General features: G+C 46.0%; 90 protein-coding genes and 4 tRNA genes (1 of these 94 running past the window's edge). 47 read left to right on the top strand and 47 right to left on the bottom strand.

Annotated features, from left to right (window positions below):
• Positions 1-701 carry the 5' portion of a 30S ribosomal protein S6--L-glutamate ligase gene (rimK, locus tag FME95_RS12780; RefSeq protein WP_147714890.1) on the bottom strand. The gene continues 205 nt to the left of window position 1, outside the view, so 701 of the gene's 906 nt are visible here — the first part of the coding sequence; it begins with the start codon at positions 699-701; its stop codon lies beyond the left edge, outside the window.
• A 178-nt stretch (positions 702-879) separates the two neighbouring features.
• Here rimK and FME95_RS12775 point away from each other — a divergent pair, with 178 nt between their 5' ends.
• The 16 genes from FME95_RS12775 to astB all read left to right on the top strand — a co-directional run bounded on the left by FME95_RS12775 (position 880) and on the right by astB (position 23,349).
• Complete coding sequence (locus FME95_RS12775; protein ID WP_147714889.1) at positions 880-1,497, top strand: hypothetical protein; 618 nt, start codon at positions 880-882, stop codon at positions 1,495-1,497.
• Positions 1,478-2,341 carry a LysR family transcriptional regulator gene (locus FME95_RS12770; protein WP_147714888.1) on the top strand — a complete coding sequence of 288 codons (864 nt, stop codon included), beginning with the start codon at positions 1,478-1,480 and terminating at the stop codon, positions 2,339-2,341. Before FME95_RS12775 ends, FME95_RS12770 begins: the two co-directional genes overlap by 20 nt.
• Positions 2,335-3,582: a mechanosensitive ion channel family protein gene (locus tag FME95_RS12765; protein ID WP_246109380.1), complete on the top strand. Its 1,248-nt coding sequence runs from the start codon at positions 2,335-2,337 to the stop codon at positions 3,580-3,582. The genes FME95_RS12770 and FME95_RS12765 overlap by 7 nt, the downstream gene beginning before the upstream one ends.
• Positions 3,583-3,749: 167 nt before the next feature.
• Positions 3,750-6,200 (top strand): Hsp70 family protein, encoded by a 2,451-nt coding sequence (locus tag FME95_RS12760; RefSeq protein ID WP_147714887.1) that lies wholly within the window; start codon positions 3,750-3,752, stop codon positions 6,198-6,200.
• Positions 6,181-6,570: a hypothetical protein gene (locus FME95_RS12755; protein ID WP_147714886.1), complete on the top strand. Its 390-nt coding sequence runs from the start codon at positions 6,181-6,183 to the stop codon at positions 6,568-6,570. Before FME95_RS12760 ends, FME95_RS12755 begins: the two co-directional genes overlap by 20 nt.
• Positions 6,561-7,973 (top strand): hypothetical protein, encoded by a 1,413-nt coding sequence (locus FME95_RS12750; protein ID WP_147714885.1) that lies wholly within the window; start codon positions 6,561-6,563, stop codon positions 7,971-7,973. Before FME95_RS12755 ends, FME95_RS12750 begins: the two co-directional genes overlap by 10 nt.
• A gap of 47 nt (positions 7,974-8,020) precedes the next feature.
• Positions 8,021-8,869 carry a nucleoside phosphorylase-I family protein gene (locus tag FME95_RS12745; protein ID WP_147714884.1) on the top strand — a complete coding sequence of 283 codons (849 nt, stop codon included), beginning with the start codon at positions 8,021-8,023 and terminating at the stop codon, positions 8,867-8,869.
• Between the two features lie 165 nt (positions 8,870-9,034).
• Positions 9,035-11,863, top strand: a complete 2,829-nt coding sequence (locus tag FME95_RS12740; protein WP_147714883.1) for a DUF2339 domain-containing protein — start codon at positions 9,035-9,037, stop codon at positions 11,861-11,863.
• Positions 11,864-11,962: 99 nt separating this feature from the next.
• A complete protein-coding gene (locus FME95_RS12735) occupies positions 11,963-13,954 on the top strand; it encodes an aminotransferase class I/II-fold pyridoxal phosphate-dependent enzyme (RefSeq protein ID WP_147714882.1) in 1,992 nt (663 codons plus the stop codon).
• A gap of 138 nt (positions 13,955-14,092) precedes the next feature.
• The gene (locus FME95_RS12730; protein ID WP_147714881.1) at positions 14,093-15,958 is read left to right on the top strand and encodes a putative nucleotidyltransferase substrate binding domain-containing protein; all 1,866 of its coding nucleotides are present in this window, start codon (positions 14,093-14,095) and stop codon (positions 15,956-15,958) included.
• Between the two features lie 3 nt (positions 15,959-15,961).
• Entirely contained in the window at positions 15,962-16,678 is a 717-nt protein-coding gene (locus FME95_RS12725; protein WP_147714880.1) for a 3'-5' exonuclease, read from the top strand.
• A gap of 142 nt (positions 16,679-16,820) precedes the next feature.
• Entirely contained in the window at positions 16,821-18,029 is a 1,209-nt protein-coding gene (locus tag FME95_RS12720; protein WP_147714879.1) for an aspartate aminotransferase family protein, read from the top strand.
• Positions 18,030-18,306: 277 nt separating this feature from the next.
• On the top strand, positions 18,307-19,320 hold the full coding sequence (locus FME95_RS12715; protein ID WP_147714878.1) for an arginine N-succinyltransferase: 1,014 nt from the start codon (positions 18,307-18,309) through the stop codon (positions 19,318-19,320).
• Between the two features lie 131 nt (positions 19,321-19,451).
• Positions 19,452-20,513: an arginine N-succinyltransferase gene (gene astA / locus FME95_RS12710; RefSeq protein ID WP_147714877.1), complete on the top strand. Its 1,062-nt coding sequence runs from the start codon at positions 19,452-19,454 to the stop codon at positions 20,511-20,513.
• A gap of 2 nt (positions 20,514-20,515) precedes the next feature.
• On the top strand, positions 20,516-21,982 hold the full coding sequence (gene astD / locus FME95_RS12705; protein ID WP_147714876.1) for a succinylglutamate-semialdehyde dehydrogenase: 1,467 nt from the start codon (positions 20,516-20,518) through the stop codon (positions 21,980-21,982).
• Positions 21,983-22,008: 26 nt separating this feature from the next.
• Positions 22,009-23,349, top strand: a complete 1,341-nt coding sequence (gene astB, locus FME95_RS12700) for an N-succinylarginine dihydrolase (protein WP_147715029.1) — start codon at positions 22,009-22,011, stop codon at positions 23,347-23,349.
• A gap of 70 nt (positions 23,350-23,419) precedes the next feature.
• Here astB and FME95_RS12695 read toward each other — a convergent pair whose 3' ends face one another.
• Positions 23,420-25,042: a methyl-accepting chemotaxis protein gene (locus FME95_RS12695; protein ID WP_147714875.1), complete on the bottom strand. Its 1,623-nt coding sequence runs from the start codon at positions 25,040-25,042 to the stop codon at positions 23,420-23,422.
• A gap of 201 nt (positions 25,043-25,243) precedes the next feature.
• Between FME95_RS12695 and FME95_RS12690 the strand changes: the two genes are divergently transcribed.
• The 3 genes from FME95_RS12690 (at position 25,244) to FME95_RS12680 (ending at position 28,115) form a co-directional block, all read left to right on the top strand.
• Positions 25,244-25,573, top strand: coding sequence for a metalloregulator ArsR/SmtB family transcription factor (locus FME95_RS12690; protein ID WP_147714874.1), 330 nt, complete (start codon positions 25,244-25,246; stop codon positions 25,571-25,573).
• Between the two features lie 39 nt (positions 25,574-25,612).
• Positions 25,613-26,668, top strand: a complete 1,056-nt coding sequence (arsB, locus tag FME95_RS12685; protein ID WP_147714873.1) for an ACR3 family arsenite efflux transporter — start codon at positions 25,613-25,615, stop codon at positions 26,666-26,668.
• 220 nt (positions 26,669-26,888) lie between these two features.
• Complete coding sequence (locus FME95_RS12680; RefSeq protein WP_147714872.1) at positions 26,889-28,115, top strand: GGDEF domain-containing protein; 1,227 nt, start codon at positions 26,889-26,891, stop codon at positions 28,113-28,115.
• Positions 28,116-28,149: 34 nt separating this feature from the next.
• Here FME95_RS12680 and FME95_RS12675 read toward each other — a convergent pair whose 3' ends face one another.
• Together FME95_RS12675 and FME95_RS12670 are read right to left on the bottom strand one after the other, a co-directional pair.
• The gene (locus tag FME95_RS12675; RefSeq protein ID WP_222709989.1) at positions 28,150-28,893 is read right to left on the bottom strand and encodes an SDR family oxidoreductase; all 744 of its coding nucleotides are present in this window, start codon (positions 28,891-28,893) and stop codon (positions 28,150-28,152) included.
• Between the two features lie 133 nt (positions 28,894-29,026).
• Positions 29,027-29,227 carry a hypothetical protein gene (locus FME95_RS12670; RefSeq protein WP_147714870.1) on the bottom strand — a complete coding sequence of 67 codons (201 nt, stop codon included), beginning with the start codon at positions 29,225-29,227 and terminating at the stop codon, positions 29,027-29,029.
• A 452-nt stretch (positions 29,228-29,679) separates the two neighbouring features.
• Between FME95_RS12670 and recC the strand changes: the two genes are divergently transcribed.
• From recC to FME95_RS12640, 6 genes are all read left to right on the top strand, one after another.
• Complete coding sequence (gene recC, locus FME95_RS12665; protein WP_147714869.1) at positions 29,680-32,931, top strand: exodeoxyribonuclease V subunit gamma; 3,252 nt, start codon at positions 29,680-29,682, stop codon at positions 32,929-32,931.
• On the top strand, positions 32,932-36,318 hold the full coding sequence (gene recB, locus FME95_RS12660; RefSeq protein WP_147714868.1) for an exodeoxyribonuclease V subunit beta: 3,387 nt from the start codon (positions 32,932-32,934) through the stop codon (positions 36,316-36,318).
• Between the two features lie 2 nt (positions 36,319-36,320).
• The gene (recD, locus tag FME95_RS12655) at positions 36,321-38,138 is read left to right on the top strand and encodes an exodeoxyribonuclease V subunit alpha (protein ID WP_147714867.1); all 1,818 of its coding nucleotides are present in this window, start codon (positions 36,321-36,323) and stop codon (positions 38,136-38,138) included.
• 7 nt (positions 38,139-38,145) lie between these two features.
• On the top strand, positions 38,146-38,625 hold the full coding sequence (locus FME95_RS12650; RefSeq protein ID WP_147714866.1) for a GNAT family N-acetyltransferase: 480 nt from the start codon (positions 38,146-38,148) through the stop codon (positions 38,623-38,625).
• A 9-nt stretch (positions 38,626-38,634) separates the two neighbouring features.
• The gene (locus FME95_RS12645) at positions 38,635-39,087 is read left to right on the top strand and encodes an acyl-CoA thioesterase (protein WP_147714865.1); all 453 of its coding nucleotides are present in this window, start codon (positions 38,635-38,637) and stop codon (positions 39,085-39,087) included.
• Positions 39,088-39,269: 182 nt separating this feature from the next.
• Complete coding sequence (locus FME95_RS12640) at positions 39,270-39,554, top strand: hypothetical protein (RefSeq protein WP_147714864.1); 285 nt, start codon at positions 39,270-39,272, stop codon at positions 39,552-39,554.
• 286 nt (positions 39,555-39,840) lie between these two features.
• Here the strand turns inward: FME95_RS12640 and FME95_RS12635 are convergent, their stop codons facing one another.
• From FME95_RS12635 to FME95_RS12625, 3 genes are all read right to left on the bottom strand, one after another.
• Positions 39,841-42,198 (bottom strand): efflux RND transporter permease subunit, encoded by a 2,358-nt coding sequence (locus FME95_RS12635; RefSeq protein WP_147714863.1) that lies wholly within the window; start codon positions 42,196-42,198, stop codon positions 39,841-39,843.
• A gap of 32 nt (positions 42,199-42,230) precedes the next feature.
• Entirely contained in the window at positions 42,231-43,145 is a 915-nt protein-coding gene (locus FME95_RS12630) for an MlaA family lipoprotein (protein WP_147714862.1), read from the bottom strand.
• A 403-nt stretch (positions 43,146-43,548) separates the two neighbouring features.
• Positions 43,549-45,138, bottom strand: a complete 1,590-nt coding sequence (locus FME95_RS12625; RefSeq protein WP_147714861.1) for an ABC-F family ATPase — start codon at positions 45,136-45,138, stop codon at positions 43,549-43,551.
• Between the two features lie 176 nt (positions 45,139-45,314).
• Between FME95_RS12625 and FME95_RS12620 the strand changes: the two genes are divergently transcribed.
• Both FME95_RS12620 and FME95_RS12615 read left to right on the top strand, forming a co-directional pair.
• Entirely contained in the window at positions 45,315-46,235 is a 921-nt protein-coding gene (locus FME95_RS12620; RefSeq protein WP_147714860.1) for a manganese-dependent inorganic pyrophosphatase, read from the top strand.
• A gap of 227 nt (positions 46,236-46,462) precedes the next feature.
• Positions 46,463-47,134, top strand: a complete 672-nt coding sequence (locus tag FME95_RS12615) for a DUF3047 domain-containing protein (protein ID WP_147714859.1) — start codon at positions 46,463-46,465, stop codon at positions 47,132-47,134.
• Between the two features lie 89 nt (positions 47,135-47,223).
• On the opposite strand, the gene FME95_RS12610 is transcribed toward FME95_RS12615, so the two are convergent.
• The 5 genes from FME95_RS12610 to FME95_RS12590 form a co-directional block, all read right to left on the bottom strand.
• Entirely contained in the window at positions 47,224-48,561 is a 1,338-nt protein-coding gene (locus tag FME95_RS12610) for an MATE family efflux transporter (protein WP_147714858.1), read from the bottom strand.
• 70 nt (positions 48,562-48,631) lie between these two features.
• Positions 48,632-50,188: an extracellular solute-binding protein gene (locus tag FME95_RS12605; protein WP_222709988.1), complete on the bottom strand. Its 1,557-nt coding sequence runs from the start codon at positions 50,186-50,188 to the stop codon at positions 48,632-48,634.
• A gap of 69 nt (positions 50,189-50,257) precedes the next feature.
• A complete protein-coding gene (locus FME95_RS12600) occupies positions 50,258-51,139 on the bottom strand; it encodes a carbohydrate ABC transporter permease (protein ID WP_147714857.1) in 882 nt (293 codons plus the stop codon).
• A 12-nt stretch (positions 51,140-51,151) separates the two neighbouring features.
• Complete coding sequence (locus FME95_RS12595; protein ID WP_147714856.1) at positions 51,152-52,123, bottom strand: ABC transporter permease; 972 nt, start codon at positions 52,121-52,123, stop codon at positions 51,152-51,154.
• Positions 52,124-52,134: 11 nt separating this feature from the next.
• Positions 52,135-53,247: an ABC transporter ATP-binding protein gene (locus tag FME95_RS12590; protein WP_147714855.1), complete on the bottom strand. Its 1,113-nt coding sequence runs from the start codon at positions 53,245-53,247 to the stop codon at positions 52,135-52,137.
• Positions 53,248-53,852: 605 nt separating this feature from the next.
• Between FME95_RS12590 and FME95_RS12585 the strand changes: the two genes are divergently transcribed.
• The 4 genes from FME95_RS12585 (at position 53,853) to FME95_RS12570 (ending at position 60,153) form a co-directional block, all read left to right on the top strand.
• On the top strand, positions 53,853-56,021 hold the full coding sequence (locus FME95_RS12585) for a heparinase II/III domain-containing protein (RefSeq protein WP_147714854.1): 2,169 nt from the start codon (positions 53,853-53,855) through the stop codon (positions 56,019-56,021).
• 4 nt (positions 56,022-56,025) lie between these two features.
• A complete protein-coding gene (locus FME95_RS12580) occupies positions 56,026-58,188 on the top strand; it encodes a heparinase II/III domain-containing protein (protein ID WP_222709987.1) in 2,163 nt (720 codons plus the stop codon).
• Positions 58,189-58,206: 18 nt separating this feature from the next.
• Positions 58,207-59,181 (top strand): 2-dehydro-3-deoxygluconokinase, encoded by a 975-nt coding sequence (gene kdgK, locus FME95_RS12575; protein ID WP_147714853.1) that lies wholly within the window; start codon positions 58,207-58,209, stop codon positions 59,179-59,181.
• Between the two features lie 261 nt (positions 59,182-59,442).
• Positions 59,443-60,153: a FadR/GntR family transcriptional regulator gene (locus FME95_RS12570; RefSeq protein ID WP_147714852.1), complete on the top strand. Its 711-nt coding sequence runs from the start codon at positions 59,443-59,445 to the stop codon at positions 60,151-60,153.
• A gap of 77 nt (positions 60,154-60,230) precedes the next feature.
• On the opposite strand, the gene FME95_RS12565 is transcribed toward FME95_RS12570, so the two are convergent.
• A complete protein-coding gene (locus FME95_RS12565; protein ID WP_147714851.1) occupies positions 60,231-60,872 on the bottom strand; it encodes a bifunctional 4-hydroxy-2-oxoglutarate aldolase/2-dehydro-3-deoxy-phosphogluconate aldolase in 642 nt (213 codons plus the stop codon).
• 389 nt (positions 60,873-61,261) lie between these two features.
• On the opposite strand from FME95_RS12565, the gene FME95_RS12560 reads away from it, so the two are divergent.
• The 7 genes from FME95_RS12560 to FME95_RS12530 all read left to right on the top strand — a co-directional run bounded on the left by FME95_RS12560 (position 61,262) and on the right by FME95_RS12530 (position 68,703).
• Entirely contained in the window at positions 61,262-63,550 is a 2,289-nt protein-coding gene (locus FME95_RS12560) for a polysaccharide lyase family 7 protein (protein ID WP_147714850.1), read from the top strand.
• 106 nt (positions 63,551-63,656) lie between these two features.
• Positions 63,657-64,088, top strand: a complete 432-nt coding sequence (locus tag FME95_RS12555; RefSeq protein ID WP_147714849.1) for an NUDIX hydrolase — start codon at positions 63,657-63,659, stop codon at positions 64,086-64,088.
• 283 nt (positions 64,089-64,371) lie between these two features.
• Positions 64,372-65,127, top strand: coding sequence for an SDR family NAD(P)-dependent oxidoreductase (locus tag FME95_RS12550; protein ID WP_147714848.1), 756 nt, complete (start codon positions 64,372-64,374; stop codon positions 65,125-65,127).
• 261 nt (positions 65,128-65,388) lie between these two features.
• Positions 65,389-66,072: a ZrgA family zinc uptake protein gene (locus FME95_RS12545; RefSeq protein ID WP_147714847.1), complete on the top strand. Its 684-nt coding sequence runs from the start codon at positions 65,389-65,391 to the stop codon at positions 66,070-66,072.
• 106 nt (positions 66,073-66,178) lie between these two features.
• On the top strand, positions 66,179-66,874 hold the full coding sequence (locus FME95_RS12540) for an ABC transporter ATP-binding protein (RefSeq protein WP_147714846.1): 696 nt from the start codon (positions 66,179-66,181) through the stop codon (positions 66,872-66,874).
• Complete coding sequence (locus tag FME95_RS12535; protein ID WP_147714845.1) at positions 66,871-68,130, top strand: ABC transporter permease; 1,260 nt, start codon at positions 66,871-66,873, stop codon at positions 68,128-68,130. Before FME95_RS12540 ends, FME95_RS12535 begins: the two co-directional genes overlap by 4 nt.
• 9 nt (positions 68,131-68,139) lie before the next feature.
• A complete protein-coding gene (locus tag FME95_RS12530; protein WP_147714844.1) occupies positions 68,140-68,703 on the top strand; it encodes a DUF3299 domain-containing protein in 564 nt (187 codons plus the stop codon).
• A 2-nt stretch (positions 68,704-68,705) separates the two neighbouring features.
• On the opposite strand, the gene FME95_RS12525 is transcribed toward FME95_RS12530, so the two are convergent.
• Both FME95_RS12525 and FME95_RS13795 read right to left on the bottom strand, forming a co-directional pair.
• Positions 68,706-69,572: a DMT family transporter gene (locus FME95_RS12525; protein WP_246109379.1), complete on the bottom strand. Its 867-nt coding sequence runs from the start codon at positions 69,570-69,572 to the stop codon at positions 68,706-68,708.
• Between the two features lie 214 nt (positions 69,573-69,786).
• Positions 69,787-69,912, bottom strand: a complete 126-nt coding sequence (locus FME95_RS13795) for a hypothetical protein (protein ID WP_281289426.1) — start codon at positions 69,910-69,912, stop codon at positions 69,787-69,789.
• A 482-nt stretch (positions 69,913-70,394) separates the two neighbouring features.
• Here FME95_RS13795 and FME95_RS12520 point away from each other — a divergent pair, with 482 nt between their 5' ends.
• Both FME95_RS12520 and FME95_RS12515 read left to right on the top strand, forming a co-directional pair.
• On the top strand, positions 70,395-70,949 hold the full coding sequence (locus FME95_RS12520; protein ID WP_147714843.1) for a flavodoxin: 555 nt from the start codon (positions 70,395-70,397) through the stop codon (positions 70,947-70,949).
• Between the two features lie 33 nt (positions 70,950-70,982).
• On the top strand, positions 70,983-71,423 hold the full coding sequence (locus tag FME95_RS12515; RefSeq protein WP_147714842.1) for a hypothetical protein: 441 nt from the start codon (positions 70,983-70,985) through the stop codon (positions 71,421-71,423).
• A gap of 125 nt (positions 71,424-71,548) precedes the next feature.
• Here FME95_RS12515 and FME95_RS12510 read toward each other — a convergent pair whose 3' ends face one another.
• Both FME95_RS12510 and FME95_RS12505 read right to left on the bottom strand, forming a co-directional pair.
• A complete protein-coding gene (locus tag FME95_RS12510; RefSeq protein WP_147714841.1) occupies positions 71,549-74,605 on the bottom strand; it encodes an efflux RND transporter permease subunit in 3,057 nt (1,018 codons plus the stop codon).
• Positions 74,606-74,608: 3 nt separating this feature from the next.
• A complete protein-coding gene (locus FME95_RS12505) occupies positions 74,609-75,661 on the bottom strand; it encodes an efflux RND transporter periplasmic adaptor subunit (RefSeq protein WP_147714840.1) in 1,053 nt (350 codons plus the stop codon).
• A 137-nt stretch (positions 75,662-75,798) separates the two neighbouring features.
• On the opposite strand from FME95_RS12505, the gene FME95_RS12500 reads away from it, so the two are divergent.
• Together FME95_RS12500 and FME95_RS12495 are read left to right on the top strand one after the other, a co-directional pair.
• A complete protein-coding gene (locus FME95_RS12500) occupies positions 75,799-76,392 on the top strand; it encodes a TetR/AcrR family transcriptional regulator (RefSeq protein WP_147714839.1) in 594 nt (197 codons plus the stop codon).
• Positions 76,373-77,344, top strand: coding sequence for an ion transporter (locus FME95_RS12495; RefSeq protein ID WP_147714838.1), 972 nt, complete (start codon positions 76,373-76,375; stop codon positions 77,342-77,344). The genes FME95_RS12500 and FME95_RS12495 overlap by 20 nt, the downstream gene beginning before the upstream one ends.
• Here the strand turns inward: FME95_RS12495 and FME95_RS12490 are convergent.
• Positions 77,341-77,832: an NAD(+) diphosphatase gene (locus FME95_RS12490; protein WP_147714837.1), complete on the bottom strand. Its 492-nt coding sequence runs from the start codon at positions 77,830-77,832 to the stop codon at positions 77,341-77,343. The genes FME95_RS12495 and FME95_RS12490 overlap by 4 nt on opposite strands.
• 237 nt (positions 77,833-78,069) lie before the next feature.
• Here FME95_RS12490 and FME95_RS12485 point away from each other — a divergent pair, with 237 nt between their 5' ends.
• Both FME95_RS12485 and FME95_RS12480 read left to right on the top strand, forming a co-directional pair.
• Positions 78,070-79,137 (top strand): cache domain-containing protein, encoded by a 1,068-nt coding sequence (locus FME95_RS12485; RefSeq protein WP_147714836.1) that lies wholly within the window; start codon positions 78,070-78,072, stop codon positions 79,135-79,137.
• Entirely contained in the window at positions 79,103-80,086 is a 984-nt protein-coding gene (locus tag FME95_RS12480) for a cache domain-containing protein (protein ID WP_147714835.1), read from the top strand. Before FME95_RS12485 ends, FME95_RS12480 begins: the two co-directional genes overlap by 35 nt.
• A gap of 144 nt (positions 80,087-80,230) precedes the next feature.
• Here the strand turns inward: FME95_RS12480 and FME95_RS12475 are convergent, their stop codons facing one another.
• Complete coding sequence (locus tag FME95_RS12475) at positions 80,231-81,079, bottom strand: 3-hydroxyacyl-CoA dehydrogenase family protein (RefSeq protein ID WP_147714834.1); 849 nt, start codon at positions 81,077-81,079, stop codon at positions 80,231-80,233.
• A gap of 166 nt (positions 81,080-81,245) precedes the next feature.
• On the opposite strand from FME95_RS12475, the gene FME95_RS12470 reads away from it, so the two are divergent.
• A complete protein-coding gene (locus tag FME95_RS12470) occupies positions 81,246-81,737 on the top strand; it encodes a YajQ family cyclic di-GMP-binding protein (protein WP_147714833.1) in 492 nt (163 codons plus the stop codon).
• A 31-nt stretch (positions 81,738-81,768) separates the two neighbouring features.
• Here FME95_RS12470 and FME95_RS12465 read toward each other — a convergent pair whose 3' ends face one another.
• From FME95_RS12465 to FME95_RS12370, 20 genes are all read right to left on the bottom strand, one after another.
• Positions 81,769-82,671 carry a chemotaxis protein gene (locus tag FME95_RS12465; RefSeq protein WP_147714832.1) on the bottom strand — a complete coding sequence of 301 codons (903 nt, stop codon included), beginning with the start codon at positions 82,669-82,671 and terminating at the stop codon, positions 81,769-81,771.
• 205 nt (positions 82,672-82,876) lie between these two features.
• Complete coding sequence (locus FME95_RS12460; protein WP_147714831.1) at positions 82,877-83,308, bottom strand: Spy/CpxP family protein refolding chaperone; 432 nt, start codon at positions 83,306-83,308, stop codon at positions 82,877-82,879.
• Positions 83,309-83,438: 130 nt separating this feature from the next.
• Positions 83,439-84,161, bottom strand: coding sequence for a response regulator (locus FME95_RS12455; RefSeq protein WP_147714830.1), 723 nt, complete (start codon positions 84,159-84,161; stop codon positions 83,439-83,441).
• The gene (locus FME95_RS12450) at positions 84,158-85,561 is read right to left on the bottom strand and encodes an ATP-binding protein (RefSeq protein WP_147714829.1); all 1,404 of its coding nucleotides are present in this window, start codon (positions 85,559-85,561) and stop codon (positions 84,158-84,160) included. Before FME95_RS12450 ends, FME95_RS12455 begins: the two co-directional genes overlap by 4 nt.
• 83 nt (positions 85,562-85,644) lie before the next feature.
• Entirely contained in the window at positions 85,645-87,714 is a 2,070-nt protein-coding gene (locus FME95_RS12445; RefSeq protein WP_147714828.1) for a methyl-accepting chemotaxis protein, read from the bottom strand.
• Positions 87,715-87,921: 207 nt separating this feature from the next.
• Positions 87,922-88,365 carry a chemotaxis protein CheW gene (locus FME95_RS12440; RefSeq protein WP_147714827.1) on the bottom strand — a complete coding sequence of 148 codons (444 nt, stop codon included), beginning with the start codon at positions 88,363-88,365 and terminating at the stop codon, positions 87,922-87,924.
• Between the two features lie 188 nt (positions 88,366-88,553).
• The gene (gene glgB, locus FME95_RS12435; RefSeq protein WP_147714826.1) at positions 88,554-90,722 is read right to left on the bottom strand and encodes a 1,4-alpha-glucan branching protein GlgB; all 2,169 of its coding nucleotides are present in this window, start codon (positions 90,720-90,722) and stop codon (positions 88,554-88,556) included.
• A gap of 193 nt (positions 90,723-90,915) precedes the next feature.
• A complete protein-coding gene (htpX, locus tag FME95_RS12430; RefSeq protein WP_147714825.1) occupies positions 90,916-91,779 on the bottom strand; it encodes a protease HtpX in 864 nt (287 codons plus the stop codon).
• Between the two features lie 254 nt (positions 91,780-92,033).
• Positions 92,034-94,130 carry an elongation factor G gene (fusA, locus tag FME95_RS12425; protein WP_147714824.1) on the bottom strand — a complete coding sequence of 699 codons (2,097 nt, stop codon included), beginning with the start codon at positions 94,128-94,130 and terminating at the stop codon, positions 92,034-92,036.
• Between the two features lie 25 nt (positions 94,131-94,155).
• Positions 94,156-94,626 carry a 30S ribosomal protein S7 gene (rpsG, locus tag FME95_RS12420; protein WP_147714823.1) on the bottom strand — a complete coding sequence of 157 codons (471 nt, stop codon included), beginning with the start codon at positions 94,624-94,626 and terminating at the stop codon, positions 94,156-94,158.
• 120 nt (positions 94,627-94,746) lie between these two features.
• Positions 94,747-95,121: a 30S ribosomal protein S12 gene (rpsL, locus tag FME95_RS12415; RefSeq protein ID WP_147714822.1), complete on the bottom strand. Its 375-nt coding sequence runs from the start codon at positions 95,119-95,121 to the stop codon at positions 94,747-94,749.
• A 115-nt stretch (positions 95,122-95,236) separates the two neighbouring features.
• On the bottom strand, positions 95,237-99,433 hold the full coding sequence (gene rpoC / locus FME95_RS12410; RefSeq protein ID WP_147714821.1) for a DNA-directed RNA polymerase subunit beta': 4,197 nt from the start codon (positions 99,431-99,433) through the stop codon (positions 95,237-95,239).
• A gap of 73 nt (positions 99,434-99,506) precedes the next feature.
• Positions 99,507-103,589, bottom strand: a complete 4,083-nt coding sequence (gene rpoB, locus FME95_RS12405) for a DNA-directed RNA polymerase subunit beta (protein ID WP_147714820.1) — start codon at positions 103,587-103,589, stop codon at positions 99,507-99,509.
• Between the two features lie 278 nt (positions 103,590-103,867).
• The gene (gene rplL / locus FME95_RS12400; protein ID WP_147714819.1) at positions 103,868-104,236 is read right to left on the bottom strand and encodes a 50S ribosomal protein L7/L12; all 369 of its coding nucleotides are present in this window, start codon (positions 104,234-104,236) and stop codon (positions 103,868-103,870) included.
• Between the two features lie 73 nt (positions 104,237-104,309).
• Positions 104,310-104,804 (bottom strand): 50S ribosomal protein L10, encoded by a 495-nt coding sequence (rplJ, locus tag FME95_RS12395; protein ID WP_147714818.1) that lies wholly within the window; start codon positions 104,802-104,804, stop codon positions 104,310-104,312.
• Between the two features lie 212 nt (positions 104,805-105,016).
• Complete coding sequence (gene rplA / locus FME95_RS12390) at positions 105,017-105,712, bottom strand: 50S ribosomal protein L1 (protein ID WP_147714817.1); 696 nt, start codon at positions 105,710-105,712, stop codon at positions 105,017-105,019.
• Positions 105,712-106,146, bottom strand: coding sequence for a 50S ribosomal protein L11 (gene rplK / locus FME95_RS12385; protein WP_147714816.1), 435 nt, complete (start codon positions 106,144-106,146; stop codon positions 105,712-105,714). The genes rplA and rplK overlap by 1 nt, the downstream gene beginning before the upstream one ends.
• Positions 106,147-106,260: 114 nt before the next feature.
• Positions 106,261-106,794, bottom strand: coding sequence for a transcription termination/antitermination protein NusG (gene nusG, locus FME95_RS12380; protein WP_147714815.1), 534 nt, complete (start codon positions 106,792-106,794; stop codon positions 106,261-106,263).
• Positions 106,795-106,807: 13 nt separating this feature from the next.
• The gene (gene secE, locus FME95_RS12375; RefSeq protein WP_246109383.1) at positions 106,808-107,143 is read right to left on the bottom strand and encodes a preprotein translocase subunit SecE; all 336 of its coding nucleotides are present in this window, start codon (positions 107,141-107,143) and stop codon (positions 106,808-106,810) included.
• Positions 107,144-107,209: 66 nt separating this feature from the next.
• A tRNA-Trp gene (locus FME95_RS12370) sits at positions 107,210-107,285 on the bottom strand.
• A 120-nt stretch (positions 107,286-107,405) separates the two neighbouring features.
• Between FME95_RS12370 and FME95_RS13790 the strand changes: the two genes are divergently transcribed.
• Positions 107,406-107,540: a hypothetical protein gene (locus FME95_RS13790; protein ID WP_281289424.1), complete on the top strand. Its 135-nt coding sequence runs from the start codon at positions 107,406-107,408 to the stop codon at positions 107,538-107,540.
• On the opposite strand, the gene tuf is transcribed toward FME95_RS13790, so the two are convergent.
• The 6 genes from tuf to FME95_RS12340 form a co-directional block, all read right to left on the bottom strand.
• Positions 107,530-108,753 carry an elongation factor Tu gene (gene tuf, locus FME95_RS12365; RefSeq protein ID WP_147714813.1) on the bottom strand — a complete coding sequence of 408 codons (1,224 nt, stop codon included), beginning with the start codon at positions 108,751-108,753 and terminating at the stop codon, positions 107,530-107,532. The two genes, FME95_RS13790 and tuf, sit on opposite strands and share 11 nt — an antisense overlap.
• Positions 108,754-108,841: 88 nt before the next feature.
• Positions 108,842-108,916 (bottom strand) — tRNA-Thr (locus FME95_RS12360).
• 11 nt (positions 108,917-108,927) lie between these two features.
• Positions 108,928-109,001 (bottom strand) — tRNA-Gly (locus FME95_RS12355).
• Positions 109,002-109,026: 25 nt separating this feature from the next.
• Positions 109,027-109,110, bottom strand: a tRNA-Tyr gene (locus FME95_RS12350).
• Between the two features lie 160 nt (positions 109,111-109,270).
• The gene (locus FME95_RS12345; RefSeq protein WP_147714812.1) at positions 109,271-109,687 is read right to left on the bottom strand and encodes a hypothetical protein; all 417 of its coding nucleotides are present in this window, start codon (positions 109,685-109,687) and stop codon (positions 109,271-109,273) included.
• A gap of 105 nt (positions 109,688-109,792) precedes the next feature.
• A complete protein-coding gene (locus FME95_RS12340; RefSeq protein ID WP_147714811.1) occupies positions 109,793-110,788 on the bottom strand; it encodes a biotin--[acetyl-CoA-carboxylase] ligase in 996 nt (331 codons plus the stop codon).
• A 179-nt stretch (positions 110,789-110,967) separates the two neighbouring features.
• Between FME95_RS12340 and fusA (FME95_RS12335) the strand changes: the two genes are divergently transcribed.
• Positions 110,968-113,055, top strand: coding sequence for an elongation factor G (gene fusA, locus FME95_RS12335; RefSeq protein ID WP_147714810.1), 2,088 nt, complete (start codon positions 110,968-110,970; stop codon positions 113,053-113,055).
• An 80-nt stretch (positions 113,056-113,135) separates the two neighbouring features.
• On the opposite strand, the gene FME95_RS12330 is transcribed toward fusA (FME95_RS12335), so the two are convergent.
• Together FME95_RS12330 and FME95_RS12325 are read right to left on the bottom strand one after the other, a co-directional pair.
• Positions 113,136-113,999 carry a DMT family transporter gene (locus FME95_RS12330; protein WP_187265531.1) on the bottom strand — a complete coding sequence of 288 codons (864 nt, stop codon included), beginning with the start codon at positions 113,997-113,999 and terminating at the stop codon, positions 113,136-113,138.
• A 284-nt stretch (positions 114,000-114,283) separates the two neighbouring features.
• Complete coding sequence (locus FME95_RS12325; protein WP_147714808.1) at positions 114,284-114,886, bottom strand: hypothetical protein; 603 nt, start codon at positions 114,884-114,886, stop codon at positions 114,284-114,286.
• Between the last annotated feature and the right edge of the window lie 457 nt (positions 114,887-115,343).

Below are 115,343 nucleotides of genomic sequence, written 5' to 3'. Positions count from 1 at the left end.
ACTGCGGTTGCGCGCTCTTCTTTAGACAAACGCACAACCTCTGCCTGACCACCGCGGTGCAAGTTGGAGCGGAATTCACCAGCCGCAGCTTGGCGCTTCATGGCAGCCACAACTCGGCCACCGACCACAAAGCAGCGAATGTCGGCACCGTTAGCTTCTTTAATGTATTCCTGAACCAAGATGTTGGCTTTAAGGCCCATAAAGGCTTCGATAATACTTTCGGCTGCTTTGTTGGTATCTGCCAACACCACACCGATGCCTTGCGTACCTTCGAGCAACTTAATCACCAACGGCGCACCGCCAACATTTTTAATCAGGTCTTTAACGTTGTCGGGTTTGCTGGCGAAACCAGTACGCGGCAAACCAACATCACGCCGCGACAGCAATTGCAGCGAACGCAACTTATCGCGTGAGCGTGAAATAGCCACCGACTCGTTAACGCAAAAGGTGCCCATCATTTCAAATTGCCGAACCACGGCGGTGCCATAAAAAGTAATGGAAGCGCCGATACGAGGAATCACCGCATCGTAATAGGGTAACTCTTCACCGTGGTAACGAACCGTTGGCCGTGAACGAGTAATGTCCATATAACAGTGCAAGGTATCGATAACGTCGACCACATGGCCACGCGCTTCGCCAGCCTCTTTTAGACGACGAGTGGAATACAGATTTTCGTTACGAGAAAGTATAGCGATGCGCATTGGCGAAACTCCTAAAGCCGGGTTAATTTTGGCGCGCATCTTCTACTGAAAGCCCGGTTAGGTCGACGAAATTTTTTTTGTCGTTAGCATAAAAAAAGCTTGTTAGCGGCGTCGTTAAAAATCCGTACTGTATGCGCCATTCTGCTGATCTCAGCATTTGAGTCTTGGAGGCCATTCAATGCACACCATCGTCAACAACAGTGACAAAACCCTGTTCTATCATGGCGAGTACCGAAACAAGCAGCTGACCATCTATTCGGCAGACGGGCAATTCGAAGGCAGCTTCGAACAAGACAACCGACAAGCCGCTTGGGTCTGTGGCGTTTCGTTCGATGAAACACTGCAATCACTGCGCAGTGCGGTCGACGAATACCATTATTTTCGGCTCAAGCAACGCAAACAAAACAGCGCCAACAGCCTGCCGACTCATGCAGACTATGTCGCGGCACTGAACACAATTTTGCCGCTGCTAAATGCATCGCAACAGCAACTGTTAGCGCAGCTGCAAAGCAGCCCGGACTATCAGTGTGATGTTGACTTGCTGCTCAGCGTTGCCGAGCTGCATTCAACCATTCAATTGCTACTGAGCTATGCCGCCATCGCGCAGCGCTTAAGTGATGAGTTAGCCTTTATTCCAATGCAGGAACAGCCTATCCTTGACCCAGTGATCGGCATCCTAATGACCCCGACTGGTATTCTTGCCAACCGCGCTAATTACGATGATGCCCGCACACTGCAACTCAAGCCCGAGGTAGCGCTCGCTTTGGAAGATTTGAATGGACATCGATTTACTTAAAACCTTTTTAGAGGTGCAACAAACTCGGCACTTTGGTCGCGCAGCGGAAAACCTGTTTTTAACACAGGCCGCTGTCAGCGCTCGTATTAAGCAGCTGGAAAACATTGTCGGCAGTCCGGTATTCACCCGCTACCGCAACAACTTGCAGCTGACCGAAACTGGCCGCAGGCTGGTACCGCACGCCCAAGCCATTGTCATTGCTTGGGCGCGAGCAAAGCAGGAGGTGTCTCTTGATCGCAACAACGACATCATGCTTGGCGTTGGTGCTATTGCAGGCCTATGGGATTTGTTTTTACAGGACTCATTAAATAAAAGTTATCACGACCAACAGGGTATTGTTTGGCGTGCCGAAGCGCACCCGCAAGATGTCTTGGTGCGCCGATTGCTCGACCGCACATTAGATGTCGCCTACTTATATGAAAGCGCTAAACATTCCGACATTCGCTCACTCGCGGTACAAGAGATCGATCTGGTATTAGTCGCCACACCAAAGCTGGGCGATAACGCCGACGATGCATTGCAGCAATATGTCGCCGTTGACTGGGGCACGACCTTTAACATTCAGTTTGCTAAAAACTTTGCCGACGTACCGGTGATGATGCACACCTCGCTTTCGCGCATTGCGATGAATTTTCTGCAAGCTCATGAAGGCTGCGCCTACTTGCCATTTGAGCTTATCGCTGACCAGCTGGGCCAGCGCCTGCATCTTATCGAAGACGCACCGAAAATATCGCGCCGACTGTTTGCTTGTTACCACAACGAAAACAAATACGAAAAACAGATTCAGCAGTTTATCTCTCTGTCTGAGCAACAACTGGAAGAGCAAGGAGCCGTCTCATGTTAAGTTGGTTGATCAACTTTGAACCCAGCTCGGGGCCTTTTAATCTAGTGCATCCTGTGGCTTGGTTGGCGATTAGCTTTGCTGCATCGCTATTGCTTTGCAGCCTACTTATTGCGCTGCTAAAACCGGCCTTTAAGAGCGGTTCGTTAATTGAAAACCGACGCATTCAACTCACCCTGTTGCTTATGCTGTGGGTGTTAAGCCTTGCTATGCTCAGCGAACAATACCTTGCCACGCTGGTGCGTCAGCGTATTGTTATCGCCGTTCAATCGATCGCCTTTTTGCTCGCGGTGATGAACTTGGCGCTGTATTTATTTCCATCAAAAAAAATCGGCCGCTTGCTGCTTTACTCCATTACACCAATTATCGCGCTGAACTTTTTCGACCTGTTAGACCCAATCACTCACAGTTTAGATAACTATCGACTCAGCATTGGTGGCATTAATATCAGCCTGTTCGATGTGGTTAAGCTGGCTTACATCGGCGGCATTCTGTTCTGGTTTGGCCGCGAGTCGAACCGAGTGGTAAAGCAGAACATTCGCAAACAACAGCACCTGGATTCGAGCACACGAGAAATTATCGCCAAGCTATTTGAAGTCGGCTTTATTACTCTACTGATTGTATTGCTGCTTAATGTCGTTGGCGTCAACCTAACCACGCTGGCAGTCTTTGGTGGTGCTTTAGGTGTCGGTTTGGGTTTTGGCCTGCAATCGATTGCCTCTAACTTTGTTTCTGGCTTGATCATCCTCATGGACCGCTCTTTATCGATAGGTGATTACATTGAGCTAGAAAGCGGTCAAAGCGGCATTATTCGCGAACTAAACCTGCGTTCGATCACATTAGAAACCTTTGATGGCAAAGACATCGTGGTGCCCAATGATGTGTTCTTCTCGCAAACCTTTACTAACTGGACGCACAAAAACACCCAACAACGCTACAGCCTGAGTTTCAGTGTTGCCTACAAAACCGATTTAGATGCGCTATTCCCGCTGGTTATCGACAGCCTAAAGGCCAACCCGCAGGTGCTTTCTGGGCCACAATATTCAATCGCTGAACAGCCGGATATCGAGATCAAAGGCTTTGGTGATAACGGTATCGACTTACTGGTGGAATTTTGGATGAATGCCGTTGACGATGGAGAAAACCGCGTCAGTGCCGATATCCTCTATAGCATTTGGAAGTTAATGAACGAGCATGGCTTTGAATTCCCGTTCCCGCAACGAGAAGTTCGGATATTGCCTTAGCGCTTTAGCGATAAACCTTAAGCGCTTTAGCAATGAAGCCTATTAGCCAGCGCTGCTTTGCTCATTGAACCGATCCAAGTCAATCGATATTCTAACGCGGAAAAATCCATAAAAGCAGCGCACCCAGTGCGCAAGCCAGCGTTTATTTAGGATGATACGACGACATTATGAACACCACGACACGATACATCGGCATTGATTTAGGCACGTCCAATTCTGCGGTTTCTTATTTTGAAGCAGGTGAAGTTAAACCGATCTTAAATAGCCGCGGCGAAGTCAATAACCCTTCTGTAGTGCGCGTTACTGAAACTGGCATCAGTGTTGGCGAAAAAGCCAAAAAGCACCTGTACAGCGATCCTAAAAACACCTTTAAAGAATTTAAACGGCTGCTCGGCACTCAAAGCCTCAGCTCAGCAGACTGCCGTGGCAAACAGTGGCAAGCCGAAGAGCTTTCAGCCGAAGTGCTGAAATACTTAAAAGCCATCACTTGCGAACAGCTCGGTGGCGATATCAACAAGGCAGTCATTACGGTACCGGCGTTATTTGAAATCCCGCAAAGTAAAGCCACCGCCGAAGCGGCACGTTTAGCAGGCTTTGAGCAGGTTGAGCTGTTACCTGAGCCTGTAGCCTCTGGTTTAGCCGCAGGCTGGAGCCAAGATCACGCAGGCCAAGCCTGGCTGGTGTATGACTTAGGCGGCGGCACCTTCGATGTTTCGTTATTAGAAACGCGCGATGGCTTATTAAGGGTGGTCGGTCACGACGGTGATAACTTTTTAGGTGGCCGTGATATAGACCGTAAAATCGTGCAGTGGATTTTTCAGCAGCTCGAACAGCAGCACTCACTCAAAATCGACCAGCATGATGCACAGATCAGTAGCATTCAACGACACTTTGAAGACGTCGCAGAAGCAACAAAAATTCGCCTATCCAATACCGAACACAGTGTGCTTGAACTCGACTTTGACTATCAGGGTGAGCACTACGAATACGATATCGCATTCAATCGCAACCAACTGAGCGAACTGTGCGTTCCGCTGATTCAACGCTCTATCGATATCTGTTTGCGGCTATTGCAAAAACACGGCCTCGAAAAAGACAAACTCGCCCGTGTTGTCTTGGTCGGCGGCCCGGCAAACATGCCGATCATTCAACAGGCAGTCACAGAACAATTAGCGCCGTTAGCCGAAGGCAATGGCGACCCGATGGCGCTGGTTTCTAAAGGCGCGGCACTGTATGCAGCCACGATCAATTTAGGTTGCGAAAGCAGCCAAGACGAAAGCGCCAATGCCCCTTTAAGCAATCAGCTTTGGCTGCAATACCCAAGCGTATGCTCAGAGTTGAACCCGATGATTTTAGGCCGCGTTGTCGATCCAGATTTAGCGCTCGCCTTTGTTAAAATCAGCGACCAGCGCGGTCACTTTAACAGTGACTTTATTGCCGTTGACGATAACCTTTTCATGACCGAACTGGCGATTACCGCTGGTGACAATAACCGTTTTAACTTGCACGGATTCGATGCTAACAAACAGCCGCTTGAGGTTCGCTATTCAAGCATCAACATTGTGCATGGCCTTAATATGTCTGATCCGCCGCTGGCCAGAACCATCAGTGTGGCACTGGCCGATGGCAACGCCCGCTCATTTATTGAACGCGGCACGCCATTACCTGCCAAGCGCACCTTTATGCAATCGACCGTCAGTCCGTTAGAGCCCGGTTCAAACGAAGTCATGACCATTCCTATCGTGCAGGGCGAGCGTAAGCAATCTCGATTTTGCCGCAAGGTTGGTAGCCTAAACATCGAGGCGGCGCAGCTGAAAAAGACCTTACCTGTTGGCTCGGCAATTGAAATTACTATCGAAGTCGACCGTGGCGGCGACTTAAAAGCACAGGCGTTAATTGTCGATCAAGGCATCATCATTGAAGGGGTTGCCAACCTGATGATGGAAACCTCATCGTTGGCAAACTTGCGCGCCTCGGCGCACAGCCTGAATAATAAATTATCACAACGCATAAAGTTGGCGTTCAGTGAACGGCAAGACAAAACCATTGCCCAGCTGAATCCGTTAGTAGAACAGATTCAACCAATTCTTGCAGAATTGGATGACAACAATACCGATGACGATAGCTGCCATCGTATTGCGCGCATTTTGGTCGACATTGAAGCGACCTTCGAATCGATAGAATCGCAAGATGATTTAATCGACCTAATCCACGAAGTTGAACAGCTTTATTACTACACTTCGAGCAGCGTAGCGCAGTGGGGCAATGAAACCGAGAAGCAAATTTTAGCCGACTGCAACGAACATATGGCGTCTGCCTTTCGTAATAAACGCAAAGGCGAATTAGAACGTTTGCATGAACGCTTACAACAGCTAAATTACTCGGCGCGCAAAAATAATCCGGCATTTTGGTGTGGCCCGTTTGAACATTGGGCTTCGTTTGCGCACGCTTCAACAGACCCAAAACGCAGTGATGCGATCATTAAACAGGGCCGTGAAGCCATTGCCAACAAAGACTACAGCGAGTTAGAAAAACTAACTTCGGCGTTGTTTAGCTGCATTCCACAACAGTACAAAAACTTAGGTCAGCCAGGCAGCCATGAATCTGGAATCTATTGATAAACAACGTTACTTGGCGTGGCCATTTTGGTTGTTAGGTTTAGAACCCAGTGCCAGTAACAGCGATATCGAAAAGGCCGCGCGCGAAATAGAAGCAAAAATTCAATTTAAAGTGCCCAATGCCGAGCGCTATACAACGCCCTTTGGTGACTTTAACCGCGACAGTTTTGAAATCCGCGAAGCCAAGGCCGCACTGCAAGAACCCAACTCGCGCCTGTTGGCCGAGTTCTGGTATCTAAGCGAAAGCGAAACAGAAAACAACAGCCAAGAAGCGCAAAAAAATTCTGACAGCACCCTGCCAAGCACTGAAAAAAGACAACCCAATCTCATTCAGCTGGCACGTAAACTCAAGGTGCTTTTATGGGCATAGTGCTACTGATCTTGGTGTTTTTATTTTTTATGTTTGGCGACATAAAATCGAGCAGGATCGACAGCGATATTTCTGCCACCAGCCATTTAAAGTTAACCCAGCTTTTAGCTGCAGTCGGCTATTGGGCGCTGTTGTTTATTGTTTTTTCGGTATTCAGAATACCGTTGGTGTTACCGCTTTATTTAAGCTTACCGCTGTTTATCTTTGCCGCGTCACCGTCGACTCTAGCCAAGATCAGCGCCAATGCCGCAATGGTGTCGCTAAGTTATCGTTTAGGCTGTAAAAGCCTTATTAGATATAAACGTAACCCACACGCCGCTGGGTTATTTTTTGGTTTTATCGCGGTACGAAAGCTCAAAAACTCTGAACAAAAAAAACAGCAGCTACAGTGGCTACGAGAGCAGTTTGTCAATCACAAAACTGCCATCTACTCCGGCGATATTATTTTATATACGCTGATTGAAAGCCAACTCAGCCACCCAGATGATTTCGACCATTTGGCTAGCGAATTAAAAAAACTCTCAGGTTTGGGCTCGCGCTCTATTCCGAAAGCTATCAGTCGTTATGCATTTAAATGCGCCATTGTCGCAGCATTGGCAGACTCAGACTGGGACGAACTGTACAGCATCGCCTGCCAATGGGATGGCAGAGCCAAGAATCGACTGGCGCGTTACGTAAAATATTTTTACTTGGCGCGGGTTAAAAAAGAAGCAGGCTCGGCCATTCGCTTTAAATGTTTTTATTATTGGCTGTTCTGCTTAACAGAACCGGCACTGCGCAGACTGCCTGCGCAATACCGTAAATCACTCAATACAACACAAACGCCTAGCGATGATATTAGCCTGCACAGCCTGATTACAGCCAACAGCCTGACACAGCAACAGAATGAAAAATTAACTAGCGCGTTATTTTCTGAGCAACAAAAATTGCAATGGCAACAGCGTGCCGAACAGCTCGGCAGTTGGGATACACAAACCAGTTGGGACTCTATTCAGCAAAGCGTACAGCGGTTGCTGATAAAAAAAACCCAAGACAGCGCAAGCCAACCACAGCAAAGCGAGCAAGATTACGAACAGATCGATCGAACCTACAAGAGTTTGCTTTACCTGACGCGCAACATTAACAGTCAGCTAGAAGATAAAACGCTTAAAGGCAGCGCTAGTAGTTTTTTAGAATTTAAAAAGGTGCTTAAACTTTTAGAAGAACTGTCAACGGACAAGCAAGCCTATTTTGCAGCCATCCATAATATCGACGGTATTTTATGGAATTGGATTGCTCATCTTTGGAATAAAAAGAAAGACCAAAGCCTCGTACACTTTATGTGTATGAACTGCATTCCACTGGCGAACAGTATCGGTAACCAACGCTTCTTGGATATTATTAACGAAATAATCTGCGACTAGTTAAATACCTAATTGGGTTGATTAGCGCTTGGTAAACAGGAAAAAACATGCAACCGATAGCATTAAAATTTTTGATTGTCACAGCCTATAGCAGTGACGATATTCCAGAGTTTACCGGTGAAGATGAACTCTTTAAAAGCAAAGAAGCGCTGACTCAGCAACTGCCGATTGCTGGTGCCTTCTCTCCGCTTTATTATAACTCTCAGGGTATTGGCTTAATCACCACCGGCATGGGCATTGCCAATGCCTCTGCATCGATGATGGCAATCGGGCTTTCGCATCTGGTTGACCTAACAGACTGTTACATCATTATTGCTGGTATTGGCGGACTGATGCCGAGTAAAGGCAGATTAGGAACGGTGGTGTGTTTACGACATGTCATCAATGGTCTGTGCTTTGAGATTGACCCACGCGAATGCAGCGAGGAAAAAACATTTTATAAAGAAAAACTTCCTTGGCTGACCGGCACCGAACGATTCACGCTTAACCAACCGCTAGTTAATAAATGCCAACAGATTATTTGCACACACAGCAACGTTGATTGCATCGTCGGTGATGGCCTCTCAATGGACGCCTACTGGCACGGCAAACGCTTAGCGCAATGGGCAGAACATTGGACAAATCAATGGTGCGCAGATTCAACTCCGAAGACCAAAAACGAAGGGGATTTTTGCATTAGCGATATGGAGAACTCTGGCATACTTACCGCTTGCATGCGTTTAGCCGATGCTAAGCGATGCCACTTTGAAAAGGTTATCGCCATCAGAACTGCCAGCAACTACGTCTACGAACCCGACGTTGCCCCACAAGACTCGATTACAAAGCACGACTCATTTAGCCTCGCGGTCGAACAGACCTATCACGCCGTCAAAGCGATTATGGAAAATTTAGACTAAGCCATTGGTTAAAATTTTAACCAAGCTCACATTTTAGTCGAGCTCAGTAAAGCTATGCTAAGATCGAGAAACTATTGCGTCTGAGTGCTTTGTTGCTTTGTTTGTAACAAAGCAGCTTACTGTAAGTCCGTCATCAACTGGTTATTACTTTTTCAAGGAATATAGATGGAAGCCGTTTTTACATTAATACTCATCATCGGGGTTATTCCGTTTATCTTGCTTTGTGTCATTACCAGCAAAGTATCCAGCGTCCAAAACTTACTCTATCGTCTTGAAACTCGACAAAGCCAGCAACAGCAGCAAATAGAAACGCTGTTGGCGACTGTGCAGCAGGCCTCTGACCAAGCATCGGCAGAGAAAAGCTCAGACTTAAGCGAAGCTAGGTTAGACGACCAAGCCAAAGCGCAGGCAGATTCATCCCATGTCAGCGCCGCAGAGCAAAAAATTACCGATAAGGCTAGCCGCGATATTAACGTCGACAACGCTGCGGCTGCCAACCAAGATTCATCTACTGAGCTTGAGTTCAATTCTGTTGAAGAAAGCGTTAATGATGATGACAGCGAAAGCGTTCAGCAAGACACGGCAGCGGCGACAGTTCAACCTGAACCGCCAGTTCACGCCGAAGATGCAACTCAAGCCGAAGCTGTCGCTCAACCAGCTTGGCTAACCAAGCTGACAGAGCACATGAAAGAAAACTGGATGGTTTGGTTAGGCGGCTTCTGTATTGCGATCTCCGGTATCTTTTTGGTTCGCCACTCTATTGAAAACGACATTCTTTCTCCGGCTGGACGCATCACCGTGGCGATCCTTACCGGCTTTGCCTTCCACGGTGCGGCCTACTTTTTGGTTCGCAAAACCGGTGTTAAACACGCCTCCTTTGCAACGCTTGCTGGTGCAGGCAGCACCACCATTTATGCTGGCCTGCTAGCTGGCTTTCATCTTTATGATTTGTTCTCCGTCAACCTTGGCTTTGTATTGCTGGCTTTGGTTGCCTGCGCCACCATGTGGTTATCGTTATTTTATGGTTCGGCTTTGAGCGCCATCGGTATTTTAGGTGCTTACCTTGTGCCGGCATTAATTGGCTCAAACAGCGAACCTAATTTGGTGTTACTCGTTTACAGTGCGTTAGTCAGCTTTAGTGCCCTTGGCGTGTTGCGTTACGTTTACCACCATTGGCTTTGGTTTGGCACCTTGGCAGGAGCATTATTGTGGTGGCTTGTTAGCCTCAGTTCTGAGTCACTGATTTTATATTCTGCTTTGTATCTAGCGGTTATTGGTTATGGCATGCTGGCGATTCCAAATCGAGACTGGCTGCTACAACAACGCTTTCAATATCCGTTGCCACAACTTTCAGTAACAAGCTTCGTAGCTTACGCCAAAGAAAGCCGCCGTGACTGGTCGATACGCAAATCAACGCTGCTCAGCTTTATTCTATTAATCATGGCAAACGCCATAACATTTGCCGTCACCGAACAACCAAGCATCAATATTTTGGCGATGCTTGCACTGCTAGCGGTCATTGCTCCAGCCAGCCGCTGGCGTGAAGATTTTACGCCATTACCCTGGCTTGTATTACTGCTACACCTAACGATCGCGGCCTACCCAATCATCATAGATAGGCTAGTAGAGCCATCCTATATGAATGACTTTTTTGTTCCTGCCTATGCATGGTGGCTTGCTTGGTCTGGTATGGCCTGCCTGTTGTGTTTGTCTGCTTGGTGGAACTACAAACAACAACGCTTGCCGTTTGTTGGCGCAGCCTTATTAACCAGCGCACCTCTACTGCTGCTAACCTTGGCCTACTTTGCAACGGCAGCGAGCAATGCTCCTTGGGCGCTGATCTCATTAATGATTGGCATGGCGTACTTGCTGCTGGCCAATAAAGTAGTACACAACACAGTTCATAAACCGCTGGCGGTTTGGTTATTTATTGGCGGCCATTTAGCTTACAGCCTCGCCGCCTTTATCTACTTTAATCAGGCCAGTTTCACCTTTGCGCTGGCGCTGCAAATTGCCTCAATCGCTTGGGTTATAAAACGCTTTGAGCTGCCTTCATTGCATTGGTTATTAAAGATTACTGCCTTTATCGTGCTGTTTCGGTTAACGCTTCTTAACTGGTTAGATGAATCGCCAAGCTTTACTTGGTTGGTTATCAGCTATGCCGGAAGCACCATTGCTGCTGCCTTTGGTAGCCGTTTATTGAGCCAATACAGTGAGATCAAAGCTTGGATCGAAGGTGTCACCATGCATCTATTGGTATTAACGCTTTGGATTATGAGCCGCTACTTTATTTATCAGGGCGATGCCTACGCAGTGAGCTTTAGTGCCATTGAAGCGACGCTCAACCTTTGTTTATTTGGTGCGATGGCGATGGTTTACGATTACCGCAGCCAGTTCACTACGCGGCTCAGAAAAATTTATCAGCTCTATGGTTTTGCATTATTAGCAGCCAGTTTGCTCAGCTACGCTGTCATTCTGTTTAGCCTGTTGCTGTCGAACGATTGGTTAGTCTCCGCGATAGATTCACGGCCTGTCTTTAATATTTTACTGCTCGGTTTTGCTGGCCCTGTTGCCTTGTCATTGGTTGCGTTGAAATATTACCGACCAGAATGGCGTCGTTACAGCGCTGCATTATTTGCTCTCAGCAGCTTTGTTTTTGTCAACATTGAGCTTCGTCACCTTTGGCAAGGCAGTATCGATTTAACCTTGCCGATGATCCAAGGCGAACTCTACAGCTATTCAGCAGCCTGGTTATTGGCAGCCATCATTACCATTCTTTGGGGTTCGCCACGTTATGGCCGTTGGTGTTATTTGGGCGGCATGGGTTTACTGACGTTAGTGATTTTTAAACTCTTCATTATTGACCTAAAAGGCCTTGAAGGTTTATTGCGAGTCGCCTCCTTTATGGGCCTCGGCTTATCGCTTTTGGCTCTGGCCTATTTGCACAAAAAACTCACCGTAAAAGGCGTCGCAGAAAGCGAGTCTTCGGCTTAGGCATATCAACAGCTTTTGGATATTATTAACAAAACCATCGGTGACTGACTCGGCTCATCCGATCACCGATATTAACCCACTACGTCTATCGAGGGCGCTATGCTACCACTACTCAAAATTTTAATTATCGAAGACTCTGTCGAACTGCTCGAACAGCTGGCAAACAGTATTCGCTCGACTGTCGAATCGTTTGAGCGACCAGATCTTGATATCAGTGTCGTTGAGTCAGCGACAGTTAGTGAAGCGCTGCAACATGTCCACACCGACGGCGACATACAGGCGGTTATTTTCAGTTGGGATACCACCGTACTGCCGCACGAAATTAACAGCCGCTATGCTGCAATCGAGGCTAACGAGAGCCCAGCAGAAACAGCAACCGGTGAGCAAAGCCTTGCCAATAACGCCTTGGTGATCGAAGCGATTAAAGCGATTCGCCCAGAGCTGCCCGTTTATGTATTAGGCGATGCGATCAAAGGTTTGGATATTGTTAATCAGGTTACCGGTATGGAGTCGTTCTTTTACCGCAATGACATCATCAGTGATCCAGAGTCGATCTTAGGTTATCTGATCAACGACTTTGACGACCGAAACGAAACCCACTTTTGGACCGCCTATAAAGAATACGTACTTGAAGCAAACGACTCTTGGCATACACCCGGCCATAGCGGTGGCGCTAGCTTTAGAAACTCGCCCTATATTAATGACTTTTATCGCTTCTTTGGTCGCAATGTTTTTGTCAGTGATTTATCGGTCAGTGTCGACTCACTAGGTTCATTGTCGGACGGTACTCACGCCATCGGCCGTGCTCAAGAAGCCTTAGCGACCACCTTTGAAGTGCGCCGTTCTTACTTTGTCACCAACGGCTCATCGACATCGAACAAGATTATTTTGCAAACCCTGTTACGTGAAGGCGACAAGGTGATTGCCGATCGCAACTGTCACAAGTCAGTGCATTACGGCATGGTTCAAGCCCGCGCTATGCCGCTCTATTTAGACAGTGTGTTTAATCCCGACTACGGTATCTTTTCACCGCCGCGGCTCTCACAGCTGAAAGAAATGATCGAAGCAAACCCAGATGCCAAACTAATTGTGTTAACCGGCTGTACCTACGACGGTTTGCTGACCGACTTAAAACAAGTGGTCGAACTCGGCCACCAGCACGGCATGAAAGTCTTTATCGATGAAGCCTGGTTTGCTTACTCACTGTTTCATCCAGAGTTCCGTGCCTATTCGGCCATTGCCGCCGGTGCCGATTACGTCACCCACTCAGCGCACAAGGTAGTGTCTGCTTTTTCTCAGGCGTCGTTTATTCATGTTAACGACCCCGATTTCGACCAAGACTTCTTTAAAGAGATTTACAGCATTCACACCAGCACCTCGCCTAAATATCAGCTTATTGCGTCGCTGGATGTCTGCCGCCAACAGCTAGAAATGGAAGGCTATAAAATTCTCAACGAGCTACTCAATAACGTGCGTGAACTTAAAGCTCAGGTTGCTAAGTTTAAACGATTGCGCATTTTAGAAGCCGAAGACTTCGCCAATATTTTTGCCCACTTCAAAGACGACAACATGGGCCACGACCCACTAAAAATATTAATCGACGTTTCTGCACTGGAATACTCGAACCAAGAGATTCACCGATTCTTAATGGATGAAGTCGGCTTGGAAATTGAAAAATTCACTCACAGTACGCTGTTAGTATTGCTCACCTTAGGCGGTATGCGTTCTAAAATTGTACGGCTGTACAACGCCTTGAAAAAGCTCGACGAAGGCAAGGTCAGCCTTAATCGAAGCAAGCAGCGCGCGGCACTGCCAGCAGATATCCCGCCAATCAATCTGGTTACGCTGCCTGCCACAGCGTTCTTTAGTCGCCGTGAATCTATTGCTTGGCAGGACAGTGTTGGGCGAATCGCCGCGGGCCTTGTAACGCCGTATCCTCCGGGCATTCCCCTGATCATCCCGGGGCAGCGCATTGAACAGGCACACATTGACTACATGCGCTCACTGGGCAGCCAAAAACTGACCATTCAAGGCCTCTATGATGGTGAGCTGTATGTCTGCTGTGAATCGGACGATCAACTAGAATCTTAACTGATCGATATCAGCAGGCTGTTAGAGCGCGACAATGATTGATCCATAGCGGGTGACGCTCCGCTATAATCGTCATAGGATAGCGAGTATGATATTCAATCTACTGCCTGCTTGGGTTTACTTCACTGGGTTACTGTTATGGTCCAATCGTTACTGCCAAATATTCTTGAATTTATCTCGCAAATAGATCCGTTCGACAAATTGCCCGCGGAATTGCAAAAGCAAATCGCTGGCAGCGTGCGTATCAGCTATCTGGCACGCGGCGAACAGATCACCTTTAACCCTGAAGACCCTAAACGCTATCTGTACATTATTCGCACCGGCGTGATGGAACAGCGCAAACCCAATGGCGTACTGCGCGCCAAGCTTGGGCCACAGGACTTATTTGGCTTCACCTTTTTAGAAGCCAAAGCCGATGGCGAAGACGATTACATTGCTATTGCCGCTGAATCGACACTGCTTTATTTAGTGCCGCATGAAGACTTACAAAAGCTCTTAGCAGAGCACCCTGAGTATTCTGAGTACTTTGCCTCGCAAGCGCAGATCCGATTACAAAGCGCACTAAACGTGGTTTGGTCAGATAACGAAAAAGGCCTTTTTGTTAAAAAAGTATCCGAAGTCACCACCAGCTCACCGGCGATTGTCACGTCGGATATGACTATCCAGCAGGTTGCGCAAGAAATGCGTTACGTGCTGCGAACCTCAACCGCGGTGGTAAAACAAAAGGGTCGCATCGTCGGCATTATTACCGATAGAGACATGACCAAACGAGTGGTTGCCGATGGCGTCAGCCCAGACCGACCGATCAGCGAAGTGATGACCAAGCACCCAATCACCGTTGGCCCAAACGACTTAGTTCTCACGGCTGCATCACTGATGATGCAAAACAACATTCGCAGCTTACCGGTGGTCAGTGGTCACAAGGTTCATGGCTTGCTAACGACTTCGCATCTGGTACAAAAAAACCGTGTACAGGCGATCTTCTTAATCGACACGATTAAGCGCACCAACACAGTTGAAGGTTTAGCCGGACTCACCCAAGAGCGACAGGCTATTTTTGAGGCGCTGGTTGAAGGCAAGGTTCGTTCGGAAATTGTCGGCCAAGTCATGGCGATGATCTACGACGCCTTTAACAAACGACTGATTCAATTAGCTGAAGAAACCTTTGGCCCTGCGCCATGCAAATTCGCTTGGATTGTTGCTGGCTCGCATGCACGCAACGAGATACACATAACGTCCGACCAAGACAGTGCGCTAATCGTCGATGATTCGGCAACCGTTGAAGACATGGCGTACTTTAAGTTGATGGCCACCTTTGTCTGCGAGTCACTTGCCAAATGCGGCTTCATTTTGTGCCCTGGGCACTTCATGGCTTCCAACCCTAAATGGGCACAAAAGCTTCACGTTTGGAAAGACTATTACCGCAAGTGGATCACCACGCCAGACCACGAAACGCTACTTAACACCAGCGTCTTCCTAGAAACACGCTGCATTTACGGCGATAAAATCTTTGCCGATAAACTGCAAGAACACCTTTATAAACTGATCAGCCAAAACCGAAACTTCTTAACCACGCTGGTCAACGATGCCACCTCGGTACACCCACCGCTGGGGATTTTTAATAGCTTAGTTTTAGAAAAAGGCGGCCAGAACAGCAACACGCTCAACATTAAAAAATACGCCATCACTCTGATCGTTGATTTGGCGCGTATTTATGGTTTATCGGTTGGCTGTACCTCCACCAATACCGAAGAGCGCTTCCGCTATGCCTATAAGAAAAAGGTACTCAGCGAGGACGCCATGAAAAATATTCTCGGTGCCTATCGCTTTATTTGTCAGCTGCGCTTTCGCCATCAACTGGAAGCACTTAAAAAGGGTGAAGAGCCAAACAACCACATCGCGCCAGACTCTTTTGGCAGCTTTGAGCGTACCCACCTTAAGGATGCCTTCCGTATTATTGGTAATCTGCAGGACGCGGCCAAATTGAGATTCGGTGAGGCCTAATAAGTGAAAAACTTTTTAACTCGCTTCAGCCCTATTAGCCACTTAGAAAAAAAACGCCAAACGCTAATCGAGCAAGAAAACCTACCCAGTGTTATTGCCGAGCTGCTTGAAGATCCTTTGCCGACACCAGAAAGCAAATTAAAAGATTTGGAGTTTTTGGTTTTCGATCTGGAAACCACCGGCTTAGATCCAGAAAAGGATCGAATTTTAAGTGTCGGCTATCTCAACATTAATAACCTATTGGTTGATATCAGCAGTTCGGTTCACACTTACGTTCAGGCAGAAAAACACGTCAAACCAGAAGCTGCGGTTATCAACCACATTGTGCCGGAAATGCTCACCGACGGAATGCCATTCGAGGTGGCAATGGAAGAGCTATTCCGCGCCATGAAAGGCAAAGTTTTAGTTGTGCATGGTGCCATCGTAGAAAAAAACTTTATCGATGCCTACGTTAAGCGCCGTTACAACATCGACTCCTTACCGCTGATTTGGCTCGACACCCTTATTCTGGAAAAGTCGTTAATTCGCAACCGTTCCGATTCCGGTACCGGCGATTATCAGCTGGCCTCTGTTCGCGAACGTCATGGTTTACCACCCTACCTCGCGCATAACGCACTTTCTGACTCGATTGCGACTGGCGAACTCTTTATCGTACTGGCCAAATTAATTTACGGTAAAACTTCTCCACAACTGGGTGGCGTTTATCGTGATCTCAACTAACAACGAAGCAAAGCTACAATTAGCTGTAAAACCTTGTCGCAATAAAATAAGCAATGGATAATCAGTTGCCCTACTATAGGAAGCTACTCGCTAACAGTATTGGCGGGTTTGTCCTTTTGATATGACTAATGAGAGAAAACAGATGTCTGATCTAAACCGCGAACAATTCGATAAAGTCATGGTGCCAAACTATGCACCAGGAAAAATCATCCCTGTTAAGGGTGAAGGCTCACGGGTTTGGGATCAGGCAGGCCGCGAATACATCGACTTTGCTGCGGGCATTGCGGTAACGGCATTGGGTCATGCTCACCCTGCATTAGTTGGCGCTTTAAAAGAACAGGGCGAAAAGCTTTGGCATTTATCCAATGTTATGACCAATGAACCGGCTCTTGCCTTGGCAACCAAACTGGTTGAGCTGACCTTTGCCGATAAAGTCTTTTTTGCCAACTCTGGCGGCGAAGCCAACGAAGCGGCATTAAAGCTTGCGCGTCGCCACGCTTACTTAAAAGCCGGTGAACAGAAACACGAGATTATTTCGACTTACGGTTCGTTCCACGGTCGTACATTGTTTACTGTTTCTGCTGGCGGCCAAGCCAAATACAAAGAAGGTTTTGAGCCAACACCAGCAGGCATCAGCCACGTTGCCTACAACGATTTAGCGGCATTGAAAGCGCAAATTTCTGATAACACCGCAGCGGTGATTATCGAGCCGATTCAGGGTGAAGGCGGCGTTACTCCAGCCGAAAAAGAATTTTTGCAGGGCGCGCGCGAACTGTGCGATCAGCACGATGCGTTATTGATTTTTGATGAGGTTCAGACCGGTGTTGGTCGTACTGGCTATCTATATGCCTACCAATACTATGGTGTGACACCGGATATTTTAACCTCTGCCAAAGGTTTAGGCGGCGGCTTCCCAATTGCTGCAATGCTCTGTACCGATGAGGTTGCACCCAGCCTTGCCTTTGGTACCCACGGTTCAACCTACGGCGGCAACCCTTTAGGCTGCGCGGTTGGTTTAGCGCTACTTAACGAAGTTGCTAAGCCTGAATTACTCAGCGCGGTGCAAACCAAAGCAGAACGATTTAAAGCTAGCTTAGACAGCATCAACGCCAAGTACGGCATCTTTAAAGAGATTCGAGGCAAGGGCTTGCTGATCGGTATTGAGCTGGTTGACGGCTGGCAAGGCCGCGCGAAAGATGTGCTTGCGGCAGCATTAGACAAAGGCTTATTAATGCTGGTTGCTGGACCTAACGTATTGCGATTTGCGCCATCGTTAATTATCCCAGACGCCGACATCGATGCTGGTTTAGCGCTGCTTGAGCAAGCAATCGGTGAACTCAGCGGTTCCTAATAAACAACCTAACGGCGGGCCAACCGGCTCGCCAAACCTATGTGGCTTGGTAACTTCAATGTCTTGACACCTTAAATGTCTTGGCAGCTTAAAATCTTTGTTCCTAAAATACAGAGAGTTTTACCAACAAAGGTGCTCTGAGGTTTTTAATAGCTTCTATGCTGGAGCTAAGCCATAAGGATTGCGGTTATTCAACAAGCAAACGCAATCGCATTCATGCTTTAACCCTTTTTCCTCGCACCGGTACTCATTTACCTGCGAGCGCTTAGGAGTGACTATGTATCTTATTCGCCCGGCGATTTTTTCTGACCTAACCAGCATTGAACGGCTATTGTCAGAAACTGAAGCGCGCGTTACCACCCTACCAAAAGATCGCGACCAACTCAGTGAACGCATCAGTGAATCAAGTGATGCGTTTTTAAACGCCGCCGATAACGAGCAGCCAGCCTCTTATCTATTTGTTATGGAAGACACGAAAAGCGGTGAATTACATGGCACATCCGGTATCGACTCTGAAGCCGGTAACGGTTACCCTTTTTTCAATTACCGACTCGACAAGCTAGTACATGCGTCGCATGCACTTAATATCAGCTCGAAAGTTCCCGTGTTGTTTTTATCGCATGAGCTGACCGGCAAAACACTGATGCGCTCTTTTGCTATCGACCCAGCATTACACGACAGCGAGTATTTTGATCTGCTTTCGCGCGCTCGATTGATGTTTATGGCAACCCAGGCCGGTAAGTTTCATCAAGAAATTATTGTTGAGATCCAAGGTATTTTTAACGACAAAGGTGACTGCCCGTTCTGGGACGCTGTCGGTAGGAAATTTATCGATCTCGATTTTTTAACGGTCGATTACTACTGCTCAAAAAAATCGAAAACCTTTATGTCCGAGTTGATTCCTCAACACCCGATCTATGTGCCACTGCTGCCACCCAAGGCGGCTGAAAATATTGGCCGCAGCCATCAGGCGGCAAATCGAATTTGCCAACTGCTGTATAAAGAAGGCTTTCAACAGTCAAAATTTATCGACCCATTTGATGGCGGCCCAGTTTTAAAATGCGAAGTTAAGTTTACTCAAACCTATCGCAACATGCGTTTTAAAAAGGCCTACCCTTCGGAGGTTGCCGACGGCATGAAATATTTAATCAGCAATCATCGCCACGACGATTTCCGTTGTGTTGTCGGCACGCTGGTCGAAGGCATTGGCGACTCGGTGCGTATTTCGCATGAAGTTGCCGAAGCATTAAATGTAGAGCAGGGTGATTCATTGGCATTTTCATTACTCTAACTTAAACATTGCATGACTGTATTTATTGCGATACCAAACTGACTTTTTATGTCTAACTTTTATTTTTATAACTAATTTATTTTTATAACTAAATTAGGTTTAACCAAACGAATTGCTAAGAGGATTGCCGCGTGTACATTCGGCCTATTCAACAACAGGACTTAGACGACCTTTATGAGCTCGCTAAGCTATCCGGCATTGGTGTTACATCTCTGCCCGATGATAAAGCAAAGATGCAAGCCAAGCTGGAATCGGCACTGTCCTCTTTTAATGAAACCGTCGCAGAACAGCAACGCACCTATCTGTTTGCGCTGGTTGATCCAGCCAAAGAAAAAGTAGCAGGTATCTGCGCACTGGAAGCCAGCATTGGTCACAATGATATTTGGTACAACTACCACGTTGGTAAAACGGTGCATGCTTCTCATGAGATTGGTGTTCACAAAATTACTCAAACGCTGCATCTGAGTAACGACCTTACTAGTAGTTCCGAAATTGCGACGCTGTTTTTAACTCCTGATTATCGCAACAACCAAAACGGCCAACTGCTTAGCCGCAGCCGCTATTTATTTTTGGCAGAATTCAGTGAGCTGTTCAGTGAGCAGATTATCGCCGAGATGCGAGGCTACAGTGACGAGAACGGTCGCTCGCCCTTTTGGGATAGTTTGGGCAAGCATTTTTTCCATATGGAATTTTCTGATGCCGACCATCTCACCGGCTTAGGTAATAAAGTCTTTATTGCCGAGCTGATGCCGAAGTTTCCAATTTATGTACCGATGTTATCGGACGCGGCACAGCAAACCATAGGCAAGGTTCACCCACAAACCGAACCGGCTTTGGCCATGCTTAAATCGGAAGGCTTTGAATACAATAACTACGTCGATATTTTCGATGCCGGTCCGAGCGTTGCTGCCAAGGTAAAAAACATTCGCGCTGTACGCGAAAGCCAAATTACAGCTGTCGTCATCGATGAACAAGCACCCGAACCAGACCTCAATAATAAGCAAGCACTGCTCATGGTGAGTAATCGGCAGTTTAAAGATTACCGCGTTCTGCTTGCCAGCCAATCGGCATTAGTCGATGGCACTCTGATGCTATCGCCGCAACAGGCGACACTACTACAACTTACCGAAAGCGACAGCGCCCGCGTCGTATCTTTACGACCTAACCCCTCATTAACGCCAACAGGAGCATAACGATGACCCAATCACTCTTTATTGATGGCCAGTGGCAAGTCGGCGCTGGCGAACACTTTGAATCACGCAACCCTGTGAACCAACAAAGCGTTTGGCAAGGCTCAAGTGCTAATGAGCAAGATGTTGACCGTGCTGTTATGGCCGCACGTAACGCCTTTTCTGCTTGGAAAAAAACAGACCTACAAAGCCGTATTGAAATCTGCCAGCGCTTTGCGGCTCTGTTAAAAGAAAACCAAGAACAGCTGGCCTTTACCATTGGCAGCGAAACCGGCAAACCGCTTTGGGAATCACGCACCGAAATTGCTGCTATGATCGGCAAGATCGATATTTCTATTCGGGCTTATCACGAGCGTACCGGCAGCAAAGAAAGTGATTTGGCCGACGGCAAAGCTGTATTACGCCACCGGCCGCACGGTGTTGTTGCTGTATTTGGGCCTTATAACTTTCCTGGCCACCTGCCTAATGGTCATATCGTTCCGGCACTGATTGCGGGCAATTGCATTGTCTTTAAGCCGAGCGAACAAACCCCAAAAATGGCCGAGCAAACCATTCAGCTGTGGCAACAGGCTGGCTTGCCTGACGGCGTCATCAACCTAGTACAGGGCGAAGCCAAAACCGGCATTGCGTTAGCAAACCATGCACAGATCGACGGCCTATTTTTTACCGGCTCATCCAATACTGGTGAACTTATTCATCGGCAGTTTGCTGGCGACACCGGTAAAATTTTAGCGTTAGAAATGGGCGGAAATAACGCCCTGATTGTTGATAACGACATCGATGAAAAGGCCGCTTTGCACCATGTATTATTTTCGGCGTTCATCTCTGCGGGTCAACGCTGCACCTGCGCCCGAAGATTGCTGATTCCAAATGGCCCACAGGGCGATGAATTTTTAGAAAAGCTGATTGATGCCAGCTTAAAATTAACCGTCGGTCGTTTCGATGCCGAACCACAACCCTACATGGGCTCGGTAATTTCCACTGCTGCTGCAAAAAATTTGCTCGACGCTCAGCAAGCGCTGATCGATAAGGGCGGCATTTCTTTATTAGAAATGACCTCACTTGAAGATGGCACTGCATTACTTTCACCAGGCATTATTGATTTAACCGACGCTCACGATATTCCAGATACTGAGTATTTTGGTCCATTGCTTTCTGTATACCGCTACGACAGTTTTGAGCAAGCCATCACCATTGCTAACAACAGCCGTTATGGTTTATCGGCTGGTTTATTGTCGAATTCTGAACAACGCTACCAGCAGTTTTTAGACGATATTCGAGCCGGTATTGTTAACTGGAACAAGCCTATCACTGGCGCAAGTTCGGCGGCTCCTTTTGGTGGCGTTGGCGCCTCAGGTAACCACCGAGCCAGTGCTTACTACGCAGCCGACTACTGTGCTTACCCAGTGGCCTCGATGGAAAGCCCTGAACTCATCGCCCCTGAAACCTTACCGATTGGGATGACGCTCTGATGAATGATACTTTAATAAACAACACAGTGAATTCTTACGAATTGAACCTTGATGGTCTGGTCGGCCCGACTCACAACTACGCTGGACTTTCTTACGGTAATATTGCTTCAACATCACACACTGCTGCGGCTTCTAACCCGAAAGAAGCGGCCAAGCAGGGCCTTCAAAAAATGAAGGCGCTGAGCGATGCTGGCTTTAAACAGGGGATTTTATTACCGCATGAGCGTCCAGCAATATGGGCATTAAAGGCGCTTGGCTTTACCGGTAGCGATGCGCAAATACTGGAAAAAGCACAAAAAACAGATCCGACATTACTCAGTGCTGTAGCTTCGGCTTCCTGCATGTGGACGGCAAATGCCGCCACCGTGTCACCTAGCGCCGATACCCAAGATGGCAAACTGCACTTTACCGCAGCAAACCTCAACGCTAAGTTTCATCGTTCCATTGAGCACGACACCACCAGCAGAATGCTGCAAAGCATCTTTGCCGATGAGCGCTACTTTGCCCACCACCCTGCGCTGCCTGCCATTGCCAGCTTTGGTGATGAAGGCGCGGCAAACCACACCCGTTTTTGTACCGACTATGGCCAAGCCGGCGTCGAGCTGTTCGTATACGGTCAAAGCGGCTTTAACTTAGCCGCGCCAGCGCCGCAGCGATACCCAGCACGACAAACCTTGGAAGCCAGCCAAGCCATTGCTCGACTGCACGGTTTAGCCGATAAAAACGTGGTGTTTGCACAGCAGAACCCTGCGGTGATCGATGCTGGTGTTTTCCATAACGATGTTATCGCGGTCGGTAATGGCAATGTTTTGTTTTATCACCAAGAGGCGTTCTTAGACACTGAGCAGATGCTCGATGAACTGAACAGAAAACTCGTCGGTAGCGAACTTATCGCCGTCTGTGTGCCTAGCGAGCAAGTCAGTGTCAGTGATGCGGTTCGATCCTATCTGTTTAACAGTCAGCTATTGAGCAATAACGATGGCAGCATGACATTGATCGTACCTGCCGAATGCCGAGAGATTTCTAGCGTCTCAGATTATTTAGATCAACTAGTGGCTATGAGTGACAACCCGATCAATGAGGTGAAGGTGTTTGACCTCAAACAATCGATGAATAATGGTGGCGGCCCCGCCTGTTTACGTTTACGCATTGCATTAAACAAAACCGAACTAGCTGCCATGCACCAAGGCACATTGATGACCGATGCACTTTATATGCGATTAAATAAGTGGATCGATATGCACTACCGTGACCGCCTTGTGCAAGCCGACCTTGCCGACCCGCAACTGCTGATAGAAAGCCGAACCGCGCTGGACGAACTGACTCAAATTACTCGGGTCGGTTCTATTTATCCGTTTCAACGATAGGCATTGCCCAATAGCCTTTATTACTCAAAGCACAGGGCAATGCCTTCGCTTAAATCTGAGCGAATTCAGATTAAAGCTTAAAACGTGATACTGCAGAACTTAACTCTTCCGTTAAATGAGTAACCTCAACGGCTCGAGCTTGGTTTTTCATAGAGTAGCTTCGGCTTTCACGACCAAGCTCAGACAGCTTAACCAGTTGTATATTGACCTCTTCGGCAACCTGGCTTTGCTCTTCTGTTGACGCTGCTATTTGGGTTGATGCATCAGCGACACTTTGGGAAAGCTCAACAATTTTATCCAACGAGTCTTTTGTTTGTTCCGACTGCTCAACCGTCGAGCCAACCGCTTTAAAGCCTTCATCAATAGCAAAGGCGGCACCTTTAACGCCTTTCTGTAAGGATTCGATCATTTCTTGAATATCGTTAGTCGACTGCTGCGTTTTACTGGCAAGTGAACGCACTTCATCTGCCACCACAGCAAAGCCTCGACCCTGCTCGCCAGCACGCGCCGCTTCAATGGCTGCGTTTAACGCCAACAAATTGGTTTGCTCGGCAATACCACGAATCACATCCAATACCGACGCAATATCATTAGAACTACTGGCGAGCTCGTTCATTGCCGTGGATGCGTTCTGAATGGTCTCGGATAAGTCTCGGATCTGATTCACGGTTGAGGTCGTCATCTGCTTGCCGTTAACACAAAGCTGAGTCACCTCGGCCACTTCTGTTGCCGATAGCTGAGCATTCTGCGCCACTTCACGAATCGCTGAGGTCATTTCATTAACCGCGGTAACCGTCAGTTCAATCGACTCTAGCTGTGACTCACTCGATTTGTTAACGTTTTTCGCATCCGCCTTCATATTACCGATGTTTTCTAAAACACTGCTTGATTGCTTAGACATAGCTACAATGAGATCTGCTAAGCCGTCGACAAAGCGATCAAACTCGTTAGCAACAGAACCAATTTCATCTTTGCGTTTTGATCTAATTCGGCGCGATAAATCACCATCGCCAGTATTTAATTCGCGCAGCTGTTTCGATAATGCTAGCAACGCAGAAGACATAGCACGCGGAGTAATAATACCAACCAACAGCGTGATCAGTACGGTCACCCCTAATAAAGCAGTCACACCAATTTTTTTCGCATTAGCTGTAGCCATGGTTTGCTCACCGAGTAAGACACTGGCTTCATCGGCTAACGAACCGGCAACATCGTAATAGTCACGCAGCGCAGAAAATGTTTCGTTCGATGCACCAAAAGAAAGCTCTGTCGCAGCGTAGCTATTATTACTTTTGACTAATTCAAAAACTCGACTACTGGCTTGCATCCAATCGTTAAAGGCTGCGTCAAAACCACTCAGCTGATCAATAATGTCGGCTTCTTCGCTGAGTAAATCTCTTAACAAGTTCATGCGATCTAACGCTTGCTGTGCATTTTCTTGGTAGTCACTCAGTTGCTGATCAAAATCGCCACTATCAATAAGCACGTTAAGTTCGGCAACTCTCGCTTGGTAGAGGTCGCGATCAGCATTAATAACCGCAGATATCGCCGGATTATATTTTCCTGAAAATCCATCAATGGCTGAATTGAGTACTTTGATCAAATTTAACGTTATCAACGCAGTAATTGCCATCACTAGGGCAATGGCGCAGAAAATCAACGTATATCGGGTTCTTATGGTATTTAGGTTCATAGTATGGGTTTCCTGCTAACTATTATTTTTATGTATAGTTCATAATCGGCAGGGTCGTAGGTTTCCTAACAAAGATTTGTCGACTTTTTGTTATCCGCTTAACGCTCTTGGCACTTTCGTAGCAATACGCAGCCTGTTTGAATCTAGCTGGCTTTCATATATGATATTTCATATATGAAAGCCAGCTGAGTAGGTAAGCCCTTGGATACACTGACCCTTTATAAATGCCTTGCAGAAGAGACTCGCCTTAAAACTCTACTATTGCTACACAGCGAAGGTGAACTTTGCGTCTGCCAATTTATCGACGCGCTAGACATTAGCCAGCCAAAAATCTCCCGTCATCTTGCCGAATTACGAAAACACCAACTGGTCATCGATGAACGACGCGGTAAGTGGGTTTACTATCAGCTCAATCCTGAGCTCGGCTCTTGGGTTAACCAATTATTGGCAATGACTCTGCAACAAGACCCAACACTGATTTCACAAGAACAAAGCCGGCTTAAAGGATCCATGACAACAGGTCAGTGCTAACTCTCAATAATCCTCAGTGACATTAAAGGACCACTATTTATGAACGCTGCAATAGACAAATCCAGTGCAAAAAAAATGAGTTTTTTGGACCGCTATTTAACCCTTTGGATTTTCCTAGCCATGGCGATAGGCGTCGGTATCGGCGCAATCTTCCCGCAAACGGCAAATTGGAGTGAGCAGCTGAGTGTCGGTTCTACAAACATTCCGTTAGCTATCGGCCTAATTTTGATGATGTACCCGCCTTTGGCAAAGGTAAATTACAGCCTGCTAGGTGAGGTAACGCGAGACAAACGCGCCATTGCGTTATCACTTATCATGAATTGGATTGTCGGCCCCATCCTAATGTTCTTGCTGGCTATTATCTTTTTGCGCGACCAGCCTGGCTACATGGTTGGCGTTATTCTGATCGGCCTAGCACGTTGTATTGCGATGGTTTTGGTGTGGAACGATATTAGCGGCGGCAATAAAGAATATGGCGCTGCACTAGTTGCATTAAACAGTGCCTTTCAAATTGTCACATACAGCTTTATGGCTTGGTTGTTTATCACAGTACTGCCGCCTTACTTTGGTTTGCAGTCGATGGTGGTCGACATCACCATTTGGCAAATTACGCAGAGCGTTTTAATTTATTTAGGCATCCCATTTTTAGCTGGCTACCTAAGCAGAAAGCTGCTCACCGCTAAAAAGGGCGAGCGCTGGTATAACGAGGTCTTTATCCCTCGTATTTCTCCAATCACATTAATCGCATTGCTTGCCACCATTGTGCTTATGTTTAGTCTCAAAGGTGAGATGATCCTGCAACTGCCATTGGATGTAATACGCATTGCTATACCACTAACGCTCTACTTTATGATTATGTTTTTTGTCAGCTTTTTTGTCGGCAAAAAAATGGGCATTGCCTACGACCAAAACGCTTCAATCGCCTTTACTTCGTCGGGCAATAACTTTGAATTGGCCATTGCTGTGGCGATTGCCGTTTTTGGCATCCACTCCGATCAGGCTTTCGCCGGTGTTATTGGCCCTTTGGTCGAGGTTCCGGTATTGATCGCCTTGGTTAACATTGCCTTAAGAATAAAGCAAAACTACAACGTCTAACGCTCTACAGAATATTCTAGCTATCCCATTGAGTAAGCCTTTGCAGAGCAACGGCTTACTCCTTTTTTCTATAGCTGCCCACTCATCAAAAAGTTAGCCTTGGCTCACCTAACAGATACACGTAATATGTAGCTTGGTTCACATTTATCGCTTTCATTACGGCTAGGGCATAATCGTTGACTTTGTTAACCTCTAGCATTCAAAAGAGATCCGCTACGCCATGCGTTTTAAAGCCAACAAAACCCTTTATATCCTGCCTCTGGTAACGCTGCTCCTTGCTACTGCGCTGGTTTTTTACCACCAACGTTTTTCCAGTACTGTGCATGAAGCATTGCTGTTATTACCTTACGCACTGGCGGCAGTGGCGGTTTGGCTTTCAGTACAGTTCTCTAAACGCCAGCTTTTAATCAGCGTCCTCATTAGCATTACTTCCTATGCAATTATTCAACTTAAATTACAACAACCACTAAGCCTGCCTTCGGTTTTAATCGCCTATAGCCTGTTATCGCTGTGGGTACCGATCTGTTTACTTATCAACCTACTGGTTAAAGAAAATGGCTTAATGGCAACTTCAAGTAAGATTGTTTATGGCCTAATTGCACTGGTAACACTGATCATTATTATTTTATACAACAGCTCTAGTGAGTCGCTGCTGATCTGGATTCAACAATATTTTGCCCCCAAGCCAACCACCTTTTTCATCCTCAGCTGGAATGCGCTCTTTATCACTCTAGGCTGCCTTATTATTTCATTACTGCTGTTTATCGTTAAGCAAACCGCCGTCAGCCTTAGCTTAGTGCTTATTTTGGTAACCAATACGTTGCCGTTAATGCTGTTAAACATCGACTTTATTTCGACTTCTTATCTTAGTGCTGCAATGATTATTACGTTATTTGCCTGCATTAAAACCTCACACGAACTAGCCTACCGCGACCAGCTAACTGGCCTGCTTGGGCGTCGCGCGCTATTTGAACAGCTGGCTTCTATTTCTGGGCGCTACACCATTGCTATGGTCGATATTGATCACTTTAAAAAGTTTAATGACACCTACGGCCATGATGTCGGCGATGATGTTTTAGCGTTGGTTGCAGCAAAAATTTCCGAAGTGGGCGGCAAAGGCTTAGCTTATCGCTATGGTGGCGAAGAATTCACTCTGCTGTTTCCCGGTAAAGACGCCAGTGAAGCCGCGCCATTTTTAGAAGAAGTCTGCTCATCTGTTGCCAATACGCCGTTTTATGTGCGCAATAAAACGGCACGTAAAAACAGCTCTGCGGAACATCGCTCTAAAGGCAACAACACCAGCAAAACAGTGAAGATTACTGTCAGCATTGGCGGGGCGACCAAACCCTCTGGCCGCATTGAGCCTGAAAAGGTTCTCAAACTGGCAGACAAAGCGCTTTATAAAGCAAAAGATTCAGGCCGTAACCAAGTAAAACTATCGGGCTAAACGACCTGACAATCACAACGAAAAAGAGCTCGGTTTAACGGCCACCGGTGGCATCGATAAAGCTGCCGGTGACATAAGTCGACTTATCACTGGCTAACCAATAAATGGCTTCAGCGACTTCTCGCGCTTGGCCACCTCGCTTTAGTGGCAGTAATTCTTTTAAGCGATCCACTCGGCCAGGCTCACCGCCAGAGGCATGCATCTCGGTATAGATTAAGCCGGGACGAACCGAATTAACGCGAATGCCTTCGTCTGCCAATTCCAAGGCTGCACCTCGAGTAAACGAATCCATGGCGCCCTTACTCGCCGCATAATCAACGTACTCATTTGGCGAACCTGTTTTTGCCGCACCAGAAGAGACATTAACAATGGTGCCACCTTTACCGCCGTGTTTTGTCGACATACGTTTAATCGCCTGCTGGGTACACAGAAAACAACTCATGACATTAGTTTGCAATATGGTTAAAAAGCGTTGCTCGCTGATGTCTTCAATACGACACTGTTGATTTAAAATACCGGCGTTGTTAACCAACACCGACAAGGTTCCTAATTGGTCAGCCTGCTGAAAGAGTGCGTCGACCTGTTCTGCGTTGGCGACGTCGGCCTGAACAACCAAACATTCCGCACCAATATCTCGAACCTGCTGAGCCGTTTGTTCTGCCGCCTCACGGTTATGAATATAATTGATCACCACCGCATAGCCTTTTTCTGCAAACAGTTTGGCGGTTTCTGCGCCAATGCCTCGGCCGGCTCCGGTAATAACAGCAACATTGTTCATGGCCAATCCTTATTTCACTTTTGGTTAATAATAGGCAGCGCCAAACTGACCCATAGCGCCGCCTGTCTGTTGATAATTTAAATAGGTCGGCCAGTAAAAGCGAGCCAAGATAAATCGCTTTTACTGGCAACATTTAGGGCCCTCGCTTGAAACTTTCAAATGTCACCAAGCGCTCAGAGTCTGGATAGGCGATATCCTGACCTTTACGGCGACGATGAGGTTCAAGACCGATGTCACGAGCAAGGTGTTCATTATTTTCTAAACGACTGATGGTTAATTTTTTAGGTTTAGAAAATAATTTTTTAATGCGTGCAAAGGTATTTACTAGGTTCATAATAAACTCCAAAACGGATTTAAGTTATGAACCGAAGGCTTGCAAAAGGAAGAATTTGGTAGAAAAGATAATTCGAACCGCTTTGAAAGCCTGCGGTTCGATTAGGTTAGTTAAACGAAGCGCGCAGTTATGCCATTAAGATTTTTCGCAGCCAATAGGGGGCAATGACTCATCCGAGTCGCAAATGTGGATGCATGTTGAGTCGCAGTCCAAATCATGTTGCTCTCCTAAATTGACGCAAAAAATTGCAGTTCGTTTGGTGTTAATTTAAAAATGACTTACCGCTGAGGTAAGCATCAAACTAACGCTGTTTAGACTAACCAGCTAAAAACTCGATTTCAACCCTAATTGCGAAGAACGCAACATTTTATTTCTGTTACGTCACCTTGTGATTGATGCTGCCGATTGCCAAGTAAAAAAACGTGGTACACTTTTTATTTTTTGGAGCGACAATGTTTTATACCTACCCTTCCAATCGTATGGAAAACTTGGTCTATGCATTTAATGAGGTCTCCCGCGCCGTCGCTCAAAACCCCTTCAGCAGTGAAAGCGTTTTAGTTCAGCACCCTGGCATGCAGCACTGGCTCAGCATGGCGATTGCACAGTTACCCAACAGCCAAATATGCATGAACATGAAGTACCCGCTGCCGGTACGTTTTTTTTGGGACCTTATTCGGCAAATTATCGGCAGCGACCAAGTGCCCGACCGCTCCACCTATAGCCGAGAAATATTAAGTTGGCGCATCTACCATCTGTTACAGCAAACCTCAGTGCTAGAAAATCCGCTGATGAACGAGCCGACCCATTACTGGCAGCAAGCACCCAGCTATTTGCAACAGGCTCGCCGCTTTCAACTGGCCGAACAGTTGGCCGACCTGTATGAACAGTACCTTATGTTTCGGCCCGACTGGATTGACCAATGGGAAGCTGGTGAGCAATCCGATGCAATGCCCGAACAAGCACAGTGGCAAGCAGAGCTTTGGCGGCTATTAGTTAAGCAAGATAACAATCACCCGTTGCGGTTAATTCGCCTTGCATTAACACAGATGGATTCACCCGCTGAACCCTTGCCGTCGTGCTTTTATTTATTCGGTATTAATTCGTTAGCGCCTATCTGGTTGGACTTTTTGCACCAAATTTCTGAGCGCTGCGAAACCGACATCCACCTGTTTTATCTCAACCCGAGCGCGGAATATTGGGACGAGATTAAATCTGAAAAGCAATTACTCAAGCTAGAAGCAAAGCGCATGCAGCAACGCGCCAGTTCACTTGCGCCACTAGAAGAACTCTATACCGAAACTGGCAACCCCTTATTGGCAAGCTTAGGCCAGCAAGGCCAAGCCTTTGTTCGGCTGTTATCTGACAAAGCGCATTACGATACACCGGTGTTTTCTAGCAACGAGCAAGCAACCTCTTTGGCGCAAGTGCAGCAGGATATTTTAACCCTGCAAGACGGCAGCAAAGCGCCGAGCGAGCAACCCTTAGATGACAGCATTCATATCGCCAAAGCCCATAGTGCACTGCGCGAAGTGCAAGCATTGCATGACTGGCTGCTGCATCAATTTAATAGCGACCCGACACTGACACCAAAAGATGTCGTGGTGATGTGCCCGAATATTGAGAACTATGCGCCCTTTGTACATGCCGTCTTTGCGCCGAGCTTTGCCAACATCGACGCTGCCAGTCCGCCACTGCCTTGCTCCGTAGCAGACCGAAACTTAAAGGATGCCGACCCAACGGTTGCCGCCTTTTTAGAATTGCTCAGCCTGCCGGATGCGCGTTTCGAAGTCAGCCAAATATTAAGCTGGTTACGCGTGCCTGCCATCGCCAATAAATTTGAATTGGCCGAAGCTGACTTAGCTCAAATAGAACATTGGCTTGAGGCCGCGAACATCCACTGGGGCTTAAACCAACAGCATAAAAGCCAATGGATCGACGGGCCTGTGACACAACACTACACATGGCAGCAGGGGCTAGAAAGGCTGTTATTGGGTTTTGCCTTTAGCGATCAAGATAGTCTTGTCGGCGAGCAACTCTACTTGTCGCATGTTGAAGGTGCCGATGCAATTTTGCTTGGCAAGCTGATTCATATTTTGAATCAACTCGAAGATGCCCGTTCGACACTGAACAAAGAACGCACGCCAACACAGTGGCAGCAGTACTTGATCGACAATATCCAATTAGCGCTAATGTCTAGTGAGCAAGAATTTGAGCGCAGCGGCCAAACTATTTTAAAAGCCATTAACGATGCCACCGAATTTGCCAACCGTGCGCAAATGAACGAGCAAACCATTCCGCTCTCGGTAATGCGCAGCGTGTTAGAAAACTCATTCGCCAGCCCAGAGCAAACCGGTAGCCAGTTTATGACCGGCCAAATTACCGTTTGTTCGTTAGTGCCAATGCGATCGCTGCCCTTTAAAGTCGTTGCATTACTGGGTCTAAACGACGGCGACTTTCCACGTAACCGACCGCCATTGGGCTTCGATTTAATGGCACACGACAAACCCAGACTTGGTGACCGTTCTCGTCGTGGCGACGACCGCTATTTATTTTTAGAGGCTATTTTATCCGCCCGCCAAAGCCTGTACTTAAGTTACCAAGGCTTTGATGTTCGCAACAATGAAGCCAAACCGCCGTCACTGGTGTTGGCCGAATTACTCGACTACCTAAGCAAACGCTTTCAATTTAATAGCGAGCGGGATATTCACGCAGTACCGCTGCAACCCTTTAGCTTAGAAAACTACCAAGCGGCTAAACCGTCGTTTAATAAACAATGGCTAGAGCTTATAAAAGAGCCAGAAGATACAACGCAACAAAACGACCTAGCTGCATTCGAACAGTTAAAAACCGATTGGCACCTGAACGAGTGGATTCAATTTTTTAGTCACCCGGCGAAGTTTTTTGCCGAGAAACGACTCGGGTTATTTTTGCATAACCATCAGTCTGTCGAGTTAGAAGACAGTGAACCTTTCGCCTTGAGCCACCTTGATCGTTACAACATCCAAGCCGCTGAAATTGATCATCAACTCACTGGTTTGCAACAGCCAAACGATTACATCGAGCGACTGCAAGCGGCCAGTGCGTTACCCGAGCATCGCTTTATTGATGATCAGCTCGACAGTTGGAAACAGCAAGCACAAAGCTTTTCTCAACAACTGGCTGAGCTAGGCGGTAAAAAAGTTTCAGCGCAAAAACTTAACCTCGTTCTGGGAAATATCGAATTAGCTGCCACGCTACCAAAAACTGAAGATCGATTAATTTTTTGGCGACCGGCGAACTTAAAAGGTAAGGACATTATCACCCTATGGCTCAGTCACCTTTGCGCCAATGTGCAACAACCCTGTGAAACGGTTGGCCTGTACCGCGGTAAAGACGACAGCACAGAAATACTGAAACTCGCGCCAACGGAACATGCTAAAGCTCAGCTCGAAGCCTTATTCGATATTATTCGCCAAGGTATGAATAAACCGCTGCCATTACACAGCCAGTTACTGGTTAACCTATTACGAGAAAAAAATCGTAGCCAAGATTGGTATAACAGCTGGTATGGCGATACACGGAAGTTCGGGCTGATGGATGATCCCTACATGCAATATTTCTTTGCAACCGAACCAGACTTTGAAGCATTAGAGCAGCAGTTGCGCGGGCTTTATCAACCGCTTTTAGATCACAGCGAAATCACTCTGTTGGATGAGGAGCAGTAAATGAAACCGTTAGACATTACTGCACTGCCGCTAACCGGAAGCCACCTGATTGAAGCCAGCGCCGGTACCGGAAAAACCTACAATATTTTGCGGCTCTACCTGCGCTTGCTGCTAGAAAAAAACCTATCGGTGCAAGAAATATTGGTAATGACCTTTACCAACGCCGCGACGGCAGAACTGCGCAGCCGGTTAAGTGAGTTTTTACGTGACACTCGCCAGCACTGGCTACAAAGCGAAGAAGCCACTGTCGTGCAATTGCGTCAAACTTTGAGTGCTGAACAAGCCGACTTTAAATTGCGACAAGCCATTTTGCATTTAGATGAAGCCAGTATTTTTACCATTCATGGCTTTTGCAAACGCGCCTTAGCAGAGCAAGCTTTTTTAAGCGGTGCGAGCTTTAATTTAAACCTAGATGGCGACAGCGACGATATTTTACTGCAAGCAGCGGAAGATTTTTATCGCCACAATATCGACCAAATCGATTTTGCTCAGCTGCATGATGCTTGGCCAACACCTGAAAATTTTGTTGCCCATTGGCGCATTGCCTTAACCACCAGCGATGATATTGAAAAACCACAGCTGCAAGCGATAGAACCCAAATGGCAACAGTTTTTGCAACACTGGCCAGAAGAGAAAAAAGCCTTTATTAAATTAAATGTTGAAACCAAGCGTATTAATGCCGGGCGGTTAGCAAACAATATTGAAGATTTAGAGCTGATCAATACCGCCGTTGCAGAAAACGACTGGCAGTGTCTTAACAACTTAAGCCAAGACATTATTAAGCGCTGCTTCGATGGCAAAGCCAAAGAAGCCAGCCTCAGCAGTAGCCGAGAATTTATCAGTGCGCTAAAACAGCAACAGAAGGCCGCGCTGATTTGCGCTGCGCTGGAAGGTGTCGAATTTATTCGTCAACGTGCGGCAAGCGAAAAAGCACGACTCGACCAGCTCGACTTTAACGATCTTATTAGCCAGCTAAAACACAGCCTCTTTTCTAGCCAAGGCGATGCCTTAGCGAGCGCCTTGCAACAAAGCTACCCTGCCGTTCTGGTTGATGAATTCCAAGACACCGACCCAGACCAATACGCTATTTTAGATAAAATTTATCCGGCCAGTAGCGAAGCCTTTATGTGTTTAATCGGCGACCCAAAGCAGGCTATTTATTCATTTCGCGGTGGTGATGTCTTCGCCTATTTAAAAGCCAAACAGCAGGCTAAACACCATTGGTCGATGAATACCAACTACCGTTCTAGTCAGGCGGTTGTGGAAGGCTACAACCGCATCTTTTTAGCCGATGAAGAACAGCACAACAGCCGTACTTTTGGTTTTGATATAGACTACCGCAAAGTGGATGCCGCGCTTGGCAGCGCAAACTTTAGTGATTCTAATGAGCGCAGCGCTGTGCAGTGGGTCAACATTGAACCGGAAGAAATGCCTAGCCGTGGCCTGAATAAAGCCTTTTGCGGTAGCATCGCTCGCTGGTGCGCACAAGAAATTATTCATCTGCTAACAGAGGTCAACGTCCAGCCTGCCGAGGCTACTGGCGAGCCAGCCAATGCAATCAAACCCGGCGATATCGCGCTGCTGGTACGCAGCCACAGTGAAGCGCAATTATTACAGGGCGCATTGAGTGAAGCGGGCTTAGCATCGGTTTTTTTAAGCGCGCGCGATAATGTTTTTAACAGCCATGAGGCAGGTCAGCTACACCAATTGCTGCAAGGCATTTGGCATTACCAAGACGACCGATTGTTTGTCAGCGCTCTGGCCAGCCATTGGTTGCAGTTGTCGGTTAGTCAGCTCGACCAGCTGCAAACTAATGAACAGCATTGGGCAACTTGGCTGACACGTTTTGAGCAGTGGCGTAATCAATGGCAAACGAAAGGCTTGATGAGCATGCTGCTAAGTGTGTTGCAGTACGGCCAATATCCGTTTTCAACCGACTCACAGCGCCAGCTCACCAACATGCTGCACCTTGCAGAATTATTGCAAAAAGAAAGCACTCGGCTACGTGAACCAGAAGCTCTTCTGCACTGGTTTGCGCAAACCATTCAGCAAGACAACCGCGCTACTGATGAAACCAGCTTACGGTTAGACAGCGACGACGATCTTATAAAGATTGTCACCATGCACGGCTCGAAAGGCTTGGAATACCCGATCGTATTTTTGCCATTTGTTAGTTTTTATTCGCAATCCAATAAAACACCGGCACTGTTACGCTACCACGACCGCAGTAGTTTTCAGGCAAAGCAAAGCTATCTGCATTCTGACGAGGTTATTCGTCTGGCAGCTGAAGAAGAAGCCGCTGAACGGGTTCGGCTTTTTTATGTCGCCGCGACTCGTGCCAAATTGCGGCTCTATATTTGCGCCGCAAACTTCAGCTCATTTAAGCAATCGTCGTTAGGGCAAACATTAAAATTGAACGGCTTTATAAAAGAGCAGTTCCCGCTTGTTGAACCACTCAGTTGGCTAACCATTGCTGAAACAGATATCGGCCAACAGAGATGGCAAACAGATGCCAGCCAAGCCGAAATCAGTGTGGCTACGTTCCAAGGTCACATTGAGCGCGACTGGTGGCTAAGCTCGTTTTCATCGCTGACTCGTAACTTAAAGCACAATTACCACGATCAGCCAGATCGCGACCCTCAGCCGGTTGATGTGGTCGAATTGCCGAGCAACGAGCTGCGTTTTCGTCTGGCTAAAGGTGCCGAAGCAGGTAACCTGCTGCACGACACCTTAGAGCAATTGGATTTCAACCAGCCTAATTTTGAGCTGGCCTATCAACAATGCCAAACGCGCTATTCCAGCCTAACCGAAACATTCAGTGAAGCAGAATTGCGCCAGTGGTTGGAGCAAATACTGCACGCGCCACTGCCTCAAGGTGGCAAGCTGGCTGATCTCAGTTGGCAAACGACGTTACGCGAGGCGGAGTTTTATTTCCCAATGGCAGGCGGCGAGAGCAAACCATTGGCCGAGTTTATTCGCCAGCGTCGTCAAGCTGATTTCCAGTTGCCGGGGCACTCTCACCTAAAGGGTATGATGCACGGCTTTATCGATTTAATTTTCCAGCATCAGGGCCGATTTTATATTGCCGACTATAAATCTAACTATTTAGGTAGCCGCGTTGACGACTACGTTGCCAGTCAGGTTTTGCAAAATATTTATCACTCAAATTACGATGTTCAGTATTTTATTTATTGCTTAGCCTTACATCGCTATTTAAAAAACCGGCTGCCTAATTATCAACCCGAGCAGCACTTTGGTGGCGTTTATTATTTTTATTTGCGCGGTATGAATACTGAAAATAGCCAAGGTATTTATCACCGAACGGTCTCGGCAGAAGAGCTAAACAGGCTCGATGCTATTTTCTCTAAACCAACGGAGCTTGCGTAACGATGACCGAAACCCGCGACGCACAAACGCCTCGATCACCCTTTCAAGCTATCGACCGTTACAGCGCTAAAATAATCGCCAGCAAAATTAGTCCGGTTAGTAACGAGGTTATTGATGTTCAAGCGCGACAGATTCTTGAGCAGTCGATCATGCTGTTAAGCTTTTCATTACAGCAGGGTCATAGTTGTTTATCGTTACAACGCTGTTTAACTCAAGCTCCCTACAACCAATTGCAAGATTGGGGTTATCTGCCGTTGCCACCAGCCGAACAATGGCTTGCTGTGTTACAACAATTTGCCATCTCAGCCGAAGACAACGCTGCCATTGTACTAACGCAAGGCAGGCTTTATTTTCGTCGCTACTTTTTATTTGAACGCGAGCTGGCCAATTTTATCCATCAACATGAACAACATAACGACAAGCTAACCAGCGAACAGATAAAACGCGCCCGCTCATTACTGGCTGAACTTTTTGACAGCACGGCGGAAACAACAAACTGGCAACAGGTTGCTGCGGCCAACAGTTTACTGAACCGTTTCTCGATTATTGTGGGTGGCCCGGGCACCGGTAAAACCTATACCGTGACGCGTATTTTAGCGTTATTGGTTATGCTCAGCAGCTCATCATTAAAGATCAAATTGACCGCGCCGACCGGTAAAGCAGCACAGCGTTTGTCGGAGTCTATTCGCCAAGCAAAGGCCGAGCTTAATTTGGATATGATCACACGCGAAAGTATTCCTGACGAAGCCAGCACCTTACACCGCTTACTCGGCGTTATTCCCAACAGCATTCAGTTTCGTCATGATCAACAGAACCCTATCGATGCCGATGTGTTATTGGTCGATGAAGTTTCGATGGTTGATCTGCCCTTAATGACGCGACTCAGCCGCGCCTTAAAACCCAGCACTAGAGTTATTTTATTAGGCGATGCCGATCAGCTGCCATCGGTTGCCGCCGGTAGTGTGCTGGCTGACTTATCAATCGACAAACTAAACCAGTTCGACGCACTGCATTGCCAACAATTAAAACGTTTAGGTATCGACCTCAAGCCTAGCGATGAAAACCAAGTGCACAGCAACCGCATGACGGCGCTTATCGACAGTCGTCGTTTTTCACAGCAAAGCGGCATTGGTGCATTAGCAAAAGCCGTTATTACCGGTCAGGTAAAACAAAGCCTCGATTGTTTCGATAACTTTGCAGACCTTGAATGGTTTGAAGAGCCGCAGTTCGATACACAACTCAATCATTGGTTACGCCAATACATCAAACCCATTAGCCAACAGGCCAATGTTACTGACGCGCTAGCGCTATTTAAAAGGTTTCGTTTACTTGCAGCGACTCGCGACGGCGAACACGGAATTAACCAACTAAACCAGCGCATTAGCCAGCAGGTAAATGTTAATCAACAGCTGTTTTATCAGGGCCAACCGATCATGATCAGCCAAAACCATTATGGTTTAAAACTCTACAATGGTGATATCGGCATGGTTTGGCCAGACGAGCAACAACAGCTGATGGTGTGGTTTGAAACAGAGCAAGGCCTGCGAGCTATTACGCCCGGTAGGCTGCCAGCACACGAACCGGTTTACGCCATGACCATTCATAAAACCCAAGGCTCAGAATTCGATAAGGTAGCGCTGTTACTGCCGAGCGAACAATCTTATCTGCTTAACCGAGAACTGATTTACACCGGTTTAACCCGCGCCAAAAATCATATTCAGGTACTTGGTCAACGTTCTGTTTGGCAGCAGGCCGTCAACCAGGGCGTAGAGCGTTGGGCTGGGCTTGCTGAACAAATCGACTTATTAAAGGGGAAATAGCTTTGTTATGATGATGGTCATCGAACGTTTAACCACTCTGCATTATCCTGCCATTAAGCAGATTGTTCTTAGTGAGCAGCAAAATAAATTTTCTGCTAATGGTGAACAGTTTTTGAGTGCACTCGAACCTAGCGATAATGCTTATGTTATTAAAGCTGACGAATTAATTATTGGCTTTTTTAAAATCGATACTCAATTTAACTCGCGGTACGATTTCTGCAAACCGGCAAGCCTTGGCTTAAGAAGCTTTACTATCGACCCGATACACCAAGGCAAAGGCTTCGGCAAACAGTCGGTGCGGTTTTTATTACAGCAGTTACCTAAACTTTATTCGAATCATGACTGCATTTACCTCACCGTTAACTGTAAAAACCCAGCCGCGCATCACTGTTATAACCAAGCTGGTTTTATTGATACTAACGAGCTGTATCAGGGTGGTTCGGCAGGGCCGCAACATATTATGTATGCGCAGCTTTCTAATTTATAAGGAGTAACTATGCAGAACTCTAATACTGAAAAAACTAACACTACAACTGCTAATACAGCAACTAACCAGTATCAATTTGTTGAGCACTTTAAGGTTCGCGACTACGAATGCGACTTACAAAAAATTGTTAACAATGCAGTTTATCAAAATTACTTAGAACATGCTCGTCATGAATTTTTAACTGCTCACGGCATCAGCTTTGCTGGCTTGGCAGAGCAAGGACTGAACTTGGTAGTCACTCGCGCCGAACTAGATTACAAACACTCCTTAGTCAGTGGCGATGAATTTTTTGTCAGCGTTGATTTTTCTATGCATGATCGAGTTCGGTTTCGCTTTGACCAACGTATCATCAGAAAATCGGATAACCGCCTGTGTGTCACCGCTGTCGTTTTTGGCACTGGCGCTCAGGCTAATGGCCGACCAGGCGTACCTAAAGAAATTGTGCAGAAGCTGAGTAAATAACAGAACAAATTGCATTGGCTGTCAGCGCTGCGCAATCAAATTATGGAGTTCTTGATAAATTTTAATTTATCCAATTGGCATCTGTGTTGTTTTGGCGATACTGGATTCAGCGCTATGTAATGAAGGCTCATTACAACGATAACTGAATCCTCAAATAACAAACCACTCTATAGGTGCCGCCAATGAAAATTCTGATTCGCAGCTTCGCTGTCACACTCCTCGCTTTAAGCCTCGGCTTTGCTACCGCAGCAGATAACGACAGACCCAGACCACCGGGGCCAGACTTTGCCGAAATCGCCACTAGCCTTGGCATCGCCGAGCAAGATTTAATCGACGCGCTTGGTCAACCAGAGCCGGGCCAACATCCTGACTTAGCTGTCGCGGCAGAAAAACTTGGCCTGTCTGAACAAGACCTTATGGATGCAATGGGCCCACCGCCAGGCGAAGGCGCTCGCCCTAGTCATTAGTTTTAGCAACACCGAGTATTGTTGACAAGACAACTGGCATGCAAATACAAGGTGTCTGACTTGGTCATTAAGGGCGTCTCGCCCTTTTTTTATCAACTAAAAAATTGACTGCAAAACTAACGATTCCGGTTAATTTTTTTACCGCAGAGCCTAGCCAGACATCGCCTAGTAATACATTGGTTTTATATTTCACGCCCCGTCGTAGTCCGAGCAACAGAATATTATGGTTGCGCTTTAAGATTCACCAATTTATTTTTCGGCAATCAACCAATCAGCCGCGTTTCATCTATTTCTTCTTGCTTAACAAGGCAGGCAATAATGTGACATCGCAGAGTAATGCGACTAGCATTGTTATTGAGGCCAGAAAACCAAAATAGACACTCGGCATAAAATCCGAAAACACTAACGAGCCAAAACCGATCACAATAATTAACGTGGTATATAGCAACGCATAACCTACACTCATGTGGGTGGCCTTAATAGCATCGGAACTGTCGTTTGCCTGTTCCTTTAGATAACGATGAATATAATGAATTGTATCATCAACAGAAATACCGATAGCAACGGCGGCTATGGTGATTGTCATTAAATCAAGCGGCGTTCCGGTGACGCCCATGACACCAAAAAGAATACAGGTTGTCGCGAAGTTGGGCAGTAAGGCGATAATCGCTATGCGCAACGAACCAAACAAACCGATCAATAATACCAGCATCACCGCATAGACAATCGCCAGTGTTTTTACCTGAGAATCCACTAATTTAGCGATTATTTTTTGATACAACAAAAATACATTCGATAATTGTGCTGGGTTATCTTCTGATGTTTGCTCGGCGGCTATGTTGGCTATTTTTGTTATTAGCGCTTGTCTATCAAAATCACTGGCGCTGTCTTTAATCCTCACACTAATACGATGAGTTTTTGACTCTTCATGGAAATAAGGCTGTACCAACTGATCCCGAACTCCGGTCGGCAATGCTTCATAGATGGCGTTCACCTCATAGATCGTCATCGGTTTACCGGTTGCAACACGTGCGATGCGAGTGAAATCTGCAATAGAGCTAACGCTACCGGTTTCCTCAATACTATCAAGCTGTTCGGTAATCGACTGGATGGCGCTTAATGATGGTTGGTCAAATGCATAATCCGAGTCTTCTTCGGCATGGAACACGATATCCAGCGATACCGAACCACCAAACTCTTGGTCGATAAAGGCTAAGTCTCGGTAAGTCTCGGTCGATTCTCGAAAATAATTCACAAAGCTATTGTTAGCGTTTAAAGAAAATATACCCAAGGTGCTCGTCGCTGCAATAATGAACCAACCCAATAATAATAGTTTGCGTCTTTTACCGACCAATACAGCACAGGCATTAAGAATTTTTTTTATTAGTAAAGGTGGTGCTTTTACTTTATCCGACATTCTAACCAAACGCAGCATTGCGGGGAAAAACACTAAAGCCACGACAATAGACACCGATAGAGCAATCATCATCATCCAACCAAAACTGATAATCGGCTGTATCCCAGAAAATACCAGTGAGCCAAACCCAAGTCCTGTTGTTAACCCAGCAAATAGGCAGGGCTTAAACTTATTACGCACCATTTGCGAGACTAATTCACCATGGGATTTACCGCTGTCTAAACTGGCTAACTGCCGATATTCGACAATTAAGTGGATGATAATAGAAAGCGTTAATATAATTTGTAAGGTAATGACATTCGCCGAAATAACCGTCACTTTAAAACCCAATAGGCCTAGCGAACTGAGCGTTGTGAACAAGGCCATTGCGCAAGTGATCATCGGCAAAACAACCCAAGTCACCTGCCTAAAAAGTGCGGCCAACATAACAATAATTAGGCCAGAAATTATCAGACCAAAGGTGTATAGATCGCGGCTAATAATATTTTTAAGCTCGTAACCCAACTGCCTATTACCGCCAACATAAACCGTACCTGTTTGTTTTAACGGCTTTAATACCTGTTGTACTTCAGCTAATGTCTGGTTAATTTTTTCTGTGTATTCTACTTCAAGATGATCGCGCTCTTCTGTCAAATCTTCTAATTGCTGTGTTTGCTCGTCGGACAATGTTGCATTTAAGGTCTTTTCTTTGATTGCCGTTATTTTCGCTTGTGCTTGGGCTAAATTCTCATCTGCTTTAAAGACAACCTGTATGCCCAGTGTGTCTTGCTGCTCGTTAACCAGAGCATTTTCATAAATTGGATGGCTTTTTGTCGCGCGGCTTAGGGTTTCAGCTGATTGTCTTTTTGATTTCCAACTGAGGTCTTCGACATCAAGGGCATTTTCAAGATAATCAATATTGATAAAGATGGGCACTGTTGCCAAGCTTAATGTTGATTCGACACCATCTAATGCCACCAGCTCTTCTTCGGTGGTAAGAATTTTACTAAGGACCTGTTCCGAGAAGGTTTTTTTGTCCTCTGGCTTATAGGCCACTATAATAAAACTCTTTTGACCAAACATTTGAGCGTTAACTTGTGTACGAATGTAATCTGAGTCTAAGGTATCGATTAATGTATCGGCAGAAGCATCGAACGAGAATTTATTTAATCCCGTCATAGACAGCACTGCGCCAAGCGCTAAAAAACCAACAACTAAAAGCGCACTGACACGTTTATATTGGTACATGTTAAGTTGATCCTTAATGGCAACAGACTCGATTAGGGTTTATTTTCAGTTTCGGTGCGAAGGCGTTCTTTATACTCGTCGCGCTTACCGCTTTGCACATACAGCTCTCTTAAAAATACATAAGGATCTTCGATTTCTTCAACCAAATCATCGTAGTAAACAATGGTTGATGCTTGGGATTGGAAAGCATCCGTTGCTAAAAGCGCTAGCCTAACCTCTCTATCTGGAACCAGTCTTATCGGATTGGCAAAACCATTAACCAGTAAGCTTCCGCCACCGCGAAAATCCGAAGGCCCTAACAGAGGAATAACAACATATGGCCCTGCACCAACGCCCCAAGTTGATAGCGTATCTGCAAAATCGGTTTCCCGCTTTTCAATATCTAAAGCAGATTTAGATACATCAAACACCCCGAGCAAACCAACCGTCGAATTAACACCAAAGCGTACAATACTCGCGGTCATATCGCCGACGTCGCCTTGCAGTAGATGGTTACCTGCCGATAGCGGTTCGCCAAGGTTAGAAAAAAAGTGGCCTATCGCACCGGTCATAAACTCCGGTAGTTTCTGGTATTGCTTGGCAGCGGGAATAAAAAGATAGTGATAAGTGACATCATTAAACACAAAGGTCAGCCGATTGACTCGCTCTAGCGGGTCTGGTGACGGCTCAAACTCAACAACATCGTCGCCCTGAAAATCCTGCTCATAAGGCGCAACAGGTTCGGTAGCCTCGGTGCTGTCGTCTGTATTGTTTTGTTTCTCCCCCGGCGAAGCACAGCCTGCTAACAAGGTAGCCAAACAAACACAGCTAACCAAAAAAATCAGTCGATGGCTTTGGTTTATAATGCGGTACTCACCAGTACCAACGCTACTTTCTTGATTAGGTATCATACTGCTCACCCATGCTTTTAGCTGGTAAGCCTGCTGCCGAACTTGAATAACTTGCATTATTTTCCCTTCTACCGCAGGTGTTTTACCTAGGTTCAAAACTATTGCTATTAATGTGTATGGGGACTAAATCGACGATTAACATATTATTGACAAACTTTAGACGAAGTCACTATAACAAGAGTACTCTCTAACATGTTTAACAATTTATGTTTGGTGGCGCCTTAGCTCGGCGGTCGCGGGTTGTTTTTTATTAAATACTGCCAAGCAAATGCTAGGCTCAATTATTATTTTAATGAGGTTATCGGCTGAGAATAATCAATTTTTTCGGCTGAAGTCATTTATTGGATAGTATGCACATATGAACGTATTTAGGTTGCCAGTCAGCTCGCTGATTAAAACAAGTAACAATGAGTCACTATTCAGCTTTATTGAAAATAGTCACTCATATAAAAAACGCCGATCAGCTTGCTGCCTGACTTTCTAAATAGTCATCGTAACTGCCGTGGAAGTCAACAATGCCAGTTGGCGTAATTTCTAAAATACGCGTTGCCAAACTCGACACAAATTCTCGGTCGTGGCTGACAAACAACAGGGTGCCTTCGTAGTTTTCTAACGCAAGGTTGAGTGATTCAATCGATTCCATATCTAAGTGGTTGGTCGGTTCATCCATCAACATGATATTCGGTCGTTGCAACATCATTTTACCGAACAGCATGCGGCCTTGTTCACCACCAGAAATCACCGATACTTTTTTATTGATTTCATTTTGTGAAAATAGCAGGCGGCCTAAGGTGCCACGAATAACCTGTTCGTCATCGCCCTCTTTACCACAATCGCCCATCCATTCCAGCAGCGTTTTATCAACTTGGAAGTCTGCTGCGTGATCTTGAGCGTAATAGGCGATATTAGAATTTTCTGACCACTTCATAGTGCCGGAGTCTAATTCTGTATCACCCACCAAACATTTCATTAGCGTCGATTTACCAATACCGTTGGCACCAATGATGGCAACGCGTTCACCGACTTCAATTTTTAGGTCGAGATTTTGAAATAGAGTTTCATCGTAGCTTTTCTTCAAGCCTTCGGCTTCTAATGCCATGCGGTGTAATTTTTGCTCTTGCTCGAATCGAATAAATGGATTCTGGCGACTGGAAGGCTTCACCTCGGCCAATTCAATTTTATCGATACGTTTAGCACGCGAGGTTGCTTGCTTTGATTTCGATGCATTGGCCGAAAAGCGACTGACAAAGGTTTTAAGCTCAGCAATTTGAGCTTTTTTCTTGGCGTTATCAGCCAGTAACCGCTCACGTACTTGAGTGGCGGCGGTCATATATTCATCGTACGAACCTGGGTAAACGCGCAGCTCGCCATAATCCAAATCGGCCATGTGCGTACAAACACTGTTTAGGAAGTGACGGTCGTGCGAAATAATAATCATGGTACATTGGCGCTCGTTTAAAACGCCTTCCAACCAACGAATGGTGTTGATGTCCAAGTTGTTGGTCGGTTCGTCGAGCAACATGATGTCTGGGTCAGAAAACAACACCTGCGCCAATAGCACTCGCAGCTTCCAACCGGGTGCGACTTCGCTCATTGGGCCGTAATGCTGTTCAATGGGAATACCGACGCCCAATAGCAGTTCACCGGCACGAGCTTCTGCGGAATAGCCGTCCATCTCGGCAAACTCACCTTCCAATTCACCGGCACGAATACCGTCTGCTTCGGTCATTTCGGCCTTGGCGTAAATGGCGTCCTTTTCAGATTTCACCTGCCAGAGCTCATCGTGGCCCATAATGACCGTATCAATCACGCTGTATTGCTCATAAGCGAACTGATCCTGCTTCAACTTACCAATGCGTTCATTAGGGTCTTTTGAGACATTACCTAACGAGGGCTCTAAGTCGTTACCGAGAATTTTCATCAGCGTCGATTTGCCGCAGCCGTTGGCGCCAATGAGGCCATAGCGATTGCCGTCGCCAAACTTAACGGAGATATTTTCAAATAGCGGCTTAGCGCCAAACTGCATGGTTATATTAGCGGTGGTCAGCAAGGTGGAGTCCATATATTGAGGTGAATGTAGTATCAGCCGTACGGGAAAGCTGCCGGCGAATGCTAAAGGCTCGCCGAGCTTGTGTCTATGGCTGATTTGTTATGTTGCAGGGTTCATTTAATCGGCGGCAAAAGCACGGTAGAATATGGCTGCTAAAAATTATGGAGACTATGTATATGCCTTTTTACGCGGTTGGCCACAAAACGCCTGATACCGACGCTATTGTTGCTGCTATTGCTTTGGCAGACCTTAAAAACCAGTTGGGTGAAGATGTCATCCCTGTTCGTCAAGGCGATGTCACCCCTGAAACACAGTTCGTTTTGGATCGATTCAACCAACCGACGCCAGAACTAAAAACCAGTGTCGCTGGCGAAAGCGTTTATATCGTTGACCATTCGGACCTTGCACAATCGCCAGATGATTTGGCCGAAGCCACTGTACTGGGCATTGTCGATCACCACAAACTAGGCGATATCACTACATCTGCGCCTCTAGAGTGCTGGATTCGCCCAGTCGGTTGCAGCTGCACCATCATCACCGAGATGTATCACTACCACGGCCTCAGCATTCCTAAAGACATTGCAGGCATTATGCTGTGCGCTATTTTGAGCGACACCGTTATCTTTAAATCGCCAACCTGTACAGAACTCGATAAAAAAGTGGTTCAAGAACTTGCTGACATCGCCGGTGTTGATGATGCTCAAGCATTAGGCATTGAGATGTTTAAGGTGAAATCGGCCGTTGAAGGCACGCCTGCACGCGACCTCGTACTTCGCGACTTTAAAGACTTTTCTATGTCTGGAAACAAGGTTGGTGTAGGCCAATTGGAAGCGATTGATAACTCAGTTTTTACCGCCATCAAAGCTGAACTCGAAGCCGAGTTGGTTAAACTGAAAGCCGAAGGTGAACGCCACACCATGATATTGGTGCTAACCGACATCATGAAAGAAGGCTCTGAAGTTATTGTTGTATCCAACGATGAGACACTGGCCGAACGCGCCTTTGGTGCCAACTTTACCGATGGCAAAGCTTGGTTAGACGGTGTACTTAGCCGTAAAAAGCAGATTATTCCACCGTTAGAAAAAGCACTCAGCTAAATCGTTAAACCTGCTGCTACGGCGGCAGGTAAACTTCCTGCCGATCTCTATTCAGCTCCCTGCGCTCTATTCTCTTTTGTTTCGCTGCCAAATTGCCAATTAAATTTTTAAGTTTAGCTATTCTTAAATTTAGCTTTTTTTAGCTTAACTAGTTTACGTTTAATAGCCGGAACTTTTCCTGCTTATGCTCTCTCTTAGTTGCAGAATCACTGTAAAGCGGAATTTTTATGAAACGATCTAAATTGATACTTTTAGCGTTAGCTTTCAGCCTAAGCTTTAACGCTACAGGCCAAAACCTCACTGACTTTGCCAATGCCAAACCTGAACAATGGCAAACCAAATCCTTTGTTGGCGAAACCCAATACAGCCTAACAAACCTAGATGGCGTAACCCGCCTTAAAGCAGAAGCCGAAGCCAGCGCTTCGGGGATTATTCTTGAACAACAAATAGACCTGCAAGAAACGCCCTATATGAGTTGGCAATGGCGTGTCGATACACCTCTTGAATCCTTAGATGAGCAAAGCAAAACCGGCGACGACTTTGCAGCCAGAGTTTATGTTGTGATCGACGGCGGCTTAGTATTTTGGAACACCAAGGCGTTAACCTACCTTTGGTCGAGTAACGACAACAGTACAGGGCAGTCTTGGGATAATGCCTTTGCTGGCGATGCGGTTCGAATGCTGGCCTTGCAAGATGCTAACGCCAACAAGCAGCAGTGGTATCAAGAAAAGCGTAATGTGTATGAAGACTTGATCGCGCAATTTGGCGACCAAGGCAGTGAGCGCAAAAACCTACAAAAGTATCGCTACATTGATGCCGTGGTCATCATGACAGATACCGATAACGCTGGCGGCAATGCCACCGCCTATTACGGCGATATTGTCTTTAGCGCTCAGTAAAATGTAAGCGGCGCAAAACAACTACCGCGCCGCTTAGCTATAACTAAAATTCTATAACTACGGTTCTATAACGGCAAAGCTATACAGTGCTATGCCGACAAGACCTGATAGGCTTTTAGTCTTTTTGCCTTAATGGCTCTAAAATTAATCACCTTTAAACACTCTTCAAGCAGAGTGACGCCAAATACCAAATAAACGGGTAAGCCTAAATAAATACAGAGCACGCATAATGGCAGCGCCACAACCCACTGAGTAACCACATGCACACGCAGTACTTTATAGGCATCGCCCATCGCTCGTAAGGCATGACCACAAATGGTGTTGTAAGTACGCACCAGTGGCGTTGCAATATAAATCGGTGCGATGAGTGCTAGCGCATGCATCGTTTCAACTTCGATATTCGGGTAAATATAGGGCACGATAAAACTGAACAAGAAAAACATCAGCGCCACCACGACCGCCAAAATTTGTGTGATATTAACCGCCTGACGAACAAACTCAGGAATCTCACTTACAGTATTCCGGCCAATATGCTGGCTAACAGTAATTGCCGAGGCCTGCGCCCAAGCATTAACAAACTGGGTTCCGATACGCATCCACGGATAGATCAAGGTAATGGCCGCGTAATCGTAGACACTTAATTGCGCGAACAGCATTTGGTATAGCGTCATACCGCCCATGAGCACTAAAAAATTGGCTGCGATAGGAGAAACTTCAACAATATGCGCCCAAACGGTACTGCGACTCATATGGCGATAACCATAAGGCACATCTAAGTTTTTTTCGTTTCTGACCATCACCAACAAATAAACTAAACGAATAAAGACAGCAACTAAGCTACCAATGGCTGCACCTTGCAAACCCATTTCCGGCACGCCAAATAGGCCATGAACCAGCACCCAACTGACTAAAAAATTACAGGGGATTTCGATCATAAAGCCATACATCGGAATGCGGGTTTGCCGACTGGCATTAAAATAAACAATGATTACCTGCGTTAAAGACGACACGAGAATCGTAAACATGGCGACATGCAAGTAACGCAACGCTTGCACGATAATATCTGGATTGTCTGACACCAACGCGAGTAAGGGTGACGCACCCAACCACAAAGCAAGAAATGCAAACACCGAAAAGCCTATATTGACCGTTAAACCAGACATCAAATCGGTGGAGATTTTTTGCGTTTCTCCAGCTCCGGTTGCGCGCGCAATAATCATTTGCGTCCCGTTACCGAGTGAATTTTGAAGACCTATCAACAGGCTAACAATGGCTGAGGTAATCCCCAGTGCGGCAATCGAAATTTCACCTAAGGGCGCAACCAATAGCAGATCGATTAACACCATCGATTGCATCAGTACCGAGTTCATGGCCAACGGCCAAGCTAAAGAGACATTTTGTTTGAGGTTTTCTTTTGAGATTAGCATGTTAAATTCTTTCAACAAAAAAAGGCGCTAAAAGCGCCTTTAATAAAAGTGGAAACCGTCAGTACGATGTTTATTTAAACTGGCGATCGTAAGCAGTCTGAACGGCTGCTAAGACTTTCTTAAGGCCTAATTTATCAAGGCGAGCCACGTAGTTGTCCCATTCAGCTTCGATATCTGCTGAACCTAATACCCAACGTTGCTGCTGCTCTAACATGTAGGTTTCAAGGTTGGTGTAGTACTTGTCCCAAACCTTCTGTTCAGCAACAGTCATGGCGACACCTGGGAACTGCTCGGCAATACAATTACAAGCGACGTATTTTGCAATACCTTCACGAGCAATATCGTTAGTCCATTGATCTTCGTAGCTGTAATCTTGGTGGAAACCAATTGGAATTTGCGCACCAACAGACCACATTTGAGAATTCACCGGGCCGTCTTGCAATGATAAAACTTCATCGGTGAATTGTGGCTTACCGTCAACCATGGTCCAAGTTTCGCCTTCAACACCAAAGTTAGAAATGTTACGACCTTTATCCGAGAACACAAAGTCCATGTACTTGATCGTTTCTACTGGGTGTTTGTTGGCATAGGTAATTGCCCAGCCGTCCGGCTTAATCATAGCACGACCGTGTTCTTCAAGCACGCGACCACTTGGTGATGCAGGCGGTAAGAACGGTACAAGGTCAAAGCCTTCAATACGATCTCGCAATGACGTGTTATAACCAGCAGTACTTGAGAACCAATCGTGTGTGAAACCACCTAGGTTGTTACCCAGTAAGTATTCACGACCTTTTGAGCCACGAGTAAAGACTTCTTTATCAATCAAGCCTTCGTTGTACCACTTAATAAGCTGAACCATCGCATCACGGTACGCTTCTTCTGCGTATGGGTGATGTACAGTGCCAGACTCATCAATGTAGTACTGGTGGTATTTTTCAGAGCCAGTAGAACGAGCGTCGAACAATGTCACTAGGCGAATAAATTCTTGCCAATGACGGAAGAACGCAGGCACTTCATCTTTGATACCGTTGCCATTTGGATCTTGATCGCGGAACGCTACAAGTACGTCGTACAACTCATCAACCGTTTTCGGCTGCTCTAGACCTAACTTGTCTAGCCAGTCTTGGCGAATGAAATAAGCTCGACCTGTAACACCGTCTGGAACGTATGGAATGTGATAAATCTTGCCATCTGGCGCGGTAATCGCTTGCGCAACACGTGGATGCTCTTCAAAGAATGCTTTTAGATTCGGCGCATGCTCATCAATTAAGTCATTCAATGGAATAAACGCACCTTCCATACCGTATTTAAAGAACAGGTCTTTTAGTGAGTCACCACCGACTACGTCAGGTAGGTCACCAGACACTAGCATCAGGTTAAACGATTCAAGGCTGTTTGTTGATACGCTGGAAGCTGTACCGATAAGCTTAATACCTGTTAGTCGCTCATACTCTTTAGCCACCGGCCAGTTTTCATCCCATGCATATTTGTTACGGAAGTGCATGTGGATTGTTAGGTCTAGTGGTTTATCGACCACGCGATATTCTGAGTCATCGGCTGCCGTTGCATTGCCAATAGACAACGCCATGGCTAAGCCAGCTGCGATCGGAACTATTTTTTTAATCATTATTGTTCTCCGTTAGTTACAAGATTTTCTTTTATTTTTATTACTCACTTACAACTTAATAACAGATCGTTATTCTTTCACGCCTCCCAACATAATACCTTTGTTAAAGTGTTTCTGTAGATAAGGATAGATCAACAGAACCGGTATAATAGACACGACAATAATCGCCGCAACAATCGTCTCATAAGAGTATGAGTTGGTTAATAACGATGCAGCAAATTCGTCATCCATATTCGCTTCAATAATAATACGCTTCAGGTAAACCTGTAATGGTATTTTATTCTCATCGCGTAACAGGATCATAGCCCAGAAATAACCGTTCCAACGAGCCACAATACAGAACAACGTAATGGTCACAATGGCTGGTTTAGAAAGTGGGATATAAACTCGCCACAACAGATTGAAGTCATTCGCACCATCCATACGTGCGGCCTCTTCAAACGATTCTGGAATCGACTCAAAGAAGTTACGCAACAGGATAATATTAAAGGCGTTACAGGCAAACGCAATCAAGATACCCCAACGTGAATCAAGTAAACCTAAGTCACGAAGGTTTAAGAACATTGGGATCATGCCGGCGTTAAACCACATGGTAAATGCAATGAACAGGTTAAAGAAACGACGACCCATTAGACGCTTGCGCGACAGTGCATAAGCACCAGGAATAATAATCGCCAAACTGGTCAAGGTACCAAAGAAAGTATAGAAAAAGGTATTGCCATATGAAGTCCAAAAAACGGGATCACTTAATACCTTTTCAAATGCGGCAAGAGTGACTTCTTTCGGGAAGAAAATAACCTGCCCAGAAGAAACAGCAAAGCCGGAACTGATTGAAGCTGATGCAATATAAATAAACGGATATAGCGTACTGCACACAAACAAAAAGATCAGTGTTGCATTGAGTATACCGAAGATTCTATCGCCACGAGAATATACATTAAATTCTGACATAATTAATAACCCTTACCACAATGACGATTGTGAGAACTTGCGACTAATTTTATTCGCAGTCCATACCATGGCGAATGCAATGACCGCATTAAACAAACCGGCAGCGGCGGCAATGTCATACTGACTACCCAATAAACCAATACGGTAAATATAGGTACTGATGACGTCCGCTGTTTCGAATGTTGATGGCTGGTAAAGCAAAATAATGTACTCAAAGCCCACTTCAACCATGTTACCGATACGGATAATCAACATAATGATGATGGTCGGCAAAATACAAGGTAAGGTGATTTTTCGAATCATTTGGAAACGTGTTGCACCGTCAACCTTGGCAGACTCATACAAGGATGGACTCACCCCAGCAATTGCTGCTAAGTAAACGATCGATTCAAAGCCCGCTTCTTTCCACATACTCGAACCAATGAAGATAGGACGGAAATAGTCTGGGTTTGTCAGGAAGTAAACTTTATCTAAACCGATACGATCTAAGATTAGGTTCACCAATCCGGTTGTCGGTGATAAAAAGCTAATCACCATACCGGCAACAATCACAACAGAGATAAAGTGCGGTAAGTACGCAATGGTTTGCGCCGTACGCTTAAAGATAGCGTGGTGCAACTCATTGAACATCAGCGCCAAAATAATTGGCACAGGGAAGGCAAAACACAAACTCAAAAAGCTGATCATGAAAGTATTTTTAACTGATCGCAAAAAGAGTTCGTCATTAAAGAGCACCATAAAATGGTCAAAGCCAACCCATTCCGAACCATAGATACCACGGAATAGACTGAAGTCTTTAAACGCAATTTGTAAGCCGCCCATCGGTAGATACAAGAAAGTAATAAACCAGATCACCATCGGTGCCAACAGCACATAGATCTGCCAATCCTCTCGGATTATTTTTGCTTTTTCTTTAAAATTCGCCACCAGACGAGCAGCAAAGCCGCCTTCTGTAGGCGATTTTAGTGTGGTTGGAGTATCCATCATATCACCTATCAGTAAATCGATTTTTCAGTTTCAGCATCAAACAGATGCAAGTAATCGAGGTTGGCATAAATTTCTTTGGCGTCGCCAACCGCGTTAAGATCTAGGCTACGGCTTTGCTCTTTTGCAACCATCGCTTTACCTGCGATGTGAATGTGCAATAACGCCTCGGCGCCTAGTGGCTCAACCAAGTCAACTTCGCAATCGATCTTGACGTAGTTGCCACCCTCTAACGCGGTCAGTTCTAAATCTTCTGGGCGAATACCTAGAATCACTTTTTGACCTTCAGTTAATTCAATACCGTCTTTTGGTGGCACTGGAATAATATTGCCGCCGCCGATGTCAACTGACGCACCGCCTGCACCCAGTTTCACTTCACCTTCAATAAGGTTCATTGGAGGGCTACCCATAAAGCCAGCAACAAAAGTGTTCGCCGGTTTAGTGAACACTTCCATTGGTGTACCCACCTGCTCAATATTACCGTCGCGCATAACAACAATTCGGTCGGCCAATGTCATTGCTTCGACCTGATCGTGGGTCACATAAACAGTGGTAACTTTTAAACGAGAATGCAGACGCTTAATTTCAGCACGCATCTGCGTCCGTAATTTAGCATCAAGGTTAGAAAGAGGTTCATCAAATAGGAAAACTTCAGGCTGACGAACAATCGCACGACCCATTGCAACACGTTGTCGCTGACCACCAGAAAGGTCAGAAGGTTTACGCTCTAGATATTGATCTAGACCTAAGATTCCGGAAGCTTCACTCACCGCCGCGGCAGTGTCTTCCTTATTCACCTTACGTAATTTCAAACCAAAAGAAATATTGTCGTAGACGCTTAAATGTGGATACAACGCATAGTTTTGGAAAACCATCGCAACATCGCGATCTTTTGGAGCCACTTCGTTTACGACTCGACCAGCAACAGAAACCTCTCCTTCAGAGATACCTTCTAAGCCAGCGATCATTCGCAATGTCGTTGATTTACCACAACCAGAAGGACCAACAAGCACGACAAATTCCTGTTTGCCAATCTCAAGGTCAATACCTTTTACAACTTCAGTTGTACCGTAGCGCTTAAAGACGCCACTCAGAGCCACATTGGGTTGGACGGAGTTATTCATAGCAACCTATCTTATTTTTAGTTTAAGGAGTTATAGAAAGTTGTTGCTGAAAACAGCAAAACTTCATCACGTTTTTTAGTTTTATTTTTGCGATTTATCGCTATTTTTTTCCCATGACTAATCGAGCCACAGAAACTTTATCGCCAATTGACTCACATCAACCGCACGAATCTAAGAAAACTCACTTATCTTTATTTTTTGTTACTTCGCCTAACAAACACCATCTTCTTATTAATCGTTTTTATGGTTTTGTCTTTGTTAATACAGCGGTTTTGTTAAGGCAACCAATCTCTTGGCTCTATCCAATTTCCCCTAACTTTTAGGGTTTAAACGCTAACTTCTGGTTAGCTTTAGCTATCGAACACTTATCAGCGAATGTACTACAAGCGTCGGTTTTTATTATTTGTCTTACAATATACAATCAAGAAAACCAATGGTACAGCTTTTTTATAGCTCTGATTAGCCCTAACAACGGCCATATCCGCTTTTCAACCCTGCTTTTAGAAAACTAGTGATGCAACGCAACCCCTATAGAATAAAGCGTAGTTTTCTTGGCTTCTTTTGTATTATTATATGCGGCTATAATTAAAAAGATTGGTTTCGATATGGCTCGCACTAACACTACCACTACCTTTGCAACATTTAATGAATCCGCAATTAATCAGATTGTTGATTACTCTGCCAAGCAAAACGGCACTGGCATCTTTGCTCACAGCCTTAATCAATTGCGCGCTGAAACCGATGCGCTATTACAAGAGCCGTTAGATGTACCAGGCCAAGGCGAAGCAGGCAGTTATGAACACAACAAGCACAAGTCCAACTATGAGTTAATGGACGCTTGCGCCAAGCTTTACCTGTTTGATGGCAGCCAACAGTATCGAGATACTATTCTTTCTTTATTGCTCGCCTATGCCGAACGCTACCTAGATATGCCGTTCCACGAGCAAAAGAACACCAACCCGCCAGGGCGTTTATTCCATCAAATTCTCAATGAGCACATGTGGCTTTGCTACGCATCGCTTGCCTACAATGCCATTCAAGACTCGCTATCTGAGGCCGATCAACGCACCATTGAAGATCGACTATTTAAGCCAATGATCGAAATGTTCACCGTACTTTACGGTCACGACTTCGATCGTATCCACAATCATGGTATTTGGGCCGTTGCTGCTGTTGGCATTTGCGCCATCGTTGTTGGCGATAAAGAAACCGTACATAAGTCTATTTACGGTATGGCTGGCGATGGAGAGACAGGTGGCTTCCTAGCTCAAATAGCCCAGCTTTTCTCTGCCTCAGGTTATTACATCGAAGGCCCTTATTACCACCGCTTTGCCATTCGTCCGCTCTGCTTCTTTGCTGAAGCTATTCACGAACACTATCCAGAAGTCGACATCTACAACTATAAACAGCAGGTTGTTGGTCGCACCATTATGGCGTTAATCACGACGTCTAACCCAGACGGCACCTTCCCTGCGCTTAACGACTCGTCTCGCACCATGAACATAGATGACGAAGGCGCTAAAGCGGCGATGTCGGTTTACTTTGCTCGTTATGGTGAAGATGAAAAGCTGACTGCAACAGTTAAAAGCCAAGGTACCGTTTGGTTATCACCATGCAGCTTAGCGCTTTGCAAAGCTGTAGACGCATACCAAGGTGAAGCCTCGGTACGCTGGGCGAGCGTTGATCTTCAAGAAGGCGATGCTGGCGAGCGCGGCGCACAAGGCTTTTTGCGTTCTAAAAACCCAGCCAAACCTGTTTCTCAAGCCATTATGGCCTATGGTCAGCACGGCATGGGCCATGGTCACTTCGATGCGCTTGGCATTATTTTATTCGCCGATGGTCACGAGTACCTACGCGAATACGGTTATGGACGATGGGTTAACGTTGAAACCAAATTCGGCGGTCGTTATTTAGATGAAAACAAAACATGGGCACGCCAAACCATTGCGCACAACACCGTCACCGTTGACGAACTGTGCCAAAATAATTTTGACCACCAGCTAGCTGATACCCACTTTGGTCGTGGCCACTTCTTCTTAACGGATGGCAACATTCAAGCCATGAGCGCCTTCGCCAATGAACATTACGATGGCGTCAAGATGCAGCGCTCTGTCTTATTGTTAGAACTTGACGATTTTGAGCAGCCACTGGTACTCGACCTTTATAAGCTCGATAGCGACACTGAGCACCAATACGATTACGCGGTGCATTATAAAGGCCAAATCACTAATACCAGCTTTGACTACACAAGCAGTCTGACTGAACGCAAAGCTCTTGGTAAAGCTAACGGCTACCAGCACCTATTAGAAAAAGCACGCGGTAAGACAACCGACAAGACCGTTGTCACCTGGTTACAAGACCAACGCTTCCACAGTTGGGTCACCAGCGCTGAGCAAGGCGAAGTGATCTTTGCACAAACCGGCGCAAACGATCCATCAATGAACTTGCGCAGCGAAGATTGCTTTATCTTGCGCCAAACTGGCAGCAAACACCTATTTGCTGCAACCTATGAGACTCACGGTTTGTTCGATGAAGGTTCAGAGCGTTGCTTTGGCGCTTACGGCCAAGTTGAAGCAGTAACCGTGCTGGCTCACAGTGATGAAGCCTCGATTGTTAAAGTCAGCTATAAAGCCGCCGGCACGCTGAAAGCATTAACAGTCTGCGTTTCTAACGACGAGACCAAAGATCAAAACTCAAGCCATAGTGTCAGCGTAGGAAATGAAACTTACAGCTGGACCGGTTACATAAACACTACTATCACAACAGAAGGTTAATGACGTGAGCCAAGATTTTCTGCTAATGACTGCCGATGAAGCAGCGGCGATACGCAACCATGTTAAAACTCAGGATGCTGAATCTGATTTGCTAACAAAAAGCATTAACGATTCCATTGCCAAGACCGATGCCTACCTAAGTATGCCTATTGAAATTCCAGGTCATGGTGAAGCAGGCGGTTACGAACACAACCGTCACAAACAAAACTATATCCACCTAAATTTAGCCGGTAATCTTTGGTTAATCACCGAAGATAAAAAATACCTAACCTTTATTACTGACATGCTTATGGGCTATGCCAAGGTATACCCTGAGCTAGAACAAAACGTCAGTAAAGACACCAACCCTCCGGGCCGGCTATTCCACCAGACACTGAATGAAAACATGTGGCTCATGTATGCTTCTATTGCATACGCCTGTGTTAAGTCTGAGCTGAGCAGCGACCAACGTGATTACATAGAAACACGTTTATTCCGTGAAATGGTGACTCTGTTTACCGAAACCTACGGTCACGACTTCGACATTATCCACAACCACGGTGTTTGGGCGGTGGCTGGTGTTGGCGTTTGTGGTCTGGCTATTAACGATATCGAAATTGCCAACAAGGCTATTTATGGCCTGAAAGGTGATGGCACCACAGGCGGCTTCTTAGCGCAGTTACGTGAGCTATTTTCACCTGACGGCTATTACATGGAAGGCCCTTATTATCATCGTTTTGCGATTCGCCCGATCCTGATTTTGGCCGAAGCGATCAACCGCAAACTGCCTGATATTGATATCTATAATTTTGAAGGCGGTGTTATTCAGCGTACTACTGAAGCATTGATGAAAACCGTTTTCCCAGATGGTACTTTCCCTGCACTCAACGATTCATCAAAAACCATCGGTATTGATGACGAAGGCTTAATTGTCGCGGCAAGCCTATGCTACAAACACTACGGCGCTAACGACAACCTGATTGCTATGGCGCAAATTCAAGATGAAGTTTGGATTGGCGAAAGCTCTATTGCACTAAGCCAAGCCGCATCTAACCGAGAAAAACTGCCATTAAACTGGGGCAGCATGATTATTACCGACGGTCCTGATGGCGATCGTGGCGGCGTGAGCATCTTACGTCAGGCGGACGCTCAAGATGACGTCCACATGGCTCTTATGTGGTACGGCCAACACGGTAGTGACTCTGAATTCCACTCAGCATTAGATCACGGCCACTTCGATGGTTTGCATATAAGTTGGTTTAATCGCGGCCAAGAAGTCTTAAAAGACTACGGCTATGGTCGTTGGGTAAACGTTGAGCCAAAATTTGGCGGACGCTACATCCCAGAAAACAAAAGCTACTGCAAGCAAACCGTGGCACACAATACGGTAACGGTTGACGGTAAAACACAAAACAACGCAGACACCAAAACAGCCGAGAAAAAGTGGGGCACGTTAAATCAATTCACCACTGATGCTGACTTTGGTCAAGTGATGAGCGCAACCGTCAATGGCTATTACGATGGCGTTGATATGACTCGCACCGCGATCCTGCTGAACCGAAAAGCTGGCAGCCCAATCTTGGTTGACCTGTACAACCTAACCAGTGATGCCGAGCACCAGTACGACCTACCGGTACATTTTGACGGCCAACTAGTGCGTACTAACTTTGAATACCAAAGCCACAACGAATTAAAGCCATTAGGTGACTCTGCAGGTTATCAGCATCTTTGGAATATTGCTGAATCGTCACCGCGTACCGAAAAAGGCGCTATGCTTTTTAGTTGGCTAATGGGCAACAGCTATTACAGCCTGGTTACCGCCGCGACAGAAAATACCAAAATTCATATTTGCCGCACTGGCGCTAACGATCCGGACTTCAACTTACGCAGTGAACCTGCGCTAGTGATTCGCGATCACGGCAGCAATCACCTTTTTGCCACTGTTTATGAACAACACGGCACCTTTGTTGAGTCATTAGAGATCTCAGAAAATGCTCGTGGCACAGTGCAAGATGTAGAAATCATTCATAACTGTAACCAGGCCAGCATTGTTAAAATTAGCGACAGTGCTAACGGCGATTACATTGTGAGTTATTGGAAAGGCGACGATGCTGACGCCGAACATGAAATTACAGTAGGCGCAAACCAGTTCAGCTGGAAAGGCGCGATACACGTGACTGAAAGTTAAAAATAGGGCTTATAGAACATGACTGTAACAAGTAAGAAAAAAATTGCGCTTATCGGCGAATGCATGATTCAGCTGCAATTAGACAGTAACGGACAAATTCAAAAGAGTTTTGCTGGCGATACGCTTAACACTGCCGTTTACTTGTCACGCTTAGAGCACATTCACCAAACTGAAGTGCATTACATTACTGCTCTAGGCACTGACGATTTCAGTGACGAAATGCTTCAGCAATGGAAAGATGAAGGTATTCACTGTGATTCTGTTCGTCGCCTCGAAGGTGAATTGCCAGGCATGTATTACATCAATGTAGATGAGCACGGTGAGCGTTCATTCTTATATTGGCGTAGTGAAGCAGCAGCCAAAAAACTGTTAGCGCCAACAACCGAGCCTGCTCTAACCTCACTTGCTGACTTTGACTATATCTATCTTTCTGGCATTTCCTTAGCGATCCTGCCAGAAGAAGGCCGAGATAAGCTGATTGAATTATTAAAAGCTGCTCGAGCACAAGGCAGCAAAGTCTACTTCGACAACAACTTCCGTCCTCGCCTATGGCAGAGCAAAGAAGACGCTCAAAGCTGGTACAAGAAAGTATTGTCCATTACTGACAGCGCGATCCTAACTTACGATGACGAAGAAGACCTTTGGGGTGATCAATCCACCGATGCCACGAAAGCACGCTGCAAAGAATGCGGTATCAGTGAAATTGTGATCAAACGAGGCTCCGATCCTTGCCTAATCGAAAGCGCCGATTTTGTTGGTGAAGTGGCTGCGCAAAAAGTTGCCAAAGAAGCGGTTGTTGATACAACAGCGGCTGGTGACTCGTTCAGTGCTGGCTATCTAGCGGGTGCGTTAACACTGACGGCAAAACCGAATCAGAGCGCGGCTATTGGTCACCTCGTTGCAGGTACCGTCATTCAGCACCTTGGTGGCGTTATCGATAAAGCACCGATTGCACAACTAGATAGTGCGATCCAGCAAGCATTAAAAAGCTAGCAAATACGAAGTACTGCCAGCAAAGCACTACGGTCATGGAACAAAGACCGGCGAATAATAAAAAGGCCGCGCAAATGCGGCCAACACTGCAAAATTTGTTCTAGTAAGTCCTTACGCTTGAGGGTGAATACATCACCCTTAAGTGATTACACAGCACTATCAACGTTCTGTCGTTAAACGATTTGGCTAAACGTAGCTAACACCATTCGGTCTGGTGGCACTAGGCCTGTGGTTATAAAAATAACAATAAGGAAGTCAATAATGGGTGGTACACAATATACCAACCTAGGGCTTGAGAGAAAGAATCTCAATGCACAGGTTGCCCGCGAAATAGCGGTCAAAATCTTATCGGGTGAAATCAAAGAAGGCGACACCCTTCCCAGCGAGCCAGTGCTATGTGCGATGATGGGCGTCAGCCGTACCGCCTTTCGTGAAGCCATTAAAATGCTCTATTCAAAAGGCATGGTTGAATCTAAACCCAAGGTCGGCACCCGAGTATGCGACAAAACAAAGTGGAACTTCCTCGACGTTCAGCTATTGGAGTGGATGGTTAACGTCGAGACGACGATTGATATCTATCACCAATTTCTTGAGCTGCGCCGCGCCATCGAACCTCGCGCTTGCGCCCTAGCAGCCGAATTTGCAACCGATGAACAGCTAGAAGAATTAAGTGTCATCTTTGAACGTATGGTGGCATTGGCCGACGATTTTGATCACAAAGAATGGATTGAGGTCGACGCCCAATTCCACCGAATGATTTTTATTTCCACGGATAACAGTTTCTTTGTGCCTTTCGGCAATGTATTGGCGACGATTTTTAAGTGGTTCTTTTTATTCTCATCGAAAGAAGGCGGTGTCTGCCTTGAAGAGCATCAGCGAATATATCAGGCCATCGTCGAGAGAAAGTCTGAAGAAGCCTACAACGCTTGCTTATCACTCATGCTGACGCACAAACATCGACTCGCCGATTAACCGGCGAAAAAAAAGGGCATCATATGCCCTTTTTTGTTTCAAGCGATCGCTGAGATCACTTGTTATGTTCGCACTTCTTACTTAATTAATGCCGCTGCATCTCGAGTAAGTTGTGCAATTTCGTCCCACTTTTCACCGTCAACAAGATCTGCAGGAACCATCCAAGTACCGCCACAGCAAAATACTTTCGGCAGACCTAAATAGTCTAATGCGTTAGAAGTGCTAACGCCGCCTGTTGGCATAAAGTCTACTGGGTAAACAGCGTTTAATGATTTAAGCATACCAACACCACCAGAAGGGCCGGCAGGGAAGAATTTCAATACTTTAAGGCCAATGCTCATAGCCTGCTCTACATGGCTTGGGTTATTAACACCAGGAATAAATGGTAAGCCTTTTTCCATCGCGTATTTAACCACTTCAGGGTTAAAGCCTGGACTTACGGCAAAATCACAACCGGCTTCGATAGCCATATCGACTTGCTCAGTCGAAAGCACGGTGCCGGCACCCAAAACCATCTCTGGGCAAGCCTTGCGAATTTCTTTCATAACATCAACGGCAGCAGCTGTACGGAAGGTTACTTCTGCACATGGCAAGCCATTTTCGGATAGAGTTTTACCTAGCATTGGCGCTAATTTAGCATCGGATACCGCCAATACCGGTACGATTTTGATTTCCGCCAATTTGTTGCGAATCGCTTCTACTTTCTGATCATATGACATGGACTTACGCCTCGTTTTATCTTCTTGTGGCTACGTGTTTTAACGACCAGCAAGAAAATGCAGGCTGTTAAAATCGAAAGCGCTATTGTATTACAAAAGCCAGCCGTTCGCGACGATCCGAACAAAGACATATCGCAACCGACCACCGGTTTAGGTCAATAGTTAATCAGGTTTTTACCACCAGCAAAGTTGACTGAAGGCAAATTCCACCGCAAAGCTGAAAATTTCCGTTGTACCGCGCCGCACAAAGTCATATTGTATGAAGATATGCAGACAGGGCCTCAGCCCCAAAAATAATAATAACAACAAACGCATAGACCGCTCGTACTGAGCAGCATAACAAACGTAATACCAACCTAAAAAAATAAAACTATTATTACGGGTACATCATGAAATATTCTCACAGAAAACGGCTAACGGCCGCTGCGGCTATTTCCGCACTTACTACCTTGGGCGCTGCTATAGCAGCCACTCCAATTTCCGTCACCTCCAGTGAACACGACGGTAACGGCCCTGAGTTCATGATCGACGACGATTTAAAAACGCGTTGGTCTTCGAACGGCGAAGGTCAATGGGCTATTTTTGAATACGATAAAAGCTATCGCTTTGACGCTGCAAAAGTAAGCTTCCATAAAGGCAACGAACGAACCTCATCTTTTGCTGTTGAAGCCAGTAATGATGGCACCAATTGGACGCCCGTTCTTGGCAAAACAACCTCTGCCGGCATTACGCTAGGCTACCAACGCTTTGCATTCGATAGCCCAATCGAAGCCAAATACATTAAGTATGTTGGCTATGGCAACTCTGGCAGCGCATGGAACAGTGTCACCGAATTTCGCGCAGTCGATTGCAGTGGCGGTGATGAGTGCCCAGCAGACGAGATCATTACCGCAGAGATGATTGCCGAGTTTGAAGCGGCGAAAATTATTGAAAAGAACGATGGCCCAGCCACCACATTAGACGACTGGAAAATCACTCTACCGACGACTTATGCCAACCACTTTGGCAGCGGTAGCGATTCCAGTGCGGCAGAAATTTTGCCACACAATTGCTCAATCGACGGCACCAGCCTAGATGAAAGCACCAGCAATCCTTACTTTCGCGTTGATAACGAAGGCTGGCATTTCCGTGTTCCTTTAGAAGGCGGTGTCACCACACCAAATACGACGTACATTCGTACCGAGCTGCGTGAACTGCACAACTGGACGCCTTGTGGTGAAACTAGCCTAGCAAATTGGGGCTACGACGGCGGCACCCATACGCTTGGCGCGACGTTGAAAATCAACGAGTTCCCTGCGGAGCCAAAAAAGAAAGACGGTGTTTCTCCTGACCGCCCGAAAGTGGTTCTCGGCCAAATCCATGCACACGACATCAACGCGGCCACGGTTAAACTGTTGTGGGAAGGTTCGGACAAACCAATCCGCGTCATCTTAAACAAAACCACCACCAAGAGCGCTTTCTCCGTGAGTCTTGGCAAAATTAAAGACCCAAGCAAGCCATGGGTTTATTTAATTAAAATGACTGCAGACGGCATCGAGTTATCTGCTGGCGGTGTGACTAAAAAACTGAAGTTTGGCCAAGAGCTCGACAACGCTTGGAAAGATGAAACCTTCTACTTCAAAGCTGGGCTTTACCCACAAATCAGCCCGAAATCTGGCGGTGCATTTGACGTAACATTCTCCAAACTTGCCATTGAGCACAAAAAACGTCCTGGCGATTTTGGCGAACATGTTCCGCTCGTGTGCGACCCAGAAGTATTTAAAGGCTGTTCCGACAGCGCGTCAAACTGGTGGCCAATGCCATTACCAAAAACCTACCCGCCGCAACAGCCTCAAGCTTACTTGCCACCGGGTATGAACTTTGATTTGGCGGGTTGGTACCTATCCATCGCGACAGACCACGACGCTAACGGCAAGCCTGATGATGTGCCGGAACAATACCTTGCACAAGGCTGGCAGCACCCTGAGTTCTTCTATACCGCGGCAGATGGCGGCCTAACGATGAAGAGCTATATCAAAGGCGTTCGCACCTCTAAAAACACCAAGTATGTGCGTACCGAATTGCGTCAAATGTTGCGCCGTGGCGATACCAACATCGATCTAAAGGGTGTCACCAAAAATAACTGGGTATTCAGCAGTGCGCCAATTGCAGATCAAAAAGCCGCTGGCGGTGTTGATGGCGTTATGGAAGCCACATTGAAGATCGATCACACCACCACGACCGGTGCTGTGGAACAGGTTGGTCGCTTTATTATTGGTCAGATTCACGCCAATGACGATGAACCGATTCGACTCTACTACCGCAAACTGCCAGACCATGAGCGTGGCTTTGTTTACTTCATGCATGAAAACCGCAACGAAGGTTCGGACATTAAGTACGACCTAGTCGGCGAATATAACGGTAACCCTGTTGATCCAGAAGATGGCATCGCACTGGGTGAAGTCTTTAGTTATCGCATTGCTGTCGTTGGTAACGAAATGACCGTCACCATCATGCGCGATGGCAAGCCTGATGTGACTCAGGTGGTTGATATGTCGCAAAGCGGCTACGACGCTGGCGGTCAATACATGTACTTCAAAGCTGGCGTTTATAACCAGAACAACTCTGGTGACCCTGACGATTACGCCCAAGTGACGTTCTACAAACTAACAACGTCTCACGGTCGTTATCAGCAGTAAGCAGCGGCAATAAAATAAGCCAGTCGTTGACTGGCTTATTTTGACTTAGGCGATGATTGCACTATAGCATCGGGAAAATCCATTCAGTCTGAACAGGAACGCCTCGATGAATATCCGCAACATCGCACTTTGCCATATCGAACACAACGGCCGAATACTCGTATTTAAAGGTCACGACTCAGTCAAAGACATTACCTTTCATCGACTATTAGGCGGCGGTATCGAATTTGGCGAAACCGCGAAAGACACGGCGATTCGAGAATTAAAAGAAGAGATTAACGTCGACGTTGATATTCTTAGTCCGGCGACTGTTTTTGAAAATGTTTTTTCATTAAATGGCGAGCCGAGACATGAAATTGCCTTTTTGTTCGCCGGCCAATTCAAAAACAAAGATCTGTATGCCCAAGAGGAATTCATTGGTGATGAAAACGGCGAGCCATTCCGTGCATTCTGGGTATCGATTGATGAATTTTTAACCGGTCAGAAGAGGCTCTACCCTGAAGCCTATTTAAACTTTCTTAACAGGCTAAAAAGTTAGCATCAAACACTCATGCCAAGGCGGTATCAACAAGATTAAAATCCGCTTTATCGGCTGTGTTATATCAATGTCTGGTCAAACAACTTTTATTAGTGAACCATATAGTAATACAATAACACCAAGTGTTTAAGGTCAAATGTAGGCAGTCCAGCCTTAAGTTAAGGCCTGCCAACCATATTTAATGGTTCAGCCTTCCAATTGGAACCTCAGATGTTTGAATACATCTGTTCACTTTATGAATTTTTAAGGTCTAACAACCTATTCAATCAAGGAGCATATTAATATGTCTAAGCAAGTTGCATTAGTTACTGGCGCTACCGGCGGTATCGGTTTTCAAGTTTCAAAACGTCTAGCTGAAGATGGCTACACCGTTGTACTAAGTGATATCGACGATGCTAAAGGTGCAGAGCGCGTAGCTGAGCTAAAAGCAGCAGGTCTTGAAGCAGAATACGTTAACTGTGACGTAACTGACGAAAACGCTGTAAATACTGCCGTGACATCTGTCGGCGAGAAATACGGTAAAATCGACGTTGTTGTTAACAACGCTGGCGGCCTTGGCGGTCGTAGCCCAATCGAAGGCATGGAAACTGACTTCTTCCGCAAAGTAATGGCTCTGAACCTAGACAGCGCCTTCTTCGTATCTCGCGCTGCGATTCCTTTCTTAAAGAAATCAGACAACGCGTCTATCATCAACTTCACTTCTAACGCAGGCTGGAATGCTGGCGGTCCTGGTGCAGGCATTTACGGTACGTCTAAAGCGGCTGTTCATACTTTCACTCGTGCTCTTGCTAAAGAACTTGCTGAGTTCGGTATTCGTGCAAATGCAGTATCTCCAGGTACTATCGACACGCCTTTCCACGCTCAAATTAAAGCAACTAAGCCTGAAGTATTCGCTTCTTGGGCGAACAGCATTATGTTGGGTCGTTTAGGTCAGCCTGAAGAAGTTGCTGGTGTTATCTCATTCCTAGTAAGCAAAGACGCTTCTTTCGTGACTGCCGAAACTATCCAAATTGGTGGCGGTCAAGCACTAGGCATCTAAGCTTAGATAGGGTTTCGGCTTTCATCTTAAGACCAGCCGACACTAAAATTGAAAGCCGTAGCGTTAGCGCTACGGCTTTTTTTTATGCCTTAAAAAAACCGATAACCAATGATACATGCGACAAGAATAAAATCCGCTGCTTGACCCTAAATTGATACGTTGTATCATAGCCTAGATAAAAATCTGACGAAGAGCGTTCACCCATGGTGATGCTTTAACCACTCGACTGACACACGCTAACCATATTTTAGGAGCGTCTTAATGAACAAAATCACCCTGGCTTCAGCCATTGCATTGGCCACTTTAAACGTCGCACAAGCCGAAACAGAACGCCAACACGGTGCTCATGTACACGGCGCCGCTAAATTACTTATCGCCCAAGAAGGCGATCACCTGCAGGTTGTTCTTGAGTCGCCAGCTTACAACCTGATTGGTTTTGAACATATGCCAGAAAACGAAGAACAGTGGGAGCTTGCTCACCATGCTCGCCATACGCTTGAAGAAGGCGATGAATTGGTACAGTTCAGCAAACGCGCCAAATGTGAATTTGAAGCCGACGAAACACGTATTGAATCTGAAATCATGGATGAGGTGCGTGAGCACTTTCATGGTGACGAAGAACACGGCCACGACGAGCATGAGCATGATGAGCACGCACACGCGGAACATGATCATGAAGAACACGACCACGATGATCATGACGAACATGGGCACGACCATGACGAGCACGCGGAACACGATCATGATGAACACGAACACTCAGCTCATTCAGACATTCATGTTCATTGGACTTTCCACTGCGATAACGTTGACCGCCTAAAAGATGCCGATTTAGCATTATTTAAAGCGTTCCCGCTCTTTGAAGACATCGATGTTGAATATATCATCGGTGAGAAGGTTGGCCTGATCGAAGCAGACGCTAAACATAACCGCGTCAAATTCTAACCATCCTTAACGACTGCGACTAAAAAGGGGCATCAAGGCCCCTTTTTTTACTGTGTGAGACTCAGACCAACAGAGCGATTTATCAGCCAATTACAGGTAGGTGAACATGAGTGCTATATCGATCGACGCCCTGCAGCACCGCTGGCCGGGACAATCCACGCCGATACTTTCAATTGATAATTTGCACATAAACGAAGGCGATCGATTTTTTATTCAAGGAGCCAGTGGCAGCGGTAAAAGCACACTACTCAATATACTCGCCGGTGTATTAACACCCTCAACAGGTCAGCTATCCATACTTGGGCAAAACTTCAGTCAATTATCAGCCTCGGCTCGTGATCAATTCCGGGCGGATAACATCGGTTATATTTTCCAGCAGTTCAATCTGCTGCCTTATTTGTCGGTTATCGAAAACGTTCTATTACCATGCCATGCCTCCAAAGCTCGCGCTCAAAAGGCAACCGATCAATACGGCTCACCGAGCAAAGCAGCCGAGTACGCACTCGACAGCTTAAACATTCCAAAGCCTTTGTTTCATACCTCTGTCATGCGTTTATCCGTCGGCCAACAACAAAGAGTCGCTGCCGCTAGAGCGCTCATTGGCAACCCTAAAATTATTATTGCAGACGAACCCACTTCGGCCTTGGACCAAGAAAACGTTGGCCACTTTATGGAAACCTTGCAGCAAAAATGCAGCGATATTCAAGCAACATTACTGTTTGTCAGCCATGACAAACAGCTGTCTCGATTTTTCGATCAGCAACTCTCGTTAACAGCGCCGAAGCAGGATGCAGCCTTATGATGTTATTGCGACTCACCTTAAAAAGTCTGGCGAATCGAAAGGCAACTCTCTGGATGACATTAGCCATGCTAGTCACCAGTAATCTGTTACTGCTAACCGTTGACCGATTACGAATTGATACCCGCGCCAGCTTTGCCAATACCATTTCGGGTACCGACCTAATTATTGGCGCTCGTACCGGCAGTCTAAATTTACTGCTCTATTCTGTGTTTCATATGGGTAACGCAACCAACAATATTAGTTGGCAAAGCTACCAAGAGCTCACGGATAGAAAAGAGGTTAAATGGGCAGTGCCTATTTCATTAGGCGACTCCCACCAAGGTTTTCGTGTTGTTGGAACAAGTACAGATCTATTTAAGTATTACCAATACGGCCGCCGCCAATCGCTGGCGTTCGATAAAGGCGTACCGTTTAATCAAGTCTATGACGTCGTACTCGGCGCTAAGGTCGCAAAAAGCTTAGGTTACAAAGTCGGTGATCAGATTACTGTTGCACATGGCTTAGGCAAAACCTCCTTTACCACACATGATGATAAACCCTTCACCGTCACCGGCATTCTTAAAACCACCGGCACGCCGATTGATAAATCATTATTTGTCTCATTAGAAGCCATTACCGCTATCCACGTTGATTGGAAAGCGGGTGTGAAAATACCCGGATTAAACATCAGCGCCGAACAAGCACTCACCTTAGACCTAACGCCCGAAACCATTACGGCAGCGATGATTGGCCTCGATTCACGATTACAGCTGTTCAATTTCCAGCGTTACGTCAATAACTATCGCCAAGAGCCGCTGTCAGCGATCATTCCAGGAACCGCCTTAGCTCAGCTATGGCAACTTATCGGCATCGCAGAAAACGCGCTGATGGCGGTTTCAATTATTGTCGCCTGTACTGCATTACTGGGAATGACAACAGTAATTTTAACCAGCTTAAATGAGCGGCAACGCGAAATGGCAGTGCTGCGCGCAATCGGCTTATCGTCACCAAAAGTTGCCACTCTTTTAGTGATTGAATCTGGGTTTTACGGCCTCAGCTCTATCGTTATTGCTTACCTGTTGCATTGCGTATCAATCTTTACATTAGCCCCAACAATTCAATCCAACTTCGGTATAAACTTAAGCCTCTCAGTGCCCTCAGTTTCATTGTGCCTAACACTTATTGGCTTCTTGCTAGCCTCTTTTTTATTAGGCTTAATACCGGGTATTAATGCGTATCGGCGGTCATTAGCAGACGGCCTCATCATAAGGCGATAGGGATAAAAGATGTTGTTGCTTAATCGAATCGAGTTACTTAACCAATCCAAGAAAATCCTGCTATCAGCAAGCTGTATTTTTTGTTTTTCGCTCGCCTTTGCAGCCTCTAAATATGAAGAAATCACTTGGGATAAACTCATGCCCAAAGATTTTGACCAATACACTATGTACGATGCTTTGGATTTCTCATCCTACAATATTCAAACCCTCGGCGATGATGACCCAGAAGCGCAGCGGCTCTATGCTGATCTAATGGCCATTCACGAACATACTCCGATGGAACCTTCCATCGAAGGCTTAGACGCAAAACTTCCCGGTTTTATTGTGCCGCTAGAAATGGAAGATGATTTAGTCACAAGCTTTTTTTTAGTGCCTTATTACGGCGCTTGTATTCACACACCGCCGCCGCCGCCAAACCAAATGGTGTATGTTGAAACCGACGGAATTAAGTTAAAAAGCTTAGAAGACCCTGTTTGGGTGAGTGGCCGAATTGAATTAGAAAAAGTGACTAACGAAGTTGGTATTGCTGGCTATGTTATGCACACCAACCTCGTTGAAAGCTATTATAAATAACTCTAATTTGATTTTTTCAACACCAGAGCAATGCCTGTTAATGTAATCAACGTTGATACAACAAGCCGCCAGCTGAAGCTATCTGATGCAAACAAAATTCCTCCAAGCGACGCCAACGCTGGCACCAATAGTTGTAAGCTGCCAGCTTGCACACCATTAAGGCCACGTAAGGCGCTATACCAAATGGCGTAACCAATGCCAGACGCTAAAGCACCCGAAGCCACAGCAAGTAAAACCCCTGCACTGCTGAGCCAGAGCTGTTGTTTTATCATTAAGTACGCAAAGAGCAGCACGCATAGCGGCAGCGTTCGTAAAAAGTTATAGCTGGTATCAGCGAGCGGATCTTTCGATGCTCGGCCTGCCAGGGTATATAAAGCCCAAGCTGCGCCACTAACCGCCATTAACACAACGCCGACAATAGAAGGTGTACTCAACAGCGGCCACATTAAATAGAACAGACCCGCCATTGCCAACAAGACCCCTAACACAGCGATCAAATGGGTTTCTACACCCTGATAGCGAGCGGCAAAAAACATCACAATCTGCACACAGCCGAATAACACCAAGGCACCAGAACCGGCATCTAAATGCTGATAGGCGTAAGCAAAACTTAAGGCGTAAACAAACAACCAGAATGAGGCTAACCAACTGCCTTTAGTGACGCTGGCTGTTTTCTTTGGTCGAATAGTCATCAGTAACGCCAACATTAGGATTGCACTGAGTAACCTTATGAGAACAAAGCTGCCAGGATCCATCGTCGGCATACTTGGCAATAAAGCCATTCGTGCAAAAACTGAATTGGCAGCAAAGAAAATTAACGCAGCAAATGCAAGCCCGAGTATGCGCAATGGCGGGTTGGTTATATTCAAATGGGAATACCTCAAAATAGCATGAAGGATAAGCAAGACAGGTTTGTCAGTTGGGTTATGACCGATGATTAGCCGTTAAGTTCACAGTTAAGCTCTTAGAACGGTCTGACACAAAGAAAACAGGTTAGGGATAATAGCAATCAACTGCGATGGGGTGTAAATATAAGTAAGAAGGTTAGTAAGGGCTGGCAAAACCAGCCCAAATATTAAGACCTTATAAATGCAGGTCAGAATGGATTAACGCGCCTTTAACAGTCCATGCGATCGGCTGCATGATTAAAGGTTTTGTTTTAGGCTTGTTATTTTTTTGTTTTTTTGCCATCTGTTTAATATTTTTCATATCAAAGTCCTCTGGTTAGTTCTAAAGCGAACCAATACCTAGGAAGTGGCAATGGTGCTTTAGACTTTTGAGTTAAAGTTCATAGGTTGCACCTCTTCAGTGGGAGCTTGGTTAAGATATATTCGCAGTGTTAAGTACAGCTTCATTGACCAAATAGTCTGTAGAACCCCTAACCTTTGAATAACTGAAACACACGGAGTAACCACTTAATAACCCCTGTGCCATTGGCTCATAACTAACTGAGCAAAATAATCCTAGCACAACTTCTTTCAGCTGGCTTAGTCCCTTTAGATGATAAAACGCCGTTCTATACCTTATTTTTAACCGAAAACCACATCTTTAAAATTCTAACAGTCATCCAAATCTCTAGCCGATCACAGCCAGTGCCTGCGTGGGCAGCATCAATATCAGACGATGCACCACGCAACCATTGAAAGTGATAATCATTCCCACTATTATGCAAGCATTAATGGGGGAACAACATGCAACTATCCGAATTAAACGTTGGCCTAATTTTTGGTACCGACACTGGCAACACTGAAGACGTTGGCACGCGTATTCAAACTGAAATGCAAAAACACGGCGTCGAGGTCGAATTAATCAATATTACCGAGGCCAGCCCCGAGGTTTGCGAAACCTACGATTTCTTGATTTTTGGCATTCCAACGTGGGACTTCGGTGGTATCCAGCAAGACTGGGAAGAAGCTGAGGAAACCTTTTTAACCGCTAACTTAACTGGGAAAATTGCCGCACTGTACGGTCTTGGCGACCAATTTGGCTACGGCGATTTCTTTTTAGATGCCATGGGCTGGCTGCATGAACGTGTGGTTAAAACAGGCGCTACCGTGATTGGCTTTTGGCCAACCGAAGGTTATGAATTTACCGAGTCGCAAGCCGTCAACGATGAAAAAACCGAATTTTGTGGCTTAGCAATCGACGAAGACCAACAGTTTGAACTCACCGATGAACGCATCAGTAAATGGGTTGAACAGCTGGTTAACGAGTGCGCTGAACTGTTGCAAGAATTGTCTGCTTAATTGACTTAGACAAAAGCACAACTGGAGAAGGCTATGAAGTTTTTGTGTGATCAACATCGGGCTGTTGTCAGCCAGTGTATTCATAAAGCCAAACGTTCATGGCAGCACACTCTATTGAGTGCACGCAATTATGCGGATAAGCAAAACTGGCAAATGGCTTTAATTTATAGCGGTAACAGCTTTGAAATTGCCGAGATTATTTTGCTTAGCCAGCCGTGTGAACAAAATATTGAGCGCTACCTACAAACCTCTATAGAGTTTGCTCATGCATTACGTAACTGCCACAGCCGTAGCAATGCGTTGGCACTTTATGACTTGGTGTTTAGTCAGCTTAACAATCTCGATTGTAACATCGACATCAATACCAAAATGCAGCCGCTTAAGGATGTTTTGTTCGAGCCAATCGACTCCGTTAATCTCTGGATGTCTAAGTGGCACCACCTAATTGGCGCTAAGCCTGAACAACTGCATTAACGCCTACCAGTCATTTTTATTAATTAATCCCAAACGAAAAGGGCAGCTCAAATGAGCTGCCCTTTTTAATATGCTTTTTAATACAGCATCCGACAAATGAATGCGGACACCAGCAAAACGCAAGGTTATATAGTGCGCTTAGCTCGATGGAAAGTAATGTACAACACCGGTACCGCTATCAGAGTTAATAGCGTTGCAAAGCCTAAGCCGAAGCTGATGACAACCGCCATATCTTGGAAAAATGGATCACCCAACAACGGTACCAAACCTAAGATAGTTGTAATCGCAGCCATCATAACCGGTCGCAAACGACTCACTGCGGCATCATACATTGCACGATAGTGATCCTTACCCGAAGCCAACTCAACATTCACTTGATCAATCAATACGATACCGTTTTTCACTACCATACCCGTCAGACTTAACTGGCCAATAAAGCCCATAAAGCCAAATGGGATATCGAGCAACAACAGTCCTGTCACAATGCCAATAAGCGACAGCGGCACGCAAATCCAAACCGCGGCAGTTTCCAAGAAGGAGTTAAATAACAAAATGGTAATGATCACCATAAACAGGAAGCCCATCGGTACCAATTTTGCCATATTCGTTCGTGCTTCTGATGATGCTTCATATTCACCACCAAAGGCCATGCTATAACCATTCGGTAATTCAATCGCTTCAATATCAGCACGCACCTGTTGAAATAGCTGATCCGCAATAAACGGACTGTCTAACGCTGGGTCAGCTAAAACGGTAATGGTTCGCTCACGGTCTTTATGTTCTATATTTGGATTTTCCCAAACAACATTAAAACCATTGGTCACTTCGGTAATCGAGATATAACGACCATTTGAATAGAGTTGAATGTTAGCTAACTGATCAACACTGCCGCTTTCTTCTTCCGACAACATTAATTTAATTGGCAACAAATCCGTTCCATCACGATACACGCCAACAGTTTGTCCTTCTGAAAAAGTCAGCAAGGCTGTTTCAAAGTCGTTCTTGGAAATACCTAGCTCAGCACCCTTCTCGACATCAAAAATAGGCTGCAATACTTTCACCGGCTGACGCCAGTCATCACGAATTTTATCGAGATTATCGTTTGCTCGATAAATAGTTTTCACTTGCTCAGCAAGCTCACGTAACACCTGAGCATCCTCACCTTGGAAGCGCACTTCAATATCCGCAGCCGTTGGTGGCGCCAAGGCCATGCGTCGCAATTTCACAAACACTTCTGGTTGATTCTCAGCCAAATAGCTTTCTATGTCGGCTAGCAGGTCTGGAATATCTTCGGATTCAAAAGCGCGCACCACTAGCTGAGCGCTATTCGTATCCGACTCAATTGCAGAATAAGTCAGTACATAACGAGGCAAGCCACCATTGATGGTTGAAGCGACAAAATCAACTCGCTGATCTTCATTCAAATAGCTACCTAGCTGTGCAGCCTTTTCTGTCGTACTTTCCATGCTGTGACCGGTTGGATAACGTAGCTCAACATAAAAAATAGGCGTCGAAGAAGCAGGGAAAAAGGCCTGCTTAACGCTACCAAAGCCAATAATGGCGACAAACAACATCAGCACCATAGCGCCAATGGTAATCCAACGATGGCCCATGGCTGCCGACAGCAGACGTTTAAATAGAGTGAAAATGACACCGCCATAAGGATCTTCTGAATCTGCAGTAACAAACGACTTGTCCTTAAACAACAGGTCGCAGAAGAACGGTGTGATTGAGACCGCCGTAAACCAACTGATCATCAAACTAATTAATAACACCCAGAACAATGAGCCAACAAACTCACCCATACTGTCAGGTGATAAACCAATCGGTGCAAATGCAGTAACTGCAATTACAGTCGCACCCAGCAACGGCCATTTTGTTTGTTTAACAACATCACTCGCAGCTTGCAGCTTAGTACGGCCTTTTTGCATGCCAATTAAAACGCCTTCAACTACAACAATGGCATTATCTACCAACATGCCTAGCGCAATGATCAAACCGCCTAACGAAATACGTTGCAGTGCAATGTTGGCTATATCCATGACAATAAAGGTACCGAAGATGGTAACGGTCAATACCAGGCCAATTAAAAAGCCGGAGCGTAAACCCATAAAGACCAACAGCACCAATACTACGATAACAACGGCCTGTAGCAGGCTAAATAAAAAGCCATTAACGGCCTTATCAACTTCGTCGCCTTGGAAGTAAATAGGCTGATAATCAACACCTAACGGAATAACATCGGCCAGCTGCGCCATTTCTGCGCGCACCTGATCGCCAACCTCAACAACGTTAACACCCGATAAAAAAGAAACCCCTAAGGTAATAGCTGGCTTGCCTTGAAACTGAATAATGTGGCTGCTGGGCTCAGTATAGGCTCGGCTGATCGTTGCTATATCTCTCAGCTTAACGGTTTTCCCTGAGGCGCTAGTAATGTTAAGAAGACCCAACTCCTCAACAGATTCAAACTCACCGGATGGACTCAGGCGAAGGTATTCTTCTCCGATAGTGATATAGCCAGAGCTATTAACAACATTCTGTTCGCTCAATACCGAAGCAATTGCTTCAATGGGAATACCCATCGACGCAAGATTTTTAGTCGGCACTTCAATGCGAATTTCTTCAGTCTGATCACCAGCAATCACAACTTTAGAAACGCCATCAACCAAGGCCAAGCGCTGGCTAACTTCGGTGACAATGCTATCCAGCTCGGCATAACTAAAGGTGTTTTCTTCACTAGCGACAAAGGCATATAGAATGCCGTAGACGTCGCTAAAGTCATCGACCACGATCGGCGAGCCTACGCCGGGTGGAAAATAAGGTTCTAGATCCCCGACCTTTTTACGCACCTCATCCCAGACCTGATTCAAAATCTCACCTGGTACGGTATCTTTTAATAGAACATTCACTTCCGACAAACCGGCCGAGCTGGTTGATGTTATCTCATCAACATACGGCATGTTCTGCATTTCGGCTTCCAGCAAGTAGGTCACTTCATCCTCGACCTGCTCAGGTGTTGCACCTGGGTAACTGGTAAAGATGTTCACTTGCTTAATAGAAAACTCAGGATCTTCTAACTGACCCAGATTAAAGAAAGCCATTACCCCGCCAACGAGCAGGATAGCCGTCACCATCCAGCTGGTGACTTTCTTTTCAATAAAATACTTTGCGACATCAACCATCGATTATTTACCCGCCCAAACAGTCACCTGTTGGTTTTCAGTTAATTGATGCACGCCAGCAACAACGATCTGCTGTCCAGCACTCAGCCCTTCGAGTATTTCAATACCGTTTTCAGATAGTGCACCCAACGACACCACTTGGCGTACAACTCGATCACCGTCCAATAGCCAAACACTCGGCTGCTGTTGTTGTAAAAATACCGCCTGGTTAGGGACCACTATCGTGGTGCTATGAGATTTCTTATCTAAAAATAGCTCAACCGTGGCATCCATACCCGGCAAAACATTGATCGATTTATCTTCCAAAAGCGGCATCGTCAAGGTGACATCGTAACCTCGCGTTGTGGTATCCGATTCGGTAGAAAACTCCTTAACCTCGGCTACAAATGCTTGTTCTGGGAAGGCATCGAAACGTACCGTAATTGGCGATAGCTCATTTACATTGGTACGAGCAATGATGTCGCTCGGTAATTGGAAGTCGACCAAAATAGCCTGTTGCGATTGCAGATAAATCAATGGTGATTGCGGCGCAACAAACTCATGTAACTCAGGAGTGACTCGAACAATAACACCGTCGTAAGGTGCAACTAAGGCCGTATCAGCCAAGCTATTTCGAGCCTGCTGCAATGCGATGTTAGCTAGGTCTAGCTGCGCACGAACATTATCAAGATCAGCTTGAGTGGAGGCACCCTTTTTAAACGAAGAGTAGACTCGGTTATAGGTCGCCTGCGCCAAGGTTAAATTAGCTTGAGCCTGCTCATAACCAAGCTGATAATCGGTAGCATCGATCTGCAACAGTACCTGACCCTGCTTAACCTTATCGCCAGGCTGAAAATAAATCGCCTCGACCTGACCGCCAACCTTAGTTGCCAAGTCCGCCGCCGATGATGCCACGACTTTGGCTGGGAACTGTCTAGATTGAACTTGAAACTTGCCTGACACCTCTGCAACTTTCACTGGACTTGATGCCTCAGCTGTACCAGAAACTGCTTGTAACGCCAAAAATAACGTTATCGCTACCAAGACGACAACGCCTCCACCAAGTCTTGAACTCATATCCACTCTCCAATTTATAGTCAAATTCGCAAGAAACGACTTTTACGAAACATATGTATTAAAATTTTCAGGCAATATAGGGGCTGATATGGTAGCTTTCAATCCTATAAATTAAGCACTGAGACAAATATAGACATATGTACCGAAAAAGCACGGACAAACGCGTACTTCAATCCGCTGAAGCTCTGTATCAGGCTGTGTTAACTCTGATGCAAGACAAAAAATATGAAAAGATTGGCATCAAAGAGGTGTGCGAGGTTGCCGGTATTGGTCGCGCAACCTTCTATCGCAACTTTGACTACGTTGACGATATCTTCCGATACAAGCTGGCAACAACCTTCAGCCGAGGTAAGTCCTGCCACTTTGGCAGAGAGAAGGGGGTTGATGAAAGCTTTCGTTCCGATCTGGTAACATTTTTCGATTTTTGGCGAGGCGAATGCGAACTGCTCGAAAACGTGCTCAATGCCAACCGCTGGGGACTGTTTCAAGAGCAATTTATGTTAGCGACACAGTTTAAGTTGGATCAAATGATAGAGCTCTATCAGCTCACCGAAACGGAAATCGCCTATTTTAGCACCTCCATGTACACCTCGGTCAGCACGCTACTTAAAACCTGGCTTGCACGCGGAAAAACAGAAACCTCCGAACAGCTGGTCGATCTGCTTAACTTAACTCATGAGCTTTATCAAAAACAAAAGGAACACTACCATCGTGCTCCAGCCACTACGTAAATCCACGGCTAGAATTCTCAGCGTAGATGGTAATCATCGCTACAGTCGCATTGTCGATCTTGTGCTCATTGGGCTAATCGCACTCAATGTACTGGCGATCATTTTAGAGTCGGTTACCGAGTTTGAACAACAGCACCAGCTCGCACTGCAACTCTTCGATTATTTTTCAGTGAGCGTTTTTACGATCGAATACCTTCTGCGCGTTTGGTCGTGCGTTGAATTGGCTGGCTACGAAGACGACACGCCGGCAAAAGCCCGCTTAAAATATATCTTCACACCATTGGCGGTATTCGATTTTCTCGCCATTGCTCCGTTTTATCTTGCCTTCTTTATCTCGTTAGACCTTCGCTTCTTACGTGTTGTCCGATTATTGCGTGTCTTTAAGCTCACTCGCTATTCCGGTGCGATGAACCTAGTGCTCGATGTATTTAAAGAGGAATCGAGCGCCTTTTTTGCCGCCTTCTTTGTACTTATTACATTGCTGATTCTGGCATCAAGCGGCATCTATTTAATTGAACACGATATCCAACCGGAGGTATTTGGCAGCATTCCTGACGCCATGTGGTGGGCGATGGCAACATTGACCACCGTCGGCTATGGCGACAGTGTTCCTGTCAGTGCAGGAGGAAAAATTTTTGGCGGTTTAATCACTATTATCGGCATGGGCATGGTCGCGTTACCTGCCGGTATTTTGGCCTCGGGCTTTATAGACCAGGTTCACCGCCGACGATCACTTTACAGCAACCAACTAGAGCAAGTATTTGGTGATGGCGTTATCACCGAAGAAAAACAAAATAATTTAGAACGATTACGAGAACAGCTAGGGCTGTCCGAAGAAGATGTTGAAATCCTAACCCTAGAGTATTTAAAAAAATATCCCTCCAAAGACCTTCGTTGCCCTCATTGTCATCAACCATTTTTTGACAATTCTCATAACCAGACGAAATCCTAAGGTTGTTTTGAATCTAGCCAGTGCATAAAAAATCGTTTTGCTAAGCTGTTCGGGCGAATCCCTTCGACAGCATCTTCGAGCTTGAACCACTGCGCTCGATCAACTTCAAAATTTGTCACCAACTCCACCGAGTTTTTTGCCCGACAGGAAAAATTCAACATCAGAGTATTACTGCTTTCAAAATATTCGCTTTTATTAAAACGGATATTTTCTATCGCAAGTCCGACTTCTTCTTTAACTTCGCGTGCGGCGGTCTGTTCTGCTGACTCACCCTTGCTGATATAACCAGCAACAAGGATAAAGCCTTCTCGCCCATATTGTTCTATGAACAATGTTTTTTCTTCTTGTTCATCCAAAATAATCAAACTAACAGCAGTGTTAAAAATCGGAAAACGATAGGCTTCACATGCTAAGCAATAAGGAATTACGCCTTCTTCTGGATGTTGTTTTTCGCTCAGTTTTGCGCCGCATTCAATGCAATGTTTCATGAAACTCCCTTATTTTTTTCATTCAAAAAAGTGTAACAAAAATATCCGTTTGTTGTTCAGTGAACTCTAACCAACTTATTCTGGTTAATCGCTAAATAAATGCCTCATTAAAAGAGTAAAGCAACCGATAACACTATCAACTGTGCAACATTTAACCAATAATAAACCAGCACATGATGCTCTGATCGATACTAAAAATAGACACCACCTGTCATTTATTTCTTAGGAAGCAGTTGAATGGACAACCTAATTGCGGCTTATAAAAGTCGCTTGCAATCCGCACTGCCAGATATCGCCCGTTATCACTCTCGACTCAGTGCTTTAAATGATTGGTGGGGGAAAATCACGCTTATCGGAAAAATAAACAGCTATAATATAGCGACAACGATCCTATCGGATATGCTCGATACTCGAAAGAAATTTACTAGATTGCAACAGAGCCTAATCGAAAACCTAGTTCAAGAGCAGATCGCAAAACAAACACTGGATAATTCGCAACGCGCACAGGTGGCGGTCGACCTTCTCATTCGCAATCTATTCGAACGAACCGCAGATGTTGGCTTTCTTGCCACTGACTCAGACATTCGAAATTTTCTCTTAGCAAACAACGATAACAGCAGGCTTGAAATAAAAACCCGCTTAAAACAATACGTAAAAAAGTACAGCGTTTATGACGAAATTATTATTTTAGATAGCCACGGCAATGTCATGGCGCATCTAAACGACGACAACCCGATCACGCATTGCCAAGATCCATTAATTCAACAAACCGTTAGTAGTAAAGACGACTACATCGAGACATTTCGCTATAGCGACTTACAACCCAATCAATCAGCTTCACTAATCTACTCTTGTAAAATTACCGCCAACAGCAGTCTATCGGCACCGGTACTCGGCGTGCTCTGTTTATGTTTTCGTTTTAACGATGAAGTGAGCGGTATCTTTAATCGACTGCTGCCAAAAAACAGCAACAGTATTTTAATGCTGGTCGATAACGAGCAAAAAATCATTGCCAGTAGCAATACTCAATTCGCGGCGATAAACAGTCAGATGTCGACAACAATCGGCAATAAGATCGCGCTCTTAGCTGGTACGGAATACCTCATCAGTACAGCCAAAACTCAAGGCTACCAAAATTTCTTTGGTTTAGGTTGGTCAAGCTGTATGGCATCGCCGATACAAGCTGAGCGCAAGGAGCTAAGCAAAGCAAATAACAACAGCCAACTGCATTCGGGCATAACCGAGTCGACGCTGTTTTCTGATCAGCTAAATGACGTACGGCGGCAATCTCTACTTAGTCAATGAAGACCTGCGGCTATTAGTCATTAACGGTAAAATTACCGCCGCTCGTCGTGAAGCCGCCGAATTCATTCCAGTATTAGAAGAAATACGTCAAATAGGCGAGCAAACCGCTACGGTTTTTAATGAATCGATTAACGACTTGCAACAAACGGTGCTGTTAACCCGGCTAAATCAAGTCGCTTTTCAGGCTTCACTTGCTGTCGATCTGATGGATAGAAATCTCTATGAACGCGCTAACGACTGCCGTTGGTGGGCACTCACATCAGCATTCAGGAGCCTGTTAACAAAGCCCCTTGATGATCAAGGTAGGCAACAGATCACCGACATCTTGGTCTATATAAACGACCTTTATACAGTCTATACCAACCTTTATGTTTACGATTCGGATCGCGTCATTATTGCGGTTTCCAATAATCAACAAGCCGCCATGGTCGGCCAGCAAGCAAGTCTTCAAAGTGGTGCTGGAACAACATTAAGCATGACGAACAGCCAAGCCTATTGCGTTTCATCCTTTGCGGCTTCTGACTATTACAGCAACGAGTTTACCTATATTTATAACGCGGCTATTTTTGCACCCGAGGATCACAACCAAGCTATTGGCGGTATCGGCATCGTGTTTGATAGCACGCCAGAATTCCAAGCAATGCTAAACGATGCGCTGCCTAAAAATGACCAAGGCCTGCCATTTAATCAAAGCTTTGGTCTGTTTACCGACCGATCCGGCAATGTCATCGCGGCGACAGAGAATAAAGAACAAATTAAAGCGGGAGATAAAATTGAACTGGAAGATCAGCACGTACAATTGCAGGCTGGTCAACATGAGGCTCACATCAGCCATTTTGACAATGAGCGCTACTTAATTGGCTGCGCGGCCAGTGAAGGCTATCGAGAATATAAAACCACTGGTGATTATGACAACGATGTACTGGCGTTAATTTTTATGCCCGTTTAGCACGGGCTAAAAAGCGCAACCGATAACAACAAAAGCCACCGGCACACTATAAAACCCTATTAATCCCATAGATTTTGATCACTAACCATAGTTCTTGATCACCAACTAGAGTTCTTGATCACCAACCATAGGCGTGAACACCTATCAGTAGGTATAAAAGCCTCGGCCGGTTTTTTCACCTAAATAACCGGCATCGACCATCTGTTGCAATAATGGACAAGGGCGGTATTTAGAATCCTGAAAGCCAGAGTGCAGCACGTTCATTACCGAAAGGCAGATGTCTAAACCAATACTATCGGCCAAGCGTAATGGCCCAACCTGATGACCACGACCGAGTTCCATAACCGTATCGATATCTTCCGCACTGGCAACGCCTTCATAAAGCGCATAGGCCGCTTCATTGATCATCGGTATTAATAAACGATTTGAAACAAAACCTGGATAGTCTTTAACTTCTACTGGCGTTTTATTGATCTGCTCACTTAATGCCAATAATGCCTGATAGGTTTCATCACTGGTCTGCAAAGCACGAATCAATTCAACCACATCTCGTTCTGCCGCTGGTTTCATAAAGTGCATGCCCATAAAACGATCGGGACGTTTGGTGGCTGCAGCCATACGAGTAATCGCAATGGCACTGGTGTTAGACGCTAAAATCGTGTGCTCAGGGCAGATGCGGTCGATACTCTGGAACAGCGCGATTTTTGTCGGCTCTTCTTCACTGACCGCTTCCAAGATTAGGTCACAGGCTTTAAATACTTCGAGCTGCGTCGATGTATGCAATTTTTCTGCTGCAGTTGATGCCTGTTCAGCGCTGATGCGCTTGGCTGCTAGGGCTTTTTCGAGGCCTTGCTGAATGTCACTAACCGCTCTTTGCAAATGGCTTGGCTGGTTATCAACCAAATGGACTTCAAATCCATTTTGAGCAAACACCTGGGCAATACCTGCGCCCATTGTTCCTGCCCCTATCACGCCAATTGTCGCTATCGTCATTGCTTATCCTCACCATCGCTTTGGGTTAATCACATTTACATCGCTATTCTAATATAACTAACCCGATCAACAACCGTTAGTCGTCAGATCAACTTTGCTGCAGTAAACCTAATGCTCAGAGTTTTGATATACTGGCAGCAACTTAATTTTACTAGCGGATAGCAACATGCCCTCTTTTGATATTGTTTCTGAAATTGACAAAATTGAACTTAAAAATGCAGTAGATAACGCCACTCGTGAACTGGCGACTCGTTTTGACTTTCGTGGCGTTGATGCCAGCATCGAACTCAGCGGCGAAAACACCATCGTGCTGAAATGTGAATCTGACTTTCAGGTCCGTCAGCTAGAGGATATTGCCGCCAGCAATTGCGTTAAGCGCGGTATCAGCGCCGCTTACGCTGAAGTTGAAGACACGCCCATCCATACAGGCAAAACCTTCACCCTGAACATGAAATTTAAAAATGGCTTAGAACAGCCGACTGCCAAGCTTATTGTCAAACTGATTAAAGAGAAAGGCCTTAAAGTTAAAGCCAATGTTCAGGGCGAAAAAGTACGTGTGGAAGGCAAAAAACGCGACGACTTACAGAGCGTTATAGCAATGTTGCGCGACGAAAAAAAGGTCACTCAGGACCTTCAATTCACCAACCGAAAAGATTAATAACGCCGTTATAGCAAAGCATCGACCGCGGTTATTCTCCGCGGTTTTTTATCACCTGCTTGGCACCCTCGATCATCGATGAGGCAAGTTCTTTAGCATCGAACTTGGTTAAGGCTTCGTTTGCACCGACCTGATGCGCCTGACTAACACTGATTTCACTCGATAAAGAGGTGTGCAAGATTATATAGGCTCCGGCCAGCTTATCGTCGTTGCGAACCTCGAACGCCAATTCATAACCATCCAACCCTGGCATCTCAATATCGCTGACTAAAATATCGATCGGACTATTGTCTTCGGCATAACGGTGCATTATTTCGAGCGCCAATGAGCCATCACCGGTTACCTCAAACGGCACATTTAATTCGCCTAAGACATCGGTCAATTGCTTTCGTGCGGTACGAGAATCGTCAACCACGAGGATGTTCATTGACCTCAACAGCTCTCGCTCAACATCCGTCACCGTCGCCACGGTTGTTTTCGACTGAATACCATAAATTCGGCTAAATAGAACTTCGACATCCATCAACTGAATAATTTCACCATCCACCTCGACGGTGCCAGTGATGAACACATCTTTACCTAATGTCGGTTCTGGCGGCTTAATCGCACGCCAGTTAGCTTCAATGATTTTCTCAATGCTGCTGACCAAAAAGCCTGCTAATCGGCGCTGACAGTCGGTCACCACGATGTAGGATGATTCCAACTTACTTTGAGGAATCGGCTGGCTGCCAATCGTAGCGGCCATATCGATCACTGGAATGGTTTTATCTCGAATCGTCACCGCACCAGAAATACCCGCTTGCTGATGTGCCATAGCAGTGATCGGCCGATAAGGGACCAGTTCTCGCACTTTCAGTGTGCCAATGGCAAATTTTTGACCATTGTGCAACTTGAACAACAGTAGTCCTTGGGAATGATGGGCTTTTGAAGACAAAATACTTTCCTCAATTAAAAAGCTAGAGATAACGACGTTATCGACCGATTATACATTTATTAAACCGATGATTCTGTTTAAACGCTCTCATATTCATAATAAGAACGCAGACACAAAAAAAGCCATCGCTGATGGATGGCCTTGGCAAATAACCCAATAATTGTTAGAAACTTACTATCTGGGACTTTCGATCCCGAAGATCAATCTAGCTGCGATTGCCACCTTCTTTGTTTCTTGGGCCTTTCTGTGAGTGCGCTTCAAAGTAGGTCACGAAATCTTCAGTTTGGTCTGCGCTGAGCACCTTATTAAGCTCATCGGTTAAACCTTCAATCATCGCCTCACGGTGTGCCTGACGGATCTCAGCCATTTCTTCTCGGCTTGGGCGATCTTCGGCATCGCGGCGTTCTTCACGAGCGGCTTTACGTTGCTCGTCTGCTTGGTCGCGAAACGCTTGTAAAACTGCGTTCACGTCCGCTTGCTGTTCTTCGGTCAGTGCTAACTCAGTGAAGATATAATCTAAATTCACATTGTCTCGGCGTGGCCCTTTATCGCCTTCTTTTGCAAAAGATGACACGGCACTGGTTGCTAAAATAATGGCTAAACCACCTGCGGCTAGTTTTTGCTTCATTGTTGTCATAATCGTTCTCCTAAGTTTTTATTTCTGTCTTTGCTTTCGACAGGACTTAGTATCGGAAAACATATTGCACAAAATATGGAAGAAATAAGAAACCTCAACACCATTGCGCTGACATTTGACCTCATTAGCATCACTCAGCCTGGCTCTGAGACGTGCTCACATCCGGCTCAACATTGTATCGATAGCCAGCGCCATAAATAGACTGGATGTAATTATGCTCTGGATTAATGTCGTTCAATTTTTTGCGCAGCTTTTTAATGTGGCTATCTACAGTTCTATCTGAAACCACTCGACGGTCGTCATAGATGCCATCAATAATTTGATCGCGAGAAAATATCTGCCGAGGGTGCTGACGTAACAGCAGTAACAATCTCACTTCAACGATGGTCAATTCAGTGCAACGTTCACCAAAGCAGGCTCGAGTATCGTTTTCAGAAATCGACAACTGAACCAATGACTCCTGCGCTGCCACCTGGCTTGGCTTGGCAGCGTGGCCGTAACGACGAACCACCGCCTTTACTCTGGCGACCAGCTCACGCAAGCTAAAGGGCTTACACAAATAGTCATCCGCACCTATTTCTAGCCCGATTAAGCGATCGATTTCCTCAACCTTAGCGGTGGTCATAATAACCGGCACATCGCTGACTTTTCTCAGCTCTTTGCAGATATCCAAGCCATCCTTACCGGGCAGCATAAGATCCAAAACCACCAGATCTGGCGTATGTTGCTGAAGCCAATCACTGGCTTCATCGCCTCGATTAATCACTGTGACCTCAAAGCCCGCTTGCTTTAAATAGTCTCGTTCTAAATCTGCTAAGTGCTGTTCGTCTTCGACGATTAAGATGTGATTCATTTTTCGCTTTCCTTGACGCAAGGTAACGTCAGGCTGATCAACAATCCGCCCAACTCGCTTCGGCGGGCCTCTATCTGCCCCTGATGCGCTTCAACAATATTTTTGGCGATCGCCAAGCCAAGGCCCGATCCACCAGATAACCGGCTGCGAGACTCATCGACTCGGTACAGTCGATCAAACAACTTATCGAGATGTTCAGGCGCAACGGACGGCGCAGAATCCTGCCAGTGCAATTGAATATCGCCAGCGGCTTGAGTGATGTCTATTCGTAACTGTCCTGGCTGCTGTGCCGAGCCTTCGGTGTAACGCAGTGTATTTTGCGCTAAGTTAGTCAACAGCTGCGCTAAACGCTGTACGTCACCATCCAGTTCAATCAGCTCTGTGCCGCTGCTCAGTACTACGTCGATATATTGATTCTCAAAGCTAGTTTTGAATTGTCCGATTACCTGCTCAGTTAATTCACGCAGATCAACTCGTTCAAAGCGGTAACTCAGTGCTCCTGCATCGGATTGAGACAGCTGGTGTAAATCATTGACCAGCTGCTTGAGCCGCTCGGAATGCGTGTAGAGCGTCGCCAACCAAGTATCGTCCACTTGCCGGATGCCATCCTGTGCCGCTTCTATATCGGCCTGCAGTACCGCTACCGGCGTGCGCAACTCATGCGCTATATCGCTGACCCACTGTTGCCGATCACTCTGAGCCTTACGCAACACCAAAGCCATCTGGTTAAAGTCTGTGGCTAATTGGCCTAATTCATCCTGACGGTCATTGCGCACCGTGACATTGAAATCACCGCCACTTAACTGGCGCATTGCATGAGTAATACGTTGAATGGGCTGCACTAACCAGCCTGAAAAGGGAATGGCAAAGCCTGCGGCAATTACAAAGACCAACAGGCCGATAACGTACAGCTGCTGGCGCAACTGATTAACAAAAATAGCGTCACTTTGCGCATCAAAGCGGCTGTTGAGTTCGACACCTAATTGGCCAAACACTCGCTGGCGACTGTTTTCAATGGGCAGCCAAATGATCTTATGGCCGTTCGGTGGCCGACCATAAACAGGCCGACCTTGTGCATCCCTAATGCGCAGCTGATCTGCATATCCCGGCCGAAAGCTTCGTTCTTGCACGCGAGGACCGTTATTAGAATTGCTGCTGTTTTCAAGCAAGCTAATGATGCTAGTTGGCTCATCGCGCAACCACTTCCAATTACCTTCGCTTTCATAGGCCAGCGCAATACGCTCGATCAGCACCGACAGCCGCTTCTGCTCGCGCTGCTCAACGTAATTGGAAAAACTGCGATTGAAGCTGAAGGCGTTGAACGACAACAGCAACAACACCATCACGCCATTTGTGAGTAGAATAAGAGCGAACAACTTAGTTCGAATGGAATTAAACATAGGTCTTTTTGTACGCTTAAATTAAGGGTTAGATAAATCTAAGCATAACCAACAAATGTGCAAACAACATGCACGGCGTTGGCTTAACTCTGACGTTCTATGTTAAAGGCGGTGATCATTGATTGCAGCCGATCAGAGACCTCGGCGACATCGGCAATATTGGCAGCAACGTCACTAACTTCTTGTTTGGCATCCTCTGCGGCATCCGAAATCGCAACCACCTGCTGATTAATTTCTTCTGCCGTCAACGCCTGATCGCTAGCAATATTGGCAATGTGATCACTGGATCGGCCTAGTTTTTCAATCGACTGGTTCAGCTCTAAAAATATCGACATTAACTCAGAGAATCGCTCATCGTTATCATTCGCCATCACTGAACCCTCTTCAATTGCCGCGCTGGCATCGATAACCGAACGGTTTAATTCAGCAATGAGCGCATCGATCTCACTGGTCGAGCTTTCGGTGCGATTGGCTAAGCTGCGCACTTCATCTGCAACGACAGCAAATCCTCGGCCCTGCTCACCCGCACGCGCCGCCTCAATAGCTGCGTTTAATGCCAAAAGATTAGTTTGCTCGGCAATGGAACGAATCACTAATAGTATTTGTTCAATGTTTCCTACCGCTTCACTGGTGCGGCCAATCAGACTGACCGCCGTACTCAAATGCCCGCGTAACGCCGAAATGCCCTGCTGACCGGTGCGCATATTTTGATCGGCGTTAGTAGAAAGATGATTGACTAACACCACCTCTTCCTTCGCGGCTACCGCGGAGTCAGCAACAACCGTCACGGTATGCGTCATTTCTTGCATCGATGTGGCAATGGAGTTTAGCTCGTTGGCTTGCAGCTCGACCTGTTGCAAGGTTTTATCGGAACTGGCCTGTGTCGAGACGCTGACTTTGGATAGATGATCTGAGCCCTGCTTTATCGCAGTAATCATCTCTGTTAACCGATGATTGACCTGTTCTGTAGCGGCAGAAAGCTCGCCAAATTCGTCGTTGCTATGGCGCTTAAAGCGATAGCTCAAATCGCCATTTGCCAGCTTTCGCAACGCTTGCATCATCAGTTTCAGAGGCTTGCGAATAGACTGTAAGACCAGTAAGGAAATCAACACTGAGACTACGACAGCCACCACCGAGCTGAACATGATCATCAAAATTGAACGCTGCATGCTGCGCTCAATATCTTTGGCAATTAACTGAGAATAAAGGTTTGCGTGCTCGTTTAATTCAATCACCGCGTCTAGGGTTGCGCCGATACTAACATCGGCCTGCTCTAAATTGGTTTGCGCCTGCTGCTGTAGACGAATCGCCTGCGCGCGAGCCACCAGCAAGCCATCTTCTGCAACCACCAAACGTTCTATCGAGGCTGTCATCTGATCGACAAATTCTGCATCTTCACGGAAAGCTTCGTTTTCATACACCAATTGCAACAAGGCATAGGAATATTGCAAATGATCGGCCTGCCAATCGCCAAACTTCTGCTCCGCCTCATTCAGATTTTCTAGCGTCATAGCCAAATCGAGATCTTTGATGACATTAAAGCTGGTTAAAAAAGAAGAATAGAGCTCAGCCAGAACCAGCAGCTGTTCATCGCCAAAAGCCTTCCAGATCAGTTCATCGAAATAGGCGTCTAGCGTCGCCTCTACTTGAGTTAACTCTTCACTGATCGCTTGCCGTTGCTGTTCCAGCTCTAACTGTTGCCGTTTGATCGACGCTGCCGACTCAACCTGCAACCAGATAGTTTCTATCGCCTGCTTTTCTTGCTCAATATCAGCATCACTGGCGTAGCTAAATTTTGAATCTTGACTGATATAGGAAGCGACAGCAGTTAATGCCGCTTGGATTAATTGCTTTTGTTGATCGGCCTCAGCCAAGACGCTCTGCACACCTTCGGTGGTGGTTTGCTCGGTGGTTTTTTTGAAATCCGACAAAAAAACCAGCAGTGATGATTGTACCCGCGTCGTTTCTTGCAACATCGACTCAGACAAAGACACCAGCTGCTTCATTGTTTTTTGGGTATGGTGATAATCACTAATCGACTGAGTAGCAATAAACAGCAGCATCAAAACAATGGCCGCAAAGCCGGCAATTAATTTACTTGCAACACTGATCGGTAATTCTTGGAGAGACTTTATTGAGAACAGACTCGGCATAACGCATCCTCAAAAACAGCAGTTCTTAGATAAAACAGAGACGTCCTAAACGGCCGCCTCTCATCTGACAAACTTGGATACGTATAAATAGGAAGGGTAAACGCTAATAGGTTACATCCAGCGGTTCACTGCAAGCTTGAGATCAATTAGCTCATATCGACTAACTAATAAGCGCCAACTAAGCTAATAAGTGCTAACTAATCGATACTAGTTAGTATCTTCCAGTGTGCCGACATCGGTAAATTGAGCCATTAACTGCTCAAGAGCATGAGGATTCACCATCTGATAAAGGCGATCTTCCCGTGTCAACGTACCCTGAATATAGCCACCTGCCATATTTGAATCCATTTCGTCGACACTAAAGTACTGAACCCCTTCAACCTTATCTACAGCCAACCCGACTCGACTTTCAGGAAAATCTAGTACCAGCATAAAACTTGGGTCGTCGACACTGCCAATGCCGTTCATTTGCAAAACATCCATCACAGCTAAGGTTTCACCACGCAGGCTTACCATGCCCATTACGCCGGTAGCTTGGCTTGGTACTGGATTAAGTGGCTGCCAAGGCACGACCTCTTTAATCAGCGTTGCTGGGAAAGCCAGTGGTTCACCATTTAATTGCACCACTACCCACATTTCGGTTGTTGCCATGAGCAACCTCCAACTTGTAATAAAAGAATATTATTCAGCCTAGTGCGCCTTGCGTGAGCTAGCAAACACTAACTGACTGTTAAACTCGCTGCCTAGGTTAATTGCGACTAACGAATGAATCTACTGTTTAGTTCATCGGCCTATAACTGGATAAGTTTAAGCTAGATGGCACAAATTAAGTAGCCAATCTAACAACCTTGCCATTTCAGGTAGAGTGTTGCCAACGGCGGCACTGACAGGTTCAACGACATCGGCTGCCCATGAACAGCGTCAGGCAAACTCTGGTATTGATCATATCGGCCATAATTACTGCCATTGTAGTAGCGTGAATCAGTATCAAGGATCACCCGATAACAGCCTTTGTGGGGCACGCCGACGCGATAATTGTCGACCGGCCAAATCGACAGATTAACCACTACAACAATGACATCCTCGCCCTGAGCTCGGCGTATAAAGCTGCTGATTAGTCGCTCGTTATCAAACTCGGTTAACCAACTAAAACCACGCTTGGAGCTATCCAGCTCATGCAATGCCGGTTGCTGGAGATAAAGCTGGTTTAGATCCTTAATCAGCGTTTGCATACCCGAGTGATCCGTTGGTAATTCGCCTAGCAAGCTCCAATCTAAGGCGGATTGGTGAGACCACTCTTGTAAATGGGCAAATTCATTACCCATAAACATCAGCTTTTTACCCGGATGCGCATACATAAAGCCGTAATAGGCGCGCAAATTGGCCATTTTTTGCCATTGGTCACCCGGCATGCGATCAAGTAATGAGCCTTTGCCGTGCGTTACTTCATCGTGCGACAGCGGCAACAGGAAGTGCTCACTATCCATATAGCTGATGGCATGCGTCAGCTTTTCTCGATAAGCCGCGCGTTGATCAAACGGCTCCGCCATAAAGGCTAAGCTGTCGTTCATCCAGCCAAGATTCCACTTTAAGTCGAACCCTAAACCCTGCTCAGTAACTGTTTTTGTGACACCCTGAAAATAAGACGACTCTTCGGCTATTTTTAAAGCCTTTGGATAATGCTGGTTTATCGTTTTATTTAACCGCTGTAAGAATGCAATGGCGTCGTAATTATGGTTACCACCGTCTGCATTCGGCAGCCATTCATCCGGCTGCCTTGAATAATCCAGGTACAGCATCGAAGAAACCGCATCGACTCGCAGACCATCGATATGGAAGACATCTAGCCAAAACAATGCCGATGAGATCAGAAAAGCACACACCTCAGGGCTCGAATAGTCGTAAACGTAAGAATTCCAATCGGGGTGCCAACCCTGTCTTGGATCGGCATATTCGTAAAGTGCACTGCCATCAAATTTGGCTAAACCATGATTATCAGCTGGAAAATGAGCAGGTACCCAATCAAGCAGTACTGCGATTCCGTGCTGATGGCATTGATCAATAAACGCCTTAAACTGATCCACCGTGCCATAGCGACTGGTCGGCGCAAACAGGCCTATAGGCTGGTAGCCCCAACTGCCGTCAAATGGATGCTCAGTAATGGGTAATAGCTCAATATGAGTAAAGCCCATCCGCTTAACATAGGGAATTAGCTGTTCGGCTAACGCCCTATATGACACCTGCTGATCATTCGGCTGACACCAAGAGCCAAGATGAACTTCATAGATCGAAATCGCCTGTGTTTGAACATTCTCTAATTGACGTGTTTGCCAACTATGATCCTGCCAATCATAGCTTTGCTGGTTAATCACTACCGAATGAAAATCAGGGTGTTGCGTGCAGGAAAAATTGTACGGGTCGGTTTTAGTCGGCAAGCGATTGCCCGCACTGTCAGTGATTAAAAAGCAATACTCATCATCAACTCCAGCTTCGGGGATAAAGAGCCGCCAAACGCCATCTTCATAGCGCTGCATGGCGTGTCGTTGGTTATGCCAGTGATTAAAATCACCGATCAGATTAACGCTTGCTGCGTTCGGCGCATAAACAGCAAAGCGCACACCGTTAATTCGCTGATCCTGCCACTGCGCCGCGCACAGTTGCGCACCTAAGTTCAGATAAAGCCTGTTTCGGTCTGTTGATAGATCGACCTCAGCGCGCTGCTTAAATTGGTAGGCATCAAGTGACTGCAAACCTAAGTCTGGCTGCAATATTCGAACACGATAAAGTGGTGCTTGATCTGCCTGGTGATTTAATTCAAACAATCCTGCAGCATGTACTGGGCGTAACAAACCAAGCGAAGCCCCGCTAATTTCATCGATCAATTCAGCGGCGCTGACATCCGGCAGATATAGCCGTATTAGCCAATCGCGCTTAGCGGTTTGGAAGCATCCTAGATGATCAAACGGAGAAGCCAGCAGCTCTGGGTTAAACTCTTTAAGTGGCAACATTGGCTCAGCTAAAGTGCTGCTGGTAACGATTGGCTATCAACTGAAGATAGGTTCTAGACATGGCGATGCTCGCTGCAAATAGCCATCAGTTTAACCGCTTTTTCTGCCCACATCAGTGATTAAACAAAAACCCAACGGCTAACAGCTATTTCTGCGCACCACCAAGTCAGCGACTAGGTAGTGCGACACAGGCTTAACGTTGCATTAAAGCCTTTATGCGATCATCCAAACTAGGGTGTGATGCGAATAATTCGGCGCGCTTACCATTAATGCCGAAGGCCACCAACTCACCCTGCAGTTCAGGCTCGGAACTGGTTTTTAACCGTTGCAAGGCCGCTATCATCTTACCGGCTCCAACCAGCTTTGCTGAACCTGCATCGGCACGGAATTCGCGTTGTCGAGAAAACCACATAGCAATAATGCTGGCTAAAATACCTAAGACAATCTCAAGAACCATGACGACGCCAAAGTAAGCCAAACCACTCAAGCCACGCGAATCACTGCCACGCGAAATCGCACTTGAAATGACCTGCGCTAAGATGCGCGCTAGGAAAATCACAAAGGTGTTTAAGACACCTTGCAGTAACGCCATAGTGATCATATCGCCATTAGCAATATGAGCGATTTCGTGCGCGATCACTGCTTCTTGCTCATCAACGCTCATCTGCGTTAATAAGCCGCTAGATACCGCGACCAACGAATTATTTTTACCCGATCCTGTGGCAAAGGCATTAATCGACTGACTTGGGAAGATCGCAACCTCAGGCATAGGAATGCCCGCTTGCTGAGAAAGTCGCTGCACGGTTGCAATCAACCAACGCTCTTTTTCTGTACGAGGTTGTTCAATTACCTGAGCGCCTGAGCTGCGAACAGCCAGCCACTTAGACAGCATCAAGGAAATAAAGCTACCGCCCATACCAAAAGCTAACGCCATAAACAGCAACGCTCCGGTATCGCCAATATAAATCCCAAACATCGGTAAAATGACGTTCAAGAAAATGCCCAACACAATGACAATCGCAAAGTTGGTCGCCAAAAAAAGAAGGGTTCTAAACATGGTTTTTCCTAAGTAATCATACGTGACTATAAATTGGTGGGCAGTGCGCTAAAAATCAAGCAGCACCTTAGTCGAACTAGCGCAAGAAATAGGTATAGATAAGCACATCAAACCAAGCTTGAGGCTTGTTGACGCTGCTATTAATTAAAGACGTTACTATGAATTAAAAAGGCGTTGCGATTAATTAGAAGTAATAAAAGATTCGAAACAGCGGCTCTTTTAGGCTGGTTTAGCCTAAAAGAGCCAGTGCTGAATTAGCCGCGTTTGACGATTTCATCAACCACGTTAGATGGGGCTTCTGCGTACTCACTGAACTCCATAGTATAGGAAGCTCGGCCTTGAGACATAGAACGCAATGAGGTGGCATAACCAAACATTTCAGACAGTGGTACTTCGGCGTCAATCACCTTACCCATAGGGCTGTCTTCCATGCCTTGAACCATTCCGCGACGACGGTTTAAATCACCCATCACATCGCCCATATAGTCTTCCGGCGTCACTACTTCAACCTTCATAACAGGCTCAAGCAATGCAGGGTTGGCCTGGTCGGCAAGCTTACGAACAGCCATCGATGCCGCCACTTTAAAGGCCATTTCGTTAGAGTCGACATCATGGTAAGAACCATCGTGTAGCGTCGCTTTTAGACCAAGTAACGGATAACCGGCAAGGACACCGTTTTGCATCTGTTCGGCGATACCCTTCTCAACGGCAGGGATAAATTCTTTCGGTACCACACCGCCAACAATCTCATTGACGAATTCTAACGTTTCAGAGTTCGGATCATCCGCTGGTTCAAAACGCACAACAACATGACCGTACTGGCCTCGACCACCAGATTGGCGAGCGAATTTAGAGTCGATGTCTGCCGCCTGACGAATACGTTCACGATAAGCTACTTGCGGCGCACCGACATTAGCTTCGACGTTAAATTCACGCTTCATACGATCAACGATGATATCTAGGTGCAATTCACCCTGACCGCCAATAATAGTCTGACCTGTTTCTTCGTCGGTATGAACTTTAAAAGAGGGATCTTCTTGCGCCAGCTTACCTAACGCGACACCCATTCTTTCTTGGTCGGCTTTAGAACGAGGCTCTACCGCTACCGATATCACCGGCTCTGGGAAATCCATTCGCTCAAGCGTAACAATATGATCTGGTGAACAGAAGGTGTCACCAGTGGTGACATCTTTCATGCCGATCAGGGCACCGATATCACCAGCCTGTAATTCTTTAATTTCTTCTCGGTTATTAGAGTGCATTTGAACCATTCGGCCAACACGCTCTTTTTTACCACGAACCGAGTTATAAACCGCATCGCCTGATTTCAATACACCACTGTATACACGTACGAAAGTCAGAGTACCAACAAAGGGGTCGGTGGCGATTTTAAAGGCCAACGCAGCAAACGGCGCGTCGTCATTTACATCAACCGTGGTTGGTGTTTCATCGTCCAGAACACCTTCGATAGACTTCACTTCAGTAGGTGAAGGCATGTACTCAATCACGCTGTCGAGTACAGCTTGCACGCCTTTGTTTTTAAAGGCTGAGCCACAGTGAGTTAAAACAACTTCACCGGCTAGCGTGCGTTGACGTAAACCGATTTTGATCTCTTCTTCGGTTAACGTTTCGGTATCCATGTACTTTTCCATCAACTCATCATTGGCTTCAGCCGCAGCTTCCACTAAGTTGACGCGATACTCTTCTGCCTGAGCTAACATTTCGGCAGGGATATCTTTGTAGTCAAAAGTCATACCCTGGTCTGATTCGTTCCAGAATATTGCTTTCATTTTGAGTAGATCGATAACACCGACAAACTCATCTTCAGCACCGATCGGCAATTGCACCGGAATCGCATTGGCTCCCAAGCGCTCTTTTAGCTGATCGACAACTCGTAAAAAGTCAGCACCGGCACGGTCCATCTTGTTGACGAAAACCATACGCGGTACTTGATATTTGTTCGCCTGACGCCAGACAGTTTCGGTCTGAGGCTGAACACCGGAAGAGGCACATAGAACAACAACCGCACCATCGAGCACACGCAGGGAACGTTCAACTTCAATGGTGAAGTCAACGTGTCCCGGTGTATCGATGATATTGATGCGGTGTTGGTCGAACTGCTGTGCCATACCGGCCCAGAAACAGGTTGTCGCCGCAGAAGTAATGGTAATACCACGCTCCTGCTCTTGCTCCATCCAATCCATTGTCGCCGCGCCATCATGTACTTCACCAATCTTATGGGAAAGACCTGTGTAGAACAGAATGCGTTCCGTTGTCGTTGTTTTACCAGCGTCAACGTGAGCCACAATCCCGATATTACGATATCGAGCTAAAGGAGTTTTACGAGCCACTAAACCTGTCTCCGTTTTAGTTTAATTAGAAGCGATAATGAGAGAATGCTCTGTTGGCTTCTGCCATCTTATGCACGTCTTCACGTTTCTTAACAGCTGCACCCTTGCCTTCTGCTGAGTCTAAAAGCTCACCAGCTAGACGTTGACGCATGCTCTTTTCACCGCGCTTACGTGAGTACTCAACCAACCAACGCATAGCCAAAGCTTCACGACGAGATGGACGTACATCGACAGGAACCTGATAGGTCGCACCACCCACACGGCGAGATTTAACCTCAACCAATGGAGCAATACTTTCTAAAGATTTTTCGAACAATTCGATAGGGTCTTCATGGCCCTTTTCTTTTACGATATCCAGTGCACCGTAAACGATTTTTTCAGCGATAGATTTTTTACCATCAACCATCACGTGGTTCATGAACTTCGCTAATGTAACGTTACCAAACTTAGGATCTGGTAATACTTCACGCTTTGCAGCGACGCGTCTTCTTGGCATTGATAAGCCCCTTATATTAGGTCTTCAGGCAGATCTGAGATCGGGCGCGCACGATGGCGACTAACCACTCAGCCTTACTGCTTATTCTGAGACTATAAATTTTAATGTACCGCTAGGCGATTAGCCCTTAGGTCGTTTAGTACCGTATTTAGAACGACCAGTTTTACGATCGTTAACGCCTGATGTATCTAGTGCGCCACGAACGGTGTGGTAACGAACACCCGGTAAGTCTTTAACACGACCACCACGGATCAGTACAACACTGTGCTCTTGAAGGTTGTGACCTTCACCACCGATGTATGAAGACACTTCATAACCGTTGGTTAAACGAACACGACAAACTTTACGCAGTGCAGAGTTTGGTTTTTTAGGTGTGGTTGTGTATACGCGAGTACAAACACCACGACGCTGTGGACATGCTTCTAATGCCCGTACAGCGCTTGCTTCCGTTACACGCTTACGCGGTTTACGGACTAGCTGGTTAATTGTAGCCATTAAGCTTCTCTCTCTTTTCACTTCTCATTACGAACGGTACCCGAGAAGCCAAGCCACTCGGGTACCGAAGGGTGCGCGATTTTACGTTATCGCGCATTTCTTAGTCAATAGCTGACTATTTGTTTAACGCTTCACTTAGCGCTGCTTCGACTTCCTGAGCACTGATCGATGGTTTTTCACCGGTGCGCTCTAGACGTTTACGCTTACGCTCTGCGTGATACGCAAGACCTGTACCTGCTGGAATCAGGCGGCCTACAACAACGTTTTCTTTCAGGCCGCGCAGGTAATCACGTTTACCGGTTACCGCACCTTCTGTAAGAACTCGAGTTGTTTCCTGGAACGATGCTGCTGAAATAAAGGATTCAGTAGCAAGCGATGCCTTGGTAATACCCAGTAGAACACGTTCAAACTTCGCAATTTGCTTGTTCTCGGACTCTGCTTGGTCGTTACCTTCCAGTAAGTTCATGTATTCAACTTGGTCGCCTTTAATGAACTCAGTCTCGCCACTGTCGGTAATCAATGCCTTACGCAACATCTGACGGCAAATAACCTCGATGTGCTTATCGTTAATAATTACGCCCTGTAAGCGATAAACTTCTTGAATCTCTTTGACGATGTACTTGGCTAATGCCTCAACACCTAGAACACGCAAAATATCGTGCGGGTTCATTGGGCCGTCGGAAAGGATTTCACCCTTCTCAACCTGTTCACCTTCAAATACGTTCATTTGACGCCATTTTGGAATCAGCTCTTCGTAGCCTTCAGAACCATCTGTCGGCGTGATCACGATACGCTTCTTACCTTTGGTCTCTTTACCAAAGGTGAAGGTACCTGAGATCTCAGCCAGAATGGCAGACTCTTTTGGCTTACGCGCTTCGAACAAATCAGCAACACGTGGCAGACCACCGGTAATATCTTTGTTACCGCCAGACGCTTGTGGAATACGAGCAATAACGTCACCAACCTTCACTTCGGAAGCATCAGTTAAGCTAAGTAGCGCGCCATCCGGCAAGAAGTACTGAACCGGCTGATTGGTATTACCGATCAGGATGTCGTTACCATTTTCGTCGATCAACTTAATCAATGGACGAATCTCTTTACCGGTCGCGTTACGCTGCGCCTGAGGGATAATCTCAGTCGTGCTCACACCGGTTAGCTCATCCACTTTACGGTTAACGGTAACGCCTTCGTCCATGCCGATAAACTGAACCTTACCAGATACTTCAGATACGATTGGGTGTGTGTGCGGATCCCAACGAACAATAACGTCGCCAGCATCAACTGATGCACCTTCTTTAACTGAAATTTCTGAACCGTATGGCAGCTTATAACGCTCACGCTCACGACCATGCTCATCGGCAATCGCCAACAAACCTGAACGGCTAACAACCACAAGGTGGCCGTCTTCACGGGTAACGGTTTTAACGTTATGCAAATGCGCAGTACCAGCCTGACGAACTTGAACGTTATCGACCGCGGATGAGCTCGATGCCGCACCACCAATGTGGAACGTACGCATGGTAAGCTGAGTACCTGGCTCACCAATGGATTGTGCTGCGATAATACCAACAGCCTCACCAATGTTGATCAGGTGACCACGTGCTAAGTCACGACCGTAACATTTAGCACAGATACCGAAGCGAGTTTCACAGGTAATGGAAGAACGCACCTTGATGCTATCAACACCTAAACCATCAACGCTTTCGACTAATTTCTCATCAATCATAGTACCGGCAGGGACAACGACTTCACCTGTTGATGGGTCAACAATGTCAACCGCAGGCACACGACCCAATACTTGCAAGCTCAATGGTACAACAACATCACCGCCGTCGATCACTGGCTCTAAGGTGATACCGTCTTCTGTGCCACAGTCTTGTTCAGTCACTACAACATCTTGTGATACGTCAACTAGACGACGAGTCAAATAACCAGACGATGCTGTTTTCAATGCCGTATCGGCCAAACCTTTACGCGCACCGTGGGTTGAACTGAAGTATTCACCAACCGATAGACCTTCACGGAAGTTTGCTTTAATCGGGTTTTCGATAATGGAGCCATCTGGCTTAGCCATCAAACCACGCATACCGGCAAGCTGACGAATCTGAGTGGCACTACCACGAGCACCAGAGTCCGCCATCATGAAGACCGCATTGAACGAGTCTTGCTCAACTTCATTGCCGTCACGATCGATCACAGTTTCTTTCGAAATACCTTCCATCATTGCCTTAGCAATTTGGTCGTTAGCGCGTGACCAAAGGTCAACCACCTTGTTGTATTTCTCGCCCTGAGTAATCAGACCTTGAATAAACTGCTCTTCAACTTCCTGAACTTCTGCTTCAGAAGCGGCAAGAATGTCGTACTTAGCTTGCGGAATAACAAAGTCATTCACACCAATAGAAGAACCTGACTTGGTTGCATAGCTGAAGCCCATGTACATAACTTGGTCAGCAAAGATAACCGTCTCTTTCAAACCAACTGAACGATAGCATTCGTTAAGCAAGGCAGAGATCGCTTTCTTTTTCATCGGCTTGTTGAACAGCTCAAATGCCATACCATCTGGCGCAATTGAGAACAGAATTGCACGACCAACTGTGGTCTCTTCAACTGCAATTTTCTCAACTAGCTGATCATTTTCATCACGCACCACTTGGCGAATACGAACTTTCACCAAAGCCTGCAATGCTGCTTGGCCTGCACCGTAAGCACGCTGAACTTCTTCGATGTTCGAGAACACCATGCCTTCGCCCTTCGCATTAATGCGCGAACGAGTCATGTAGTAAAGACCAAGTACAACGTCCTGCGACGGCACGATAATCGGCTCACCTGAGGCAGGTGATAAGATGTTGTTGGTCGACATCATCAGTGCACGTGCTTCCAATTGCGCTTCAAGCGTCAACGGAATATGCACAGCCATTTGGTCACCATCAAAGTCGGCGTTATAGGCCGCACACACCAATGGGTGCAAGTTAATGGCTTTACCTTCAATCAATACAGGTTCGAATGCCTGAATACCCAAACGGTGAAGTGTTGGTGCACGGTTAAGCATAACCGGGTGCTCACGGATCACTTCATCTAGGATATCCCAAACGATGGCTTCTTCACGCTCAACCATCTTTTTAGCGGCTTTAATTGTTGTCGCTAGGCCACGGTGCTCAAGCTTAGAGAAGATGAATGGCTTGAAGAGCTCAAGAGCCATCTTCTTAGGCAGACCACACTGATGTAGACGCAATGTAGGACCAACAACAATTACCGAACGACCAGAGTAGTCAACACGCTTACCAAGAAGGTTTTGACGGAATCGACCCTGCTTACCTTTAATCATGTCAGCAAGTGATTTCAATGGACGACGGTTAGAACCGGTAATCGCACGACCGCGACGACCATTATCTAATAACGCATCAACAGACTCTTGCAACATACGCTTTTCGTTGCGCACGATGATGTCTGGTGCAGAAAGCTCTAACAAACGCTTCAGACGGTTGTTACGGTTAATCACTCGGCGATACAGATCGTTCAGATCTGAAGTCGCAAAACGACCGCCGTCTAGCGGCACTAATGGACGCAAATCAGGTGGTAGAACCGGAAGAACGGTCATGACCATCCACTCAGGGTTATTACCCGATTTGTGGAAGGCTTCTAACAGCTTCAAGCGCTTAGAAAGCTTTTTAATTTTAGTTTCAGAGTTGGTTGCTGGAATCTCTTCACGAAGCTGAGCAATCTCTGCTTCAAGATTAATGGCTTCCAACAAACGCTGAACCGCTTCGGCACCCATACGGGCATCGAAATCGTCACCGAACTCTTCAATTGATTCGTAGTATTCTTCATCGGTCAACAGCTGACCTTTTTCCAAGGTGGTTAAACCTGGATCGATCACTACGAAACTTTCGTAATACAGGATTCGTTCAATATCACGCAACGTCATGTCTAGCATCAAACCGATACGAGACGGTAGCGATTTCAAGAACCAAATATGTGCAACCGGTGCAGCTAGCTCAATGTGACCCATGCGCTCACGACGCACTTTGGCTTGAGTTACTTCAACGCCACATTTTTCACAGATAACACCACGATGCTTTAAGCGCTTATATTTACCACATAAACACTCATAGTCTTTCATCGGGCCAAAGATACGCGAACAGAACAGACCGTCACGCTCTGGCTTAAAGGTACGATAGTTAATCGTTTCCGGCTTTTTAACTTCACCAAACGACCATGAACGGATCATGTCTGGCGAGGCGAGACCAATGCGAATGGAATCGAATTCTTCGGCTTGGCCTTGTGTTTTAAGCAGGTTTAATAAATCTTTCATGTTTCAGCTCCGAGGGGAGTTGGCAACAGGGCAGCCATCAGGCTGCCCACCGTTCAATCACTTTTAGACTCAACTACTCTTCGTTTTCGAGTTCCATATCGATACCCAACGAGCGGATCTCTTTCACCAATACGTTGAAAGATTCCGGCATTCCAGGTTCCATGCTGTGATTGCCGTCAACGATGTTTTTATACATCTTAGTACGACCTGCAACGTCATCCGACTTCACAGTTAGCATTTCCTGAAGGGTATAGGCAGCGCCATAAGCTTCCAGTGCCCACACTTCCATCTCACCGAAGCGCTGACCACCAAATTGAGCTTTACCACCCAATGGTTGTTGAGTAACGAGACTGTAAGAGCCCGTTGAACGAGCATGCATCTTATCGTCCACTAAGTGGTTCAATTTCAGCATGTACATATAACCAACGGTTGTTCTGTTCTCAAACGCATCACCGGTACGGCCATCCCATAATTGGATCTGACCTGTATCCGAAGTACCTGCAAGACGAAGCAATTCTTTCACTTCTTCTTCTTTAGCACCGTCGAACACCGGAGTTGCAATCGGTACACCTTTACGAAGGTTGTGAGCAAGCTCTTTGATTTCTTCATCGCTGAAATCAGACAACGCTTCGGTATGGTGACCAAGACCGCTTTGGTTATAGATGCGATCTAAGAAATCACGTAATTCAGTAACATTACGCTCTTCTTCAATCATCTCATTGATACGCTCACCTAGGCCTTTCGCTGCTGCACCTAAGTGGGTTTCAAGTACCTGTCCAACGTTCATACGAGACGGTACACCCAATGGGTTAAGAACCACATCAACAGGGTTACCCTTTTCATCGTATGGCATATCTTCAACCGGCATGATTACAGAGATTACACCCTTGTTACCATGACGACCGGCCATTTTATCACCCGGCTGGATGCGACGTTTAACAGCAAGGTAAACCTTGACGACTTTCAATACGCCTGGCTGTAGGTCATCGCCCGATTGCAGTTTGCGTTTCTTATCGTCGAAGCGAGCTTCTTGATCTTCTTTACGCTCTTTAAGTTGCGCTTCGGCACCTTCTAATTGAGCCGCTAATGCTTCATCTTGCAGGCGTAATTTAAACCAGTCATCACGTGGCAGAGCAGCTAAGTACTCAGCACTCAGTGCATCACCTTTGTTTAAACCAGGACCACCCGATACCGCAGCACCGGTTAGTGACGCTGCAAGGCGCTCAAAGATAGTGTCTTCAACAATGCGATACTCTGCGTTTAGATCCTTGCGGAATTCTTCCAACGCTTGACGCTCAATGTCTTTAGAGCGCTGATCACGCTCAACACCGTCACGGGTGAAAACTTGAACATCAATAACGGTACCGCGCATGCCTCCTTTAACGCGTAGCGAGGTGTCTTTAACATCGGATGCTTTTTCACCGAAGATAGCACGCAATAGTTTTTCTTCTGGCGTCAGCTGAGTTTCGCTCTTAGGCGTCACCTTACCAACCAGAATATCGCCTGCGCCAACTTCTGCACCGATGTAAACAATACCGGACTCATCAAGCTTGCTTAGTGCAGATTCACCAACGTTTGGAATATCCGCAGTGATCTCTTCAGAACCTAACTTAGTATCACGGGCGATACAGGTCAGTTCTTGAATGTGGATCGATGTGAAACGGTCTTCTTGTGAAACTCGCTCTGAAACCAGAATCGAATCTTCGTAGTTGTAGCCGTTCCAAGGCATAAATGCGATACGCATGTTCTGACCCAGTGCTAACTCGCCCAAATCAACTGACGGACCATCGGCAAGAACGTCACCACGTGCAATGGTGTCACCTTGACGTACGATAGTACGTTGGTTAATACAGGTATTCTGGTTAGAACGGGTGTATTTGGTCAGGTTGTAGATATCAACACCGGCGTCGCCATCGGTGATTTCATCACCAGCTACTTTGACGACAATTCGAGAGGCATCAACATATTCAACAATACCGCCACGATCAGCAACAACACAAACACCAGAGTCAACAGCGACGTTACGCTCAATACCGGTGCCCACAAGTGGCTTATCGGATTTTAGCGTTGGCACTGCCTGACGTTGCATGTTCGAACCCATCAATGCTCGGTTAGCATCATCATGCTCCAGGAACGGAATCAATGACGCTGCAACAGAGACCACCTGACGAGGTGATACATCCATCATGTCAATCTTCTCGACCGGTGCAATGGTAAATTCATTTTCATGACGAACCTGAACGAATTCACCCTGAATCATGCCTTGTTCGTTCATTGGAACGTTGGCCTGAGCGATGGTGTGCTTAGCTTCATCAATCGCAGACAAGTAAACGATTTCGTCGGTTACTTTGCCGTTTTCTACTTTGCGGTACGGCGTTTCTAAGAAACCGTAACTGTTAGTGCGCGCATAAGTAGATAGCGTGTTAATTAGACCAATGTTTGGACCTTCTGGCGTTTCAATCGGACATACTCGACCATAGTGAGTCGGGTGTACGTCACGAACTTCGAAGCCAGCACGTTCACGGGTAAGACCACCTGGGCCTAACGCCGAAACACGACGCTTGTTGGTAATACCAGAAAGCGGGTTGTTCTGATCCATAAACTGAGATAACTGAGACGAACCAAAGAACTCTTTGATCGCAGCAGCAACAGGCTTAGCGTTCACCAAGTCTTGTGGCATTAAGCCTTCGCTTTCAGCCATAGACAAACGCTCACGCACTGCACGTTCTACACGCACCAAACCAACACGGAATTGGTTTTCGGCCATTTCACCAACAGAACGAACACGACGGTTACCTAAGTGGTCGATGTCATCAACCTGACCTTTACCGTTACGGATATCGATCAGGGTTTTCAGTACATCAACGATGTCTTCACGGCTCAGAATACCTTCGCCAGTGTCGATATCACGACCCAAACGACGGTTGAACTTCATACGACCAACCGAAGATAAGTCGTAACGATCTGAAGAGAAGAATAGATTTTGGAAAAGTGTCTCTGCAGACTCTTTTGTTGGTGGCTCGCCTGGGCGCATCATACGATAGATTTCAACCAACGCTTCTAACGGCGTGCTGGTTGGATCTGAACGAAGCGTGTCAGAAACGAATGAACCACAATCCAAGTCATTGGTATAAAGTGTTTCAAATTTCTCGATTTTACTGCTGCGTAACGCTTCCAAAACCTCAGTCGTGATTTCGTCGTTACAGTTAGCAATAATTTCGCCACTGGCAGTATCGATAAGATCCGTCGCTAAAGCACGACCTAGTAGCCAAGTGTCTGGCACTTCAACTTTATCAAGACCTGCTTTATCCAGTTCACGCAAATGCTTAGCATTGATGCGTCGACCTTCTTCGACAATAACATTGCCTTTTTTGTCTTTGATTTCGAACGCTGCCGTTTCGCCACGCAGACGATCAGCAACGACGGTCATTTCGATCGCTTCTTCGCCAACGCTGAACTCAACTCGATCAAAGAACATGTCTAAGATTTCTTGGTTGGTGTACTCAAGCGCGCGCAACAAAATCGTTGCTGGCAATTTACGACGACGGTCGATACGAACAAACACCTGATCTTTCGGATCAAATTCGAAATCAAGCCAAGAACCACGGTAAGGAATCACTCGCGCAGAATGTAACAGCTTACCTGAACTGTGGGTTTTGCCTTTATCGTGATCAAAGAAGACACCCGGCGAACGGTGCAACTGGGAAACAACCACACGCTCTGTACCGTTAACGATAAAAGTACCGTTATCGGTCATCAGAGGGATTTCACCCATGTACACTTCTTGCTCTTTAATGTCTTTGATCGCTTTGCTCGGTGAGTCCTTATCATAAATGATCAGACGCACCTTAACGCGTAACGGAGCAGCATAAGTAACACCACGCAATTGACACTCTTTGACGTCAAAAGCCGGTTTACCAAGGCCATAGCTCACGTATTCTAGCGCTGCATTGCCGGAATAACTGACAATTGGAAATACGGATTTAAACGCAGCGTGTAAGCCAGTTTCCTGTCTTTGAGCTGCTTCTAATTCAGACTGTAAAAAACTCCGGTAGGAGTCTAACTGTATCGCCAGTAGGTATGGAATATCCATAACTGGTTCTAGTTTGCCGAAATTCTTGCGAATTCGCTTTTTTTCGGTGTAAGAGTATGCCATCAGCAATCCCCAGCTTGTTCACCAACGGTGTGTCTGTGTGGTTGAACCGCACATGCGGCTTATCGGAAAAACGGTTATCAGCAGACGAATCTAATAACCCCGACGTTGACGTCCTGTCGCTCCGTCTTTAGGAGCCCGTTGCGCATTTACGCAATGTCCAATTCCAGCGACCTGCCGCCAGAAAAAAATCAATCCCGTTAAGACAGGAAAAGGCCGGTAACGATTTCGCTACCAGCCATGGGTTATTGAATGAGAAAGTCCCCATTCAATAGCGTAAATTACTTAACTTCTACGCTTGCGCCAGCTTCTTCAAGCTTAGCTTTGATTTCTTCAGCTTCGTCTTTAGATACGCCTTCCTTAACAGGAGCAGGTGCACCATCAACAACGCCTTTCGCTTCTTTCAAGCCTAGGCCTGTAATTTCACGAACTGCTTTAATAACGTTAACTTTCTTGTCGCCGCCGCTAGTAAGAATTACGTCGAATTCTGTTTGCTCAGAAGCTGCTTCGCCACCAGCGCCGCCGCCAGAAACAACAGCTGCTGCTGCAGATACGCCGAATTTTTCTTCCATTGCTTCAATCAGTTCAACAACATCTTTAACTGACATTTCTGCAACTGCATTGATGATATCGTCTTTAGTCAGAGACATGACTTAATTTCCTAATCTGTTGAGGCTTTATGCCTCGTTAAACCGTTAATAAGCAAAACTTAAGCAATAAGACTTAAGCTGCTTCCTGTTCTTTTTGGTCGCGCAAAGCAGCCAATGTACGTACCAATTTGCCAGCAGAAGCCTCTTTCAAGACCATCATTAGCTTAGCAATAGCATCGTCGTATGTTGGCAAGCTTGCCAATGTTGCGATAGGTGTAACTTCACCTTCGAACATCGCTGTTTTCAATTCAAGCTTATCGTTTTCTTTAGCGAAGTCAGCCAGAATACGCGCGCCGGCGCCTGGGTGCTCCATCGAAAATGCGATCAGCGTCGGACCTACAAATGAGTCCGCTAGGCCTTCATAAGAAGTCCCTTGAACTGCACGGCGAGCAAGAGTATTACGTACAACCTTAAGCCATACGCCATTCTCACGAGCAGCTGCACGTAGAGCAGTCATATCATTAACTGCAACGCCGCGAGAGTCAGCGATTACAGCTGATAACGCGCCTTGTGCTTGCTCGGCTACTTCCGCAACAATTGCTTTTTTGCCTTCGAGATTCAGTGCCACTGAAAAATCTCCTATTAACAACCCTATAAAGGGTCAACCTATTTTCAACTTTTGCAAGTTGACCTGTTTTAACGGCAACAGAGTAAGCTCAATAATTTGGGCTCGGGTTACCGTCTGCGTAGGAAATTAAGAACCAAAGTATTTAGAAACTAAAACCTAAGTTCACCTACGGTCTTTGACTGCGCAGCCTAAAAGGCTGCGCCCCAAAGTTCTTAAACGCTCAACGAACCCTGATCGATGGTTACACCAGGACCCATTGTGCTAGAAAGAGAAATCTTCTTAAGATAAACGCCTTTAGCAGATGCTGGCTTTAACTTTTTAAGGTCAGCGATTAATGCTTCTGCGTTTTCTTTAATTGCATTGGCGTCAAAATCTACTTTACCGATGCAAGCATGAATAATACCGTTCTTATCAGTACGGAAACGTGCTTGACCAGATTTAGCGTTTTTAACAGCCGTTGCAACGTCAGCGGTTACTGTACCAACTTTCGGGTTAGGCATAAGACCACGAGGACCTAGAACCTGACCTAGCTGACCAACAACACGCATTGCGTCTGGAGAGGCAATCACAACACCAAAGTTAAGATCACCACCTTTCATCGCTTCTGCAAGATCTTCCATACCAACAACGTCTGCACCTGCTTCTTTAGCAGCTTCAGCGTTAGCACCTTGCGTAAAGACAGCTACACGAACGTCTTTACCAGTACCGTTTGGCAATACAGTAGAACCACGTACGTTCTGATCAGATTTACGAGCGTCGATACCTAAGTTAATAGAAATATCTACTGACTCTTTGAACTTAGCAGTACCAAGCTCTTTGATGATCGCAACAGCTTCATCGAATGAATAAGCTTGAGTAGGATTTACCTTCTCTTTTGCTAATTGAGCGCGCTTTGATAACTTAGCCATTATTCAACACCCTCCACATTAAGACCCATGCTGCGAGCAGTACCCGCAATTGTACGAACCGCTGCATCCATGTCTGACGCAGTCAAATCAGGGTCTTTAGCCGTTGCAATTTCTTCAAGCTGAGCGCGAGTCACCTTGCCAACTTTCTCAGTATTTGGACGACCAGAACCACTTTGGATGCCTGCCGCTTTCTTCAGCAGAATAGCTGCTGGAGGTGTTTTGGTAACAAACGTAAAGCTACGGTCACCATAAACAGTAATAACAACTGGAACTGGTAAGCCAGACTCTAAACTTTGAGTCTCTGCGTTAAACGCCTTACAGAATTCCATGATATTCACACCGTGCTGACCTAGTGCAGGACCGACCGGTGGACTTGGGTTGGCCTGACCGGCCTTAACTTGCAGCTTAATATAAGCTTCTACTTTCTTAGCCATTATAGCTTCCTCTTAATGGGTCCAAACGCATTACTGCTCCCCGCCTACTTGATTCTTTATACTTTCCATAAAGATGCAACAAACCCAGCATAAGCTGGGTTTGATTTTAATTAGTTAGCTCTTTTCAACCTGTGAGAATTCGAGCTCTACTGGCGTCGCACGCCCAAAGATAGAAACAGAGACCTGCAAGCGACTCTTCTCGTAATTCACTTTTTCGACCGTGCCATTGAAGTCAGCAAACGGACCATCAATAACGCGAACAACTTCACCTGGCTCATAAATAGTTTTCTGAGTCGGTGTATCTGCACCCTCTTTAACCCGCTGCAAAATAGCATCAGCTTCTTTAGAGGTTAATGGTGCAGGCTTTTCGGCAGTACCACCAATAAAGCCCATAACTCTTGGCGTACTTTTAACCAAATGCCAAGATTCATCGTTCATATCCATTTCAACCAAAACATAACCTGGATAGAACTTGCGCTCACTTTTGCGCTTCTTGCCGTCACGCATCTCGACGACAGATTCTGTTGGGACAAGAATTTCCCCAAACATATCCTGCATATTCTGCAGTTCGACCTGCTCCTTTAAGGAACCGGCGACGCGCTTTTCGTAGCCCGAGTATGCGTGAACCACGTACCAACGCTTAGACATATTGCCAACCCTTTTATCCAATAATGAAAGAAACGCCCCAACCCAAAAGCATATCAACCAACCAGAGCACTAAAGCTACCACGGCCACAAAAACAACAACAATCAATGTTGTCTGAAGAGTTTCTTGACGAGTCGGCCAAACAACCTTACGAATTTCTGTCCACGCTTCTTTACGCAGCCTAGATATCGCCCGGCCTTTTTCAGTAGTTAACGCTACACCGAGCGCAACACCTAACAGCAACAACACACCAACAACACGTAAGATCAAATGCTGTTCAGAGTAGTAGTAGTTACCGCCTATAGCCAACACAATCAAAACAAAAACAACAAGCCACTTCACGAAGCTCATTACTTTACTGGAGGGCGACACCTTTGCATTCATTTAGATAAATACCTGAGCTATCAATAAAAAAAATGGCAGGCCAGGAGGGACTCGAACCCCCAACTTTCGGTTTTGGAGACCGACGCTCTACCAATTGAACTACTGGCCTAGTGCGTAAATAGGGCGGCGGATTTTACGCCAAAGACCACCCACTTACAAGAGTTAAAGCATCCTGAAAGAAATAAGGTCATCAGAAGGACAACCCCTTAGGAACAGGCGAGCTATCTTATTGAAATTACAACAAAATATCCAGCCAACCCAAGAAGATACTTTAACGAGCAAAAGTGCCGACAAATACAACACTTCCACCAAAAAGGGTGCCGAAGCACCCTTTGAAGTCGTAAAACTATCGATTACTCGATGATTTTAGCAACAACGCCCGCACCAACTGTACGGCCACCTTCACGGATAGCGAAGCGCAAGCCTTCGTCCATCGCGATCGGTGCAATCAAAGTAACAACCATCTTGATGTTGTCACCAGGCATAACCATTTCTACGCCTTCTGGAAGCTCACAAGCACCAGTTACGTCAGTTGTACGGAAGTAGAACTGTGGACGGTAACCTTTGAAGAATGGAGTGTGACGACCACCTTCATCTTTGCTTAGTACGTAAACTTCAGACTCGAACTTAGTGTGAGGAGTGATAGAACCAGGAACAGCTAGAACCTGACCACGCTCAACTTCTTCACGCTTAGTACCACGTAGCAATGCACCAATGTTCTCACCCGCACGACCTTCGTCAAGCAGCTTACGGAACATTTCAACACCAGTTACAGTAGTCTTAGTTGTTTCTTTGATACCGATAATTTCAACTTCGTCGCCTGAATTAACGATACCGCGCTCAACACGACCCGTTACAACAGTACCACGACCAGAAATCGAGAATACATCTTCGATAGGCATCAAGAACGGCATATCAATAGCACGCTCTGGCTCAGGAATATAAGAATCCAAAGCTTCAACTAGAGACTTAACAGCCGTTGTACCTAGACCGTTCTCATCTTTACCTTCTAGAGCCATCAATGCAGAACCCGCAATGATAGGAGCATCATCACCAGGGAACTCATACTGAGAAAGAAGATCACGAATTTCCATCTCAACCAACTCTAGCATCTCTGCATATTCTTCAGAATCAACGCCGCCACAATCTTCAGCAAGAAGATCAGCTTTGTTCAAGAATACAACGATGTACGGAACACCAACCTGACCTGAAAGCAAGATGTGCTCACGAGTCTGAGGCATAGGGCCGTCAGTTGCACCACAAACAAGAATTGCACCATCCATCTGAGCAGCACCAGTAATCATGTTTTTCACATAATCGGCGTGTCCAGGACAGTCAACGTGTGCGTAGTGACGAGTTGGAGAATCATACTCAACGTGCGAAGTCGCGATAGTAATACCACGCTCACGCTCTTCAGGAGCATTATCGATACCAGCAAAGTCGATCGCTTCGCCGCCCCAAACCTCAGAACACACGCGCGTCAACGCAGCTGTTAGAGTAGTTTTACCGTGGTCAACGTGACCAATTGTGCCCACGTTTACATGGGGCTTAGTACGCTCAAATGTAGCCTTTGCCATATCAATCGCCTTTTCAGGGTTAACTATTTATATTTCACTAATGCCAAAAAGGCAGTCACTTTAGTGCCTGCCTTAACAAATTTCAATATGGTGCTCACGATGAGATTTGAACTCATGACCTCTCCATTACCAATGGAGTGCTCTACCACTGAGCTACGCGAGCAAAACACCAGTTGGAGCGGGTAGCGAGAATCGAACTCGCATCATCAGCTTGGAAGGCTGAGGTTCTACCATTGTACCATACCCGCATGCCTTTCCTTCCGAAGAAGAAAATGGTGGAGGGGGACGGATTCGAACCATCGAAGCTTACGCGGCAGATTTACAGTCTGCTCCCTTTGGCCACTCGGGAACCCCTCCAAACGGGCGCAAAGTCTGCCTGAGGTTATTCTGACTGTCAACTTCAAATTTAGAAGTTTTCCAATTAGAACAAGCACTTAGACACCAAATCTCAACTTTGCCCATCCCTCGCGTAGCGCGAAGGCGCGCATATTAGTGCTATATTTTTGCAATTGCAAGCCTAATCGCACCGATATCGAATAAATTCCAAATCACCGAGGTCACTCAGCAAAGCTTCTAACGATTGCAGGTCAACAAAAGACTCTGCTGTCGGGCGAATAGTTATTTCTCCATCACCCTTCTCTGCAGATACCGGATATATTTCAATGGCACCCAAACGCGATTGCGCTATGTCAAAATTACCAGACTGAGTTAAACCTTCGATACGAATACAAAAAGACTCCTCGGTTACTCCACGAGCCAACACCGATAAACCGCTTGCCTCTAATCTCTGCTTTTGCGATGCACTTAACGCTAAGTTGTTAATCAATGCAGATGTATCATCAGCGCCACCTTGAGCCTGCTGGTTTGAATACCAGAACTGATAGCCAACAAAGCTAAGGTTAAACACAACCAACACCATCAATATCCACTTCATTTAATAACGCCCATAACTTTATATTTTTACAACCTCATATTTCATGACTGAGAGCCAAACTAAAGTATGCCTTTCAGCCGATAGACATTGTTAACCACTAAATAGCTAGGCATCCGCCCGACGCACCGAAACTTCACCACCATTAAATAGCAAAACCTCGCCATGCTCAGTCTCAACCCTCAACTGCCCAGCCTCATCGATACCTCGACCCAACCCTTGATAACAATCACTTCCTTTAATCAACCTCAATGGCTGACCTTGCAGCATATCCAAACGAGACCATTGCTCGATAAACCACGCAACGCCAAGGCGGTCTATATCAGCCATAACACCTACAATGCGAGATACCAGTGCCGCCAATAATGAAGTCCGATCAATATCACCACCGAAAACCTCGGCCAGAGAAGTCGGCATGTTAGCCACTACGGCATTAGGGTCGGACGCTAAGACAGGGCGCGCCAGCAAGTTAATACCAACGCCAAGAACCAGTAGAACTTCATCTGCAGGCGTCCCCTTAAGCTCACACAGCACGCCAGCGAGTTTTTTATCCGCTATATAGATGTCGTTAGGCCACTTTATTTTGGCGTCTATCTGATACCGCTGATTCAGTTCATCTGCAATGGCATAACCCACGATTAAACTCGATAGGTAGATTAAGCTCATTGGTAGGCTCGCCTGGTAGCCAAGTGAAAACATCAAATTAGTACAGGGCATACTTTGCCAAACACGCCCTCTTCGGCCTCGCCCCGCCGTTTGGTGCTCTGCAGCATACAGGTGCCAACGTCCTGTTTTATAGTCGGCATCGAGGGCGACACTGTTGGTGGAGTGCGTTTGGGCCAATACATCAACCACTGCGAACGAGGCATCTGTCGCCTTAGATGTTAAATCCGCAACGAGGCGCTGACGATCCAACAACTGCACCGGCGTACACAGCCTATACCCCTTACCCTTAACCTTATTGAATTCCAAGCCCAAGCCTTCTAATGCTTGAATCCACTGCGATACGGTTGCACGAGTGACGCCTAGCTCTTCAGCTAAACTCGGACCCGACCTTAATGCACCGTCCGACATTACACTCAAAAGCCTAATTTTCTGTTCCACACACCGCCCTTTTTCTATGAAATTCCGGCTTGATATCAGCCAAATACGAGTTAAAACGGAAATTTTTACAAATAATCGCCGAAGTTTTAAACAACTTTGCAAGATAAGCTAAAAATTTTCTCACTTTCCTGTATAGTACCGCTCGATTTTATCCTGACTATATTATTTTGAGAGCAACCATGGCAGATCTATCTCACTACAGAAACATTGGTATTTTCGCTCACGTTGACGCTGGTAAAACAACGACAACTGAGCGTATTTTGAAATTAACCGGTAAAATTCATAAAACCGGTGAAGTACATGATGGCGAGTCTACGACTGACTTCATGGAACAGGAAGCTGAACGTGGTATTACTATCCAGTCAGCTGCCGTAACGTGTGAGTGGAAAAATCACCGCTTAAACGTTATTGACACCCCTGGACACGTTGACTTCACAGTAGAAGTTTACCGTTCTCTTAAAGTTCTTGACGGTGGCATCGGTGTATTCTGTGGCTCTGGTGGTGTTGAACCACAATCAGAAACCAACTGGCGTTATGCAAATGACTCCGAAGTTGCACGTATCATCTTCGTCAACAAGCTTGACCGTATGGGTGCCGACTTCTTCCGCGTTGTAGATCAAGTTAAAAACGTACTTGCTGCAAACCCATTAGTTATGACATTACCAATCGGTCGTGAAGATGACTTCGTTGGTGTCGTAGACGTTCTGACTAAGAAAGCTTATGTTTGGGACGATACTGGTCTTCCTGAGAACTACGAAATAACTGATGTTCCTGCGGACATGGTTGATGATGTTGACATGTACCATGAGCAATTAATCGAAACCGCCGTTGAAGTCGACGACGATTTGATGATGGCTTACATGGAAGGCGAAGTGCCAACTGAAGAGCAAATCAAAGCCTGTATCCGTAAAGGTACTCGTGATCTTACGTTCTTCCCAACATTCTGTGGTTCTGCATTCAAAAACAAAGGTGTTCAAAACGTTCTTGACGCTGTTGTTGATTACTTACCATCTCCGACTGAAGTTGATCCTCAACCTCTAACTGATCCAGAAACGGGTGAGCCGACTGGTGAAGTAGCAACAGTATCTGCTGAAGAGCCATTAAAAGCATTAGCGTTCAAAATTATGGATGACCGCTTTGGTGCTCTTACTTTTATCCGCATCTACTCAGGTGTGATGAAAAAAGGCGACACCGTACTTAACTCTGCAACGGGTAAGACTGAACGTATCGGCCGTATGGTTGAGATGCAAGCAGATGACCGTAACGAAATTTCAGAAGCGCAAGCTGGTGACATTTTAGCGGTTGTAGGCATGAAGAACGTTCAAACAGGTCATACTCTTTGTGATCCTAAGCATGAATGTACTCTTGAAGCTATGATCTTCCCTGAGCCAGTAATCTCTATTGCTGTTAAGCCTAAAGATAAAGGCGGCTCTGAGAAAATGGGTATCGCGATCGGTAAAATGGTTGCAGAAGATCCTTCTTTCCAAGTTGAAACTGATGAAGATTCAGGCGAAACCATCCTTAAAGGTATGGGTGAGCTTCACCTTGATATTAAGGTCGATATCCTTAAGCGTACTTACGGTGTTGAGCTTGAAGTAGGTCAACCTCAGGTGGCTTACCGTGAAACGATCACCCGTGAAATCGAAGACTCTTATACCCATAAGAAACAGTCTGGTGGTTCTGGTCAATTCGCGAAAATTGATTACCGTATTAAACCGGGTGAGCCTGGTTCTGGCTTCAAATTCGAGTCTACGGTTGTTGGTGGTAACGTACCGAAAGAATTCTTCCCTGCTGTCGAAAAAGGTTTTAAATCGATGATGGAAGAAGGTGTTCTTGCTGGCTTCCCAGTACTGGACGTTGAAATAGAATTATATGACGGTGGCTTCCACGCAGTTGACTCATCAGCAGTAGCTTTTGAAATTGCGTCAAAAGGTGCATTCCGTCAATCAATTCCTAAAGCTGGCGCGCAACTTCTTGAGCCAATCATGAAAGTTGATGTGTTCACACCAGAAGACAATGTTGGTGATGTTATCGGTGACCTTAACCGTCGTCGTGGCATGATCAAAGACCAAGAACCTGGTGCTACGGGTGTTCGTATTAAAGCAGACGTTCCATTATCAGAAATGTTTGGTTATATCGGCCACTTACGTACTATTACTTCTGGTCGTGGTCAATTCTCTATGGAGTTCAGCCACTACCTACCGTGCCCTGCCTCGGTAGCAGAAACAATTATTGCAGAAGTTAAAGAGCGTAACTCAGCTAAATAATTAGCGCTTTACACCTACTAAAAAGCCCGATTGTTTCAACAATCGGGCTTTTTTTATGGCTTATTATTTATAGCTATCGCTCAATCACCTGCAACACCATGCAACTGCTTAAGTTCGATAGCTTTTTTAGTTGATCGATCAATATAAGCAAGCCAAACCAAGGGACAAATAATGAGTCCAGAGCCTAACAAGACCCAAAGATCTGGAACCTCACTAAAGAATAGCCAACCGGCTAAAATTGCCCAAAGCATACCGGTGTACTCGGAGCTCGCAATTTTATTAGCCTCCGCCATACGATAGGCAAACAACACCGCAAGGTTGTAGCAGACGATAAAGATTGAAGATCCTAATGCACCCACCAACGCACCGAGCGTTATCTGCTGCCATACAAACAAAGACAACAATAATAACGCCGGCACCATAAACAGATGCATGACGAAAAGTGATTCAATCGGTGATTTTTCTTTCGGCAATTTTTTAACTAAAACAATTGCAACCGCCTGAGAAACCGCAACGCCTAATGCCGACAAACTCGCTAACTCAACACTGGTTGGCCGCAAAATAAGCAGCACGCCTATAAAGCCAAGAAATACCGAAGTGACACTGACAGGAGTTAATTTTTCCCGATAAAAAATAGCCGCCATTAAACTCACCATTATAGGGGCGGTATAAAACACAGCATTAGCGGATGCGAGAGAGAGATACTTAAGCGACACCACCATACAAATGATACCAAACACGCTTACTTGAGCTCGTAATAGCAGTACTTTCCAGCCTGTCATTAATCCATCGCTGTGCGATAGTTTTAAAAATGGCAGCAAAAAGACAATAGTAATAAGTGTTCTTAGCAAGACAAATTGCGGGACCGAAACTTGGTGAGCAAACTCTTTAATAAAAACATCGGATATCATGGCTACGGCATTACCACATACAAGTAAAAACATAGCCGGTATATTTCGATCCAATTTATACACCACTTAATTGTTAATAAATTTTCGGCGGTAATGTGTCACAGTATTCTTTGATCTGCTAGCTGTTTATTTTAAGTTAACTGTACTTTCAGTAACTGACTTTGGCTTAATGTGCTAAACGCCTGTAGCAAAATGAAGATCGATTTTACCGGGTTTAGGTAGTTGTTAGACTGGAATAAAGGGTGCGCTAAAAAGCCACCCTCATTTTGATATTCTTTGCGCAAATTATTTTTCTAGGTGAGTGTATGCAGAATAAATTATTCTTTACGCTGAAGAAAACGTAAAGGCCATTCACATAAAGCAGCAACTAATAGAAAGATATAACCCGTGAGTTCTGCCATTTCTTCATACAAACGATATTCATGGACAGGGATTAATTTTTTCTCAAAAACATCACCCACTAACACAAAGAAAAGCGCAAATAGTAGATAGAAAAAAGCACTGGTTTTAAACCAATCAGCTAAAGATTTTTTATAGCTATCTGTATCTTTAAACCAAATATACGCAAGCAAGGTAAGTATCAATACGGCAAAGATAATTGATGCTAACTCAATAATTTCAGCAATATGCTCACTAACACCAAGAACTTCTAGCCAACTTAATTCTCGACCAAGTACGCCATAACTTAATATCGAAAAAAAACCAGAAAAGACAAAACTAAAACTACCACTCCCCGTTTTTCGCTGACGAATGGTAACAGCAAGCCAAGCAATCAACGCCAGTAACAATATCGTATTTTGCGACCATTCTATTGGTCCGGCTTCGGAGGTGATTATTGACAGCTGTTCGGCGAAAACAGTAAGACATAGCATGAAGACTAATATTGAAAGGACATACTTAAACACTATTTTTAAATCCAACGTTAAGACCAGAGCAGTAATCTTAAATTTTCCTTGAGCTCTCCTACAGTCCCGATAGTCACAAAACAGTCATATTTCTTAGCCAAAACTAAAGTAACTAAATTTGGTATGCAGCGTTTCAACGCATTGTGAACTTTCTTTTGTCCAAGCCAAGCGTACTTAAAGCCAGCCCTTGCTCAGGGCGATCTACCTAGCCCAGCTCAAGAACTCGCTGCGCTCAAACACCTTCGCTAGGGCAGAGCCAGAGCGCCCTTTACTTTCAATCTTCTGCCGTTTTCTATAGTTGTTTTTTTATCTATTTTCTACTATCCAAAGGTCACTGCAAGAACAGTCAGCAATGCGTGTTTATCGGCGAGTGTGTCTGAGCGCAGCGAGTTCTCGAGCCGGTAAGGGGCATTGCGGGCTGTCCATCACTACAACACTACAAACACGTTGCTTTCATTTGCCTTTATACCTT

Source organism: Reinekea thalattae, assembly GCF_008041945.1.
Lineage (GTDB): Bacteria > Pseudomonadota > Gammaproteobacteria > Pseudomonadales > Natronospirillaceae > Reinekea > Reinekea thalattae.
The sequence above is the reverse complement of the archived record's forward strand: the minus strand, read 5'-3'. Positions and strand labels throughout refer to the sequence as shown.

What these genes read in the sequence shown, in the direction of transcription:
- FME95_RS12775 (WP_147714889.1), top strand. Translation starts at nt 880, where the DNA reads ATGCACACCATCGTCAACAACAGTGACAAAACCCTGTTCTATCATGGC.
- FME95_RS12770 (WP_147714888.1), top strand. Translation starts at nt 1,478, where the DNA reads ATGGACATCGATTTACTTAAAACCTTTTTAGAGGTGCAACAAACTCGG.
- FME95_RS12765 (WP_246109380.1), top strand. Translation starts at nt 2,335, where the DNA reads ATGTTAAGTTGGTTGATCAACTTTGAACCCAGCTCGGGGCCTTTTAAT.
- FME95_RS12760 (WP_147714887.1), top strand. Translation starts at nt 3,750, where the DNA reads ATGAACACCACGACACGATACATCGGCATTGATTTAGGCACGTCCAAT.
- FME95_RS12755 (WP_147714886.1), top strand. Translation starts at nt 6,181, where the DNA reads ATGAATCTGGAATCTATTGATAAACAACGTTACTTGGCGTGGCCATTT.
- FME95_RS12750 (WP_147714885.1), top strand. Translation starts at nt 6,561, where the DNA reads ATGGGCATAGTGCTACTGATCTTGGTGTTTTTATTTTTTATGTTTGGC.
- FME95_RS12745 (WP_147714884.1), top strand. Translation starts at nt 8,021, where the DNA reads ATGCAACCGATAGCATTAAAATTTTTGATTGTCACAGCCTATAGCAGT.
- FME95_RS12740 (WP_147714883.1), top strand. Translation starts at nt 9,035, where the DNA reads ATGGAAGCCGTTTTTACATTAATACTCATCATCGGGGTTATTCCGTTT.
- FME95_RS12735 (WP_147714882.1), top strand. Translation starts at nt 11,963, where the DNA reads ATGCTACCACTACTCAAAATTTTAATTATCGAAGACTCTGTCGAACTG.
- FME95_RS12730 (WP_147714881.1), top strand. Translation starts at nt 14,093, where the DNA reads ATGGTCCAATCGTTACTGCCAAATATTCTTGAATTTATCTCGCAAATA.
- FME95_RS12720 (WP_147714879.1), top strand. Translation starts at nt 16,821, where the DNA reads ATGTCTGATCTAAACCGCGAACAATTCGATAAAGTCATGGTGCCAAAC.
- FME95_RS12715 (WP_147714878.1), top strand. Translation starts at nt 18,307, where the DNA reads ATGTATCTTATTCGCCCGGCGATTTTTTCTGACCTAACCAGCATTGAA.
- astD (WP_147714876.1), top strand. Translation starts at nt 20,516, where the DNA reads ATGACCCAATCACTCTTTATTGATGGCCAGTGGCAAGTCGGCGCTGGC.
- FME95_RS12695 (WP_147714875.1), bottom strand. Translation starts at nt 25,042, where the DNA reads ATGAACCTAAATACCATAAGAACCCGATATACGTTGATTTTCTGCGCC.
- arsB (WP_147714873.1), top strand. Translation starts at nt 25,613, where the DNA reads ATGAACGCTGCAATAGACAAATCCAGTGCAAAAAAAATGAGTTTTTTG.
- FME95_RS12680 (WP_147714872.1), top strand. Translation starts at nt 26,889, where the DNA reads ATGCGTTTTAAAGCCAACAAAACCCTTTATATCCTGCCTCTGGTAACG.
- FME95_RS12675 (WP_222709989.1), bottom strand. Translation starts at nt 28,893, where the DNA reads ATGAACAATGTTGCTGTTATTACCGGAGCCGGCCGAGGCATTGGCGCA.
- FME95_RS12670 (WP_147714870.1), bottom strand. Translation starts at nt 29,227, where the DNA reads ATGAACCTAGTAAATACCTTTGCACGCATTAAAAAATTATTTTCTAAA.
- recC (WP_147714869.1), top strand. Translation starts at nt 29,680, where the DNA reads ATGTTTTATACCTACCCTTCCAATCGTATGGAAAACTTGGTCTATGCA.
- recB (WP_147714868.1), top strand. Translation starts at nt 32,932, where the DNA reads ATGAAACCGTTAGACATTACTGCACTGCCGCTAACCGGAAGCCACCTG.
- recD (WP_147714867.1), top strand. Translation starts at nt 36,321, where the DNA reads ATGACCGAAACCCGCGACGCACAAACGCCTCGATCACCCTTTCAAGCT.
- FME95_RS12650 (WP_147714866.1), top strand. Translation starts at nt 38,146, where the DNA reads ATGATGATGGTCATCGAACGTTTAACCACTCTGCATTATCCTGCCATT.
- FME95_RS12645 (WP_147714865.1), top strand. Translation starts at nt 38,635, where the DNA reads ATGCAGAACTCTAATACTGAAAAAACTAACACTACAACTGCTAATACA.
- FME95_RS12640 (WP_147714864.1), top strand. Translation starts at nt 39,270, where the DNA reads ATGAAAATTCTGATTCGCAGCTTCGCTGTCACACTCCTCGCTTTAAGC.
- FME95_RS12635 (WP_147714863.1), bottom strand. Translation starts at nt 42,198, where the DNA reads ATGTACCAATATAAACGTGTCAGTGCGCTTTTAGTTGTTGGTTTTTTA.
- FME95_RS12630 (WP_147714862.1), bottom strand. Translation starts at nt 43,145, where the DNA reads ATGCAAGTTATTCAAGTTCGGCAGCAGGCTTACCAGCTAAAAGCATGG.
- FME95_RS12620 (WP_147714860.1), top strand. Translation starts at nt 45,315, where the DNA reads ATGCCTTTTTACGCGGTTGGCCACAAAACGCCTGATACCGACGCTATT.
- FME95_RS12615 (WP_147714859.1), top strand. Translation starts at nt 46,463, where the DNA reads ATGAAACGATCTAAATTGATACTTTTAGCGTTAGCTTTCAGCCTAAGC.
- FME95_RS12610 (WP_147714858.1), bottom strand. Translation starts at nt 48,561, where the DNA reads ATGCTAATCTCAAAAGAAAACCTCAAACAAAATGTCTCTTTAGCTTGG.
- FME95_RS12605 (WP_222709988.1), bottom strand. Translation starts at nt 50,188, where the DNA reads ATGATTAAAAAAATAGTTCCGATCGCAGCTGGCTTAGCCATGGCGTTG.
- FME95_RS12600 (WP_147714857.1), bottom strand. Translation starts at nt 51,139, where the DNA reads ATGTCAGAATTTAATGTATATTCTCGTGGCGATAGAATCTTCGGTATA.
- FME95_RS12595 (WP_147714856.1), bottom strand. Translation starts at nt 52,123, where the DNA reads ATGGATACTCCAACCACACTAAAATCGCCTACAGAAGGCGGCTTTGCT.
- FME95_RS12590 (WP_147714855.1), bottom strand. Translation starts at nt 53,247, where the DNA reads ATGAATAACTCCGTCCAACCCAATGTGGCTCTGAGTGGCGTCTTTAAG.
- FME95_RS12585 (WP_147714854.1), top strand. Translation starts at nt 53,853, where the DNA reads ATGGCTCGCACTAACACTACCACTACCTTTGCAACATTTAATGAATCC.
- kdgK (WP_147714853.1), top strand. Translation starts at nt 58,207, where the DNA reads ATGACTGTAACAAGTAAGAAAAAAATTGCGCTTATCGGCGAATGCATG.
- FME95_RS12570 (WP_147714852.1), top strand. Translation starts at nt 59,443, where the DNA reads ATGGGTGGTACACAATATACCAACCTAGGGCTTGAGAGAAAGAATCTC.
- FME95_RS12565 (WP_147714851.1), bottom strand. Translation starts at nt 60,872, where the DNA reads ATGTCATATGATCAGAAAGTAGAAGCGATTCGCAACAAATTGGCGGAA.
- FME95_RS12560 (WP_147714850.1), top strand. Translation starts at nt 61,262, where the DNA reads ATGAAATATTCTCACAGAAAACGGCTAACGGCCGCTGCGGCTATTTCC.
- FME95_RS12555 (WP_147714849.1), top strand. Translation starts at nt 63,657, where the DNA reads ATGAATATCCGCAACATCGCACTTTGCCATATCGAACACAACGGCCGA.
- FME95_RS12550 (WP_147714848.1), top strand. Translation starts at nt 64,372, where the DNA reads ATGTCTAAGCAAGTTGCATTAGTTACTGGCGCTACCGGCGGTATCGGT.
- FME95_RS12545 (WP_147714847.1), top strand. Translation starts at nt 65,389, where the DNA reads ATGAACAAAATCACCCTGGCTTCAGCCATTGCATTGGCCACTTTAAAC.
- FME95_RS12540 (WP_147714846.1), top strand. Translation starts at nt 66,179, where the DNA reads ATGAGTGCTATATCGATCGACGCCCTGCAGCACCGCTGGCCGGGACAA.
- FME95_RS12535 (WP_147714845.1), top strand. Translation starts at nt 66,871, where the DNA reads ATGATGTTATTGCGACTCACCTTAAAAAGTCTGGCGAATCGAAAGGCA.
- FME95_RS12530 (WP_147714844.1), top strand. Translation starts at nt 68,140, where the DNA reads ATGTTGTTGCTTAATCGAATCGAGTTACTTAACCAATCCAAGAAAATC.
- FME95_RS13795 (WP_281289426.1), bottom strand. Translation starts at nt 69,912, where the DNA reads ATGAAAAATATTAAACAGATGGCAAAAAAACAAAAAAATAACAAGCCT.
- FME95_RS12520 (WP_147714843.1), top strand. Translation starts at nt 70,395, where the DNA reads ATGCAACTATCCGAATTAAACGTTGGCCTAATTTTTGGTACCGACACT.
- FME95_RS12515 (WP_147714842.1), top strand. Translation starts at nt 70,983, where the DNA reads ATGAAGTTTTTGTGTGATCAACATCGGGCTGTTGTCAGCCAGTGTATT.
- FME95_RS12510 (WP_147714841.1), bottom strand. Translation starts at nt 74,605, where the DNA reads ATGGTTGATGTCGCAAAGTATTTTATTGAAAAGAAAGTCACCAGCTGG.
- FME95_RS12505 (WP_147714840.1), bottom strand. Translation starts at nt 75,661, where the DNA reads ATGAGTTCAAGACTTGGTGGAGGCGTTGTCGTCTTGGTAGCGATAACG.
- FME95_RS12500 (WP_147714839.1), top strand. Translation starts at nt 75,799, where the DNA reads ATGTACCGAAAAAGCACGGACAAACGCGTACTTCAATCCGCTGAAGCT.
- FME95_RS12490 (WP_147714837.1), bottom strand. Translation starts at nt 77,832, where the DNA reads ATGAAACATTGCATTGAATGCGGCGCAAAACTGAGCGAAAAACAACAT.
- FME95_RS12485 (WP_147714836.1), top strand. Translation starts at nt 78,070, where the DNA reads ATGGACAACCTAATTGCGGCTTATAAAAGTCGCTTGCAATCCGCACTG.
- FME95_RS12480 (WP_147714835.1), top strand. Translation starts at nt 79,103, where the DNA reads ATGACGTACGGCGGCAATCTCTACTTAGTCAATGAAGACCTGCGGCTA.
- FME95_RS12475 (WP_147714834.1), bottom strand. Translation starts at nt 81,079, where the DNA reads ATGACGATAGCGACAATTGGCGTGATAGGGGCAGGAACAATGGGCGCA.
- FME95_RS12470 (WP_147714833.1), top strand. Translation starts at nt 81,246, where the DNA reads ATGCCCTCTTTTGATATTGTTTCTGAAATTGACAAAATTGAACTTAAA.
- FME95_RS12460 (WP_147714831.1), bottom strand. Translation starts at nt 83,308, where the DNA reads ATGACAACAATGAAGCAAAAACTAGCCGCAGGTGGTTTAGCCATTATT.
- FME95_RS12455 (WP_147714830.1), bottom strand. Translation starts at nt 84,161, where the DNA reads ATGAATCACATCTTAATCGTCGAAGACGAACAGCACTTAGCAGATTTA.
- FME95_RS12450 (WP_147714829.1), bottom strand. Translation starts at nt 85,561, where the DNA reads ATGTTTAATTCCATTCGAACTAAGTTGTTCGCTCTTATTCTACTCACA.
- FME95_RS12445 (WP_147714828.1), bottom strand. Translation starts at nt 87,714, where the DNA reads ATGCCGAGTCTGTTCTCAATAAAGTCTCTCCAAGAATTACCGATCAGT.
- FME95_RS12440 (WP_147714827.1), bottom strand. Translation starts at nt 88,365, where the DNA reads ATGGCAACAACCGAAATGTGGGTAGTGGTGCAATTAAATGGTGAACCA.
- glgB (WP_147714826.1), bottom strand. Translation starts at nt 90,722, where the DNA reads ATGTTGCCACTTAAAGAGTTTAACCCAGAGCTGCTGGCTTCTCCGTTT.
- htpX (WP_147714825.1), bottom strand. Translation starts at nt 91,779, where the DNA reads ATGTTTAGAACCCTTCTTTTTTTGGCGACCAACTTTGCGATTGTCATT.
- rpsG (WP_147714823.1), bottom strand. Translation starts at nt 94,626, where the DNA reads ATGCCAAGAAGACGCGTCGCTGCAAAGCGTGAAGTATTACCAGATCCT.
- rpsL (WP_147714822.1), bottom strand. Translation starts at nt 95,121, where the DNA reads ATGGCTACAATTAACCAGCTAGTCCGTAAACCGCGTAAGCGTGTAACG.
- rpoC (WP_147714821.1), bottom strand. Translation starts at nt 99,433, where the DNA reads ATGAAAGATTTATTAAACCTGCTTAAAACACAAGGCCAAGCCGAAGAA.
- rpoB (WP_147714820.1), bottom strand. Translation starts at nt 103,589, where the DNA reads ATGGCATACTCTTACACCGAAAAAAAGCGAATTCGCAAGAATTTCGGC.
- rplL (WP_147714819.1), bottom strand. Translation starts at nt 104,236, where the DNA reads ATGTCTCTGACTAAAGACGATATCATCAATGCAGTTGCAGAAATGTCA.
- rplA (WP_147714817.1), bottom strand. Translation starts at nt 105,712, where the DNA reads ATGGCTAAGTTATCAAAGCGCGCTCAATTAGCAAAAGAGAAGGTAAAT.
- rplK (WP_147714816.1), bottom strand. Translation starts at nt 106,146, where the DNA reads ATGGCTAAGAAAGTAGAAGCTTATATTAAGCTGCAAGTTAAGGCCGGT.
- nusG (WP_147714815.1), bottom strand. Translation starts at nt 106,794, where the DNA reads ATGTCTAAGCGTTGGTACGTGGTTCACGCATACTCGGGCTACGAAAAG.
- secE (WP_246109383.1), bottom strand. Translation starts at nt 107,143, where the DNA reads ATGAGCTTCGTGAAGTGGCTTGTTGTTTTTGTTTTGATTGTGTTGGCT.
- tuf (WP_147714813.1), bottom strand. Translation starts at nt 108,753, where the DNA reads ATGGCAAAGGCTACATTTGAGCGTACTAAGCCCCATGTAAACGTGGGC.
- FME95_RS12345 (WP_147714812.1), bottom strand. Translation starts at nt 109,687, where the DNA reads ATGAAGTGGATATTGATGGTGTTGGTTGTGTTTAACCTTAGCTTTGTT.
- fusA (WP_147714810.1), top strand. Translation starts at nt 110,968, where the DNA reads ATGGCAGATCTATCTCACTACAGAAACATTGGTATTTTCGCTCACGTT.
- FME95_RS12330 (WP_187265531.1), bottom strand. Translation starts at nt 113,999, where the DNA reads ATGTTTTTACTTGTATGTGGTAATGCCGTAGCCATGATATCCGATGTT.